Raw genomic sequence first — 113,583 nt, forward strand, 5'->3', positions numbered from 1 at the left:
TGGTGCAAAAGGCATTCCCTCTATTCCTGACTCAGGAGCAAGCAGTGCAGCTAATGCTGCTAGACTCAAAATGCAAATGGTTGCTGAGCAGGCGGCCGGAGCAAGGGCACCAACACAGATCACTAGCTATTCAAATCACGCATTGGAGCAATTTGCAGGAAGGGATGGTGGCATTGGTGTAAGCCAGTCAGCACTCAGTGGAGCTTGGTCTAGTCCTCTAAAGATTGAATATGTCCCTTCAAAGTATGGTCCAACATTTAGGTATACGGGGACGGATGCAGTCATAGTGGTCAATGCTGAAGGTAAAGTTGTCACCGGTTGGGGGAAATCAGCTGCGGGGACCGGTAAATGAGTAGCCTCTTAACAAGCGCCCAATTACAGCTTTTATTTGCGTTGTGCTTTATGGCAGGAGAGCACCAACTGGCACTGGCTGAGAAATTACTTAATAGTTCATTATCATCAAGTGAGGTGGATGAGCTTTGTGAGTTGATTTCTAATGAATTTTTGATAAATGGAATAGAGGAAAGCTTCGAGCCGAATGGTTATGGCCTTGAGCTAGAACTGCTTCTGGATGCGGTCAACAGAGGTCGTGGTCAAGGTCGTTAGAGCTTCGTAATTTTTTGGCTCTTTGGTTGGTGCAAAAGATGTGGTGCCTAATCCAGGTAAGACCGCTGTATATTCTTCGACGGCGGAAGACGGCACTGTGCAGTATGTTGGTATTACCGATAATCTTGAAGCGCGGTCAGCGGCACACTTATCCCAGAAAGGCATTGAGATTGATGCAATACCAGGTCTTCAGAATATATCTCGCAGTGATGCGAGGGCAGTTGAACAAGTGTTGATCGAATACAACGGCTTAGGAGAGAAATAGGGGGCAGACCACAATTCTTTTTGAAGGATAAGCAAAAACGTGGTCTGTCCCCTATTTCCCCTGGTCTGTCCCCTATTTCCCTTTCGCATTCTGCCCTAGGCGTACTGCGGACTATGGCGGCCCAGAATCTGCCCTGATTTTGCCCTAAACATGCCCACTTAGCAGATCTGACAGGATCGAGCTGGGGACGTTAGGCGGTAACTGGCAATCTCAATGATGGGTTGGGCGTAGCAGTTCCCCATCGCCTCGTTGTGACTTCTTTGTTGAGTAGCAATTTGGGACATCGGTTAGGTTATGTCGGGGTACGTGGCGGCAAGCCGTGTTGCTGGCCTTAACGCTCAATCTTGCAATGTGTGCATGGTGGGCCTTGAATGGCACCACTGCCCATCCCGCAGAAATGACACTAACGCCTCATTTTTTTACAATCAAACGCTATATAACTAATATCTAAATATTCTTATGATTACTGGATGAAGGATTATAGTTTTTGACAAACCGCTAACTTAAATCTTCAATAAATTCTGAGGGAGCCAGAATTTCGCAATCAGCAACATCAATGAAAGGGAGTTCACAAACATGATCATAAAGTCGCTTAGTCTAGCGTTACCGATTGTTAATCGGTACTATCGCTCAGGCGAATGCAGCCTGCAATGCATCACTCGTTCAAAATCTGGTCGGTACCACGGCCACTTTCAACACAGTGAACAACGCCATTCAAACGGCGGGAGCAGGAAGCACCAGAGTAATTGAAGAAAGCAACCCAATCATGACCAAAGATTTCGTTCCTAACCGCCTGACCATCTTTACTGACCTGAACAATAAAATAAAAAGTTTAGCCTGCAATTAACAAGCAAAAATAAAGCTAGATGGGACACCCATTAGCCGGTCTCGAATCGAGGCCAGCTAATGGGCCAGAAGATTGCGCTTGTTTGCATGGAATAAGTACAAGCGAATTACATTAGACAGGAGTCACGCATTATGAATGGAAATACAAGGCTTTGTGCCAAGAGTATGGCGCTACTACCCCTGTTCGCCATCGCGATAGCCCATTTCGCTATGCCGCGTGAAGCTTACGGTGAAGGTTGGTTGAATGGGGTGCCATTCCAGCAAACGGACTCGGAAATAATTGAAGAGCACTATCAAGGATGTCTGAAAAAAAATCCTAAATTGACAAGGGCGGAGGCGGCGAAACTTGACCAGCAGTGCAATCCGCTTACCCCCCGTCCCGCCATGTCCCCCGAAGAATTGAAGGCTCTGAAAGATAGCTTGAATGCCGCCATGATGAGGTCAAAACAGGCCAATTGAATCGAATTTTTCACAAGGAAGGTCTGAGATACCCACCGGTTTTTTGATGCCTTCGCTGCCTGAGGTTCAAAAAACCAAGTTTTCGGCAAATCAGAAGGAAATAAATCAGTCCCCTTTTTGGTCGCCGTCCGCTGGTATACGCCATCCAAATTATGTCCTCAGGTCGACTGACTGCTTTGTTGATTGCAGCCAATAGTGACAGGCAGTAATCGGTCGGGAGCAGTCAGTCACGCCCGACTGCTTCTGATCCCACGCAGACAGATCTGACTCTTGAGCCCGGCCCGTGAATGATCAGAGCGCACCAGCAGCCATTCTCAGTAGCTTAGAAAAATGGTTGATGGCGATGTTGATGTCTTCCATCGTGTCGCCATCCCACGCTTCGATCGTTTCCAACTCGGCCCTGAGGGATGCGATGCGCCTCTCGATCTCTACAATTTCCGCGGCTCCGCATTGCGACGCAATCGCGGCCCATTTTTCATGGGAGATCCGCTCCTGGATGGAAAGCCCTGACCGAGCTTCCGCGATCAGCGTTGAAAGTCTGCTCATCGAATTCTGTGTCCTGAACGATAGAAGGCGCCACCGATTCTAACCATACTGACATCCGATTTCGGCCAAAAGCAGTCGTTGAGAAGGTTGCGTTAGTACTGGTAATGGCACTGAACTATTAGCTAGGCTTTTCGCTTTTATGGAGCGCAGTAGATGTCTGTTTTTGAAATCTCACCACTCGAAGCCATTGGTCCCGTGCGGCTTGGCGTACCACGCGCTGTAGCGAGGCAAACAATGGCTGCCATTGGATTCCCACTCGAGAACTCCCACGACGGCGTTGATTATTTTTGCGAATCCTGCATGCAGTTTTCCTACGGGCCAAGCGATGAAGTCTGGTTTATTGGTGTCTGCGGAAACCCGAATTTCACGTTCGTGTTCAAGGGCATCGATGTCTTCGCGCGCTCTGCCACCGAAGTGTTTTCATTGATGGCTGCTTCAGATAATTCTGGCCCTCATGATTTCACCTCATATGAATACTGGTTTCCAAACCAAGTCCTCTCACTGTGGGATGCGGATGAACAATACGACCGCCAGGAAGGAGAAAGCCGCGAGGTCTGGGGTCAGATCGGAATAGGAAACAGCGCTTACATGGCAGCCATTCGCGCTATTAAGAAAAAGGCGTGATGGACCATACCTTTACTTTAAATGAGATGGTTTGAAGGACAGCTTTGGGTCGATTTCTGCCTGTCGCCACCGGCAGCTATAGGTCCAGGCTGTGTAAAAACGCAGGCCTCGTTTTGAAGTCTGTGTCGCTACGTAAAATCTGACCGTGATTGGCAGATCAGTGGTCCTGAAATTTGCGTAGGAACGCGGTTTTCGTTCCGATTCGAACCTTCAAACCTGCTCTAAAACGTTTTTACACAGCCTGGGTCGAAACCGGCCAACCCACGGTGGAGAAATCAAGCCAGGCTTCAGCGAAGCCTTCCCCCACGTTTGCCTTTTTTGAGCGAAATTTCTGGGCAAGGTCTTCGGAAGTTTCCTTCAAGTTGTGGCGGTTTTCGTGAACTGGTGCGCAGTGAGTTCGATCGCTAGGCTTTAGTGGTCACTGAATATCAGTGAGGGGGTGTAGGAACCCTTTAAGCATCGGTAATGCGTTAGCAATCGAAGTCAGATTTGCGGCCGTCAATGTGCGTCCGTAATATCTGTCGCGGCGGCTATGCGCGGGCACGCTTCGGCGTGGTCGAGTTTCCGATGCTCGGTATTCCTACCCCGCGTATAGCTGCCACCCAAGCCTGTAGGAAGGCTTTTGGCAGCTCCCATTTTCATCGGAAGGTCTCAAATGCCAACACTTCATCCTGATCCACCCTACGAAAAACCAATTCCCCACCCCAAAAACCGCTTCATGGCGTTGACCAGCAACTGCACTGATATGCCCACCCTGTTTGTCGACACCCACGCGCCGCTGGACATTCTGACCGAAGCCGCCAGCTATCGAATTCGCGCCGTCACCCAAGTGCTTGAGAACCTGTCCATGCGCGGCTCGGTCGAGTGCGATTCGATGATTCTCAGTGATTTTGCGTTGCTCTGTGCCATTCCGCTGAGGGATGGCTGTGATGTGCTGGATGTGATTGGGCGGCGGTTGCGGGCTCGGTCTTCGGACTAGAGCCGAGTGGTTCTTGTGGCGAGGGGGCTTGCCCCCGTTGGGTCGCGAAGCGGCCCTAAAAATCTGCGATTCGGTTTTGTCAGACATACCGCGGGGCTTGGTTTGGCGACTGCTTCGCAGTCGAACGGGGGCAAGCCCCCTCGCCACAAGAGCAGGATCAAAAGATCGCAGCCATCACCGTTGTCCGGCAACCAACGCTTCCTTAGTTGTCGGCACCGCCAAACTATCAATCACATGCACGCTATACCCCGGCACATTCTTGGCGTGGTGTTTGGCCTGCGAGGCCATTTCCGCTAGCTGGCTCGCGTCGAGCTGTCCGCAGGCCTGTGGATGCAGGTGCACCACGCCGATGGACAGGGACAGCAGCGGGAACTCCTGTCTTACGCCCTGGCGGTTGGGGGCGATGAAGCAGCCGGCTTCCAGGTGTTCGCTGCGGTAGAAGCGTCGGCATTGGCTGTGGAAGTCGTCCAGCAGTTGGTTGAGGCGTTTGCGCCAGTCTTCCGGGCCGAGCACCAGCAGGAAGTCGTCGCCGCCGATATGGCCGACGAAGTCGCGGGATGGGTCGACGCGGTCGTTCAGGCATTGCGCCAGGCACAGTAGGACTTCATCCCCGCGACCGTAGCCGTAGATGTCGTTGAAAGGTTTGAAGCTGTCGATGTCCACGTAGCAGATCACCGATTCCCGTTCCTGTTGCAGCAGCCGTGTCAGGCATTGCTGGATTGGTACGTTGCCCGGCAGCAGGGTTAGCGGGTTGGCGTAGCGGGCTTGCTGGATTTTCAGTTCGGTAATCAGTTTGAGCACGTCGATCACTCGGCCCAGGCCCAGATAGCCGCCGTTGAGGGTGATGATGAAGTCTTCTTCGATGCGTTGGCGGGCGCGGCTGGTGATCAAGCGGCTGACCTGTTGCAGCGACTGGCTCAGTTCCACGGCGAGGAAGTCGTCGCTCATCAAGCGGCTGATGGGTTTGCGGGCGAACAGGTCGGTGGCAAATGGCTTGAGCAGGGCGTCGGAGAGTGAATGACGGTGAACGATGCCGCACGGCCTGCCTTGCTTGTCGAGTACCGCCAGGGAGTTCAGGTTGGCCTGGCGGCGGAAGGCTTCCAGTACGGTGGCGGTCGGGGTGTCGCTGGCCATCGCCGGTTGGTCGTTGAGCAGGGCGCTGAGGTCACTGGCGTCCTCGTTCAGCATCGCTGCAGCGCTGGTTGGTTTGGGCATCAAGGTTCGGGCATCGCGGGGCGGATGCTCCTGGGGCCGGCAGAGCAAATAGCCTTGCACAAGATCGACGCCCATTTCGGTCAGCACGGCGAGTTCTTCTGGCAATTCGATGCCTTCGGCGATCACTTTTGCCCGCGAAGCCTTGGCGATCTGCAGGATCGAACCGACGAATTCACGTTTGAGCGCGTCCTGATGAATGCCGTCGATGAAGTGCCGATCGATCTTGACGTAATCCGGCCGCAATTCAGACCACAGCCGCAAGCTCGAATAACCCGCGCCCAGATCATCCAGCGCAATGGAAAAACCCATCGCCCGATAGTGATGCAGGGCGGTTTGCAGCAACTGGAAGTCGTCGGTCGGGGTCTGTTCGGTGAGTTCGATCACCACCTGGCTCGGCGGTATGCCGAAATCCTGCAGCAGTTGCAGGGTGCGTCCGGGTTGGTGGGCGGCTTCGAGCAGCGATTCCGGGGACACATTGAGGAACAGTTTGCCGGGCAGTTGCTGTTCATTGAAACGTCGGCAAGCGCTTTGGCGGCAAGCGATCTCCAGTTCGCTGAGGCGACCGGCCTGGCGAGCGACCGCGAACAGGGCAATGGGGGAGTGCAGCGGGCTGTTGGAGGGGCCACGGCTGAGGGCTTCGTAGCCGATGATCTGTCGTTCGGAGAGGGAGATGATCGGCTGGAACAGGCTGTGCAAACCGCTTTGAGTCAGTATTGAGCTCAAGGCACTCAGCTGTTCGGTTGTGGTCATGGCGATCTCTGGCGATAAAAAAAGGACCGGGAGCGCAAAGCTCCCGGTCCTTTATTTCACGACAGAATGATGTCTGTTTGATGACACTCCGGGGAGCGTCAGCATTAAATTGCCATCATCCTGATTGTCACCACTTAGTGCTTGGCGACCGCGGTGTTGAGTTTCAAGTAATCCAGCAGAATCCGCCCGGTCTCGCTCAGGTAGGCGTCGTCTTCTGGCTTGGTCTTGTCCGGCTCGGCCGCGATGGCATCTTCGTCTTCTTTCTTCAGCTCTTTGAGCGGTTCTTCACCCTTGGCCTTGCGACGGATGTTTTCCATGGCCAGTTGCTTGGCTTCGATATCGGCGTGTTGTGCACGACGGTCGGCTTCATTGAGGCTGACGGTTTTTTCGGCCATCAGCTTCTGGGCCAGGGCCAGTTTGTCGCGGATGAACACGAACTCCGCGTCTTTGGCCGTGCGCACGTCATGCTCGGACTTAAGCGCTGTGATGAACGGTTTGAACGGGTCGACCGCCGGCTTGATGGCCGCACGGATGGTGTCCCACGGCATGGCTTCCGGCAGGGCGCTTTCGCCGATTTCCTTGGTGTCGATGATCGACGGGTAATCGATGTCCGGCAGTACGCCCTGATGCTGGGTGCTCTGACCGGAAACCCGGTAGAACTTGGCCAGGGTCAGTTTCAGTTCGCCATGGTTCAGCGGCTGAATGGTTTGCACGGTGCCTTTGCCGAAGGTCTGGCCGCCGATGATCAGTGCACGGTGGTAGTCCTGCATCGCACCGGCGAAGATCTCCGACGCCGAGGCGGACAAACGGTTGACCAGCAGCGCCATCGGGCCTTTGTAGAACGCGCCCGGGTTTTCATCTTCCAGCACATCGACCCGGCCGTCAGCGTTACGCACCAGTACGGTCGGACCTTTGTCGATGAACAGGCTGGTCAGCTCGGTGGCTTCCTGCAAGGAACCGCCGCCGTTGTTACGCAGGTCGATGACCACGCCGTCGACCTTGTCTTTCTGCAGCTCGGTCAGCAGCTTCTTGACGTCGCGGGTGGTGCTCTTGTAGTCCGGATCGCCGGCACGGAAGGCCTTGAAGTCCAGGTAGAAGGCCGGGATCTCGATGACGCCGAGCTTGTAGTCCTTGCCATCCTGCTTGAGGCTGAGGATCGACTTCTTCACCGCCTGATCTTCAAGCTTCACCGCTTCGCGGGTGATCGGCACGATCTTGCTGGTCTGGTCATTCGGCGCATTGCTGGCCGGAATCACTTCCAGGCGCACCACGGTGCCTTTCGGCCCACGAATCAGTTTGACCACTTCGTCCAGGCGCCAGCCGACCACGTCGACCATCTCTTTGTTGCCCTGGGCCACGCCGATGATCTTGTCGGCCGGAGCCACCTGCTTGGTCTTGTCGGCCGGGCCGGCAGGCACCAGGCGCACGACTTTGACCTGGTCGTTATCGCTCTGCAACACGGCGCCAATGCCCTCCAGGGACAGGCTCATGTTGATGTCGAAGTTCTCCGCGTTATCCGGCGACAGATAGTTGGTGTGCGGGTCGTAGGACATGGCGAAGGTGTTGATGTACGCCTGGAAGATATCTTCCGCGCGGGTCTGGTCCAGACGCACCAGCTGATTCTTGTAACGCTTGGTCAGGGTTTCCTGAATCTGCTTTGGCTCTTTGCCGGAAATCTTCATCCGCAGCACTTCGTCCTTGACGCGTTTGCGCCACAGGTCGTCGAGCTCGGCGGTGGTCTTGAGCCAAGGGGCATCCTTGCGGTCGACCAGCAAGGTTTCCTTGGTGGTGAAGTCGATCTTGTCGACGCCCTTGTTCAGCTCGGCAAGGGCAAAGTCCAGACGCGCCTTGACGCGATCCAGATAGCGCTTGTAGATGGTGAACCCGGCGTTCAGGTCGCCGCTCTTGAGGAAGTCGTCAAACTGGGTTTTCCATTTGTCGAATTCGGCAATGTCACTGGCCATGAAGTAGCTGCGCGATGGATCCAGCAGCTTGAGGTAGCTGTCGTAGATGATCGCGGAGCGCGCATCGTCGAGCGGCGGCTTGCTGTAATGGTGACGCTTGAGCAATTCGACGACGTTCAGACTGGCGATGACTTCGTCGCGATCGGGCTGAAGCTTGTCCCAGCTGTTGGCTGCGAACGAATTGCTCGACATCGGCAAAAGACCGAGACCAATGACAAGAGCGAGGGCGGTGCTGGGGAAAAAATGCTTCATGCTGATTCGACGCGGGGACAATTGATCACGCATATTAGGCCGTCTTTGAAGTCGCCGGTTCCCACAAGGGCCGGTCGCATAATGCAAGAAAGCCCGGCGCTATAGCTTCGGGCTCAGTCCAGACTCACTATGGAGGCACTGTGAAAGCATTGCAAGGCGTTGAGGGGCGAGTGGAGTGGGTTGAGGAGCCGAGTCCTACGTGCGATGTAGGACAAGTTCGTATCCGAGTGGCGGCAGCGGGACTCAATCGAGCCGATTTGTTACAGAAAGCGGGCCTGTATCCGCCACCGCCGGGAGCCAGTCAAGCACTGGGTCTTGAGTGTTCGGGGGTGATCAGCGAGGTCGGCCCGGGCTCGTCCTGGCAGGTCGGAGATCGGGTTTGCGCCTTGCTGGCCGGGGGTGGGATGGCCGAAGAGGTAGTTGTCGACGGACGGCATGTGTTGCCGGTTCCCGAAGGATTGTCCCTGGCCGAGGCCGCGGCGCTGCCGGAAGTGTATGCGACTGTTTGGCTGAATTTGTTTCAGCTGGCTTCGCTAAAACCGGGTGAGAAAGTTCTTCTGCATGCCGGAGCAAGTGGAATCGGTTCAGCTGCCATTCAGCTGTGCAAGGCGTTTGGCAACCCGTGCTGGGTCAGCGTCGGCTCCGAGGATCGTCTGGCCTACTGCGAAGCGCTGGGTGCCCAGGGTGGCGTGGTGCGCAATAAGGATCTGGAGCGCCTGAACGATCTGGGGCCGTTCGATGTGATCCTGGATCCGGTGGGTGGCAACTACGCGGCATTGAACCTCAAGCTGCTGGCTCGCGATGGTCGTTGGGTGTTGATCGGTTTGATGGGCGGTCGTGAAGCGCAACTGGATCTGGCGCAGGTGCTGGCCAAGCGCGTGCAACTGCTGGGTTCGACCCTGCGCAATCGCGACGAGCAGTTCAAGGCCGATTTGTTCAGCGATCTCAGCCAGCACGTCTGGCCGCTGTTTGCCGAAGGGCGTTTGAGCCCGCAACTGGCCAGGACATTTGCGATCGAGGACGCCGAAGCGGCGTTTGCGGAGCTGGCGAGCAATCAGGTGTCGGGCAAGCTGGTGTTGGTGATTGACGATAGCCTGAGCTGAAATCGGGTTGGCTGCCAAAAGATCGCAGCCTCGCTTCGCTCGACAGCTCCTACAGGTGTAAACAATCCATTTGTAGGAGCTGTCGAGCGAAGCGAGGCTGCGATCTTTTGCTTTTACTTCCAGATATGGATCGGCCAGCCGGCTTTTTCGGCGTGTTCGAGCAACACTGGATCCGGGTTCACCACATGCGGGAAATCCACCTTCAGCAGCAGCGGTAAATCGTTGCGTGAATCGGAATAGAAACTCGCGCCTTCAAGGTTTTCCTCTTCGGCATCCAACCATTCCAGCAAGCGGGTGATCTTGCCTTCGCGGTAGGTCAGGGTGCCCACCGTGTTGCCGCTGTACACCCCGTGCGCCACTTCCAACTCGATGCCGAGAATCTCGTCGATGCCCAGACGGTCGGCAATCGGCTTGACCAAATGCGTGCCCGAGGCGGAGATCACCAGAATCCGGTCTCCGGCCTTGCGGTGGGCGGCGATGGTTTTGGTGGCGTCGCTGAATATGATCGGCTCGATGAAGTCTTCCACCCAGGGCGCTACCAAGTGCTCGAGCTCTTGCGGCGTGCGACCGATCAGCGGCTCCAGGCTGAAGGCCATGTAGTCTTCCATGGCCAGGTGGCCCCTGCCGTACGCATCCATCAATTCCTTGTCGCGACGCAGGAAGGATTCGCCATCGACCCAGCCGAGGCGGGCCATCTGTTCGCTCCATAGCGAGGCGCAGTCGCCGTGGATCAGGGTTTCGTCCAGATCAAAAATTGCCAGGGCCATCAGTGCAGTTCTCTCTTCAACATCAGCAAGGTCATCAGGCTACCTTACACAGGGCTGTCGGATCGATGGAAAGTGCCAGGCGCTGACCATCGGGATGCAGGTCGGACGCCGAGCGGTTCAGCACATCCACCACCAGTTCCACGCCCCGGGCTTCGACCCGGTAGCGAATTACGTTGCCCAACAGGCTGTGGCTGCGCACCTGCGCGTCGAGCTCACCGTTCAGGCTCAGTTCGATGGCCTCCGGACGAATGGCGATGCGGTGGGTGATCGGCCGTTGCAGCAGTTTGCTGGCGCTGTCGGCGTCCAGCAGGTTGTAGTTGCCGATGAAGCCTGCGGCAAACACGTCGACGGGGGCGGTGTAGAGGGTTTCGGCATCGCCGCTCTGTACGATCTTTCCCTGATTCATCAGGAAGATTCGGTCAGACATGGTCAGGGCTTCTTCCTGATCGTGCGTGACGAAGATCGTGGTCAGGCCGAGTTCGCGCTGGATCTGACGGATCTGTTCGCGCAAGTGCTTGCGAATCCGCGCATCGAGCGCCGACAGCGGCTCATCCAGCAACAACAGCCGAGGCCGGGTCACCAACGAACGAGCGAGGGCGACACGCTGGCACTGGCCGCCGGACAGTTGATGCGGGTAGCGGGCGGCGAAGTCATTGAGTTCTACCAGTCTCAGCACTTCGGCGACGCGTTTTTGGCTGTCGTCGGCGTTGACCTTCTGCATGCGCAAACCGAAGGCGACGTTCTGCTCCACGGTCATGTTCGGGAACAGCGCATAACTCTGGAACACCATGCCGATTCCGCGTTTCTGCGGGCTCAGTGGGACGAGGTCGTGACCTTCCAGCAGAATCTGGCCACCGTCCACCGAGGTCAGGCCGGCGATGCAACGCAGCAGCGTGGACTTGCCGCAACCGGACGGGCCGAGCAGGGTGACGAATTCGCCTTTCTTGATTTCGCAGTTGATGTCACTGAATACGGTGGTGCCCGAGTAATCTTTTTGAAGATGTTGGACGCTCACATAGCTCATTCGCTTTTGTCCTTGTTCAAGATATTGGCCACCCAGGTCAGAACCAGCACAAAGAAGAAGTAGGAAATCACCAGCGCACTGGTGAAGTGGCCGCTGCTGTTGCGCATGTTGTTGAGGTAGACCTGCAGGGTTTCGTAGCGGGTGCCGACGAGGATGTTGGCGAACACGAACTCACCGAACAGGAACGAGAAGGACAGCAGCAACGCTACCATCAGCCCCTTGCGCAGGTTCGGCAACACCACCAGGAAGGCTGCTTGCCAAGTGCTGGCGCCGAGCAGTTGCGCGGCGTCCATCAGGTCGCGCAGGTTGATCGCTTGCAGGTTGTTGGTGATCGCCCGGTACATGAACGGTAGCGCCACGGTGAAGTAGCAACCGATCAGAATCCATGGCGTACCGACCATCGCGAACGGCCCCGAACCGTAGAGCTGCAACAGCCCCACCGACGACACCACCGGCGGCACCGCGAAGGGCAACAGGATCAGGATGTTCATCAGCGCATCGAGCTTCGGGAAGTGGTAATGCACCACGAACAGCAGCGGCAGAATCAGCACCACCGACAGAATCAGCGAGCCGATACAAACCAGCAACGACTGACCGAATGCGTCGAGAAAGCGCGGATCGCTCCACAGCTGGATGTACCACTTGAAGGTAAAGCCGCTGGGCATAATCGTCGCCGACCAACTGCTGGCGATTGAGTAGATCAAGGTTCCGAGCAGCGGCAACAACAGAATGGCAAACAGCAAATACACGATGACCCGGTGGTAGACACCGACGGGCCCCAGTTCAGCGCGAGACATGGTAGCTCCTCTTCAACAGCAGCTGATGCACGATGGTCACCAGGGTCATCAACGCCACCAGCACCACGGCCAAGGCGCTGGCGAGGTTCGGGTCGAGGGAAATGTCGCCGGACACCATCGCCGCGATACGGATCGGCAACACGTTGAAGTTGCCGGTGGTCAGCGCGTAGACCGTGGCGTAGGCGCCCAAGGCGTTGGCCAGCAGAATCACGAACGTGCCCAGCAGCGCCGGGGTCAGCACCGGCAGACCGATGTGTCGCCAGAATTGCCAACCGCTGGCCCCGAGCAAGGCGGCGGACTCACGCCAGTCTTCGCGCAGGGCATCGAAGGCCGGGTAGAGCAACAGCACGCCCAGGGGAATCTGGAAGTAGGTGTAGAGAATGATCAGCCCGGTTTTCGAGTACAGGTTGAAATCCTGAATGATTCCGGCCTGTTTCAGCATGATGGTGAAGGTGCCGTTGAACCCCAGCAAGATGATGAACGCGAAGGCCAGGGGCACGCCGGCGAAGTTGCTGGTCATGTTGGCGAACGCATTCACGAAGTTGCGCAGTTTCGAGTCGACCCGGCGCAGGGAGTAGGCGCCGAGCACGGCAATGACGATGCCGAATACGCTGGACCAGAAACTGATCTCGAGGCTGTACTGGATCGCCTGCAAATAGAACTTCGAGTTGAAGATTTTGCTGAAGTTGGCCAGGCCCCAACCGAACTCTTCCGATTGCAGGCTGTTGATCATCACCCAGAGCAGCGGGGCGATCTCGAACACGAAGAAGAAAATCGCGAAGGGCACCAGGCACAGAGCGGCCAGCCATTTACCGCGGGTCATGGCATTCACTTGAGCAGCTCCCGGCACACAGGTTTGTCGTGGGGCACGCCCAGCAGTTCGCAGACGGTGCCGCACAGTTCGGTTTGTTTCGGTGCAGCGCCTTGGTTGAAGCTGAAGGCGTCGCCGAGGACGAACAGCGGCACTTCGCGTTCTTCAGGCAGCAGGCCGTTGTGCGAGCGGTCGTTGTTCATGCCGTGGTCGGCGGTCACCAGCACCTGGTATCCGGCATCGAGCCAGCCTTGCAGGTAGTCGGCGAGGATGACGTCCGCCGAGCGGGCGCTGTTGCGGTATTGCGGGGTGTCGAGGCCGTGCTTGTGCCCGGCGTCGTCGATGTTCATGGGGTGGACCAACAGAAAGTTCGGCGCGTGGCGCAGGCGCAGGTTTTCCGCGTCGGCGAACAGGTGCGAGTCCGGGTAGTGGTCGCTCCAGTAGAAGTGACCGTGCTGGATCGGCAGTTTCGGGTCGTCGGTGTGACGGTCCCGGGCGGCCACGAACGGTGAACGGTTATACAACTCGCTGACCCAGTGATAGGCCGCGGCGGCGGTTTTCAGGCCGGCGTCGGTGGCGTAATGGTAGATGCTGCGCTGATTGGACAGGCGCGAGACGTTGTTGTGAACGATGCCGCTGTCGATCGGCGTAACGCCGGTCAGGATGCATTCGTAAAGCGGTCGGGACAGGGCCGGCAGTTCGCACTCCAGTTTGTAGAGCACCGCGCGTCCTGCGCCAACGTAAGCCTGCAGATGCCCCATGGCGTGGCGCGCGACTTCGTAATTGAGGCCGTCGAGCACGACAAGGATGACGTTGTGCTTCATGGGGGTGGGACTCCGCGAAAACAGATGATTCAAGTACGCAACCAATCCCTTGTGGGAGCGGGCTTGTGTGGCGAGGGGGCTTGTCGGACCGCCGCATCGCCCCGTTGGGCCGCGCAGCGGACCCAGTATCTACGAGCGCTGCGCACTCGAACGGGGGCAAGCCCCCTCGCCACAGGCCCGCTCCCCCATTTGGATCTCCATCGGAGTTCCAAATGGGGATTGACCGCCTTACGGCATATTGATGATGACTTCTTCCTGCCACTTCTGCGGCAGCGACTTGGAGGTCTTTTCCCACGCGTCGGCGTCTTTGATCGGCGTGACCTTTTTGTACTGTTCGTTAGGCAGCAGCTTGGCCTTGACCTCTTCCGGCAGAGTCAAATGCTCGGCGCGAATTGGACGGGCGTTGCCTTTTGCCAGGTTGATCTGGCCAGCGTCGCTGAAGATGTATTCGCGGGCCAGTTTGGCGGCGTTCGGGTGCTTGGCGTATTTGTTGATGATGGTGGTGTAGCCGGAAATCACCGAGCCATCGGATGGAATCAGCACGGTGTAGTCATCCGGATTCGCCATCTTGGCCTTGTAGCTCAGGCCGTTGAAGTCCCAGACCACGCCGACTTCGATTTCACCCTTTTCCATGGTGGCGATCGTCGGGTTGGCCATGGACAGGCGGCCTTGCTTGGCGATGTCGGCGAACAGCAACAGGGCTGGCTGAATGTTTTTCTCGTCACCGCCATTGGCGAGGGCGGCGGCCAGTACGCCGTTGGCAGCCTGGGCTGCGGTGCTCACGTCACCGATGGAGACTTTGTACTTGCCGCTCTTGAGGTCGGCCCATTTGGTCGGTGCTTCGGAACCGTGCAGCAGCTTTTTATTGATGATGAACGCGATGGAGCCGGTGTAGGCCAGTGCCCAGTTACCGTCCTTGTCCTTGGCCCAATCCGGAACCTGTGCCCAAGTACTCGGCTTGTAAGGTTGCACCACGCCCTGCTTGACCGCGATCGGGCCGAAGGCGGCACCGACGTCGCCGATGTCGGCGGTGGCGTTGTCTTTTTCGGCGGCGAACTTGGCGATTTCCTGGGCCGAGCTCATGTCGGTGTCGATGTGTTTCAGGCCGTATTTCTTAGCCAGGTCTTCCCAGGTGCCTTTCCAGTTGGCCCAGTCATCGGGCATGCCGACGCTGTTGACGGCGCCTTCCGCTTTCGCAGCGGCTTCGAGTGTTTTCAGATCGGTATCCGCCGCCATGGCGGCAGTGCACAGGGCAATGGTCGAGCCTAACAGTGATGCCAGGAAAAACTGTTTCATCCGAAGCTCCTTTGGGCGTTTTCAACGCTGCGATTGCGGTTGTGTTGGTCTAGGTCAGCAATACCTGAGCCAATTTAGGCGTTCTGGATGACATTTTGATGTCGACGACCGGTCGGCCTGAATTTCCTGCGCTCGGATACGCGGGGTGCGAGATAAGCGTAGACCATGGCTAAAGGGCTGATATGAAAGGGACTTGGCCATGAAATTGCAGGTGTCTGAAGCAACCGTTCGGCGGCTTTGTCATCTGTCAGTCATCTGCAGTGCCTAGGCTTGCAGGCAGTTGATGGAGCCCGGTTTCGATCGCGGTTCTGCCCTGAATCAGTGCTGGTCTAGTCCAGATAGGTAACGTTGATGCGCATCGAGACAACCAAAGCGGTGACAGCGATCGGGCAGGTTCTGCAAGAACAGCTCGACCACGGGCTGTTGGCGCCCGGGAGCAAGTTGCCGGCCGAGCGCAAGCTCAGTGAGTTGTTCGGTACCACGCGGATTACCGTGCGTGAGGCGTTGTTGCAGTTGGAGGCCCAGGGCCAGATTTATCGCGAAGAGCGGCGTGGCTGGTTCGTGTCGCCACCACGGCTGGCTTATAACCTGATGCAGCGCAGCCACTTTCACGCGATGGTCAGCGCCCAGGGGCGGGTGCCGTCCACCGAGGTGATTTCCGCGCGTTTGCAACCGGCGTCAGCGGCGGTGTGTGCCTGGTTGCAGTTGCCGGCGCTGTCGAGCGTGATCCAGATCTGCCGCTCGCGACGGATTGACGGGCGATTGGTGCTGTACGTGGAGCACTACCTGAATCCACAGTATTTTCCGGGGATCCTGGACTTCGATCTGAATCAGTCGATGACCGAGCTGTATGCGCGGCATTACGACTTGCACTACGGGCGGGTGCGCTTCGAGATTGTGCCGACCGCGCTGTCGGTGGACGCCGCGGCGGCTTTACGGGTGTCGGTGGGCAGCCCGGGGTTGCGGATTGCCCGGGTCAACTACGATCAGCACCAGCGGCTGATCGATTGTGACCTGGAGTTTTGGCGCCATGATGCGATTCATGTCGGGGTGGATGTGGTCTGAACCCGTGCTGCGCCTGCCCACACGATATTTCCCGTCTACGCAGATTGTTCGCCACCGGGGGTGATCACCTGAATGCTCATCCGCGGTGTCGCCAGATCCAGCCCGGCCTCATCCAGATGCCGCTTCAGCGATAAATTGAATGCCCGGGACACTTCCCACTGCTTGATCGGCGCGGTCTTGAAGCGGGCGCGAAGAATCGCATTGCCTGACTCGAAACTCTCTACACCCTGAATCTCAAGCGGCGACCAGATGTTGCGCCGTTGCAGCGGGTCGGTGCGCATTTTCTGGCCGACGTCGCGCATCAGCTTGATCGCCTCGTCGATGTCCATGTTCGAGGGCACCGCCACCCGGAAGATCGCGTAGCCGAACTCTCGGGAGTAGTTCTTGATGCTTTTGATTTCACTGAACGGAATGGTGTGGACGATGCCGTCGATGTCCCGCAGGCGCACGGTGCGGATGGTCAGGCCTTCGACTGTGCCCAGGTGGCCGCCGACGTCCACATAGTCGTCGATGGCCAGGGAGTCTTCGATGATGATGAACAGCCCGGTGATCAAGTCGGCCACCAGCGATTGCGCGCCGAAGCCGATGGCCAGGCCGATCACACCGGCACCGGCCAGCAGCGGCGTGACGTTCATGCCCATGTTCGCCAGGGCGACGATCAGCGCAATGATGAAAATCGCCACGAACAGCACGTTGCGGATCAGCGGCATCATCGTCTGCGCCCGGGCATTGGCCAGGCCTTTGCGCGAGCGGGTGAGGGCGTGGTGCACGGCGGTGTCGCTGAGAATCCAGATCAGCCAGGCAAAAATCAGCGTGCCGCCGAGGCTGAACAGCTTGACGCTGACTTCATGGCCTTCGCCTTCGGTGAAGCGAATCAGCGACATGCCCCAGACCCGCAGGCCGAGTTCGATGAACGCCAGCCACACCAGTAGATGGGCGAGGGTATAGAAGAAGCTTTTCAGGCGATCCGAATACAGCGCATGGCGTTTGGGGCCGCGTTGAGGCTTGAGTGAATGACGGCGCACCAGCCCGTTGATGACCATGCACAACACCAGCAGCACGGTGCAGATCAGCGACTGACGCAACGCGGTGCTGGTGTCGCCGGCAGAGACGAAGGTGGCGAACAGCGAGATGCCCACCAGCACCAGCGCCGGCAGATACCAGAACGTCCCGAGGATTTCGATCGTGTCGCTCAAGGCTCGGCGGGTCAGGCGCCGAGACAGCGGCTGGTTGCGGATCAGGTGCGCGATAGGCCTGCGGAAACGCAGAATGAAAAAACCTGTGAAGATCGCCGCCAGTACATTGGCGAACGTCGCCGCCGTATGGGCCAGATGCTCACCGAGGCTGGCGATCAGGCGCGGGTCGTTCAGGGCTTCACCGAAGGCGGCGAAACTGCCGATCAGCCACAACGGGCGGAAGGCCTGATGCCGCAGGATGTACAGGGCGCGGTGGCGATGCGGGCCATCGAGCAGGGAAAACGCGATGACGCAGATCGCCGAGAAACAGGTACCGACCACCAGCGCATAAGCCAGCACCATGGCCAGGCTTTTGCCCAGTGACGAGGGCAAGGCGTAGGTCATGTAAACCGTCATGACCAGGGCGATCATCCACGGCCCGAGTTTGCGCAAGGCAAAGCGCAGCATGTCCAGGGCCTTGGGGTGTTGCGGTAGTTCTTCGGTGAGACCGAAGCGCATGCGCACCCGGTGGCCGAGCCAGATCAGGGCGGCCGCCAGCAGGCTCCAGACCATCAGGATCATGGCGAAGGCAAAAATGATTGGCAGCCATTCATTGGCCGGCAGCATGAGTGCCACCAGTTCATCCTTGGCCAGATCGACTTCTTCGGACCAGCGAGTGAGGGGGCTGTCGGTGCCGGAAAATTGCTTTTCGAAACTGGCCAGGGTGCCGCCGATCAGGCCCAGCACGCCTTCTTCTGTGGTCGGTTGGGCTTTTTTGCTGACGTCGCGCAGCTTTTTCAGGTCCGCCAGCAGTTTGGTCCGTTGCTGATCGTTTTCCAGCGACTTGATGACTTCGTCCAGCGACTGCCCCAGTGGAGCTTGCGCTTCGGGCTGGGTTTTCGCCGAGCTGCTGAGCAGCCCCGGCAAGCCGGCCGCCTGGGCAGGCGTCAGCGGCAGCAGCGTCATCAGGCAGACAAGGAACAAACAGGGCAGGGCAAAAAGACGAGCGAACACTAGGCGGTTAACCTCGAATGAGCGGATCGGCCGAGTGTACGAGCCCATCAAAATCAATGCGAGCCAGGTGAAAGGGTTTATTCGTTGAGCTTGGCGAGGATCTTGTAGATCACGGTAGCGAGGATCATCAACATGCCGACCCACATCACGAACACACCGACGTTCTTGTCGCGAAAGTTGAAGCCGACGGCCAGCATGATCATCCCGGATAGAATCGGAACCAGCATGGCGTGAAACGAAGACATCGAGATCATGGTGACAGCCTTGTCGGAGGGGTTACTGCAAGTCTAGGCGGCTTTCGGGCGGGCGTTGGTGATGTGTGGCAGGGACGGGGTATGACTGTTGCTTGAGCAACGAGCTTCCTGTGGCGAGGGGGCTTGCCCCCGTTCGACCGCGAAGCGGTCGCAGTGCCTGCTCATGCGCTGTGCCAGACAGAACGCAATGGCAGGTTTTGGGGCTGCTTTGCAGCCCAACGGGGGCAAGCCCCCTCGCCACAGGGACAGGGTTATGGCAACTCGTGGCAGGCGTAAAACGCGCTCAGCACTTTGACCAGGTGCGCCAGGTCATGGCTGCCGCACAGCTCGCGGATCGAGTGCATGGCGAACGTCGGCAGGCCGATGTCCACGGTGCGCACGCCCAGGTGGCTGGCGGTGATCGGGCCGATGGTCGAGCCACAGCCCATGTCGCTGCGCACCACGAAGCTCTGCACCGGTACTTCTTCGGCCATGCACAAATGACGGAAGAACCCGGCGGTTTCGCTGTTGGTGGCGTAGCGCTGGTTGCTGTTGACCTTGATTACCGGGCCGGCGTTGAGTTTCGGGCCGTGGTTGGCGTCGTGCTTGTCGGCGTAGTTCGGGTGCACGCCGTGGGCGTTGTCGGCCGAGACCAGCAGGGATTTCTGAATGGTCCGTACGAATTCATCCCCTTCGGGCAACAAGCGACGCAGGGTTTGCTCAAGCATCGGACCGTCGGCGCCACAGGCCGAGCAGGAACCGACTTCTTCGTGATCGTTGCAGACCAGCACGCAGGTTTCGTCGGTCTCGGTTGTCAGCAACGCCTGCAGGCCGGCGTAGCACGACAACAGGTTGTCCAGGCGAGCGCCCGCGATGAAATCGCCATGCAGGCCGATGACCGCGGCGCTTTGGGTGTCGTAGAAACTCAGCTCGTAATCGAGCACCACGTCGGCATTCAGGCCATGTTCGCGGGCCAGTTGATCGGTGAGCACGGCGCGGAAGTCCACGCGTTCGTCACCGGCGAATTGCGCGAGAATCGGCGGCAGTTCGGTCTGGGCATTGATCGCCCAGCCCATGTTGGCTTCACGGTTGAGGTGAATGGCCAGGTTCGGAATGATTGCAACGGGGGCCTTGAAGTCGATCAACTGGCTCTCGACCTTGCCATCGCGGCGGAAGGTCACGCGGCCGGCCAGGGACAGATCACGGTCGAACCACGGCGCCAACAGTGCACCGCCATAGACTTCGACGCCCAGTTGCCAGAAGCCCTGGCGTTGCAGTTCCGGCTGGGGTTTGACCCGCAGGCACGGGCTGTCGGTGTGCGCGCCGACCAGGCGAATGCCGCCGTGCAGGGGCGAATGACGGCCCATTTTGAACGCGACGATCGAGGAGTCGTTACGGGTGACGTAGTAACGGCCATTGGCTTCGGTGGCCCACGGCTCGCGCTCGTCGAGGCGCACAAAACCGGCCGCTTCCAGGCGCTGGACAAGGCTGGCGGTGGCATGGAACGGGGTAGGGGAGGCCTTGAGGAAGTCGATCAGGCCTTGGTTCAACTCTTCGCGCATAAGAAGCTCCAGACAGCAGTGGCGCCAGTTTAACGTATTGAAAGCGCAAAGTGCGGCGGGTGAAGAACGGCTGTTGTGGCGAGGGGGCTTGCCCCCGTTCGGCTGCGAAGCAGTCGTAAATCCTGTTTGCACGGTGTGCCCGATAGAATACGGTCGCCGGGCTAGGGAGCGCTTCGCACTCCAACGGGGGCAAGCCCCCTCGCCACAACGGCTCCCTCGACACTGAAGCCTGGGCACCGCCGTTAGAACGGTGCCGGGCACTCAAAGCGCAGGCGTTCGCCGCTTTGCGGATGGGTGAAGCTCAGCATGCTCGCGTGCAGGCACAGGCGTGGCCAGGCGGCCAGGGCTTGTTCATGGGCGTAGAGACCGTCACCCAGCAACGGGTGGCCGATGGAGAGCATATGCACGCGCAACTGGTGGGAGCGGCCGGTGATCGGCGTCAACTCGACGCGGCACCAGTCGCCACAACGCTCCAGTACGCGCCAGAAGGTCAGGGCGTGCTTGCCGAATTCGTGGTCCACCACGTGACGTGGCTTGGTCGGCGGATCGTAGCGCAGGGGCAAGTCGATGCTGCCACTGTCCAGTTCCGGTTGTCCCCAGCACAGGGCGGTGTAGGCCTTTTCGGTTTCGCGGTCGTGAAATTGCCGAGACAGCTCGCGATGAGTGTCCGGGTCACGGGCCAACAGAATGATGCCGGAGGTTTCCCAGTCCAGCCGATGGACAATTCGCGCTTCCGGGTAGCCGTTTTCTTGCAGGCGCGTAATCAGGCAGTCCTTGTTGTCATCGGCCCGTCCGGGGACGGAGAGCAACAGGGTCGGTTTGTCCACCACCAGTACGGCGGCGTCCTGATGGATGATGCGGATGTTGGACAACGGCATTAAAACAGCCTCGTAACAAACGCCAACGGCGACTCAGGCCCCCTCCAGTCATGGAAGGGCCCTGCGCCGCCGTGGCTCCCGCCGGATCGACTCAGCGATCTGGCAGGGTGATATTGAGTTCCAGAATCGAGCAGCTGCCCTGGTTTTCCAGAGCGACGTGCACGTCATCGGACCCGATATTGACGTACTTGCGGATCACTTCCACCAGTTCCTTCTGCAAGGCTGGCAAGTAGTCCGGCGTACTGCGTTGGCCGCGTTCATGCGCCACGATGATCTGTAGACGCTCTTTCGCTACCGAGGCGGTACTGGGCTTTTTGTTGGCACGAAAGAAGTCAAAAAGGTTCATTACCTACCTCCAAAAAGTCGCTCGAAGAATCCCTTCTTCTCGACATCGAGGAAACGATGGTCCACGGTCTTGCCCAACAGACGATCGACAGCATCGCTGTACGCCTGGCCGGCGTCGCTCTGGTCGTCGAGAATCACCGGCACGCCCTGGTTGGAGGCCTTGAGGACGGCTTGCGATTCTGGAATCACGCCCAGCAGGGTCACCGCGAGGATTTCCTTGACGTCTTCGACGCCGAGCATTTCGCCGTTGACGACGCGCGTAGGGTTGTAGCGGGTCAGCAACAGGTGTTCCTTGATCGGGTCTTCGCCGTTTTCGGCGCGACGGGACTTGCTGGCCAACAGGCCCAGCATGCGGTCCGAGTCACGTACGGAGGAGACTTCCGGGTTGGTCACGACGATCGCTTCGTCAGCGAAGTACATGGCCAGGTGGGCACCTTTCTCGATGCCGGCCGGGGAGTCGCAGACCACGAATTCGAAATCTTCTTTCAACTGCATCAGGACTTTTTCTACGCCTTCCTGGGTCAGCGCGTCTTTGTCGCGAGTCTGACTGGCGGCCAGCACGTAGAGGTTTTCCAGGCGCTTGTCTTTGATCAGGGCCTGTTGCAGGTTGGCTTCGCCGTTCACCACGTTGACGAAGTCATACACCACGCGGCGCTCGCAACCCATGATCAGGTCGAGGTTACGCAAGCCGACGTCGAAGTCGACGATAACTGTTTTGTGACCACGCAGAGCGAGGCCGGTACCGATAGCGGCGCTGGTGGTGGTCTTACCCACACCACCCTTGCCGGATGTAACCACGAGAATCTTGGCCAAGGTGTTTTACCCCTAAGGAAAAAGGACGTTTAGCCCCTGAAAAACATCTCTTGAAAAACTACTGCAGTCGGACAGCCTTGGCTGGAATCCGGCTTTGAGCGGTATCTACCCCCGGTAAACACTGCTTTTAGCCTTTTTCCTACTTCGTTTGAGCCGTTTTCGCTACGTTTTAGAGATGCTTGGAAAATGCGGCAGTATCCGTTAAAGCCGAATGATGTTCAACACGTCACCCGACAGGCTGACTTGTACTCCGGCGCCCCACAATGGATCGCGGCGCAGGTCCTCGGAAACCTTGTAGTGACCGGCGATGGAGACCAGTTCAGCGGTCATTTGCTGACAGAAAATCCTGGCTTTCGTATCACCTTTGACGCCGGCCAACACACGACCGCGCATCGCGCCGTATACATGGATGTTGCCGTCGGCGAGAAGTTCCGCCCCCGGGCTGACCGACGAAATCACCACCAGATCGCTGCCCTGGGCATAAATCTGCTGGCCACCACGTACTGGCGACGTGATGATTTTTGTCGGTTTGATGGTCGGCTCCGGTGGTTTTTCCGGTTTTTTCGCTACGACGCCTTCGAGCGGGTCGAGCGGGCGTTCCCGTGCGCCGGACGGCGGCAGCACTGGCAGATCGACCGCAATGGCCGCTGCGATGTCTTCGATGCGGCTGGCGCGGATCGCCAGGGTGCGCAGGCCATGCTGGCGGCAGATGCGCATCAATCCCGGCAGGTCGACCGAGCCTTCGCTGGCCGGGAGTTTGTCCAGGGCCAGTACCAGTGGCGCATTACTGAAGAAGTTGGGCGCCTGGGCGACCTTGGCGGCCAGTTGCCGATCAAGGTTCTCGAGGTCGTTACGGGCCAGTTCCAGCACCGTAATGGCCAGCATGCTGCCCTTCAACTGGAACACGGGATCTTGGTCTAGCGGTTCGGTTTGGCTCATGGTCGGCATACAACGGCTTGTCACTAAAAGTGCCGAGACTTATAACGAGAACGCCCGCAGGCCGCAAGCCGGGTCGAACGATGTAGAATGCGCGGCCATTAACTTTCCGGAACCTTTAATGGAACGCCCGCGATTTCGAACAGCATTTCTTTCTCCGCGTTTCTGGCCGCTGTGGTGTGGCCTGGGGCTGTTGTGGCTGATTGTGCAGTTGCCGTATCCGGCGTTACTGGCGATCGGTCGCGCCCTGGGCGCATTGATGTACCAAGTGGCCGGCGACCGACGGCGCATTGCCAAGCGCAATCTTGAGCTGTGTTTCCCTGAAAAATCCGCTGCCGAGCGCAAACGCCTGCTCAAGGAAAACTTCGCGTCCACCGGCATCGCCTTCTTCGAGATGGCCATGAGCTGGTGGTGGTCGCGCAAGCGTCTGGCGAAATTGGCCCATGTCGAAGGCCTGGAACATTTGAAACAGGCTCAGGCGGACGGCAAGGGCGTGATTCTGATGGCCGTGCACTTCACCACGCTGGAGATCGGCGCGGCGTTGCTCGGTCAGCAGCACACCATCGATGGCATGTACCGCGAGCACAAGAATCCGCTGTTCGACTACATCCAGCGCCAAGGTCGCGAGCGGCACAACCTCGACTCGCTGGCGGTGGAGCGCGACGACGTGCGTGGCATGCTCAAACTGCTGCGGGCAGGGAGAGCGATCTGGTACGCACCGGATCAGGACTACGGCGCCAAGCAAAGTATCTTCGTGCCGCTGTTCGGGATTCAGGCGGCAACTGTCACCGCCACCAGCAAATTCGCACGTTTGGGCAAGGCGCTGGTGGTGCCGTTCACCCAGGAGCGCCTGGCTGACGGCAGCGGTTATCGACTGGTGATTCATGCCCCGCTCGAAGGCTTTCCTGGCGAGACGGAAGAGGCCGATTGCATTCGGATCAACCAATGGGTGGAAGGTGCGTTGCGCGAATGTCCGGAGCAATATCTCTGGGCGCATCGGCGCTTCAAGAGCCGCCCACCGGGCGAGCCGAAACTGTACGCCAAACGCGGTTGAGTCACCGATCCCTTTAAGCACCATGGAGTGTTGCAATGAGTCCTGCTGAACCGGTTACAGGGTTGATTCTTTCCGGCGGTGGGGCTCGTGCGGCCTATCAAGTAGGCGTGCTGGCAGCGATTGCCGAGCTGCTGCCGATGGGGGCGACGAATCCGTTTCCGGTGATCGTCGGCACCTCGGCCGGTGCGATCAACGCGGTCAGCCTGGCCAGTGGGGCGATGGATTTTCGTGGCGCGATCGAGCGTCTGACGGCCTTCTGGCAAGGTTTTCGTAGCCATCTGGTATTACGCAGCGATTGGCCGGGGGTGATTCATCAGGCCACCCGTTTTGTCAGTCACAACCTGATGGGCATTGGCTCGCCGGTGCCGGTGGCCCTGCTTAACAGTTCGCCGCTGCGCCGCTTGCTCAATCACAAACTGCACATGCCCGGGATCGCCGAAGCGATTGCGCAAAAGCAATTGCGGGCCGTAGCGGTTACAGCGTTCGGCTACGAGTCCGGCCAGGCTGTCACGTTTTATCAGGGTGGCGGCACCATCGAGTCCTGGTTGCGCCATCGGCGAATCGGCGTGCCGACCCAACTGACTGTCGACCATCTGCTCGCCAGTTCCGCGATTCCATTGCTGTTCGCACCGGTAAAAATCGGCGAAGAATATTTCGGCGATGGCGCGGTGCGTCAATCGGCACCGATCAGCCCGGCCCTGCACCTGGGCGCCAGTCGCGTGCTGGTGGTGGGCGTCAGCGGCAACCCGCGCGGGATCGATCCGCAACAGCCGCTGCAACGTGCCTACACCGGTCAGCAGCCGACCCTGGCGCAAGTCGGTGGGCACCTGCTCAACAGTACGTTCATTGACAGCCTGGAAAGCGACATCGAGTTGTTGCAGCGTCTGAACCAGTTCAGCCATCTGCTGCCCGACGGCATCTCGAGTCGTGCATTGGGAGCGGCGCCAGTGGATGTGTTGGTGATTTCACCGAGTCAGCCGATCGATGAAATTGCCGCGCGGCATCGCCAGGAACTGCCGGCAGCCTTGCGCCTGTTTTTACGCGGGCCGGGGGCGACCAAGACCAGCGGGGCGGGGGTGCTGAGTTATCTGCTGTTCGAGGCGGGGTATTGCAGCGAATTGATTGACCTGGGGCGGCGCGATGCGTTGGCCAAGCGCGATGAGCTGTGCCGGTTTCTGGGGTTGGTGGAGCCTGCGGTTCCGGCTTGAGGTTTGTGGTGTGGCAATCGCGGGCAAGCCTTGCCCGCGAAGCTTTTACGATCAGAAGTGGAACTTCACCAGGAAGCTCGTGTTGCTCTGATCGGTCTTGAAGTACTGGCTGTCCCTGATCCCGTACTTGTCCGACCAGTAGTCGTACTCGACACCCACATACAACTGCTTCTCGCCAATGTTCAGCGCTTTGCCCAAGTCGTATTTGATCTGCGGGTTGAAGTGCAGGTTGGCGTGGTAGGTGCCTTTGCTGTTCTTGTCGTTGTCGACCACCCAGTCCATGAAACCATCGATCAGGATGTTCGAATCGCCCACCGGAATGGTGTAGGACCAGACCGGGGTGATCTGCCAGACGTTGTCACCCGGGCGGCTGCCTTCGGTGTGACGCTGGTAGAAGTTCAGCTGGAAGTAGTCGAAGCCAGGAATCGCCAGGTCGAAACCAGGACCGATCAGGTAAGACTCGGTATCGCCTTCACCGAACTCGTACGTCATGGCCAGCAGCACGTCCTTGACCGGACCGAACTCCAGTTTCTGGTCGAAGATCTTGCCAAACGACAAGCGTGGGCTGATTTCGCCGTAGTAGGTGTTCGAACCGACGCCGGGGTCGTCCTTGCCGTTGTAGAAAATCTTGTCGACGAACACGAAGTTGTCGCCGTATTTCCATGCATCGGCGTGCTCGAAAGTGACGGTTTGCTGAATGCGCGGGTTGACCTGGAAGTCCTTGCCATAGAGGTAGGTCAGGCTGTTGTTCTGCCATTGCAGCAAGTCGCCGGCCATGGCCTGGCCCCCGGCCAGCAAGGATCCCGCGAGCATCAGGCTGGTGCACGTACGTTTCATTCGGTTGCTCCCAAAAAGTAGGTGGTTCCACGTTATTTTTCTAAGGTCGGCGCTCTGGTGTGGCGCCTTTTCTTGCTGCTGTAAAAAATCATCCATACGGTCAGCTTTGGTGCTGTTAGCAAGAGCTGAGCCAAGGCTTTCAAAAAGCCAAAAGACGCCCGTTCGGCTGTTCGAAAACAGTCGATCGAGCGTTATTTTTGAATGCCTTGATACTGCCCAGGGCCGGGGTAAGTTGGCTTTCTGGTCAGGAATTAAATCCGGGCTTTTTTTTAGACCGGATTCGGGCGGCCGCGGAGAATACTGACTCCTTGGCCAGGTCTCAAGTGCCCCGCAACGGAGCACCGGCGACAGATGTGGGGCATTGCTGAACGACAGACTTGTCTGGGTACGAATCATCTGTTGCTCCCTCTTGTTTTTATTGTTTGAGGTGCAGGCAGCCGCCCCTGTGGGAACTCGCCACAGGGTGTGTGCTTTGTACTGGGTCAGTGCGTGTGGGCGTGGCAGTCGTTGACGGCTGCGCGTTCGTGACCGCCTAGAATGTTGAACAACAGGTTCAATGCCAGGGCGCTAAGCGTGGCCATTGCGATGCCGCTGTGGGTGATCGGGCTCATCCACATCGGCAGGTGGGCGAAGAATTCCGGACGCACCACCGGGATCAGCCCCATGCCGATGCTCACCGCCACCAGCAACTGGTTGCGTCGGTCACCGATGTCGGCTTCCTGAAGAATCTTGATCCCGGTGGCGGCGACCATGCCGAACATCGCGATTGCCGCACCGCCCAAGACCGCCGGCGGAATCGACGCCACCAGGAACGCGGCTTTCGGCAGCAGGCTCAGCACGATCAGTAAGCCACCGGCGACGATGGTCACCGAGCGGCAACGTACGCCGGTCATTTGTACCAGGCCGATGTTCTGAGCGAATGAGGAGTGGGTGAAGGTGTTGAAGAAGCCGGCGAAAAACGAAGCACCGGCATCGCACAGCAAGCCACGACGCAGCATCCGCGGCGTGACGTCCTGGCCGGTGATTTTGCCCAGCGCCAGGAACATTCCGGTGGACTCGACGAAGATGATTACCACCACCAGGCACATGGACAGAATCGGTGCGAGCTCGAATTTCGGCATGCCGAAATGCAGCGGGGTGACGATTTGCAGCCACGGCGCCTGGTCCATGCCGCTGAGGTCGACCATGCCGATCACGCCGCAAATCGCGTAACCCAGGCACATGCCGATCAGCACCGAGATGTTGACCCAGAATCCGCGCATGAAGCGATGGACCAACAGAATGGTGGCCAACACCAGTGCGGCAACGGCCAGATAAACAGGCGAACCGAATTGAACCGCGCCAGCACCGCCACCGGCCCAGTTCACGGCGACGGGGAACAGCGACAAACCGATTGAGGTGATGACGGTGCCGGTCACCAGCGGCGGGAAGAAGCGTACGACTTTGGACATGAAGGGCGCGATGAGCATGCCGAAGAAGCCGGCGGCGATGGTCGCGCCGAAAATCCCTTGCAGGCCGATGCCGGGCATCCCGGCCATGGCCACCATGCTGCCGACCGCGGCGAAACTGGCGCCCATCATCACCGGCATGCGAATGCCCATCGGGCCGATGCCCAGCGACTGGACGATGGTGGCGATGCCGGCCACCAGCAGGTCGGCGTTGATCAGGAAGGCGATTTCTTCACGGTTCAGGCCGGCGGCCTGCCCGATGATCAGCGGCACTGCAATGGCGCCGCCGTACATCAGCAGAACGTGTTGCAGACCGACCAGAATCAGTTGCACAAGGGGTAAACGTTGAATGGCGGGTGCGTCGGGGATGCGCGCTTCGGATAGCTCGGACATGCAACACCTCGGATCTTTTTTATTCTTGTGATTTTTGTATCAGGGGGACCTGTGGCGAGGGAGCTTGCTGTGGCGAGGGGGCTTGCCCCCGTTGGGCTGCAAAGCAGCCCCAATCCCAGCAATCGCGTTCTATCTAGAGGACCGCATCCGCCGGTTTTACGACCGCTTCGCGGTCGAACGGGGGCAAGCCCCCTCGCCACACAAACCCTATCTCCACAATGGCTTATTACTTACTTGGTAGGAGCTCCCTGAACAATCCACGCGCCGATCAGGTCACGTTCCTGCTGGGTCATCTGGGTGATGTTGCCCAGTGGCATGATCTGGCTGGTGACCGCTTGAGCCTGGATGCGGGCAGCGTTCTGGCGGATCTGTTCTGGCGTATCGAACATCACGCCGGCCGGTGCGGCACTGAACAGCGGGCTGGTGGGCTTGGCCGAGTGACAGACAGCGCAACGTTCCTGAATCACGCTGTGAACCTTGTCGAACGTCGGGCCCTGATTCGAGGCCTGGGCTGGTGCAGCGGCAGGCGCATCAGGTTTCGCCGCTTCAGGTTTGGCACCACCGCCGAGGGCGGTTTCCGGCAGCGGCTGGTACTCGATGGTCCCAGGAGCCTTGGCCACTTCAGGTGCGCTGGACATCGGCGTCGGGCCGGTCACGTAGGCCAGGCAAATCATGCCGACCGCCGCAACGGGCAGGGTCCAGGCGAATTTGTGGCTGTCGTGACGGGTGTTGAAGTAGTGACGCACCAACACCGCCAGCACCGCGATCCCGGCCAGGATCAGCCAGTTGTACTGGCTGCCGTACGTGCTCGGGAAGTGGTTGCTGATCATGATGAACAGCACCGGCAAGGTGAAGTAGTTGTTGTGCCGCGAACGCAGCAAACCTTTGGCCGGCAGCGCCGGATCGGGCGTGCGGTTTTCGGCGATCGCCGCCACCAGGGCGCGCTGGGCCGGCATGATGATGCGGAACACGTTGCCGACCATGATAGTGCCGATGATCGCGCCGACGTGCAGGTACGCACCACGACCGCTGAACACTTTGCTGAAGCCGTAGGCGGCGCCGATGATCAGCACGAACAGAATAAAGCCGAGCAGGGCAGGGCGTTTGCCCAGGGCCGAGTCGCAGAGGAAGGAGTAGATGAACCAGCCGATGAATAACGAGCCGAGGCCAATGGCCACGCCTTCAGGACCACTCAGGGTGCTGCCCGGTGCCAGCAGGTACAGCGTCGGGTTGGAGTAGAACACCACGCACAGCAGCGCGATCCCCGACAGCCAAGTGAAATAGGCTTCCCATTTGAACCAGTGCAGGTTGTCCGGCATGGTCGGTGGAGCCAGTTTGTATTTTTCCAGGTGGTAGATACCGCCGCCATGGATCGCCCACAAATCGCCCGCCAGCCCGTTTTTCGGGTTGACCCGATTGAGGTTGTTTTCCAGCCAGACGAAATAGAACGACGCGCCGATCCAGGCCACGCCAGTGATCATGTGAACCCAGCGCACGCTCAGGTTCAGCCATTCCAACAGATGTGCTTCCACAGTCTTTACCTCTCGCCTGTCACCCTTGTTGTCGAGTGATCAGACCTTCTCTTATTGGTGGGGGGCGAGGATCAAACACTCATCCTCTTGGAAAAAATGCTCATCGCAGTTATTGCCTGTGCCACTGCGATCAACCACCAGGAAGTCATCCCGCTTTTCGATCGTCAGCACCGGGTGGTGCCAGACGCCGCGATGGTAATTAATGCCCTGCCTGCCGTTGGTGACGAAGGCGCGGACCAAGCCTGATACAGGTGCATCGCCAAGTGGCGCGACCACGATCAGAAAGGGGTTGCCGAGCAGCGGAATGAACGCCTGACTGCCCAGCGGATGGCGCTCCAGCATGCGCACGGTCAACGGCATGTCCTGCGCGTCGGCGCGGAAGATGCTGATGATCGCCTTGTCCTCTGGCGTGGCGGTTTCCACCGTCGCCAGTTTGTGGAAGCGCATGGTCGAACCGTTGTTGATCATGAAGTGATCGCTGCCGTCGGTTTCGATCACGTCACCGAAAGGGGCGAAGGCTTCTTTGGTCAGCGGTTCAATCGTCAATGTGCGCATGCTGGTCTTCTTAATCTCGAGTGTGTTGGGGTACTGCTTTTGTAGGAGCCGGCTTGCTGGCGATGGCGTCAGTGAGGGCGCTATCGCCAGCAAGCCGGCTCCTACAGGCTCAGCATTACTTCGCGACCTTGCCCAAAACGCGCAGGCGGCTCACACCACCATCCGGGAACACGTTCAGGCGGATGTGGGTGATCGGGCCCAGCGCCTTGATCTGCTCGGCGAAGGTGTGTTCGGCGTGCATTTCCAGCTTCTGGCTTGGCAGCAGTTCGCGCCAGAACAGCGATTGGGTTTCGATCTGGCTGTCGGTGCCGCCCTTCACGAATGCGCCCTGGATCGAGCAGCTGTCCGGGTAGTTGCCCTTGAAGTGCAGGGTGTCGACGATGACTTTCTCGACTTCACCGGCATGGCCCAGCGCGACGATCACCCAGTCATTGCCCGGGGTACGACGACGTGCGGTTTCCCAGCCATCGCCCATGTTGATGCCACGGCCCGGGTTGAGGATGTTGCTCATGCGGCCGAAGTGTTCGTCGGAGCAGGCGAGGGCGCGACCGCCGTTCAGGGCGGCAGCCAGGTCGACTTGTTCGTTGTCGCCAACGGCCGACCAGTCGCGGAACGGAATGCCGTACACGCGCAGACGGGCCACGCCACCATCCGGATAGATGTTGAAGCGCAGGTGGCTGAACGCCTGGTCGTTATTGATTTCGTGGTAGTGGTGGCTGTTGCCCTGCAGCTCGACGGCCGACAGCACTTCAGTCCACTGGGTGTTTTCGTCCGGCTCGCCCGAGGCCAGGAAGCAGGCTTCCAGGGAGGCCGATGGCGGGTAGTTGCCGGTGAAGAATGAAGTGTCGATGTCCACGCCTTTGATCGAACCCGGTACGCCCAGGCGGATCACCGCGCTGTCGTAGCCTTCGAAGCGCTTGCGGCGCGACTCCCAGCCGTCCATCCACTTGCCGTTGTCATCGAACACGCCCTCCTTCCACACGGCCGGGGTCGGCTGGAACAGACGGTTGGCGTCTGCGAACCAGTCATCGGTGACCGAGATGATTTTGGTGCCCAGACGGGCGTCGGCCAGGTTGACGAACTTCTCGAAAGGTACGGCGTAAGCTTTCATTCTTCTTGTCTGCCTTTAATAAGTTGGCTTGGGATGCTTGCAGGGCCCTGGGCTCGTTCTGCGTTCGGGAACTCGCTCGGGCCAAGGTCGCTATAGGGTCAGTAATCGGAACAACGCGATTTTGTTGATCTCCGCCAGCGCGCATTTGAATTCGGTGTCGACCGAGTTGTGAATGCGCGTTTCGAACGCCGCGAGGATCTGATGCCGGTTGCTGCCTTTTACCGCCATGATGAAGGGAAACTTGAACTTGGCCTTGTAGGCGTCGTTCAGCTCGGTGAAGCGCTGGAACTCATCGCTCGAGCATTGGTGGATACCGGCGCCGGCCTGTTCATGGGTGCTGGCTTCGGTCAGTTGGCCCTGGACGGCGGCTTTGCCGGCCAGGTCCGGGTGAGCGTTGATCAGGGCCAGTTGGCTGGCGTGATCGGCGCTCAACAGGATGTCGCTCATGCGCTGGTGCAGGGTTTCGATCTGGTCGATCGAAGCGTCCTGGCCCAGGTCGAAGGCCTTCTCGGCCACCCATGGCGAGTGTTCGTAGATGTCGGCGAAGGCGGCGACAAACGCGTCGCGGCTCAGGCTCGAGGGTTTCAGCGTTTGAAAGGTGCTCATTTGGCAGCCCCTTGGTACGGGTGGGTTTGCTGCCAGTGGCGAGCGATGTCGACACGGCGGCTGAACCACACCTGTTCATGACTTTTAGCGTATTCGATAAAGCGCTTGAGCGAGGCCAGGCGCGCCGGGCGGCCGATCAGCCGGCAGTGCAGGCCGATCGACAACATCTTCGGTGCCTCGGCGCCTTCGGCATAAAGAACGTCAAACGCGTCCTTCAGGTATTCGAAGAAGTCGTCGCCCTTGTTGAAGCCCTGGACCTGGGTGAAGCGCATGTCGTTGGTGTCCAGGGTGTATGGAATCACCAGGTGTGGCTTGCCGGTCGGGTTGTTCGGTTCCCAGTAGGGCAGGTCGTCGTCGTAGGTGTCGCAGTCATAGAGGAAACCGCCTTCTTCCATCACCAGCCGACGGGTGTTCGGGCCGGTGCGGCCGGTGTACCAGCCCAGCGGGCGCTCGCCGGTGATTTCGGTGAGGATGCGGATCGCTTCGAGCATGTGCTCGCGTTCTTGCGCTTCGTCCATGTACTGGTAGTCGATCCAGCGATAGCCGTGGCTGCAGATTTCGTGGCCGGCCTCGACCATCGCGCGGATCACGTCCGGGTGACGCTGGGCGGCCATGGCCACGGCGAAGATGGTCAGCGGGATGTCGAATTCCTTGAACAGTTTCAGAATCCGCCAGACGCCGGCACGGCTGCCATACTCGTAAAGGGATTCCATGCTCATGTTGCGCTCGCCTTGCAGCGGCTGCGCCGAGACCATTTCCGAGAGGAAGGCTTCGGACTCTTTATCGCCGTGAAGGATATTGCGCTCGCCACCTTCCTCGTAGTTGAGCACGAAGGACAGGGCGATGCGGGCATTGCCCGGCCAGTGTGGGTGAGGAGGGTTACTGCCGTAACCGATCAGGTCGCGTGGGTAGTCAGCGCTCACTGCAGTCTTCCTTCTTGTTCGTGTCGACTTGTTCAAAGTCAGGGTGTGTGTGGCGGCCTGGCGATGAGAGGGCAGGCTGGCGTCACAGCGATGGAGTGATTGTATACAACTTTATATTAACTTTGTAAGCCTGATTTTTTGCATTTTTCACTGACTGCTCTCATTGGAGGGTACTGCAAGAAACCTGCCTGACTGGTCAGCTAATTGATAGAAGGTCCACTGATCTTATGGTTTGGCGCAAGATTCGCCTGCAAACCCTGAATGCCGTTGGTGGCAGTAAAAATGTCGTTTTTATTGTGTACAATTTTTTTGAAAAATGTCTTAATCAGTCGCTCGCCGCAACTTTTCGTGCTCCGGAACGGTGCGGTCTCCTTTTCAACTGACTTCGGGAGGCGCGAGGTCTGACTGCTCCACGCAGGCAGGCGCGCAGAATCAATGGGACGTTTGACTACACACGTTTTGGACGCTGCACACGGTTGCCCGGGCAGTTCGATAAAGGTCGAGCTGTACCGCGTCGAAGGCTCGCAGCTGGAACTGGTCGCCACGGTGCTCACCAACAGCGACGGCCGGGTCGATGCGCCGTTGTTGCAAGGCGATGACTACCGTACCGGGGTCTATCAGCTGCAATTTCATGCGGGCGATTACTACCGCGCCCGGGGCGTTCAGCTGCCTGAGCCTGCGTTCCTCGACGTGGTGGTGCTGCGGTTCGGCATCTCTGCCGAACAGGATCACTACCATGTGCCTTTGCTGATTTCGCCATATAGCTATTCCACGTATCGCGGCAGCTGATCCCCCAAGCAGCTGCCTCAACCTGGAAGCGACTGCGCATATAGCTTCTTTGGTCTTTCGCCCGCTCACACTGCGGGCTTTTTTTCGCCTCCAGGAATGTCAGGTCTGACGCCATCGCGAGCAGGCTCCCACAGGTGTATGCATTCCAATGTGGGCCTGCTCGCGATGCTTTTCGCTTTAGCGGCTCAACAGAGAAGCCGCACCAGCCCCGCTGAACAACCCGGCACTGACCCGGTTAAACCAGCTCTGCCCCTTGCCACTGCGCAGATACCGCGCCGCGCCATGAGCCCCCAGCCCATAAGCCAGCTTGCACAGCAGATCCAGCACGGTCCAGGTGGCAATCATCACCAGCAACTGCGGCAGGAACGGTTGTTCGGCACTCAAAAACTGCGGCAGGAACGCGGCAAAGAACAAAATGTCTTTCGGGTTGCTGGCGCCGAGCATGAACGCGCGCCCGAACAGTGCACGAAAGCGTGGCACCGGCGCAGCCTGGGGCACTTCGGCGCCCTGGGAGGGTTGGCGTGATTGCTGCCAGCTCTGCCAGGCGAGGTAGAACAGATACAGCGCGCCGACGATTTTCAGAGCGCTGAACAGCTGTTCCGACGCCAGCAGCAATGCGCCCAAGCCGAGCGCCGAAGCGCTGAGCAGGCAGATCGAGGCAAACACGCCTCCGAGAAACGCCGGGTAAGAACGGCGCAAACCGTAATTCAGACTGTTGCTGATCATCAGCAAAGACAGTGGCCCCGGTATCAGGATCACCACCAGCGCAGCGCCGCTGAACAGCAGCCAGGTTTCCAGACTCATCACTTTCCTCCCTATGCACAAAAGCCCCACCCGACGGGGTGAGGCTGGTTTGAAACGCGTACCGCGTGACTCTTACAAGAAGATGAACTTGGCGATGAAGATCGCGCAGAGCACCCACAGGCTCACCGAAATTTCCTTGTACTTACCGGTGCCAGCCTTCAACGCCACGTAAGTGATGAAGCCCAGCGCGATGCCGTCGGCGACCGAGAAGGTCAGGGGCATCATGATCGCGGTGACGATCGCCGGAATGCTGTCGGTCGCTTCGTCCCATTCGATGTGCGCCATGCCGCCCATCATCAGCATCGCTACATAAATCAGCGCACCGGCGGTTGCATAAGCGGGGATCATGCCAGCCAGCGGTGCGAAAAACATTGCGGCAATAAATAGCACACCTACGGTCACGGCGGTAAGACCAGTCCGACCACCCGCCGCTACGCCAGCGGCACTTTCCACGTAACTGGTGACCGGCGGAACACCCACCACCGCCCCGAAAACACTGGAGGCACTGTCGGCTTTCATGGCGCGGGACAGGTTTTCGATCCGGCCGTCAGCGTTCACCAGGTTGGCGCGCTGGGCGACGCCCATCAAGGTGCCGGCGGTGTCGAACATGTGCACGAAGAGGAAGGCCAGCACCACACTGATCATGCTGACGTTGAACACGCCGGCGACGTTCATCGCCATCCAGGTCGGTGCCAGGCTCGGCGGGGCAGACATGATGCCCTCGTAGTGCACCAGACCCAGACCCCAACCGGCGAGGGTCACGGTGATGATGCTGATGAGGATCGCGCCGAACACTTTGTGGTAGCTGAGTACGGCGATCATCAGGAAGCAGATGGCAGCCAGCAGCGGGCCGGGCTCGCGCAGGGAGCCGAGCTTGATCAGAGTGGCCGGGCTATCGACGACGATACCCGCGGTTTTCAGGCCGATCAGCCCCAGAAACAGGCCCACACCCGCACCCATGGCAAAGCGCAGGCTCACCGGAATGCTATTGAGCAGCCATTCACGAATCCGGGAAAAGGTCAGGAACATGAACAACACACCGGACACGAACACCGCGCCGAGGGCGGTTTCCCAGTTGTAGCCCATGGTGCCGACCACGGTGTAGGTGAAGAACGCGTTCAGCCCCATGCCCGGCGCCAGGCCCACCGGCCAGTTGGCGTACAGGCCCATCAACAGGCAACCCAGCGCGGCGGCGATGCAGGTGGCCACGAACGCGGCACCGTGATCGATCCCGGCGTCGGCCATGATGTTGGGGTTGACGAAGATGATGTAGGCCATGGTGATGAAGGTTGTCAGACCGGCGATCAGCTCGGTCTTCACCGTGGTGCCGTGCAAGCTGAGTTTGAAGATGCGCTCCAGCCAGCCATTGCGTAACGGCGGCGAGAGTTCCAGCGTCGAGGCTTCGGATTTGCGGCTTTCCACAGCGAGTACTCCTCAAGAGTTTTATTGTTATTTCCAGGGCCGGACCCATGAGGGTGGCAGCGACCCTTTGAGGTACTTGCGAATTTGTTGACCTGATGGTCAGGAACTCGCACGAAGCGAATTATGCTTTTGTATACAAATAAAGCAAATAATGTTTTTGATTTTGTAGACGAAAAAAATGGCAGGCGGGGCATATAGATATGAAATGTGATGTGTAGCGAGCTTTTTGTGGCGAGGGAGCTTGCTCCCGCTGGGGCGCGCAGCGGCCCGACTCAGGCGGTGGCAATTTTTCAGGCATACCGGCGTTATCGTTCTTTGCGACTGCTGCGCAGCCGAACGGGAGCAAGCTCCCTCGCCACAGTCAGGTGTCGTCCCGGTCAACTCTGGTTACTTCCCCCAATGCCAGATTCACCGCCAACCACCCATTCACCGCCGTTTCCCCAGCCTCGGCAAACACTCGCTCGAGCAATTTCACCTGCTCGCGCCGTAACGACTGCTCGAACCGCGCGCCTTCCACAGTCAGTTCCAGCAGCCGCCTACGCTTGTCGGTCTGGGACGCGACGCTGTTCACCAAATGCATTTCCACCAACTGCCGCAGCGGAATGTTCAGCGCCTGCTTGGTCACGCCGAGCAGCGCCAGTAACTCCTTGACGCTCAGGTTCGGATAACGCGCGATGAAAAACACGATGCGCTGATGCACCCGGCTCAAGCCGCGACGCTCGAGCATTTCATCAGCCTTGGCGGTGAAGGCCTGATAGCCGAAGAAGAACGCTTCCATGGCTTGTTGCTGGGTGGTGGGGTTTTTAAGGTCAAGCATGTTGACGTATCCGCTCGGTCTATCGTAATTTCGGTCAATCAGTTTGACTCATTTTCCTCAGGCCTCGCTACCGGTGACCCCCATGGCTTTTTCCGAACGTGTCTCGCGCCTTAAAAGTTCTTTGATCCGTGAAATCCTCGCCGCCGCCCAGCGCCCGGAAGTGATGTCGTTCGCCGGCGGTTTGCCGGCCGAAGCCATGCTGCCGAAAGTCGAGTGGGCGCAGATGCCGCTGTCCATGGGCCAATACGGGATGAGCGAAGGCGAGCCGGCACTGCGTGAAGCGTTGGCGGCCGAAGCCCGGGCGTTGGGCGTGCCGTGTGAGGCGAGTCAGGTATTGGTGGTCAGCGGTTCGCAACAAACCCTCGATCTGGCGGCCAAGCTCCACATCGACAAAGGCACCGAAATCCTGCTTGAAGCGCCGACCTACCTGGCGGCGTTGCAGATTTTTCAGCTGTTTGGCGCCGATTGCATCACCGTCCCGCTGGAGGCTGATGGCCCGAACCTGGTGCAACTGCGCAGCCGTCTGGAACAACACAAGCCAGCGTTCATCTACCTGATCCCGACGTTTCAGAATCCGTCGGCGGTGCGCTACAGCGAAGCTAAGCGCGATGCGGTGGCGGCGTTACTCGACGAGTTCGGCGTGACCCTGATCGAAGACGAACCGTACCGTGAGCTGACCTTCGACGGCGGCAGTGCCACGCCGATCGTCAGCCGCTTGACCAAGGCCAGTTGGATCTACACCGGCACCGTGTCGAAAACCCTGCTGCCGGGCCTGCGGGTTGGTTATTTGATTGCCAGTCCGGACCTGTTCCCGCATTTGCTGCGGCTCAAGCAATCGGCCGATCTGCACACCAACCGCATCGGGCAGTGGCAAGCGCTGCAATGGATCGGTACTGAAAAATACCAGCAGCACTTGGGCGAGTTGCGGGACTTCTACCGGGTTCGTCGGGATGCGTTCCAGTCGGCACTTGAAAGGCATTTTTCCGATCTGGCGGATTGGAACGTGCCGCAGGGTGGGCTGTTTTTCTGGCTGACGCTCAAGCAGCCGCTGGATACCCGCACGCTGCTCAAAGCGGCGCTGGCAGCAGAGGTGGCGTTCATGCCGGGCGAACCGTTTTTCCCCGAGCCGGATAACAACCCCGGCCATCTGCGGCTGAATTTCAGCCACATCGACCCGGCACGGCTGGACGAAGGGCTCAAGCGATTGGCTGCGGTGGTGCGTCAGGCCCAGGCGGCGCAAGCGGCCTGAGGCTGTTGGTGGAGGAGGGTGTAGAAATGAATAAACCGGTCATTGGACCGGTTTATTTTTGTTCGGGTTTTGCGGTGTTTATACCGGCGCCACAGAAGCGTCAGACCGCAGCAAACCGCTTATCCAGATAATCAATGATCACCTTGGACTCATACATCCAGGTGGTCTGGCCATTCTCTTCGATGCGCAGGCACGGCACCTTGATCTTACCGCCTTGCTCCAGCAGGGCCTGGCGATCCTTTTCGTTGTTCTTGGCATCGCGCAAGGCCACCGGAACGTTCAGGCGACGCAGGGTGCGACGGGTTTTCACGCAGAACGGGCAGGCATGGAACTGATACAGGGTCAGGTCCTTGGCGGCCGCTTCGACCTGGGCCTGAGCGGCGGCGGGGCGCTGCTTCTTGCCAGGACGGGTGATGAAGTCGATGAAGATGATCAGTTGGCCGAGGCCGACACGAAGCGCTTTGACGAACACGGTATAAGTCTCTCAGGGCAAACAGAAGGCGCGCAGCTTACCTGATTTTTCGCAGGCGAAAAAAAACCGGCGATCAGTGCCGGCTTTCTTCTTGCTGCGCGTTACTTGATCAGGCTGAGAAACTCGCTGCGGGTGGCGGCGTTTTCGCGGAACTCACCGAGCATCACCGAGGTGATCATCGTCGAATTCTGTTTCTCCACACCGCGCATCATCATGCACATGTGCTTGGCCTCGATCACCACCGCCACGCCCAGGGCGCCGGTGACTTGCTGGACCGCATCGGCGATCTGGCGGCTGAGGTTTTCCTGGATCTGCAGGCGGCGGGCGTACATATCGACGATCCGCGCGACTTTCGACAGTCCCAGTACCTTGCCGCTCGGAATATAGGCAACGTGCGCCTTGCCGATGAACGGCAGCAGGTGATGCTCGCACAACGAGTAGAGCTCGATGTCCTTGACCAGCACCATCTCGCTGTTGTCGGAGCTGAACAAGGCACCGTTGGTGACCTCTTCCAGCGTCTGTTCATAACCGCGGCAGAGGTACTGCATGGCTTTGGCGGCACGCTTTGGCGTGTCGAGCAGGCCCTCGCGGGACACGTCCTCGCCCAATTGGCCGAGAATCGCGGTGTAATTCTGTTCCAGGGACATGAAACTACCTGTGGGATTTTACGCAAAGGGCAAGGGTACGGTGGCAAACACGGCGCTGCAAGCGTGAAGCGACAGCTTTACTCGTCGCGACCTTCCATCATGGTTCGTTTAAGCATCACGTAAACCGCTCCTGCGCCGCCGTGTTTCGGCTGGCACGAGGTGAAGCCGAGCACCTGTGGATGCTGACGTAGCCAGGTGTTGACGTGACTCTTGATCATCGGCCGCTTGCCGTCCAGACGCACGGCTTTGCCGTGGGTGACGCGCACGCAGCGGATTTCGAATTTAGTTGCTTCGGCCAGAAACGCCCAGAGGGTTTCACGGGCCTTTTCCACGTTCATGCCATGCAGGTCAAGGCTGCCTTCGAACGGAATCTGTCCGATCTTGAGCTTGCGCATCTGGCTTTCCTGAACACCGTCACGCGCCCACATCAGCTCGTCTTCCGGGCCGACATCAATCACAAACTGATCGGACAGCCCGTCAACGGTGGTCGCATCGGTGCGCACAGTGGCGGCCTGGCGCAGCTTGGCGATTTGCGCGCGGTCGGCCTTGGGTTTGCCGGTTTCGGCGCGATCGTGCTTGATCGGCTTGACGCCTTGGATCGCGCTTTTGAACAGGGAAAAATCGTCGTCTTGCATGTCAGCCTCCGCGAAGGGGGGGCAGTTTACCCAAGTCGGAGCGCTATCCATAACAATTGAGGCCCGTCAAAACGCCGGGCCTTTGATTCAGTCGTGTTTTTTCATCAGGTGCGGGGCTATGTTCAGCTCTCGCGACTGGCGCGAACGGCGACGGCAGCGGCGCCATAGCAACACGCCGAGGTACAGCACGAACACGCCCACCGCCAGAATGATCGACGAGCCCAGCGGGCTGGCATTCAACTCGCCCAACGCCGGTGGCCGCCCCAGCAGGCTGGCCGCGCCGGCCATCGCCAGCAATACACCGCACATCGCCAGCAGGGCAGCGAACGCTGCGCCGAAGCGAAATCGCCAATTGCGTTGGCCCTTGGGCCGCAAGCGGCGTGCATCAAAACCATCGGATAACTTCATTCCGACCTTCCTCAATGGGTATCGGCCCTTCGACCGGGAGTTGACCGGGATGTTCCTGAGGCTAGGGCAATTACGGCAAATGAGAGGCTTTTGCGGATGAGCGGCGGTATGGGCCGCTCATCGACGGTCGATCAGATCAGATCGCGGGTCAGGGCGAGGGTGGCGAAGTTGTCCGCCATGATCGCCATTTCGGTCTGCTGAACGTGTTCGGCGCTGAGGATCCCGCCCTTGCAAGGCAAATCTCGCGTCGCGCAGGCGTCTTCCACCAGGGTGCAGCGAAAGCCCAGGTTCTTCGCCGCACGCACGGTGGTGCTGACGCTGGAGTGACTCATGAAACCGCAAACGATCAGGTCGAGCGAGCCCAGTTGTTGCAGGCGATCGTACAGTTCGGTGCCGTGAAACGCGCTTGGCAGCAATTTGCCGATGACGGTTTCGTCGCCCTGTGGCTCCAGGCCCGGGATGAACTCACCGCGTTCGCCCTGGGGATCGAACAGCCCACCGACGGTGCCGAGGTGACGCACATGCACGATTGGCCGACCGGCTGCACGGGCAGCGGCCAGCAGGTGTTTGATGTTCGCGACGGCAGCATCCATGCCGCTCAGGGCCAGCGGACCACTGAGGTATTCTTTCTGGGCATCGATGATGACTAGGGTCGCATGACCCAGATTGGCCGCTGCATAACCACGGCCGCTGAGTTGAAACATCGTTTTTGGAACGGACATTCTGGGGCTCCTTCGGGTGGGGCTTTTGCGGCATTGTCCTCTGGCTGAGCGCTTCTGTGAATCGCTTCCATCGCAGGCACCGCCGTTGCTGGCTCGCAGCCTTGTCAAGATACTCGTTCTGTTCAATAGCTGGCTGGAAAAATAGAAGAGTCCTACATCTGATCCGGTGTTTTTCCTGCGTCGTCGCGGCGCCTTTTGGCTGTTAGAATCGTCAGTCGTTTTTTCTGGAGTTTACCCCGTGATCACTTCCCGACTTCGTACCCTGCGTGACCATATCCGTTGGGCCGTCAGCCGCTTCCATGGGGAGGATCTGTTTTTCGGCCATGGGACCGACAACGCCTGGGACGAAGCCCGTCAACTGGTATTGGGTGCGCTGCACTTGCCGTGGGAAATCGCCGACAGCTATCTGGACTGCCGTCTGGAGGACGATGAGCTGGTCAATCTGCAACGCTTGCTCAAGCGCCGCATCGAAGAACGCATTCCGACCGCTTACCTGCTGGGCGAAGCCTGGTTCTGCGGCTTGTCGTTCATTGTCGACGAGCGCGTGCTGATCCCGCGTTCGCCGATTGGTGAGCTGATCGAAAAACGTTTCGAGCCGTGGCTGGGTGCCGAACCTGCGCGCATTCTCGACTTGTGCACCGGTTCCGGTTGCATCGGTATCGCCTGTGCCTATGAGTTCCAGAACGCCGAAGTGGTTTTGGCCGACCTGTCGTTCGAAGCGCTGGAGGTGGCTAACCAGAACATCGAGCGCCACGGTGTCGACGAGCGCGTGTTCACCGTTCAGGGCGATGGTTTCGATGGTTTGCCAGGGCAACGTTTCGACCTGATCGTGTCGAACCCGCCTTACGTCGATGCGGAAGATTTCGCCGACATGCCGGACGAATATCAACACGAACCCGAGCTGGGCCTGGCCTGTGGCGACGACGGTTTGAACCTGGTACGACGCATGCTCGCCGAAGCGGCGGATCATCTGACCGAGAAAGGTTTGTTGATCGTCGAGGTGGGTAACAGCCAGGTTCACGTCGAGGCGTTGTACCCGGAAGTCGATTTCGCCTGGCTGGAGTTCGAGCGCGGTGGGCATGGGGTGTTCATGTTGACAGCGGAGCAGTGCCGCGATCATCAGGCGCTGTTCGCTTCTCGCGTCTGACCCCGAATATTGTGGCGAGTGAGCAAGCTCCCTCACCACAATTGGGTTTTATGTCGGTTACCGATGCGTGGCAATCCAGATCAACAACCCCGCCTGAAACACCGCAAACGCCACCAGACAGGTAATGGTAAAACGCAGTCCAGCGTCTTCACGCTTGTACTTGCTGACCTTTTCTTCGTGTTTCTTCAGTTTGACTTCCTGTTCCGCCAGGTTCTGCTCGGCTTGCTGGAGCATCTGCGCGGCTTCGAGGATTTCCACCTGTTGCAGCTTTTCGCTGTTCCAGTCGCCCAGCAAATCACCGATCTGCACCTCTTTGACGCTGCCCTTCAAATGCTGGGCATCGGCGTAGGCCACATCAAAGCCGTGCACCCGCAGAAAGTGGTCGCGGCGCAGGCGCGTGTCTTCGTTCAACGCGTCCTTGTTGTTCAGGTCGGTGCCGTCGACGGTGTAGGCGGGCCATCGTTTCTTCGCCCAAGTGATGCCTTGAGCTGCCATATAGCGCCCGATGCCACGGTTCATCGGCTCTATCTGCAAGCCGCTATCCGGAGCGAAATGCACGCGTTTGGCGGCGTGATCGACCCACACATCCAGATGATTCTGTTCTTTGCGTACCCGTTGGCCTGGCAGCTTGATAGCCATGCGCAGCAGGCTGTGCTCCTTGTTGTTGCGTTCGGCGTAACCGAATTCGACAAAGCGCAGCGGTCGGCCGCCGGTGTTACGGTCGGTTTGCAACGGCGCCAGGCGGAGCATTTTGTGGTGCTCGACGTGGACGTCCGCCCACGGCAGCTCGACCGCTGGCGGTGTGTCTTTTTCAGCGGTGGAGTCGGGTGAAGTCTGGGTATCAGTCATAACGGCGAGATCCTGTCCAAGCCCTGTTGCCGCCAGTCATAGCGCTGGCGACAAAGGCTTATCGGCCGTTTTTTTCAGGACTGGAGGACAAACAGCGCTTAACTGGGGCGAAGTCCGTCAATAAATCCGAGGATTCGTGCGCCGAGTTCCGCCGCCAGGGGCAATTGCGGATCTTTATAGGAGGCCAATTGCCGCTTCACGTCGTTGGGCACGATGCGCATGACGTGGTTCATGCCTTCGATCAGTGCCAGTTCGGCGTCCGGTTTGGCGGCTTTGAGCGCCCTGGCGTCACCCACGCCGACCTGGATGTCGTTGCTGCCCTGAATGATCAGTGCCGGCATCTTCAGTTTGGCGAAGGCTGCCGCCGGGTCCTGGTGGAACAGCGAAATCAGGTACGGCTGCACGCTGGGGCGGAAAATCACCTGCAACTGCGGCGGCACGTTGTCGTCAGTGTGGCCGGCCTTGAGGCTGTCGAGCAGTTCATTGCTGCGCAGCATCAAGGCTGGCGGCAGGCGATTGCTCAACTGCTGGCGCAGCACTTGATCGATCGGCCGCGCGCTGCCGGACAGGGAAATCACCGCCGCAGCGTCGACACTTGGCGCCGCCAGGCTGGCAATCAACGCACCTTCGCTGTGGCCCAGCAAAATCAGTTTGCCCAGACGCGGGTCGGCCTTGAGCTTCTGCCCCCAGGCCACGGCATCGGCCACATAGGCTTCCACCGACAGATTGCGTTCATCCGGCGTTGCCGCAAGGCTCGCCGCCACGCCGCGTTTGTCGTAACGCACGCTGGCGATGTTGTGTTTGGCCAGCACCCAGGCCAGCCGTTTGAGGCTGTCGTTGCGCCCGCCGTCGGGGTTGTTTCCGTCACGATCCGTGGGACCGGAGCCGGAAATGATCAGGACAACCGGTACCGGCGTGTCGGACTTGGGCAGCAACAGCGAGCCGAAAAGCTCGCCACTGCCGGTGTCCAGGGTGATCGGGCGTTGCAGGACTGAAGCCTGTACAAAACCGGTAAACAGGGTAAGGCTCAAGGCTAGAACTCGCAGCATCATCACGCCATCATCAACAAGGTGCCGGTTGGACTCGCAGGCACCCATAAGGTTCGAGGATGAACTACTTGGGTAGCCTGCGTATACTGGCGCGCATTACGTATTTTAGGTTCGATTTCACGGAGCGTCCTGCATGTCCGGCAATACCTACGGCAAGCTGTTCACTGTCACCACCGCGGGCGAAAGCCATGGTCCGGCGTTGGTCGCCATTGTCGATGGCTGCCCGCCGGGCCTGGAGATCTCCCTTGAGGACCTGCAGCGCGACCTGGACCGGCGCAAGCCCGGCACCAGCCGCCACACCACCCAACGCCAGGAAGCCGACGAAGTCGAAATCCTTTCCGGCGTGTTCGAAGGCCGCACCACCGGTTGCGCCATTGGTCTGTTGATCCGCAACACCGACCAGAAGTCCAAGGACTACTCGGCGATCAAGGATCTGTTCCGTCCGGCCCACGCCGACTACACCTACCATCATAAATACGGTGAGCGCGATTACCGCGGCGGCGGTCGCAGCTCGGCCCGTGAAACCGCCATGCGCGTAGCCGCCGGCGCGATTGCCAAGAAATACCTGGCCACCCAAGGCATCGTCATTCGTGGCTACATGAGCCAGCTCGGCCCGATCGAAATCCCGTTCAAGACCTGGGATTCGGTGGAAGAGAACGCCTTCTTCAGCCCCGACCCGGACAAAGTGCCGGAGCTGGAAGCCTATATGGACCAATTGCGTCGCGACCAGGATTCGGTCGGCGCGAAGATCACCGTGGTCGCCGAAGGCGTGATGCCGGGCCTCGGCGAGCCGATCTTCGACCGCCTCGACGCCGAACTGGCCCATGCGCTGATGAGCATCAACGCGGTCAAGGGCGTGGAAATCGGCGCCGGTTTTGCCAGCATCGCCCAGCGCGGCACTGAACACCGCGATGAAATGACCCCGGAAGGTTTCCTCAGCAACAACGCCGGCGGCATTCTCGGTGGCATTTCGTCGGGCCAGCCGATTGTTGCGCACCTGGCGCTCAAGCCTACATCGAGCATCACCACGCCGGGCCGCTCCATCGACATCCATGGCAGCCCGGTGGAGGTCGTCACCAAGGGTCGTCACGACCCGTGCGTTGGCATCCGCGCCACGCCAATCGCCGAAGCGATGATGGCCATCGTGCTGATGGACCACTTGCTGCGTCACCGCGGGCAGAACGCCGATGTGCGCGTGAGCACTCCGGTGTTGGGGCAGCTTTAATGGCTGATCTGAAAACCGCTGCAGTCTGATGACGGTGGCGGCGCTCCCGTACTGGCGGCTTTCCAGCTTCTACCTGTTCTATTTCGCCCTGCTCGGTTCGACAGCGCCGTTTCTGGCGCTGTACTTCGATCATCTGGGCTTCAGCGCCGCACGCATTGGCGAACTGGTGGCGATCCCGATGCTGATGCGCTGCGTGGCGCCGAATATCTGGGGCTGGCTCGGTGACTACACCGGGCGACGGCTGGCCATCGTGCGTTTCGGCGCCGCCTGCACCTTGCTGACCTTCTCACTGATTTTCGTCAGCAAAAGCTACGCCTGGCTGGCGATGGTCATGGCCTTGCACGCGTTTTTCTGGCACGCGGTGTTGCCGCAGTTCGAGGTCATCACCCTGGCTCATTTGCGGGGGCAGACCTCGCGCTACAGTCAGATCCGCCTGTGGGGTTCCATCGGTTTCATCATCACCGTGGTGGCGCTGGGCCGATTGTTCGAATGGCTCAGCCTCGACATTTACCCGGTGGCGCTGGTGCTGATCATGGCCGGGATCGTCGTCAGCAGCTTGTGGGTGCCCAACGCACAACCGGTTCAGGGTGAACGGTTGACGGGGGACGGATTCCTCCAGCAATTGCGCAGCCCCGGGGTGTTGGCGTTTTACGCGTGTGTGGCGTTGATGCAGATGAGCCACGGGCCGTATTACACCTTTCTGACCTTGCACCTTGAGCGACTCGGTTACAGTCGCGGGCTGATCGGCATGCTCTGGGCGGTCGGCGTGGTCGCCGAAGTCTTGATGTTTCTGTTCATGAGCAAGATTCTCGCGCGCTTCTCGGTACGCCGGGTGCTGCTGGCGAGTTTCCTGCTGGCGGCTTTGCGTTGGTTGTTGCTCGGCTCGTTTGCCGAGTTCCTTTGGGTGTTGTTGTTCGCCCAGGTGCTGCACGCCGCCACCTTCGGCAGCTTTCACGCCGCTGCCATCCAGTTCGTGCAACGTAGCTTCGGCGCGCGCCAGCAAGGGCAGGGCCAGGCGTTGTATGCCGCGCTGGCCGGCACCGGCGGCGCACTGGGGGCGTTGTATTCCGGCTACAGCTGGAATGCCCTCGGCGCCACATTGACCTTTAGTATTGCCAGCCTCGCAGCCTTTGCCGCTGCCGTTATCATTGCCACACGTATGCAAGAGGACAGGCCATGAGCCTTACCCGTGAACACCTCGCCCAGGAAATCATCGACGCCGGGCGCTTTCTGTATGGTCGCGGCTGGTCGCCGGCCACCAGCAGCAATTACTCGACCCGCCTGTCGCCCACTGAAGCCTTGCTGACCGTGTCCGGCAAGCACAAGGGTCAACTGGGCCCGGACGATGTGCTGGCCACCGACTTGTCAGGCAACAGCCTGGAGCCAGGCAAGAAGCCGTCCGCCGAAACCCTGTTGCACACCCAGCTCTATAGCTGGCGTCCGGAGATCGGCGCGGTGCTGCACACCCATTCGGTGAACGCCACGGTGCTGTCGCGCCTGACGCCGGAAGATTTCATCGAGTTCGAAGACTACGAACTGCAAAAGGCCTTCAGCGGCGTGTCGACCCACGAGTCCCGGGTGCGCGTGCCGATTTTCGACAACGACCAGGACATTGCGCGGCTGGCCGCCAAGGTGCAGCCTTGGCTCGACGCCCACCCTGATTGCGTCGGCTACCTGATTCGCGGTCATGGCCTCTACACGTGGGGCGCGCGCATGAGCGACGCACTGCGGCAGATCGAGGCTTTTGAATTTTTGTTCGAGTGCGAGTTGAAGACGCGCTCGCTCTTTAACCGTAATGCATGAACTGTTAAGGAGTTGCCCTGATGAGCAGCCTGTCCGTTTACCACGTCTCAAGCCCTGACATTCCGAACAAGGTGCTGACCCACTTTGAAGACATCGCCTCGACCCTGGCCGAGCAGGGCGTGCGTTTCGACCGTTGGCAAGCCGCAGCGAAAATCCAGCCTGGCGCCAGTCAGGAAGAAGTGATCGCCGCGTACCAGGAGCAAATCGACAAGCTGATGACCGAGCGCGGTTACATCACCGTCGATGTGGTCAGCCTGAACAGCGATCACCCGCAAAAAGCCGAGTTGCGTGCCAAGTTTCTCGATGAGCACCGTCATGGCGAAGACGAAGTGCGATTTTTCGTCGCTGGCCGTGGCTTGTTCACCCTGCACATCGACGATTACGTGTACGCCGTGCTCTGCGAGAAGAACGACCTGATCTCGGTGCCAGCCGGCACAAAGCACTGGTTCGACATGGGTGAAAACCCGCATTTCGTCGCAATCCGCCTGTTCAACAACCCCGAAGGCTGGGTGGCCAACTTCACCGGCGATGACATCGCCAGCCACTTCCCGTGTCTTGAGGACTGAACCGATGCCGATCAAAGCGATTCTCACCGACATCGAAGGCACCACCAGCGCGGTGAGTTTTGTGTTCGACGTGTTGTTTCCGTACGCGGCTAAACACCTGCCGGACTTCGTTCGCGAAAATGCCGAACGTGCTGACGTCGCCGAACAGCTCGCGGCTGTGCGGCGTGACAGCGGTGAACCGCAAGCAGACGTTGAGCGGGTTATCGAAATCCTCTTGGGCTGGATCGCCGAAGACCGCAAAGCCACGCCGCTCAAAGCGTTGCAAGGCATGGTCTGGGAGCAGGGGTATCAGGCCGGGCAGTTGAAAGGCCATGTTTACCCGGACGCCGTTGAAGCGCTGAAGCGCTGGCATCAGGAAGGCTATCAACTGTTTGTTTATTCCTCGGGTTCGATTCAGGCGCAAAAACTGATTTTCGGTTGTTCGGAGGCGGGGGATCTGTCGCCACTGTTCAGCGGCTATTTCGACACCACTTCAGGGCCCAAGCGCGAAGCACAGTCCTACCAGCGCATCACCCAGGCGATTGGCGTCGAGGCTTCGCAGATTCTGTTTCTGTCCGACATCGTTCAGGAACTGGACGCGGCGCGCACGGCCGGCATGGCAACCTGTGGCCTGGCTCGTGAGGGCGGGGAATTGGCAGGGCATGTGACGGTGGACAGTTTTGCGCGGATCAGTCCGTCTGCCTTTTAAACATCAGCCGTAGAAACAACTCAGGCCGTGAAGCGAAAGCTCTCACGGCCTGATCGTTTATAGCGCTGTGACGGGTTATGCCGAGTGATAGGTCGGCAGTGCGAACCGTTGCTGGCTTTGCAGCATGGAAATCTGCGGCAGTTCGCTGGCCTGTTCGGCGACGTCACGGCGAATCGCGCTGATGACCCATGACAGCTGATCGCCGGCATGCAATTGCTGGTAGGAAATCGAACGTTTGAAGACTTTACCGTCGTGGCTGCGCAGGGTCAGCAGAATGCCGCCATCCGGCCGGGGCTGGGTGGTCACTTCGAAGTTGGAGAACAGCGACGAAAATTTTTCCTGGATCAGGCTCATGTCTATCAGCTCCATTTTGTGCTTGAAGGGCAACATGGAGGGGTAGTTGCAGTGATTGTGCCAGCACCTATATTTTTAAAATTTCATATAAATCAGTAAGTTATATTTTTATGATTTTTTGGCTTTCGTGCAATTTGCATGAATGGCCATCGTGCATCCTGCATTTTGCGAGATCGTCGACAACCGGACGGAACCAATCGCAACGGCGGAGTTCCGCTTTGCGAAGGCTTCGGCCGTGGATACAAAACATTGCAAAAACCGCGTGTACAGCTCAAGAAGCCCTGACGTATTTTCGGCCTCAATCAACGCCACCCGACAATAAAAAGATCGAACGGGAGCAACCATGAGCCGTACGCTGCACGACACGATTACCTGGGGCATGATGCTCCGCAAGCTGCCTTCCATTGCCAAAGCCATCCCCCGCGTGGTGAAGGGCATGAAAGTCGCCAACGTCAAGGACCCGACCCAACCGTGTGGTCTCGGCTGGAGCTTCGAGCAGGCGACGTTGCGCAATCCCGATGGCCCGGCATTGCTGCAGGGCGACGTGATACTCACTTATGCACAGGCCAATCAGTGGGCCAATCGCATCGCCCATCACCTGATTGCCCAAGGCATCGGCAAGGGCGATGTGGTCGCGGTGTTTATCGAGAACCGTGTGGAACTGCTGGTGACGATATTGGCGGTGGCCAAGGTCGGTGCGATCAGCGCCTTGCTGAATACCTCTCAGACCCGCGATACCCTGGCTCATAGCCTGAACCTGGTGGCGCCTGTAGCGATCGTAGTTGGAGAAGAGCTGGTTCCGGCCTTCAATGCGGTCCGCGAGCGGGTGGTCATCGATGCGGCGCGCACCTGGTTTGTCGCCGATCAAGACACTTACCACGATCCGGGCAAAACACCCGATGGCTTCATTAATCTGATGACGGCCAGCTGCTACGCGCCCAGTGACAATCCCGTCAGCAGCCGGCAGGTTTTTTTCGACGACCCTTGTTTCTATATCTACACCTCGGGCACCACCGGGTTGCCCAAGGCCGGGGTGTTCAAGCACGGCCGCTGGATGCGCAGCTCCGCCAGCTTCGGGCTGATCGCCCTGGACATGCAGCCGCAGGACGTCGTCTATTGCACCTTGCCGCTGTACCACGCCACCGGGCTCTGCGTGTGCTGGGGCTCGGCGATCAGCGGGGCGTCGGGGTTTGCCATCCGCCGAAAATTCAGCGCCAGCCAGTTCTGGAGCGACGTGCGCAAATACCGGGCGACCACCCTCGGGTACGTCGGCGAATTGTGTCGCTACCTGGTGGATCAACCGCGCAGCGTCGACGACAGTCGGCACAGCGTGACGAAGATGATCGGCAATGGCCTGCGCCCCGGCGCGTGGAGCGAGTTCAAGACGCGGTTTGCCGTCGACCACATCTGCGAGCTGTACGCCGCCAGCGATGGCAATATCGGCTTCACCAACATCCTCAACTTCGACAACACCATTGGCTTTTCCCTGATGGCCTGGGAGCTGGTGGCGTACGACCACGACAGCGGCGCCCCCACGCGGGATGCCAAGGGGTTCATGCGCAAAGTGGCCAAGGGCGAGCAGGGGCTGTTGTTGGCGAGGATCGACGATAAGGCGCCTCTGGACGGCTACACCGATCCGCAGAAGACCGCAAAAGTGGTGCTCCACGATGTGTTCGTGAAGGGCGACCGTTACTTCAATACCGGTGACCTGCTGCGCAACATCGGTTTCGGTCACGCGCAGTTTGTCGATCGCTTGGGGGACACCTACCGCTGGAAGGGCGAAAACGTCTCCACTACCGAGGTCGAGAACATCCTGTTGCAACACCCGCACATCGCCGAAGCCGTGGCCTATGGCGTGGAAATTCACAACACCAATGGGCGGGCAGGGATGGCGGCCATCACCCCGGCCGAATCCCTGGCGACCCTGGATTTCAGTGAGTTGCTGGCGTTCGCCAGGCAACAAATGCCGGCCTATGCGGTGCCACTGTTCCTGCGGGTGAAAGTGAAAATGGAAACCACCGGGACCTTCAAGTACCAGAAGACCCGGCTCAAGGACGAAGCCTTCGATCCGAGCAAAACCGGCGATGACCCGATTTATGCCTGGCTGCCGGGCACCGAAACCTACGTGCGAGTCACCGAGCAGGTGCTGGCGGATATTTACGGAGGCAGGCATCGCTATTGAAAGGGTCGCTATTGAATATCGCTATGACCGTCCATGAGAAAAAACAAGTGACAGGTTCCGGGCTGCTCGGGAAACTATCGGCTTTCCGATTGACCGAATGTGGAGTCCCCAATGTCAGACAAAAGCCGCCAGATGACCCCCGAAGAGGCAGCTGAATTTGCCGAACAGGTGTTCAACAAAGCGCGCGATGGTGATGCGGTGATGCTGGACCGGTTGATCAGCTCCGGATTGCCGGTGAATCTGCGTAACAGCAAGGGCGATACCTTGCTGATGCTCGCCAGTTACTACGGGCATGTAGAGGCGGTGCAGGTGCTGCTCAAGCACAAGGCCGATCCCGAGTTGCGCAACGGCAACGGTCAGAGTCCGATTGCCGGTGCAGCATTCAAGGGCAACCTGGCGGTGGTCAAGGCGTTGGTTGAGGGGGGCGCTGAAGTGGAAGGTTCGTCCTTCGACGGACGCACTGCGTTGATGATGGCGGCGATGTTCAACCGCGTCGAAATCATCGACTACCTGATCAGCAAAGGCGCCGATCCAGCGGCCAAGGACGCCAACGGTGTGTCTGCGCTGGACGCGGCCAAGACCATGGGCGCGGCGGATACCACGGCTCAGCTGCAAAAACTCCTGGCCTGACCTCTGTAGTGTCGCGGGGCTTTTGTGGCGAGGGAGCTCTGTGGCGAGGGGGCTTGCCCCCGTTGGGCCGCGAAGCGGCCCCCTTCGGTATCTCATTCAAACCCAGTTCTCTGGTTTTACGACTGCTTCGCAGCCGAACGGGGGCAAGCCCCCTCGCCACAGGTTCCTGCCAGGTCCCGCAATCCGTTTCCGAATGCGTTATCCTTCGCGCCCTCAAAATTCCCTCGCTACAGGATCCACCTCATGAAAGCCGCACTCGTCGAACTCATCAGCAAAATCAGCTCCGGGTGCATGGGCGAGGACGAAATCCTGAAAATCGCTGACGAAGCGGCTCAGGCCTACGCCGATCCCGAGGCTTTTCTGGCGGCCAATCCAGACATCAACTACGACGACACCTTTCCGATCCCGTTGGGCGAGTGGGTTGTCGTCGGCAGTCTGCCAGAAACCGTGTTGTTCCAGGCCGACACCTACATGGACCTGTTCGCGCAGATCGTCGCCTCGTTCGGCCCCGGCGTTGAGTTCAACATCAAGCCCAAGCAACTGTCCAAAACCGAAGCTCTCACGGCACTCAATCGCATTCAGGTGCAGATGAGCAGCCTGAACAAGGAAAACGGTGGCTACACCTTGATGAATTTCAGCCAGTTGCTCGACGACGAACTGCAAGTGGTGCTGGTCTATGGCAACGACGTGCCACGGGTGCTGGAGTTGTGCGCTGAAGTCGGCATCGCCGCCGCGCCCTCTCTGGAAGCCCTGAAAGTGGCCATCCACGTCTGAAACCGTCTACAACGGTAATAAAACGGAACCCTCGCCAGGCCCGACTATCCTAAGAGTGCCTACCATTTTTTTGGAGCGACACCATGGGGTCCACGTTCAACACTCTGATCGGCCTGATCATTTTTGCCCTGGATATCTGGGCCATCATCAATGTGCTTAAAAGTGGCGCCGAAGTCGGGATGAAAGTCCTCTGGGTGCTGTTGATCCTGTTGCTGCCGGTGCTGGGCCTGATCATCTGGGCCATCGCCGGGCCAAGAGGCGATGTGCGGATCTGACGATCTTCATGGTAGGAGCGAGGCTTGCCCGCGAAAGGATCGCTGCGGTGTACCTGATAGACCGAGTCATCGTTCTTCGCGGGCAAGCCTCGCTCCTACCGGTGTGTGCATCAGAAGGTTCGACCTGTCATGTTCCGCGACGTAGAATGCGCGCCTTTCCCGGTCAATCGAGGCGATCGATTGGCCATCATGGGCGGGTAACCGTCCGTTGCCACCCGCATTCATCGGAGCACTTCCCATGAGCAATACCCCAACCAGCGAGTACCTGGAAACCCTCTACGAAGGCTATGGCCAGCGTTTTCGCATGGAAAAACTGCTGCACGAAGTGCGCACCGAACACCAGCACCTGGTGATCTTCGAAAACCCGCGCATGGGCCGGGTGATGGCGCTGGATGGCGTAATCCAGACCACCGAAGCCGACGAATTCATCTACCACGAAATGCTCACCCACGTGCCGATCCTCGCCCATGGCACCGCCAAGCGCGTGCTGATCATCGGCGGCGGCGACGGCGGCATGCTGCGTGAAGTGGCCAAGCACCGCAGCGTCGAGCACATCACCATGGTCGAAATCGACGGCACCGTGGTCGACATGTGCAAGGAATTCCTGCCGAACCACTCCAAGGGTGCGTTCGATGATCCACGCCTGAACCTGGTGATTGACGACGGCATGCGTTTCGTCGCCACCACCACCGAAAAGTTCGACGTGATCATTTCCGACTCCACCGACCCGATCGGTCCGGGCGAAGTGCTGTTCTCCGAAAACTTCTACCAGGCTTGCCACCGCTGCCTGAACGAAGGCGGCATTCTGGTGACCCAGAACGGCACCCCGTTCATGCAAATCGAAGAAGTCAAAACCACCGCCGGTCGCCTGCGCAGCCTGTTCCCGGACTGGCACTTCTATCAGGCGGCCGTGCCGACCTACATCGGCGGCGCGATGACCTTTGCCTGGGGCGCGACCGATACCGCCTATCGCAAATTGTCCCGCGAAATCCTGCAACAGCGCTTCGCCGGCAGCGGCATCATCACCCGCTACTACAACCCGGAAATCCATATTGGTGCCTTCGCGTTGCCGCAGTACGTGCTGCAAGCGGTGAACAAACCTAGCAACGACTGATGCTTCGTCGATAAGAAAGGCCGTCGCCGGTGTGTGAAACACGCGGGTGACGGCCTTTTTTCATGTCTCGCTTTTAGGATCCCTTGGAACGATCGGCCAATGCACGAGTCGAGATAGATGTAAGCCCATCCATGGGTTTTACCGAGGAGGCACCGATGCAAAAGTGGAAAATCACTTTCGTGGATGAACACGGTGAATCAGTCGACGAACTCTTCGAGTGCGAGGAGTGCCCGAGCAACGAGCAAGCCGCCCAACTCATTCGCGACCGGCGACTGCCGGTGGCTGCGAAACTGGACCTCAATGATCTGGAGGGTCGTACCGATGATCCGACCGTCAAAAGTCTGAAATCCCAGCACAGCATTGAAATCCTCAGCATTACTCCGATTTGATACACCTCCTGTCACATTCACCACCAGGCCTTGGCAGCGGCTCTGTCTTGAGGCTACTCTGCAACCGAGATCAGCGAGTGACTCGCTAAGGTCTGGTCTTGTCAGCTACATGCTTGTTTCCCGGCGGCAACCTCTGTTGCCGCATCGAAAGTGCAGGGAATACGGAAAGTCTATCCATCAGTCTGAGGGGGACGTTTCATGAGCACAGCCTATCAAGAAGACATCAGCAGCAGCGTGCTGCGCCGCATGAAAGAAGGCGGTTTCGATTTTTCACGATTCCATCCCATCGAGTTCTACGCCATTTTCCCGGACGAGGAGCGGGCACGCAGGGCGGCAGGTCATTTTTGTGGTGAATCCTTGAATGCCCAGATCAGCGCGCGTGACGACGGCGCGTGGTCGCTGGAACTGAGCAAAGTGATGTACGCCACCTACGACGGGATCGGCGACTTCGAGCAGGACTTCGAGGCAGTGGTCGAGCCTCTGGGCGGCATCATCGAGGGATGGGGCGTCAAACAGGAGATACGAGGGCTACTCGCATAAGCTTATGAACAGTGACACTTAGTAACGGCTGACCTTTGGGTTGGCCGTTTTTGTTTCAATCTTTTTATTTCGCCACATTTCAAACGGACAAAAAAAAGCCACCTGAACAGGCGGCTAAAGGGAAGAGCGATCAGTTTTCCAGCGAATGCACGGATTATCCGCATCTGCCTCCCGAGCAGTGAAATCAACTCTGACTATGCTGCTGATAGGCGACAGCATTGCTTCGCCATGAAGCGGGGGCGATCAGGGTGGGGTATTTACCGCACAGGATTGGTGCGGTGCGTGCAGCGACATTATCCAACTGATTGATATCAAAGCGTTTCTGCCTATGGCACGGGCCTTGCGAAGGCCTGGATGTCCGTGTGACAAGGAGTACGGCATGATCCGCACCTATTTTGATGAGATGTACGATGCCGGCGGCCAGGTCCGTCCGCATTATCGGGAGTTTGCCCGTTGGCTGGCCGAAACGCCTGACGAGCTTTTGGCACAACGGCGACGCGAGGCCGATCTGTTATTTCATCGTGCCGGGATTACCTTCACGCTCTATGGTGATGAGCAGGGGACAGAGCGCCTGATTCCCTTCGACACCATTCCCCGCAGCATCCCCGCCAGTGAATGGCGGGTCGTCGAACGCGGCTGTATTCAGCGGGTCAAGGCATTGAACATGTTCCTTGCCGACCTCTATCACGAGCAGCGCATCATCAAGGCCGGCATCATCCCGGCCGAGCAAGTGCTGGCCAACGAGCAATACCAGTTGGCGATGCAAGGGCTGGATCTGCACCGCGATATCTATTCGCACATTTCCGGCGTCGACCTGGTGCGCGATGGCGACGGCACCTACTACGTGCTCGAAGACAACCTGCGTACCCCCAGCGGCGTGAGCTACATGCTCGAAGACCGCAAAATGATGATGCGCCTGTTCCCCGAGTTGTTCGCGGCCCAGCGCATCGCACCGATCGACCACTACCCGAATCTGTTGCTCGACACCCTGAAAAGCTCCAGCCCGATCGACAACCCGAGCGTGGTGGTGCTGACGCCGGGGCGTTTCAACAGTGCGTTTTTCGAGCATGCGTTCCTCGCTCGGGAAATGGGCGTTGAACTGGTGGAAGGCGCGGACCTTTTCGTGCGCGACGACAAGGTGTTCATGCGCACCACGGACGGGCCGAAAGCGGTCGACGTGATCTACCGTCGCCTCGACGATGCTTTCCTCGATCCGCTGGCGTTCAACCCCGATTCGATGCTAGGCGTTCCAGGGCTGCTGTCGTCCTACCGCTCCGGCAATGTGGTACTGGCGAATGCCATCGGCACCGGGGTCGCGGACGATAAGTCGGTGTATCCCTTCGTCACGGACATGATTCGTTTCTACCTCGATGAAGAGCCGATCCTGAAGAACGTGCCGACGTGGCAGTGTCGTAATCCTTCTGAACTGTCCCACGTGCTGGCCAACCTTCCGGAGCTGGTGGTCAAGGAAACCCAAGGCTCCGGCGGTTACGGAATGCTGGTGGGGCCGGCGGCGACGGCGGCGGAGATCGAGTCTTTCCGCGAGCGGATCAAAGCCAAGCCCCACGCATACATCGCGCAACCGACGTTGTCGTTGTCGACCTGTCCGACCTTTGTCGAAAACGGCATCGCACCGCGCCACATCGACCTGCGTCCGTTTGTATTGTCTGGTCGCGAAACCCGGGTTGTGCCCGGCGGTTTGACCCGAGTCGCCTTGCGTGAAGGCTCCCTGGTGGTGAACTCGTCCCAGGGCGGCGGAACCAAGGACACCTGGGTGGTCGAAGATTGAAGGAAGCTTGCCATGTTAAGTAGAACTGCCTCGGATCTGTACTGGATGTCGCGTTACCTGGAGCGGGCGGAAAACCTCGCGCGGATGCTCGACATCAGTTATTCGCTGTCACTGATGCCCCAGGACGGTCGTGGCGACGGCTTGCACGAACTGGCCATGCCGTTGCTGATCACCGGCACCCTGGACGATTACCTCGCGCGCCACGGCGATCTGCATGCCGAACGGCTGCTGCATTTTTTCGCCCTGGACGCGGCCAACCCGGCGAGCATCTACAGCTGCCTCGGTGCCGCACGAGCCAGCGCCCATGCGGTGCGTGGGCGAATCACCGCCGACATGTGGGAAAACATCAACGCCACCTGGCTGGAAATTCGCGGGATCGCCGAGCAGGGCTTGAGTCGCTACGGCATGAGCCGTTTCTGTGAGTGGATCAAGGAACGTTCCCACCTGTTCCGCGGCGCTTGCTACGGCACGATCATGCGTAACGACGCGTTCCGCTTCATTCGTCTGGGCACCTTTATCGAAAGGGCCGACAACACCTTGCGCCTGCTTGATGCCCGTTACGAAATGGCCGGCGATCAAGCCGAAGCCGTCAGTGACGGTACGGCCCACGCCTATTACCAATGGAGCGCCTTGTTGCGGGCCTTGTCATCGTTTGAGGCCTACACCGAAATCTACCGCGACGCCCCCGGCGCCCGGCATGTGGCCGAGCTGTTGTTGCTGCGCGCCGATGTGCCGCGATCCCTGCGAGCCTGCACCGAAGAGGTCGATCAGATTCTCGCTCAACTACCGGGGGCCAACGGCCGTCCCGCACAACGCCTGGCGGCGGAAATGGACGCGCGCCTGCGCTACACCGGTATCAACGAAATCCTCGACGAAGGCCTGCACACCTGGCTGACCGAGTTCATCCCGCTGGTGCGCCAGTTGGGCAATGCCATACACAGTTCCTATCTGGAGGCTGCATGAGACTTTCCATTAGCCACGAGACCGCCTATCACTACGAAGATCAGGTGCGGGCGAGCATCCAGTACCTGCGACTGACACCCCACGACAGCGAGCGCCAGCACGTGCTGAGCTGGCAACTCGACCTGCCGCGCCCGGTGCGCGCGCAACTCGATCCGTTCGGCAACATCCTGCATGTGTTGACCCTGGACGAGCCGCATGAGGCGATCATCATCGGCGCCCGTGGCCAGGTCGATATCGACGAGCTGCGCGAAGCCGAGCACGAGAGTCAGTCGGCGCTGCCGTTCCTGCGTTTCACCCGGCTGACCGAAGCCGACGAAGCCCTGCGCGCGTTTGCCGAGAAGGCGTGCAAGCAACGGCGGGATCGCACGGCGCTGATCGATTTGATGCATGGCTTGAACCAGCACATGACCTACACGCCGGGTTCCACTGAAGTGGAGACCAGCGCCGCGCAAGCGTTCGCCGGGCGTTCCGGGGTCTGCCAGGACCATACCCATGCGTTTCTCGCCTGCGCCCGCAGCCTGGGCATTCCCTCGCGTTATGTGTCGGGGTATTTGTACAGCGAGAACAGCGAGCACTTGGCCAGTCACGCCTGGGCGGAAGCCTGGCTGGATGACGCCTGGTATAGCTTCGATGTGACCAACGAACTGGCCCGGCCTGAACGTCACTTGAAACTGGCCGTGGGCCTGGACTACCTCGACGCCTGCCCGGTGCGCGGTATGCGCCGTGGCGGTGGGTATGAGCAGATGCATGCCAAGGTGTTGGTCTCGCCGACGCCTGCGCCGGTGATCTCCGTCCAACAGCAGTAGCAGTCATTCATTGTGGCGAGGGAGCTTGCTCCCGCCGGCCGATCCGCGACCGGGCGCAGCAGTCGCAAACCCGGCGAATGCGGTTTGCCTGACGGATCGCGTCGCCTGATTTGAGGGCCGCTTCGCGCCCCAGCGGGAGCGAGCTCCCTCGCCACAGGTGGATGTTTACTTGGTCGAAGACACCTTGCGTCCCGCCATGTGTTTCAAATACCCCAACAACAACTCCAGATCCCTCTCCGGCAATACCGTCGGCGAGAACCCGGGCATCTTCGCCTGCGGCCACTGGCGCAAGCTCTGCGGGTCACGAATGTAAAGCTTGAGGAAATTCGCGCCGAAATACTCGGTCGGGTTGAACGGAATATTCAGGTCCGGTCCGAACTGCGCATCCCCCGCGCCATTGAGTCGATGGCAGGCCAGGCAGTTTTTCTGAAACAGCGCAAAGCCTTTGTTCACCGGATGGTCCGCCTTCAGCGCGGGATCGGGGAGCAGGGCAGGGAAGCGTTCGGCCACCGGGGCCATGCGTTTGATACTCGCGACCTCGAACGGCCATTGCTCGGGGCTGATATTGCCCGCCTGCGGATCGGTCCAGACCAGGTAAAACGGCCCTGCACTATGTTTGCCCTCGGACAGCGGCGGCCACGGCTTGGCCGGGTCTTCAATCGCCAGCCAGGCCTGCGCACCCTGAGTATTGAGCAACGGCGCGGCGGCCAGTTCGGCGGCAAAACCGTCCAGAGCTACCGCTTGCAGGTGATCGTCAGGCTTGGTGCCCGTCAACAACGCCGCCATCGGCACGGCGCGATAGCTCATGTCCCGTTTGTAGGAAACGTCGTTAGTGATCGTGATGGTCTGAACCTGAGGATGCTTGAGCAATTCATCGGTCTGCCAGGTGCGAGAACTTGCACCCAGCTCAAGGTTCAGCTGTGCGGCGGACAGAGGCGTGCTGAGCAGCAAGGCCCCCAACAGAATGAGCGCTTTCAAATGATCGTCGTCCATGTCGTGGAAGTGCCGTAAAGGTTGGCACAGCCAAGCAGGCCCGGATAGCGAGCCAGTCACATTTTTATCAGGTGTAATGAAAACCCCCGCTGCTCGATCAGCCAAGCACCTTGGTCAGGTTCGGCAAAATCAACAACAGCGTAGTAGCAAATAGAATGAGCCCGGCTTGACGTACTTTCGAATGTTTGAACATGGCTTGACCGCCTTTTTTGTTATTTCCTGGTTGCCTGCCTGCATATCTCCATGACGGCAGAGCGCTGCACTTCCTGTAGGACGAGAGCCTCGGCAAAACCCGACGACAACTTCGTACAGGTTTACATTAGGGCCCGCGTCACGCTTGGCTTAGATCCATTTCGTATGGAATTAGCGCTGATCGCTGCCAAAAAGACATGAGGCCTATGGCCAGCTTCTTGGGCGCCCGTTGGCTAGACAGCTTGGTGACACGAATCGATTAATCCGATAGCTGACTACCGTTCGTCTGAGCGTGACCGTCAACGCCTATGAGCGCTGTGGTCATTGAATCCACGGCTGCTCGGCATAAGGTGAGGGTATAGAGATCACCCTCAGGTTCGAGAACGCCATGACCCAAGCTTTGATATTCGACGCGTTACGCACGCCCCGTGGCAAAGGCAAGGCCAATGGCGCCTTGCACAGCGTCAAGCCAGTGAACCTGGTGGCCGGGCTGCTGACGGCGTTGCAGCAGCGCACCTCCCTGGACACCAGTCAGGTCGACGACGTGGTGCTTGGCTGCGTGACGCCTATCGGTGATCAGGGCGCCGACATTGCCAAGACCGCCACACAAGTGGCCGATTGGGACGTCAGCGTGGCGGGTGTGCAACTCAATCGCTTCTGCGCGTCGGGGCTGGAAGCAGTGAACCTGGGTGCGATGAAAGTGCGTTCCGGCTTCGAAGATCTGGTGGTGGTCGGTGGCGTCGAGTCGATGTCCCGCGTGGCCATGGGCAGCGACGGCGGGGCCTGGGCGCTGGACCCGGAAACCAACTTGCGCAGCCATTTCACACCCCAGGGCGTGGGCGCCGACCTGATCGCGACAATCGAAGGTTTCAGTCGTCAGGACGTCGATGCCTTCGCGTTGCACTCGCAGCAGAAGGCGGCGCGGGCGCGGGCGAATGGTTCCTTCAACAAGTCGCTGGTGCCGGTGCAGGACCAGAACGGCATCATCCTGCTCGATCATGATGAGTTCATTCGCGCCGATTCGACAATGGAAGGCCTGGGCAAGCTCAAGCCGAGTTTCGAAATGATCGGGCAAATGGGCTTCGACGCCACGGCATTGCGGGTGTACAGCCAGGTCGAGCGGATCAACCACGTTCACACACCGGGCAACAGTTCCGGGATCGTTGATGGCGCGGCATTGATGCTGATCGGCTCCGAAGCGAAGGGCCGGGCACTGGGTTTGCAGCCACGGGCGCGGGTCGTCGCCACGGCGGTCACCAGCACCGACCCGACCATCATGCTCACCGGCCCGGCGCCGGCCACCCGCAAGGCACTGGCCAAGGCCGGGCTGCGAGTCGAAGACATCGACCTTTTCGAAGTCAATGAAGCGTTCGCCTCGGTGGTGCTCAAGTTCATCAAGGACATGGCCATCGACCCGGACAAGGTCAACGTCAACGGCGGCTCCATCGCCATGGGCCACCCGCTCGGCGCCACCGGTTGCGCGATTCTCGGCACGCTGCTCGATGAACTGGAAACCCGGCGCCTGCGCTATGGCCTGGCGACATTGTGTGTCGGCGGCGGCATGGGCATTGCCACCATCATCGAACGCCTCTGAGCCTGCCTTTAAGAAAATCCGACTCAAGGAAAATTGCCATGACCCAAGCCATTCGTTACGAAAAGGGCCAGGACCGGATCGTCGTCCTGACCATCGACATGCCGGGCCAGAGCGCCAACACCATGAACGCGGTCTACCGCGAGGCCATGGCCACCTGTGTCGAGCGCCTGGTCGCCGACAAGGATGCGATTGCCGGCGTGATCATCACCTCGGCCAAGAAAACCTTCTTCGCCGGTGGCGACCTCAATGAACTGATCAAGGTCGGCAAGCCCGAAGCCCAAGCCTTTTACGACATGGTGCTGACCCTCAAGGGCCAGTTGCGCACCCTGGAAACCCTTGGCAAACCGGTGGTTGCCGCCATTAACGGCGCGGCGCTCGGCGGCGGCTGGGAAATCTGCCTGGCGTGCCATCACCGTGTAGCGCTCGACAACCCGTCGGTGCTGCTTGGCCTGCCGGAAGTCACCCTCGGCCTGTTGCCGGGCGGTGGCGGGGTGGTGCGCATGGTGCGCATGCTGGGCATCGAAAAAGCTCTGCCGTATCTGCTGGAAGGTAAGAAAATCCGTCCGCAACAGGCGCTGCAAGCGCGGTTGATCGACGAGTTGGCTGTCGATCACGATGAGCTGATGGCCAAGGCGCGGGCGTGGATTGCTGCTCATCCGGTTGCTGTGCAGCGCTGGGATGTGAAGGGTTATCAGATCCCTGGCGGTACGCCGTCGGATCCGAAAGTCATGCAGATGCTGGCCATCACGCCATCGATCCTGCGCAGCAAAACCCAGGGCTGCCTGCCCGCACCGGAGAAAATCCTCTGCGCCGCAGTGGAGGGCGCTCAGGTGGATTTCGACACCGCGCATCTGATCGAAACCCGCTACTTCACCGAACTGACTACGGGCCAGGTGTCGAAAAACCTCATCGGCACCTTTTGGTTCCAGCTCAATGAGATCAATGCCGGCGGTTCGCGACCTCAGGGCATAGCGCCTTACGTGACGAAGAAAGTCGGCGTGCTCGGCGCCGGGATGATGGGCGCGGGCATCGCGTTTGTCAGCGCCTCGGCCGGTATCGATGTGGTGCTCAAAGACATCAACCTCGTCGCGGCAGAGAAGGGCAAGGCTCACTCGGCGGCGCTGCTGGACAAGAAGGTTGTTCGGGGTCAGTTGAGCCGGGAGCAGCGCGAGGCGATTCTGACGCGAATCCATACCACTCAAGACGATGCGGATCTGGCCGGTTGTGATTTGATCATCGAAGCGGTGTTTGAAGATCGCGAGCTTAAAGCCAGGGTCTCATCGGCAGCGCAAACCGTCGTCGGCCCGGACGCGGTGATCGCCTCCAACACCTCGACGTTGCCAATCAGTGGCCTGGCCACCGCCGTGCCAGACCAGGGCAAATTCATCGGCCTGCATTTCTTCAGCCCCGTGGAGAAAATGCCGTTGGTGGAAATCATCAAAGGCGTCCATACCAGCGACGAAACCCTGGCTCGCGGTTTCGATTTCGTCCTGCAAATCAAGAAAACTCCGATTGTGGTCAACGACAGTCGCGGTTTCTTCACATCGCGGGTGTTCGGCACCTTTACCAACGAGGGCATCGCCATGCTGGGTGAAGGGGTGAGTGCGCCGATGATCGAGACCGAAGCGCGCAAGGCCGGCATGCCTGTCGGGCCTCTGGCGATCTCCGACGAAGTTTCCCTCAGCCTCATGAGCCATATCCGCGAGCAAACCGCCAAAGACCTGCAAGCGGAAGGGAAACCGCTGATTGAGCACCCGGCGTTCGCCGTGATTGACTTGCTGCTCAAGGAATTCAAGCGTCCGGGCAAGGCTGCTGGAGGTGGTTTCTACGATTACCCGGCCGCCGGGCAGAAACATTTGTGGCCGGAGTTGAAAACCCGCTTCGAGAAAGCTGACGGGCAGATTTCGCCTAAGGATGTGCGTGATCGACTGCTGTTCATCCAGGCCATCGAAACCGTGCGTTGTGTAGAGGAGGGCGTGCTGACCTCAACGGCGGATGCCAACGTTGGCTCGATCTTCGGCATCGGTTTCGCGGCCTGGACCGGCGGTGCGTTGCAGTTCATCAACCAATACGGTGTGAAAGACTTTGTTGCCCGCGCCCAGTACCTGGCCGAGCAATATGGCGAACGCTTCACGCCGCCTGCGCTGTTGCTGGAGAAAGCCGCCAAGGACGCGTTGTTCTAAGGGGCGTTCTAAGGGACCGATGACGCCTTCCGGGGCTTGCCTTGCCACCGTGTTTCAAGGCAGGCTCTGGGGCGTGCATTATTCCCACCATGTGTCAGGTATTTTTTATGTCGTTACGCATCTGCATTCTGGAAACCGACATCCTGCGTCCGGAACTGGTCGATCAATATCAGGGTTACGGGCAGATGTTCCAGCGTCTGTTTTCGCAGCAACCCATCGCGGCCGAATTCAGCGTGTACAACGTGATGCAGGGCGAATATCCAAGCGATGATCAGACCTTCGATGCGTATCTGGTCACCGGCAGCAAGGCCGATTCCTTCGGCACCGACCCATGGATTCAAACCCTCAAGACGTATCTGCTGAAGCGCTACGAGCGTGGCGACAAACTGCTGGGCGTGTGCTTCGGTCACCAACTGTTGGCGCTGCTATTGGGCGGCAAGAGCGAGCGGGCGACCCAGGGCTGGGGAGTCGGCACCCACAAATACAAACTCGCGGCCAAGGCGCCGTGGATGAGCCCGGTGAGGGAAGAACTGACGTTACTGATCAGTCACCAGGATCAGGTCACCGCGTTGCCGGAAAACGCTACAGTGATTGCTTCTAGCGATTTCTGCCCGTTCGCCGCGTACCACATCAACGATCAGGTGCTGTGCTTCCAGGGGCATCCGGAGTTCATTCACGATTACTCACGGGCGTTGCTGGATATTCGTCAGGAAGCGCTGGGCGAGCAGATTTATTCGAAAGGTATGGCGAGTCTTGAACACGAGCATCACGGCACTACCGTCGCAGAGTGGATGATGCGGTTTGTGGCGCACAAGCCTGATGCTGGACCGGTTGAAGCTAAAAGCTAAAAGCTTCGCGAGCAAGCCCGCTCCCACAGTAGATCCTCGGTGTGCACACGATGGGTGACACACTGAGAATCCCTGTGGGAGCGGGCTTGCTCGCGAATGGGGGCAACCGGCTCTCACTGAAAACACGCGGCTCTACAACCATCCTGACCGCTTGAAACTCGCCCACAAACCGACGCATCCAACGGTAATAAACCCCAACACCGCAAAATACCCGTAATGCCAAGTCAACTCTGGCATGTCCTGGAAGTTCATCCCGTAAATCCCCGCTATCGCCGTCGGAAACGCCAGAATCGCCGCCCACGCCGCAAATTTGCGCTGCACCACGCTCTGGCGCGACGCCTCAAGCAACACCCCAACCTCGATGGTCTGGCTGGCAATGTCCGCCAGGGTCGTCAGGTCTTCCATCTGCCGCGTGACATGAATCTGCACATCGCGAAAATACGGGCGCATGTTTTTGTCGATAAACGGAAAACTCAGCTTTTGCAGTTCCTCACCGATCTCCACCATCGGCGCCGCAAACCGGCGCAAGCGCAATACATCGCGACGCAGGCCGTGGAGTTTCTGGATATCGCGCTCGTTCAGCGAACCGCAGAGGACATTGCTTTCCAGCTCATCGATCTCGGCATGAATCGCTTCGCCCATCGGCTGGTAGTTTTCGATCACGAAATCGAGGATGGCATAGAGTACGAAATCTTCCCCATGCTCCAGCAACAGCGGACGTGCCTCACAGCGTTGTCGGACATGGGCGTAGGACGCCGAGTGACCATTGCGCGCGGTAATGATGTAACCCTTGCCGGCGAAGATATGCGTCTCGATGAACTGCAATTTGCCTTCATGGCGGATCGGCGAATATGTGACGATGAACAGCGCATCGCCGAACGTTTCCAGCTTCGGTCGACTGTGTTTTTCCAGGGCGTCTTCGATGGCCAGTTCGTGCAGGTTGAACTGGCGTTGCAGGTTGAACAGCTCCTGCGCATTGGGCTCTTCGAGGCCGATCCACACAAAGTGGCCAGGCTTGGCAGCCCAGGCCGCACCTTCGTCAAGCGTGATATTGGTGACTTTCTTACCAGCGCTGTAAACCGCAGCAGCAACGACTCTACCCATGATGATTCACTTCTTATCGGTCGCTTTCTATTGGTAAAGACTGGCGGTGCCAGGCAGGTTTCAGCTTAACCTTGTCTACTGCTTGAGAGTCAGCAAAATCGGTAGAGTTCGCAGGCAAAAGAAAACCCGCACAGGGCGGGTTTCATTCAGGCGGCTTGCAGTTGCCGATCCATCGAGTCGATGCACTCACGCATCTGTTCGCGGCACTGGGCGATCAACATCGGCATGTCATCCAGGCTCAATCCGGCCGTAGGAATTGCCGGCAGCGAACGGATCAGAATCTTCCCACTGCGCCAGCGGTTCAATCGCATGTGTTTGACGTAACTGCTGACACACACCGGCACGATTGGCACGCCGGCGGCGATTGCCATCTGGAACGCGCCTTTCTTGAACGGCAGCAGCTCTTCGCCCAAGTTGCGGGTGCCCTCGGGGAAGACCCAGATCGAGGTGTCTTCATTTTGCAAGGTGTGCGTGGTGGTCAGCATCGACTGGCGTGCCTTGTGCGCATTGCCGCGATCTATCAACACATTGCCGGCCAGCCAGAACAACTGCCCGAACAACGGCACCCACTTCAGGCTCTTCTTGCCGATGCACACGGTGCGGCGGGGCACCACGTTGCCGAACACAAACAGATCGTAGTTGGACTGATGGTTGGCGATGATCACACAGCTGTCGGGTTTATCCATCAACGGCCCGACATCGGCCTTCACCCGCAAACGCAAAATACACATCGCGGGCCACGCATACAGACGCGCGCATAAACGGCTGTTGTCCGGATTAAACGGCCGGCATAGACCGAGGATCACTCCAAGCACGCCGGCCAGAATAAAGTGCAGGCCCATCAATAACATACGAAACACAAACAGCATTTAAAGGGCCCACCGGCACAAAAGGTGGCGCAGTGTACGGATGTGCACTGTTTTCGGCAATTGCCGCTATAGAAGAGGGAGATAGCCGATGTTTGAGCGCATGTTTCCGACTTGTGGGTCAGATGCGGCCTAGAGCGGTTGTAAGGTTTTAAACCAGACACCCAAGAAAAAAGCCCGACACGACGGTCGGGCTTTTCGGTGCAGCGCATTTGGGCTTAACCCATGTGCTCCTGATCCAGGATGATCGCGTTGTCCAGCGTCTCCAGCAGCGTCTTGCGCGTTTTCAGCTTGGTGTTCTTGTGGGCGATCATGTTGAGCTTCTTCAACTGACGAGCCGCCGCCAGCGCCGCGCCTTGCAGCTCTTCGGCCGACACCACCTTATCGAGGAAGCCGGCATCCACGGCGCTTTGTGGGTTGAACATCTCTGCATTGATCACCGCGCGATGGAACGCCGACTTGCGCAGACGATCACGGGCCAGTTCGATACCGGCATGGTGCATGGTCATGCCGATCTGCACTTCGTTCAGGCCAATGCTGAACGGGCCATCGACACCGATGCGGTAGTCAGCCGACAACAGAAGAAACGCACCCTTGGCCACCGCATGCCCAGGACACGCCACGACCACCGGGAACGGATGCGACAACAGGCGACGAGCCAGGGTTGAACCCGCAGCCACCAGCGCCATGGCCTCGTTAGGGCCGGCCGTCATCACCTTCAAATCATAACCACCCGACAAAATCCCCGGCTGACCGGTAATGATCACCACCGCCCGATCCGCTACCGCCCGATCCAGCGCAGCGTTAAACGCGACAATCACGTCTGGAGAGATGGCATTGACCTTGCCATTGCTCAAGGTCAGGGTCGCGATACCGTCTTCGAGATGGTAGGAAATCAACTCACTCATGACGCCAATCCTTCTAATAAAGTAGGGCAGACGTTACCCACCGCTGTAGGCCAGGTAAAGCGCCGTGACTGACCCGCCAGTCACCCTTTTCCCGCCCGCCAGGCACAACCCGCCCCATCCACCGCGCATTGGCCTCTATATAGAAGGGGAGGTGAAGCCGGAGATTGGCAGGTTTGCCATGCCCTTGAACGCCCCCAAAGCGTTAATCGCGTTAAGCGCATGAAAATTCTGAAAAAAATATTTGCCATCAGAAAAGCTTTCGACTACATTAGCGCGCCTCGACAGACTGAATAAGTTTGACGAGATACGGTGAAGTGTCCGAGTGGCTTAAGGAGCACGCCTGGAAAGTGTGTATACAGGAAACTGTATCGAGAGTTCGAATCTCTCCTTCACCGCCAAATTAGATATACACAAAACCCCTGATTTCGAGAGAAGTCAGGGGTTTTGTGGTTTCTGGCGTCTGGATTTTATGCATGGCGGTATCAGCGAAGGCGCTTCCGAAATTGATGTAGGACGATGGATAGGCGTGTGGGAAGCAATGCTGGAAAGCCATATGGTTTGGGGGCTTTCATAGGTTTTGGCACCTTGCATGAGCCGCATCGGGAGGGGGTATTCGTTTTGCGCCTTTAAGGTACAAAATGACCCAAAGGGCAGTGCACACGACGCGCCCCATTATTCGGAACGGACGCACGCAGGTTATGCAGGAATTCACCATGAAGCAGGCGGAGTTGGAGAAGGTTCACGTGGAAATCGTCAAGCTGATGGCTGAGCAGCGCAAGCTGAATGCCGAAGCGGGCAAGATGACCCGTGAAACTTTTTGGTACCCGGTAGCTGTTGCGACTGGCTTGATCGGTACGGTGGCGACTGTCACTGCGGTGTTGATCAAGCTGCTCTGACCCCTGATTCTTTCGATGCCGTGAAAGGCTGATTCACCTCGCCTCGCGATCCGTTCGGTGCGAGTTTTTTGTGTATGAAGGGATTCATGAGCGATTTACTCGATTTCATCAGTGCGCTGTGCCAGGTATCCGATTGGACGCCATCACGCCCCAGGCGCGTATTTTCACGACGGTTCGTGTTCTTTATGGTGCTTGTAGCGGCATTCGAGTTGGTATTACTCAACCATTACTGGGGGTAATCCAGTTCCGGGCTTTTTGTTTTCATCACCTGGCTGCCGAGGAATAATGCGCGCTTCTATGAACAAGGACATCCCATGATCACCACCACAACCCACACCATCGAAGGTCGGCAAATCACCGCCTACCTGGACATCGTCAGCGCCGAGTCGGTGCAGGGCGTTAACGTGATTCGCGACATGTTTGCCGGGATGCGGGATTTTTTCGGTGGGCGTTCTCAGACGTTGGAGCGGGCATTGAAGGAGGCGCGGATTCAGGCGACCGACGAGATCAAGGAGCGGGCGCGGGTGCTTCAGGCGGATGCGGTGGTGGGGCTCGATTATGAGATCAGCATGCCGGCCGGCAAGGGTGGCATGGTGGTGGTGTTTGTGACCGGGACAGCGGTCAAGCTGAGGTAGGTCGCGCGGTACTGGCCATTCGTCGGGCATGTAACGATCTGAATCACAAGTCTGGGAATGACCGGCTAGTCTCAAAAACCAGGGTGGTCGATATTTTTCAGGCAAAGAGGGCTTGCCGGTATCGATCCGTTTTGAGAGGAGCGAAGATATGGCTGAGCCGTATATCGAAGACGACGGTGCAGAGTTTCCAATCAATGATTGCGTGCAGTGTGGTCAGACGGACTATGTGCCGAGCTTCGGCGAAGACCGTATCAAAATAAACAAAATCAAATCTGCAGTGCCTAGGACCCGAGGGCCGAAATCGAAATTCATGCCCAAGCTGGGGGCGCCCTCCAGGAAGTAAATCGTAAACAGCACGAGCCCCGCCATCGAGCGGGGTTTCTTGTTTCTGAAGGGCAGGAAACGTGGCTCGACAGCCGTGTTGAGAAATTTCCTACATCTTTGTGAGCGTTGGTTTTTTTCACAAACTTTTCACACCGGCCTACGTAGTCTCAGCTCATCCGTTAGAAAGCAGTACCCTGGCCCGTCTCCCCAGCGGGCTTTTTTTTGCCTGTCATAAAACCTTTTGCATAAACGCTGTCCAACCGTCGCCAATGGCGAGGTTGTTCTGGTTTTGTGTCTGGACTTTCCCTCCGCTAAAGCATTCAATCTCCGGCCTTTCGGTTCCCACTTTTTTGAGGTTCTTGTTATGCGTTTGACACTGCCTGCTCTGGTTCTGGGCCTTTTGGTTGCTCAAGGTGCGATGGCTGCCGGCGACGGCACAGCCGCGCTCGGTGGTGGTCTGGGTGGTGCGTTGGGTAACGTGGTTGGCCAGAAAATGGGCGGCAGCACTGGCGCAGCGATTGGTGCTGGCGTAGCGGGTGCAGCCGGCAGCGCTGTTGCCGCACGTAAAGGCAGCCGCACCAAAGCGGCCATCGGCGGCGGTGTTGGCGCGGCCGGCGGTTCGATAATCGGTAACAGCCTGGGCGGCAAGACCGGCTCCACCATCGGCGCAGGCCTGGGTGGCGCATTGGGCGGCGGCGTAGGCAGCAACCTGTCCAAGAAGCGTCATTGATTCTGAAGGTCAGCTGAAAAAGCCCGGCTTAATGCCGGGCTTTTTCGTTTTGGAACGTTTCTGCATCATGTGGCTCAAATCTCATACAGTCGGTATTGGTTTTCTGTATAACAGACCCAGATGCAGGCTGATGCCTATCCGCGGCACGTTCTTCCCCCCAATGCGGAAATTAGAGGTGCATATCATGCGTTTCATGCGTTTGACATTGTCCACGGTGTTTTTGGGGCTTTTGGTCGCTCAGGGCGCAATGGCGGGCGGCAACGGTGATGCCGCAGTCGGCGGTGGTCTTGGCGGTGTGTTGGGCAACGTAGTCGGCGGGCAGTTGGGCGGCAGCACCGGGGCCGCGGTGGGCGCTGGCGTCGGCGGTGCGGCAGGCAGTGCGGTCGGTGCGCGCAAGGGCAGTCGCACTGAAGCGGCCGTCGGCGGTGGTCTCGGCGCGGCGGGTGGTTCGGTGATCGGCAACAGCCTGGGTGGCTCCACTGGTTCGGCCATTGGCGCAGGCCTGGGTGGCGCAGCCGGTGGCGCGGTGGGCAGCAGCATGGGTGATGACCGCGGTAGTTCGCATTCCGGTGGCGGCTACTACAAACACAAGCATAAAAATAAGTACAAGAATCACTAACTCGATATCGAGTGACAGTAAAAACCCGGCCGAGTGCCGGGTTTTTCGTTTCTATCAATAGGACTCCGGAACGATTGGCCGTAGGACGCCTCGAACTTAATATACACACTGAACGTTGTGAGACATGCCATGACTCCGGAAACTGAAGACAAGGAAGAAGAAGGCCCGATCAACGATCCTGGCAACGAAGATCCGGGGTCTCTGATGGACGACGCCACGGTGCCGCTCAACGATGCCGATGACGCAGGCGATGTGGGCAACCTGGAGAATGATGAGTATGACGAGGAAGACGACGAGTGATTTTGTAGTCGGCCCGACCGATTGATCCCTCTGATCGAACCGCGTCTGTCGTGTTGGCCTCGAAAGGCAAGGATCTGCTTTTCGGGTCCATTGAGAGGTGCGTTATGAACGCTGATCTGAAAGACTCCGATATCGACGATACCCCCGAATATCCGCTGCCTTCGCCCACCAATTCGCTGCGCCGCGACCAGCGCCCGCCCGACGATGACGACACCGCTGTCGAACAGGTGCCCGCCGATGATGTGAGGCGCGGTAATGTGGAAGCCGACCCGGAAGACCCGGACATCGCCGGCGATGACGCCTCGGGCGAACCGAGCTGAAACCTGTGAGGTGGTGCATCGCCGATTGTCGATTGTGCGGCTCCTTTAAAAAGCGATCACCACCAGAGATCAGGTAAAGCACTCTTTAAAGGAGATGCACCATGATCAGGTCAAAATGGATGGCGCTTACGATGGTCGGCTTATTGTCGATCAGTTCATTGGCGGCGTTTGCTCAATCTACTGGTCGCGACGCACCGGTCGATAAGGGTGGGATGCCGCCCTACTCGGAAATGAATGCAGGTACCTCGGATGGGAAGGCGCTGCCACCGGACACCATTGGTGGTGGGAGTGGTGGTGATGCCAACGGGAGTAGCATCGACCCGGGGAAGGGCAGCGGGTCGGTGAGTGGTGGAAGTTCGATGGGGAGTGGTTTTGGAAGTGGGTCTGGAGGATCAGGTGGTTCTGGGAGTATTGGGACGGATAGGACAGATGATAGTGCGGGAGGTTAGAGTTCCTTAAACTAATTTAGCCCGGGCGTGAACCGGGCTTTTGATGGTTAGATCTTTTCTGATTCAATCCAGCATCTGTAGAAAGATCGCTGTTCATTTGGATCGTTTGTTAGATTGCTCTCATCATAATCAAAAATATAAACTACATCGGTGAGTGACGACGCTTTACCCAATGTCAATTCATATGCTTTCAATCCAAGAGACATTTGTGATGACATGCTGGAAGGATGCACGTTGATCTTTGATCCCTTACAGAGAAATTGTATGTTGGGATTGTCCTCTCTGATACGTGCAAAACATCTATAAAAGTCACTGTCCGAATATTTTTTGTTAAAGCCATTTTTCATTGTGAAAGTTATGGTTGTTTCTTTGTTGTCGCATATAAGGTTGGCGACTTCCTTTATGCCGTCAATGCTTATGGTGATTTCAACCTTTGATATCATTTTTTTATTATCCTGTACGGATTTGGTATGGAATAGCCGAGCTCTCGGCCGTCATCTATGATTAGCGTTGCGCCAAGTACGTCGATATTCTCTATACGGTTAGCTATGGCTATCTCTTTTTCCGGTCCGAAAAGATAGGCTTGTCCAAGCTCTTTTTGTAAGTCATACCCATCTATTTTTTTGAAGAGTATAGAGGTAACCTACTTTTGTGTGATATCCAGTGGCGAAAAGCTTGCCAACATCTCGCGATGGTGATGTGCTGATAAAATTACTGGGTGGATTTTCACTGTCTATAGAGTGGAGCAATAAGTCATTGCTTTTTCCTTTGCTTTTAAAACCATTTTGAAATACATCGTCAGGCTCTCGTTCGTCCCCGCGATATAAGTAATCCTCTTCTCTTTTGGGGGCGGGAGTTTTTGGCTCCCTCTCATCAACCCCCGCCTTACCCGCCGGATCCTCACCCCCAAACGACGGCTTCTTACACCCATCCCCCCCAGGGCACTCACTCAACCCCAACGGATCAACCCAACCCGCCGGATTGTGCGTGTACTGATACCCGTTTAACCCACCCGCCAGCTTGCTCGGATCCGGGGTCAAATACCGCCCGACATCCGGATTGTAGTAGCGATGCCGGTTGTAATGCAGGCCGGTTTCCGCGTCGAAATATTGCCCTTGAAAGCGTAGCGGCTGGTCGAGGACCTGGTGGGTGTCGCGGTTGAGGCGGGTGAGGCGGCCATAGGCGGTGTATCGGGCGGCCCAGATGATGTCGCCGCTGTAGTCGGTGAGTTCTTGCGGGGTGCCGAGGTGGTCGAGTTGGTAGTAGAACGGACAGGCATGGCGCGGGCCCTTGCCGTCGAGCATGGCCAGTGGGCGGAAGCTGCCGGGTTCGTAGATGTAGCTGCGGTGGTGCTCGCTGCTGCTTTCGGCGACAAGGTTGTCGCCCTGCCAGAAAAACTCGGTGGTCTTGCCGTCGACGGTTTTGGCGATGCGGCGGCCGAAAGCGTCGTAGCGATAACTGGAGCAGCGGCCATCCGGAGTGGAGACGCCGACCAGCCGGTGCTGGCAGTCATAACGGTATTCGGTGACCAGTTTCTGTCCGGTGCCACGGCGCTCGCGGATCAGGTTGCCGAAGGTGTCGTAGTCGAAGTGGCGGTCGCCTTGCATCAACAGGCGATTGCCTTTGATCGTCGTCGGGCCGGGGCGGTCCTGCATCAGCAGGTTGCCGGCTGGGTCGTGGGTGTAGCTTTCCGGCTGTTGGTCGCGGGAGTAGCGCACGCGGATCAGTCGATTGAGCGGGTCGTACTGATAGCTGCGCTGGCCATGGCGGGTGTCGGCGATGCTGTCGAGATTGCCATTGAGGCTGTAGGCATAGTCGCGGCGGTAGAGCGGATGTTGGTGCTGGCCGACAGCGTGGGCCTTCAGACGGCCCTGTTCGTCGTAGGCATATTCACTGAGCAGCAGGCCCTGTTGACGGTTTTGTTCGCGACCGGCAAGGAACGTATGCGAGGTCAGTCGTGCGCCATTGAGGTCGATGGCCGTCAGCGCACCGCCCTTGGCGTGGTAGTAGTCGAGTTTGCTGCCGTCCGGCAGGCGTAGGCGATTGAGCTGGCCGCAGGCGTCGTAGCCGTAACGCAAGGTACCCCAGCCCTGATGTTCGGTGATCAGGCGGTCCTGCTGGTCGTACTCGAATTCCAGCGGATGATCGTGGCCGTCGTCGACGCTGGTCAGCCGGCCCAACGAGTCGTAGCGGTATTTGACCAGGATGCCGTCGGGCAAGGTCTTGACCAGCAAGCGCCCGGCCGAGTCCCGTTGATAGCCCGTGACCAGCTGCGAGCCGTCATCACCGAACTCGGTTTTCTCCAGCAGGTGGCCATTGAGATCGTAGGCGTACGCGGTACGACGGCCGTCGAAGCCGGTTTCCTGTCGGATCAGGCCGCTGGGCGTGTAGTCCAGCCGATAGTGTTCGCCGGATTCGTTTTCGATTTCCGTGAGCAGCAGCTGCGCATTGTCATAGCGGTACTTGAGTTGGGTGCCATCGGGATTGATCCGGCGGCTGACCAGGTGCAGGTCGTCGACGTATTCATAGCGGGTGATGCGGCCCAGTTCATCGCGTTTGGCAGTGATCTTGCTGTAGGTGTTGTAGCTGAACCCACGGGTGGCACCGGTAGGATGCGTCGTCTGGATCAGTCGGCCGACGGCGTCCCATTGGTACTGGGTGACGGCACCGTGTTCGTCCTGACGAGTCGTCTGCCGTCCCAGCGCATCGTAGGAAAACGTTCGCTGCCCACCGTCCGGCAGTGTTTCCTCAAGCAACTGGCCCAAGGCATTCCAGACAAAGACATGCCGACTGGTGTCCGGGTAGCGGATCGACAGTAACCTGCCCTGAGGGTCGTAGTGGTAATGGGTGACCTGGCCGTCGGGATCAACCGCTTCGGTGACGTCGCCCTGAGCATTGCGTCGATAGGTCCACACCGCCTGGCCGCGAGAGCGCGCATGCAGGAAACCGTTGCGATACTCGTAGGACGTCGGTTCGTCCTGCGGCGGAATCAGTGCCACCAGCCGTCCGACGTCGTCGTAGCGGTATTCGGTGACAGCGCCGAGCGGATCCTGCTCGGCCACCAATCGGCCCTGCTCGTCGTAGGCCTTGAGCTGTTCACCGCCATCCAGTTCGACCCGGCGCACCAGCCGCGCCCGGTCGTCGTGGACGTAAACCTCTTCGCTGCCGTCGATGTTCCGGACGGTGACGCTGCCTTGGTCATTCCAGACATAGCGCGTGTCCATCTGCGCAAACGACGCCCAATGCCGTACGCAGCGCGCCGACTTGCCAGACCGTTCCCACTCCCAGAAGAAACTCGCGCCGCCGGCCAGTTGCCGCTGCAAAATTACGTGGTTGTCGTCGTAGTCGTAACGCTCGCTTTCCCCGGCGGCATTGCTCGCTTCGATCAAGCGCTGGCGGGCGTCATAGCGGTAGAAAGCCAGTGTTTGCTCTGTACGCCAGGCTTCACCCAAGTCATCGCTGGGGTGAAACGACTGGTATTCGACGGCGATGAGGTGCCTGCGCTCGTAGCACAACAGCAGCGAACGACCGGCACCGTTGTCGAGGCGCTGGATGCGTTCCTGACGGTCGCGGGTGATGCGCAGGCGGTTGTTGTAGGCATCACTGATGGCGGTCAGCCGACCGTTGTGAAAGTGGTAGAACCGGCTCGTTTCGCCGGCCAGCGCGAGAATCAATTCCTCCGGCTCGTCTCCGAGGTAAATCGCTGCTCGCGACAGGCTGTTATGAATGGCCGGGCGCTCGACGCTCGGCAACGGGAACGTCGTACGACGGTTTTCATGGTCGATCCAGACGACCTGTTCAACGCCCAGCTCCAACCGCTGCGCCAGCGAATGGCTCCAGCCCCAGCCCAGCCCGCAATCGATCTCCACCGCGCTGGTGCGGTACAACCGGGTGAAGGCAAACGGCAGCAGCCCGTCCAGCGCACCGTCGGTCAGGGTCAGTAGTTCTTCGCCGCTGACCATCGACACAGGACAGCCGTTGGTGCAGGTCAGTGCCGAGCAATCGGCGCTGTCGCCATTGGGGTTTTTCGCTTGATTCGGTGCATCGTCGTGGGGTTCGTGACGACCCAGCCGGGTTTTGGCGGCAGACTTGTCGCGGGCAATGGCGATCGGATTGTTCACGTGCACAACCGGTGAGTTGCCGGCGCTGATCTGCAGTGGAACCGTCGGTGCAGGTCTCAGCGGTGCATTGCGCGCGCTGACCACAAGCGGTTTGAGGACGCCAGCGTGGGCCGTCAGATCGGATTTGGCCGTCAGTTCGGCCAGTCGCAAACTGGCCGCCGCCAACCATTGTCGAGCCCGCGGGGATTTGATTTTGTCCAGGACCCTGGCGCTCATGCCGAGATTCAGCCCCGTAGGGCCGGTGAGGCACATCAGCAGGAAACTGATCAATATTTCCGTACGAACTTGTGCCACGGCTTCGGCGATGTACTGCGGCGGCAACATCCTCAGCCAACTGGTGAAGGCTGCGAGATGGATGAACATCAACGGCTCATCGCTCAGCATCAGCAACACATTGGCAATGGTTTCAGCCGAAGCGTTCAGCAGCGTCTCAAGCTCGCCTTGTGTCAGGTACTCAAGGAGTTTTTCGCTGCTGCCTTGCAGGTCCGCCACCAGGGCGTAGACCTGCTTCACGTCATCCCACAAACCGTGCAGCGAGCGCTCGAAACTGTGCCAGTCAGCCTGTTGCAGCAGGCCGTAGCGTTGGGTGAAACCTGCTTTGGAAAAATCTGCCCATAAAGGCTCGAATTCGCTCCTCCATTCGTTGCGCAACCAGCCTTCCAGCTCGCCGATCACGCCCTGATAGGAGGCGTAGAGCGCTTTGACGTGTTCAGTGGTGACATCGGGAAAGAAGGTGATGCGATAGCGATGGCCGCGCCAGCATTCGGGGATTTCGAGAATGCCGCTGGGGGCGATGGTTACGTGGACGGGCTCACCGAACGTCAGCTCACCGTTGCGCAGGGAGATAACCGGCTCAAGCATCACCGGCGTATCGCCGATCGGCACGAAACGCGCGGCTTCAAACATATGCACCAGGGTCAACGGACCGCTGGCCGGGCACACGGCGAGTGTCGAACTGACAGGGACTGTGGAGTCCTTCGGTACGCTGAGCCGGACTTCGTTGCCGACCTTGAACACTTGCTCGACGTTCAGCGCGCCACCGGTCCAGAAGTTTTCCGCCCAGGCCTCGTAGTCGTTGAGGCAGAGTCGGAAATCACTGAGCAGCGCTTCGATGTTCGGCTGCTCGGGGTTCATGGCGGCGACCACCAACAGACCGATGGCGTTGTTCAAGGCCAGGACCTTGTCAGGTTCGAACATTCGCAATCCCTCGCGCAGATCAATGTGGAGCGAGAGACTTTGCGGGGGATCAAAAAGGAAAGAAGTCGGGAAAGGAGGTGTTTGGTGTAGGGGAAATCGCTAAATCATCACGGCGCCCTTGGCAGAGGATTTTGTATCCGCCAGGCATTGCCCGTTGCTCTCGACCAATCGCGCTCGCTATGCTGCTGAACCCTTTAATCCATCACGGATCCGGCCATACCTGAGCCGCCCTGAGATGTCGTGAGAAAACGGATCAGATGCGATGAGTGCACCCTTGGATGAGTTCGGTCCGATCAAGGCCGTGATTTTCGATATGGACGGTTTGCTGCTGGACACCGAGGGCATTTACACCGAGGTCACGTCCATCATTGCCGAGCGTTATGGGCGGACCTTCGACTGGAGCGTCAAACAGAACATCATTGGCCGTGGCGCGGGTGATCTGGCGCGCTATGTGGTCGAGGCGCTGGACCTGCCGATCACCGCCGAAGAGTTCCTGGTGATCCGCGAGCCGCTGATGCGCGAGCGTTTTCCGACGGCGCTGGCGATGCCCGGCGCGGAGGAACTGGTTCGGCACTTGAAGGCCAACAACGTTCCTATCGCGGTGGGCACCAGCTCTTCGCGTCAGTCGTTTGGTCAGAAAACCACTTTGCACCGCGACTGGTTCGCGCTGTTTGACTTCATTGTCACCGCTGACGACCCAGAAGTGGGGGCGGCGAAACCGGCGCCGGATATTTTCCTGACGGCGGCACGACGCCTTGGGGTCGCGCCCCGGGATTGCCTGGTATTCGAGGATTCGCCGTTCGGCGTCACTGCAGCCAAAGCGGCGGGAATGACGGCGATTGCGGTCCCGGATGCGGCGATGGCCGACGAAAAGTACGCACACGCCGATGGCATTCTTCGTACGTTGAAGGCGTTCAAGCCCGGTGCATGTGGCTTGCCGGCGCTTGAATGGAACTGACCATTCGATAATCCCTGACACAAAAGAACGCCGGCAATTGATTGCCGGCGTTTTTGTTTCAGTCGAGCGGTGTATCAGGCGCCGAAACCACCGTCGATGGTCAGGCTGGCGCCGGTGATGTAGCCAGCTTCGGGACCTGCGAGATAGGCGACGAAGCTGGCGATTTCTTCCACGTTGCCGTAACGACCCACAGCCATCAGCGGGATCAGGCTATCAGCGAAGTCGCCGCTGGCGGGGTTCATGTCAGTGTCGACCGGGCCTGGTTGCACGTTGTTGACGGTGATACCCCGCGGGCCGAGGTCGCGAGCCAGGCCTTTGGTCAGGCCGACCAGCGCCGATTTGCTCATGGCGTACGGGCCACCGCCGGCGAAAGGCATGCGATCGGCATTGGTGCTGCCGATGTTGATGATGCGACCGCCTTCGGTCATGTGGCGGGCGGCTTCCTGGGTGGCGATGAACACACTTCGTACGTTGATGGCCAGGGTCTGGTCGAAGTCTTCGAGTTTAAAGTCCTCCAGCGGTGCGACGGCCAGAACGCCTGCGTTGTTGACCAGGATGTCCAGGCGGCCGAAGGCCTCGACGGTGGCATTGACGGCATTGCGAATAGCAACGGCATCGGCGCTGTCGGCCTTGATGGCCAGGGCTTTGCCGCCAGCGGAGATGATGCTGTTTTGCAGGTCTTCGGCTTTGGCGGTAGAGCTGACATAGGTGAAGGCGACGGCTGCGCCTTCTGCGGCCAGGCGTTTGACGATGGCAGCACCGATACCGCGTGAACCGCCTTGAATCAGAGCTACTTTACCGCTGAGGTGTTGAGTGGTCATGTCGATCTCCAGAAGTTCAAGGCAGGCTGCCTTGTTGTCGGAGTCGAGTATCGGCTTCGCATTACCCGGCGGGTAGACCGTGATTGCTATAGTCTGTGTAAACCAGAAGTTTATAGTGGCGCTTATGGAAACCTTCAGCAGTATCGAATGCTTCGTGCGCAGCGCTGAGGTCGGCAGCTTCGCCGAGGCTGCGCGACGCTTGAGTCTGACACCTGCTGCGGTGGGCAAGAGCGTCGCCAAGCTGGAGGCGCGACTTGGTGTGCGGCTGTTCCAGCGCAGCACGCGTAGCTTGACGCTGACCGAGGCCGGTCAGCTGTTTCTCGGCGAAGTCAGCGCCAGCTTGCACACGATCCAGAATGCCGTGGCCAACCTGGCCAGCGCCGAAGGACGTCCGGCGGGAACGCTGAAGGTCAGCATGGGTACGGTGTTCGGGCGCTTGTACATCGTGCCGTTGCTCGGAGAGTTTTTGCGGCGCTTTCCGGCGATCAACCCGGACTGGCATTTCGATAACCGTCAGGTCGACCTGATCGGCCAGGGGTTCGATGCGGCGATTGGCGGTGGATTCGAACTGCCCCAGGGCGTGGTGGCGCGCAAGCTGACGCCCGCCCATCGAGTGTTGGTGGCTTCAGCCGGGTACCTGGCGGGGCACGAAGCGATCATCGAGCCCGATGACCTCCAGCGCCACGATGGCATCCTGATACGGTCGCCGCAGACGGGGCGCGTGCGTTCCTGGCAACTGACCTGTCGCAACCGGCAACACAGCCCGCTGACGCTCAAGGCGCGAATGACCATGAGCGATTCGGAAGCGGCCTGCGCGGCGGCGACCCAGGATTTGGGCATTGCATTGGTGAGCATGCCGTTCGCCGTTGGCTATCTGGACGCCGGGACCTTGCAGCGGGTGTTGCCCGACTGGTACGTCGACGATGGCAATATCTCCATCTATTACGCCGAGCACAAACTGCTGCCGGGCAAGACCCGGGCGTTTGTCGATTTCATCATCGAGCAGTTTGCGCAGCAGGGGTTGGGGCAGCGGTTCAGTGCAGTTTGAGCCCGGCTTGGGACCGAGGGGAGGCCATCGCGGGCAAGCCACGCTCCCACAGAGTGATGCAAACCCCTGTAGGAGCGAGGCTTGCCCGCGAAGAACGATAACGCGGTCTAGCGCCCAAACCGCCCAGGCCAACCAATAATGGTCTTCGGCCGAGGCGTCGCATACGTCCGCACTTTCGACGTCGACAACCCCAGCCGCACCAGCGATTCGGCAATGGTCACCGCCGCCGTCACGCCATCCACCACCGGTACACCGGTGCGCTGACGAATCTGCTCATCCAGCCCGGCCATACCGCCACAGCCCAGGCAAATCACCTCGGCCTTGTCCTCGCTCACCGCCAGTTCCGCCTGGCGGACAATCGCCTCCAGCGCACGCTCTGGATCGGACTCCAGCTCCAGCACCGCCAACCCACTGGCCCGCACCGATGCACAACGATCCCAGAGCCCGGAGAGTTTGAGGCGATCCTCGATCAGAGGCACGGTTCGGTCCAGTGTGGTCACCACCGAATAGGCATGGCCGAGGAACATCGCGGTGCTGGCGCCGGCATCGGTGATGTCCACCACCGGCACGTTGAGCAACTCCTGCAAACCTTCGCGGCCGTGCTCGCCATAGCCGGCCTGGATTACCGCATCGAAGGGCTGATCGTAGGACATGACCCGGTCCATCACGGCGATGGCGGCCAGGTAGCTTTCGAAATTGCCTTCAATGGAGTCGGCGCCGAAATGCGGGGTCAGGCCGATGATTTCCGTGCCGGGCGCGGCCACGGACTGTGCTTGACGGGCGATGGCCTGGGTAATGGATTCGGTGGTGTTGACGTTGACCACGAGAATTCGCATGGGAGGTCCTTATAGCGAGTGGTTTGCGGCCCGATGTCACCGGGCCGCCAAGAGGATTAATGGCTGACGTTATCGACCGCGATGGCTTCACCGCTGACATCGGCGTAGTAAGGCTGCCGTTTGGCGATGATCAGGTAGAGCATCCCTGCAATCCCGGCGCCAATCAGCCAGGAGAATGGCGAGACACTGTCGAAACCTGGTACCAGGGCCAGGACAATGGCGATCAAGGCTGCCGGAATGAACGCCGCCACGGCGCGCAAATTGACCCCACGGCTGTAGTAATAATCGCCATCGGGATCTTCGCTGTACAACTGCGGTACGTTGATCCGGCCTTTTCGTACCTGCCAGTAGTCGACCATGATCACCCCGTACAACGGGCCGAGCAGGGCGCCGAGGCCAGACAGGAAATACACGATCACCAGCGGGCTGTTGTAGAGGTTCCACGGCAGGATCAGCACCGCGATGGTCGCGCTGATCAGCCCGGCGCGGCGGAAGGTCAGGTATTTGGGCGCCAGATTGCTCAGGACAAAGGCCGGGGCCACGAAGTTGGCCATGATGTTCACCGCCACGGTGACAATCAGGAACGCCAGGCAACCGAGTACCAGAAAGAAGGTATTGGGAATCGACGCGATAATCTCGGTCGGGCTTTCGATGATCCGGCCATTGATCTGAAATTGCGCACCGCACAGCAGGACGGTGATCCCGGCGAATACCAGAATGTTGACGGGCAGGCCCCAGAAATTTCCGACCCGGATGGTCTTGCGGCAGGGAGAAGAGCGGGCGAAGTCGCAGAAATTGAGGATTAGCGTGCCGTAGATCGACAGCCACAAGGCGCCGCCGGCAAAGATATTGCGCCACATCTCACCGCCACTCAGCGGTTCACGAATCGACCAGGCGATGGTGGCGTTGGCCTGGAAGTACATCCAGCCGGCGAGGGCGGCGACGGTCAACAAAATCACCGGGCCGGCAAACGCCTCGTAGCGTCGCACCATTTCCATGCCATAGGCCAGGATCGCCAACTGCACGAACCAGATCGCCACGAAACACACCCAGCCCAGGCTCGACAGCCCGAGTATCGAATTGTGGTCGTAATCGGCGAGTCCGGGATGCACCGCCGTCAGCAATACGCGAAAGACCACTGACGCCAGGTACGTCTGAATTCCGAACCAGGCAATGGCGATAACGGCGCGAATCAATGCAGGAATCTGCGCCCCATGGATGCCGAAACTGATCCGGCTGATCACCGGAAACGGCACCCCGGTTTTCTGGCCCATGTAACCGGAAAGGTTCATGAAGCAATACACCAGCGCCGCACCGATTCCCAAGGACAGCAGAATCTGCCAGCCGCTCAGGCCCAGTGCATACAAGCCAATGGCAAAGGAGTAGTTGGCAATGTTGTGCACATCGTTTGTCCACAGGGCAAAGATGCTGTAACGACCCCAGCGCCGACCTTCGGCCTTGGTCGGTGCAAGATCCTTATTGTGCAAGCGGGGGCTGAGCACGACGGGTGGTTGAAACGTTTGATCGTGAATCACGGAGGTAGAAAGAGGAGAGGGCAGATCCAGCGCAATATTGTTATTGGGGAGGCTAGTACGCATTCCGGCAGGCTCCTGAAGCTCGTTGCCGCGATGACTGTGCATGAGCGTGGGCTCGACAAATCTTCGTCGCGGATGCAAGAGCGTCATTGGTTACGGGGCATCTGCAGCCTGTACGGGATAGGGCGCTTCAGGCTTGCGGATCTAAAGTGTGTGTATGTTTTTGTATTTATTGTATACAAAACATGTGTTCACTTAAGCCAGATGTGTGCCAGTTGGTGATCTATAAAATTTAAGGCTAATTTCGTTTTGTTATTGATTGAAGATAAGTAGTTGAAAAAAAGACGATATAAATTGACCGATTGAACAGGTATTTATTTTTGGCGGGTTTTGTCGGAATGTTCGACTGAGGAAGTCAGGACAGGGGAATGTAACTTTTTGGGGCGCTGAAACTGAAAGTGCACACAGATATGGCGCTTATGGTGACATTTCTGTGTACACTTTTTTGAAGTAAAACCATCACAGGCTTCGCCAGCTCCTGCAGGAGCTGCTACGGGCTGCGATCTTTTAAGCTTTGGACTTGCTGATGATGTTCCCGGCATGCAGCCCGCATTCTTTCTGCGTAGCTTCTTCCCACCACCAACGACCTTCGCGCTCATGCTGGTTCGGCAGCACCGGACGGGTGCAAGGCTCGCAACCAATGCTGATGAATCCGCGTTCATGCAGGCTGTTGTACGGCAGCTCCAGCATGCGGATGTAACCCCAGATCTCTTCGCTGGTCATCTGTGCCAACGGGTTGAACTTGTACAGGGTACGTTCCGGGGTGGAAAACGCGGTGTCGATTTCCAGCACCGCGACGGCGCTGCGGGTGCCCGGGCTCTGGTCCCGACGCTGGCCGGTGGCCCAGGCGGTCACGCCGGACAGTTTGCGACGCAGCGGCTCGATCTTGCGAATGCCGCAGCACTCGCCATGGCCATCCTTGTAGAAACTGAACAGGCCTTTTTCCTTCACGAAAGGTTCGAGCTTGCTGTAGTCCGGCGACACCACTTCGATATCGATCTTGTAGTGCTCGCGCACCTGCTCGATGAAGCGGTAGGTCTCGGGGTGCAAGCGGCCGGTGTCGAGACTGAACACTTTGACGTTCTTGTTCAGCTTCCAGGCCATGTCCACCAGCACCACATCCTCGGCGCCGCTGAAAGATATCCACAGCTCATCGCCGAACTCGGCAAACGCGAGTTTCAGGATGTCCTGGGCGGATTTGTTGGCATAGGTCGTGGCGAGTTCCACGACATCGAACGATGGGCTCATCAGGGCGGCTTCCTACAGGTCGGTGGCGCTGGGCGCTCTATATGCGTCGATGGTAACAAAATCCTGCGGTGGCTGGCGCGTCCTCTGCGTTGCACGGAGGGGGGCGAGTCGCTAGAGTTCGGCAGTCCTTTTGCTCGCTCGACTCATAAACAATACCAATGGGAGTGTCTTGTGGAAATTGCCTGTCTGGATCTTGAAGGTGTGCTGGTCCCGGAAATCTGGATCGCCTTTGCCGAAAAAACCGGGATCGAGTCCCTCCGGGCCACCACTCGGGACATTCCCGACTACGACGTGTTGATGAAGCAACGTCTGCGGATTCTCGACGAGCATGGCCTGAAGCTCTCCGACATCCAGGAAGTGATCGCCACGCTCAAGCCTCTGGAAGGCGCCAGCGAATTTGTCGACTGGCTGCGTGAGCGCTTTCAGGTGGTGATTCTGTCGGACACCTTTTACGAATTTTCCCAACCGCTGATGCGTCAACTGGGCTTCCCTACGTTGCTCTGCCATCGTCTGATCACTGACGATACCGGTCGGGTCACGGGCTATCAGTTGCGTCAGAAAGATCCCAAGCGTCAGTCGGTTTTGGCGTTAAAGAGCCTCTACTACCGAGTGATCGCGGCGGGTGATTCCTACAACGACACCACAATGCTGGGCGAGGCGGATGCCGGGATTCTGTTCCATGCGCCGGACAATGTGATTCGCGAGTTCCCGCAGTTCCCGGCGGTGCACAGCTTTGCCGAGTTGAAGCAGGAGTTTATCAAGGCTTCGAACCGGGCATTGAGTTTGTAAACACAACACTGTGGCGAGGGGGCTTGTCGGAACGCCGCATCGCCCCGTTCGGCTGCGAAGCAGTCGCAAACCGGTGCATGCGTTCTATTTGAAAAATCGCGGTGTCGGATTTTAGGGGCGCTTCGCACCCCAACGGGGCAAGCCCCCTCGCCACAGAAGTGCGATATCAGAGGTTCTGCAACGTTTCGAGCAGCACCTTCACCTTGGTAATCGATTCCTGATACTCCGCCTGCCAATCCGAATCCGCGACGATCCCCCCGCCGCCCCAGCAGCACACCTGCCCATCCTTGACCAACAAACTGCGAATGGCGATGGAACTGTCCATCTCCCCGCGCACGTCCAGATACAGCAATGAACCGCAATACAACCCGCGACGGGTCGGTTCCAGTTCATCGATGATCTGCATGGCGCGAATTTTTGGCGCGCCGGTAATCGAGCCGCCGGGGAAGCTGCCGGCGATCAAGTCCAGTGCGTCCTTGTCATCCGCCAGTTCGCCGGTAACGCTGCTCACCAGGTGATGCACGTTCGGATAGCTTTCCAGGCTGAACAGCTCCGGCACCCGTACCGAGCCGATACGGCAGGTACGACCCAGATCGTTGCGCAGCAAGTCGACGATCATCAGGTTTTCCGCGCGATCCTTGGGGCTGGCCAGCAGTTCGGCGGCGTTCGCTGCATCTTCGGCAGCGGTCAGCCCGCGGGGGCGGGTGCCTTTGATCGGGCGGGTTTCGACGTGGCGCTCGCTGACTTTGACGAAGCGCTCCGGCGACAGGCTCAGCACCGCGTCGCCGTCGGGCAGGCTCTGGAAGCCGGAAAACGGTGTCGGGCAAGCCGCCCGCAGCGCGCAATAGGCCGCCCACGGATCGCCCTGGCATTGGGCGCGAAAGCGCTGGGCGAAATTGACCTGATAGCAGTCGCCAGCCTGGATGTACTGCTGAATGCGTTCGAAGGCTTGCCGATAGTCGTCAGCGCTCAGGTCGGCACTCATCGGGCCGTCCAGCTTGAACGGCTGGATGTTCTCGGTGGTGGGCTGAGTGAACAGTTCGATCAGTCGTTGTCGCTCGCTATCGATCAGCGTCGGGTGGAACACCAGTTGACTGGTGGCCTGGTGGTGATCGCTGATCAGCGCCCAGTCATACAGCCCGAAGCGTGCGTCGGGCAATTGCAGATCGTCCCGCGCCTGGCTCGGCAGGTTTTCCAGATGCCGGCCGAAGTCGTAGCTCAGGTAGCCGATCAGGCCACCGGCGAAGGGCAAATCGTCAGAGACGGTTGCTTCACCGAGCCGTGTAAGGTTCTTGCGAAGGCGTTGCAGGAAATGGCTGCCGCTTTCATCCGGCAACACGGCCAGTTGCTCCAGCGGCCAGGCGCTGAGCAGGTCAAAACGCCCACGTTCGGCACTCGGCCGGCCGCTGTCGAGCAGCACGGCACCAGGGGCATGACGAATCGCCGTGAAGTACTCGGCAGGGTTGGCGCGATAGGGCAGCGGGTGTACAGAACAGGTCAACATGGGCGGGGCAGATCAGCCAACGAGGCGGGGGAGCGATTGTAGTCCTCTGCAGGATTTGCTCCTAGAGGGGATGTCGGGGATTGGCAGGTTGAGAGCAGCTGCGCAAGACCTGTGGCGAGGGGGCTTGCCCCCGTTGGGTTGCGCAGCGACCCCACGTCATTCTCCCCCGGTGTATCAGATAACCCGCATTAGCCGGTTTTACGACTGCTGCGCAGCCGAACGGGGGCAAGCCTTCTCGCCACAGGTCAGCCCTCAACCGCCGGAATATGCCCAAACAATTCCTGAACGAACGCCACACGTTCCTGCGCCGTTTCGGTGATCCCGCGCGCCTTCAGCTCTTCGAGTCGCGCCTCGACCGCGTGGGTACGCAACGTCAGCCCGCAATCGTTGGCGATCTGAATGTTCAACCCAGGCCGGGCATTGAGCTCAAGAATCAGCGGCCCTTTCTCCTGGTCAAGCACCATGTCGACACCGATGTAGCCCAGCCCGCACAGCTCATAACAGCCGGCGGCCAGTTTCATGAAGCCGTCCCAGTAGGGCAGTTGCACGCCGTCTACCGCGTTGGTGGTGTCCGGGTGTTTGTTGATGATGTTGTTCAGCCAGGTGCCGCGCAATGTCAGGCCGGTGGCCAGGTCGACACCGACGCCGATGGCGCCCTGGTGCAGGTTGGCCTTGCCGCCGGACTGGCGCGTCGGCAGGCGCAGCATGGCCATCACCGGATAGCCCATCAGCACGATGATGCGGATGTCCGGCACGCCTTCATAGCTGATGCTTTTGAAGATCTGGTCCGGGGTCACGCGGTATTCGATCAACGCACGGTCGCGGTGCCCGCCCAGGGAATACAGGCCGGTGAGGATGCTCGAGATATGGTGCTCGAGTTCCTCATGCTCGATGATCTTGCCGGACACTGTGCGATAGCGCCCCTCGAACCGGTCGGCAACCACAATGATGCCGTCGCCGCCGGCGCCCTGGGCCGGTTTGATCACGAAGTCGGTGCGTCCGCCGATGATCTCGTCGAGGTTGTCGATTTCCTTCTCGGTGGAGATCACGCCGTACAGCTCCGGCACGTGGATGCCGGCGGCAATGGCACGCTCCTTGGTGATGATCTTGTCATCGACGATCGGATACAGGCTGCGCTTGTTGTACTTGAGCACGTAGTCGGCGTTACGCCGATTGATCCCCATGATGCCCCGGGCTTCCAGGGCTTTCCAGGTCTTCCAGAGACCGAACATCAGGCGTCAGCCTCCTTCAGGAAAGCCTTGAAGCGCACCAGCTCGGTCAGGCGGTAGCCGCGATAGCGACCCATGGCCAGCATGAAACCCACCAGGATCAGCAGGACCGCCGGGAAGGTGAACACGAAGTACACAAGCTCCGGCACGCTCATGATCAGGTGCGCCAGGGAGGCGGCGAACAGCGTGCCGATCGCTACTTTCATGGCATGGCCGCCGCCGCGCTCTTCCCAGGTGATCGACAGGCGTTCGATGGTCATGGTCAGAATCACCATCGGGAACAGCGCCACCGACAACCCGCGCTCCAGGCCGAGTTTGTGGCTGAACAGACTGATGGCTGCGATCAGCACCACCACGAAGGTCAGCACCACCGACAATCTCGGCAGCATTTGCAGTTTCAAGTGTTCAAGGTAGGAGCGCAGCGACAGCCCCAGCGCCGTGATGATGGTAAATAGCACGATGCCGAAGCCGAGTTGGGTTTCCCGGAAGGCGAGGGCGATCAGCACCGGGGTAAAGGTGCCGAGTGTCTGGATGCCGATCAGGTTGCGCAGGATCAGGATTACGAGCACGCCGATCGGGATCATCACCATGATCATGAAGGTCTGCTGGGTTTCCAGCGGCAGGCCGTACAGCGAGTAATCGAGGAAATTGGCGTCGGAGTTCTCGTCGGTCAGCTTGGCCAGGCGAATGGCGTTCATTTCGCTGTTGTTCAGGCTGAAGGTGACGTTGGCTTTCTTGCCGCCATCGACGGTGATCAGGTTTTCATCGCCGGTCCACCACAGCAAGCGGTCGGTGGGCAGTCCCTGTTCGCCGGTTTCCGGGTTGAAGTACAGCCAGTCGGTGCCGTTGAAGCTGCGCAGCCAGAGTTCAGGCGTTTGCGGCTGATCGGCCACCAGGCGGATGGTATGGACCTTTTCCACCGGCACGTGGGCGATGGACAGAACCAGCTCGACGATTTTGGCTTTGTTCGCGGTGGACGGATCGCCGGCCAGCAGCAGTTTCACGTTGTCGTCGTTGAGGTTGTTGACACGCTTGATGGCTTCGCCGATGAAAGTTTCGACGTCAGCCGAATGCTGGCGGATCGGCGCGAGCAAGGCTTCGGCGGCGATTTTTTCCGGGCCTTCGACGGCGATGCTGTCGCGGAAGGTCGCCCCTTTGACCTTGGATTTTTCGCCGGTGTAGCGCTTGGTCAGCACCAGGCGGTAATAAAGGGTCTGGTTGCCCTTGGCCCGACGCGCCGACCAGGTGACCTTGCGGTTGCCGTCGACACGGTTCACTGCCACACCGTAGTTATTGGAAATGAAACTCTCGTTAAGGCTCACGTAGTCGCGGCTCAGCGGCGGTACGAACATCTGGATCTTGATCGGGTCTTTGGCGTTGGCGACGAACTCGACCTTGGCGTCGATGTTCCACAAGTCATCGGTGGCGTCTTCAGTCACCGGAATACCGAGCACGAAAATCTGATAGGCCGTAACTGAAATGCCCAGCACCACCAGGATGGCGATCAGCAATTTCAGATGGAGGGTAAGAGAGCGCATTGGAATTACTCTGCGGTATGTGCGTCGGTGGCGCAGGCAGGTTTGCCAGCAGCGTATTTAAGACTTGGATCGACCAGCGCATCGAAACGCTTGAGTGCCTCGGAGCCGATCAAGAGCGGGTATTGGAAGGCACTGCGGTCAGTCAGGTTCACTTCAATACTGCGTAAAGCCGACCCCATGCAGATATCCAGCTCGATGACCGGACGGGCGGTGTACTTCTTGCCTTCTTCCGGGTCGTAGTCGCCGGCCCGGCGCTTGATCTTGCTGACACGGGCCAGCGGTCGTTCAATCGGGTGCGAATGCGCGGCGTCGATGGCCAGATAGAAGCGCACCCAGGATTCGCCATTGCGTTTGAACCGTTTGATGTCGCGGGCGCTCAGCGAGGCGGTTTTCGCCCCGGTGTCGAGTTTGGCAGCAACTTCCAGGTTGATGCCATCCAGCGACGCGTACTCATTGAGGCCGTACACAGTCTTTTCCCCTGCGGCGGCAAAACCTGACAGGCCAAGAAGACAAAGAAATGTGGTGAAGAGCTTGAGTCTCATAAATCCTGATGCGCAGCGGTCCGTTCTTCAATTCAAGGCCCTGGCATTGCTGCACAAGCTCCCTCGTATGCCTATCCTTTTTTTATGACAGGCAATGCAGATGACAAGCAAATGCGGGCGGCATTCTAGCACGGTGGTTTTACGGCGCCAGCGCTGGCGGACGGCTGTAACCGGGGGTGCTGCTTCTTTATGGTGCAAGCGGTTATTAGACGATTGTCGACAATGTCTATTTATCCTTTGACGTAACCGGCCTTATTCGCTAATTTTTGCGACATTGCTTTTAAAGGTGTCGACAATATGCTGGATCAACTCGATCCCCCGGTCACGGTTCAGGACGACTCGGAAACACTTTCCGAAAACGTCTTCCGACGCATTCAGGCGGCCATCGTCAAGGGTGAGATCGCCCCGGGCAGCAAGATCTCCGAGCCGGAGCTGGCGCGCACCTACGGCATCAGCCGCGGGCCGTTGCGTGAGGCGATCCACCGACTGGAAGGCCAACGCCTGCTGGTTCGCGTGCCGCACGTCGGGGCGCGGGTGGTGTCGTTGAGTCACGCCGAATTGCTGGAACTCTACGAAATCCGCGAATCCCTGGAAGGCATGGCTTGCCGTCTGGCGGCTGAACGCATGACCGTTGAAGAAATCGACGAACTGCGCCGGGTGCTGAAAACCCACGAGCGCGATGCGGCGTTTCAGGCAGGCGTCGGCTATTACCAGCAGGAAGGCGATTTCGACTTTCATTACCGGATCATCCAGGGCAGCGGCAACCGCACCCTGACCCAGATGCTCTGCGGCGAGCTCTATCAACTGGTGCGCATGTACCGCATCCAGTTTTCCACCACGCCCAATCGGCCACGCCAGGCGTTTGCCGAGCACCACCGAATTCTCGATGCCATCGCCGACCGTGACGGTGAGCTGGCCGAGTTGTTGATGCGCCGCCACATCGGCGCCTCCAAACGCAATATCGCCCGTCACTACCAGGACGGCGCTAACCCGACAGCCACTGAACGAGGTGAGTCATGAGTTCCAACAAGAGCACTCCAGGCCAGCGTTTCCGCGATGCGGTCGCCAGCGAGCATCCGCTGCAAGTGGTCGGCACGATCAACGCCAACCACGCGCTGCTGGCCAAGCGCGCCGGTTTCAAAGCTATCTACCTGTCGGGGGGCGGGGTGGCTGCCGGCTCCCTCGGCGTGCCGGACCTGGGCATTACCGGCCTGGATGACGTGCTGACCGATGTGCGCCGCATCACCGACGTTTGCGACCTGCCGCTGCTGGTGGACGTGGACACCGGTTTCGGTTCCTCGGCGTTCAATGTCGCCCGTACCGTGAAGTCGATGATCAAGTTCGGCGCGGCGGCGATTCACATCGAAGACCAGGTCGGCGCCAAGCGCTGCGGTCACCGTCCCAATAAAGAGATCGTTTCGCAGCAGGAAATGGTCGACCGCATCAAGGCGGCCGTCGATGCCCGCACCGACGACAGCTTCGTGATCATGGCCCGCACCGACGCCCTGGCGGTGGAAGGTCTGGAATCTGCGCTGGATCGCGCCGCCGCGTGCATCGAGGCCGGCGCCGACATGATCTTTCCGGAAGCCATCACTGAGCTTGAGATGTACAAATTGTTCGCCAGCCGCGTGAAAGCGCCGATCCTGGCCAACATCACCGAATTCGGCGCGACACCGCTGTACACCACCGAGCAACTCGCCGGTGCCGATGTGTCGCTGGTGCTGTACCCACTGTCGGCGTTCCGCGCGATGAACAAGGCTGCCGAAAACGTCTACACCGCGATCCGCCGCGACGGCACGCAACAGAACGTCATCGACACCATGCAGACGCGCATGGAGCTTTACGATCGCATCGATTACCACACGTTCGAGCAGAAGCTCGATGCGTTGTTTGCGGCGAAGAAGTAATGAAAGCCCTGTAGCAGCTGCCGAGCTTGCGAGGCTGCGTTCGAGACCGAAGGGCTCGCCAAGCCAGGCAATTCGGTCTTTCAGATACACCGCGTATGCAGGGTTTACGACTGCTGCGCAGCCGAACGCAGCCTCGCAGGCTCGGCAGCTGCTACGAAAATAAGATAACCGTATAGAAGTTGCAGATTCCCTAACAAATTCAAAAACTGGAGACAGCAATGGCCGAAGCAAAAGTACTCAGTGGCGCCGGGCTCCGTGGCCAGGTTGCCGGGCAAACCGCACTGTCCACCGTGGGCCAGTCGGGCGCCGGCCTGACCTATCGCGGTTACGACGTGCGCGAACTGGCGGCGGACGCACAGTTCGAAGAAGTGGCTTACCTGCTGCTGTACGGCGAACTGCCGACCCAGTTACAACTGGCCGGCTATATCGAGAAACTAAGCAAGCTGCGCGACCTGCCGCAAGCGCTGAAAGAAGTGCTGGAGCGCATCCCCGCCGACGCCCATCCGATGGATGTGATGCGTACCGGTTGCTCGTTCCTGGGCAACATCGAGCCGGAGAAAGACTTCTCCGAGCAGCACGACAAAACCGACCGCCTGCTGGCCGCGTTCCCGGCGATCATGTGCTACTGGTATCGCTTCAGCCACGACGGCAAGCGCATCAACTGCGTGACCGACGAAGCCTGCATCGGCGGCCATTTCCTGCACCTGTTGCACGACAAGAAACCGAGCGAATTGCACGTCAAGGTGATGAACGTTTCGCTGATCCTCTACGCGGAACACGAATTCAACGCCTCGACCTTCACCGCCCGGGTGTGTGCCTCGACGCTGTCGGATCTGTATTCCTGCATCACAGCTGCCATCGGTTCCCTGCGCGGCCCGCTGCACGGCGGGGCCAACGAAGCGGCGATGGAAATGATCGAGCGCTTCAGCTCGCCGGAAGAGGCGGTCGAGGGCACCCTCGGCATGCTGGCACGCAAGGACAAGATCATGGGCTTCGGCCACGCGATCTATAAGGATAACGATCCGCGCAATGAGGTGATCAAGGGCTGGTCGAAAAAACTCGCCGACGAAGTGGGCGACACGGTGTTGTTCCCGGTTTCAGAAGCCATCGACGCAACCATGTGGGAACAGAAGAAACTGTTCCCGAACGCCGACTTCTACCACGCCTCGACGTACCACTTCATGGGCATCCCGACCAAGTTGTTCACACCGATCTTCGTCTGCTCACGCCTGACCGGCTGGGCGGCGCATGTGTTCGAACAACGTGCCAACAATCGCATCATCCGCCCGAGCGCCGAGTACGTCGGCGTCGAACAGCGCAAGTTCGTGCCAATCGAACAACGCTGACCGGGGAGGGCGCCGGTACTGGTTACTGAAGGAACCGGGAACCCCGCAGGTCGGGGTTCGGCCCGGTGCCAGGCGCCTACCTATTGAAATTACCGTGACCGAGTCCTGACGATGAATACTGAATTCCGCAAACCGCTGCCCGGCAGCTCTCTGGATTATTTCGACGTCCGTGCGGCGGTCGATGCCATTGCACCCGGCGCCTACGACACCCTGCCGTACACCTCCCGCGTGCTGGCGGAAAACCTCGTGCGTCGCTGCGACCCGGCCACGCTCACCGATTCCCTGAAGCAACTGATCGAGCGCAAACGCGACCTCGACTTCCCGTGGTTTCCGGCCCGCGTGGTGTGCCACGACATTCTCGGCCAGACCGCCCTGGTGGACCTTGCCGGCTTGCGCGATGCCATCGCCCTGCAAGGCGGCGACCCGGCGCAAGTGAACCCGGTGGTGCCAACGCAATTGATCGTCGATCACTCGCTGGCCGTCGAGTCCGGCGGCTTCGATCCCATGGCGTTCGAAAAGAACCGCGCCATCGAAGACCGTCGCAACGAAGACCGTTTCCACTTCATCAACTGGACCAAGAAAGCCTTCAAGAACGTCGACGTGATCCCGCCAGGCAACGGGATCATGCACCAGATCAACCTGGAGAAAATGTCGCCGGTGATCCAGGTGCGCGACGGCGTGGCTTTCCCCGATACCTGCGTCGGCACCGACAGTCATACCCCGCACGTTGATGCGCTGGGCGTGATCGCCATTGGCGTTGGTGGTCTGGAAGCGGAAAGCGTGATGCTCGGTCGCGCCTCGTGGATGCGTCTGCCGGAAAGCGTTGGCGTCGAACTCACCGGCAAGCTGCAACCGGGCATCACCGCCACCGACATGGTGCTGGCGCTGACCGAATACCTGCGCAAACAAAAAGTCGTTGGCGCATGGCTGGAGTTCTTTGGTGAAGGCGCGTCAAACCTCACCCTTGGCGACCGCGCGACCATTTCCAACATGGCCCCGGAATACGGCGCCACTGCGGCAATGTTCTACATCGACCAGCAGACCATCGACTACCTGAAACTCACCGGCCGTGAAGACGAGCAAGTGCAACTGGTCGAGAACTACGCCAAACAGACCGGCCTGTGGGCCGATAGCCTCAAAGGCGCGCAATACGAGCGCGGGTTGAGCTTCGATCTGTCCTCGGTGGTGCGCAACATGGCCGGCCCGAGCAACCCGCATGCGCGTGTTGCGACCTCGGATCTGGCTGCCAAAGGCATCTCCGGCCAGTGGGAAGACGTGCCCGGCCAGATGCCGGACGGCGCGGTGATCATCGCTGCCATCACCAGTTGCACCAACACCAGCAACCCGCGCAACGTCATTGCCGCCGGCCTGCTGGCGCGCAATGCCAACAAGCTTGGGCTGACCCGCAAGCCATGGGTCAAGTCGTCCCTGGCACCCGGTTCGAAAACCGTGGCGCTGTATCTGGATGAAGCCGGCCTGACCAAAGAGCTGGAGCAACTCGGCTTCGGCGTCGTGGCCTTCGCTTGCACCACCTGCAATGGCATGTCCGGCGCGCTGGATCCGGTGATCCAGCAAGAGATCATCGACCGCGACCTGTACGCCACCGCCGTACTCTCCGGCAACCGCAACTTCGACGGGCGGATTCACCCGTACGCCAAGCAGGCGTTCCTCGCATCGCCGCCATTGGTGGTGGCTTATGCCATCGCCGGCACCATCCGTTTCGACATCGAAAAAGATGTACTGGGCGTGGTCGATGGCAAGGAAATCCGCCTGAAAGACATCTGGCCGAGCGACGAAGAAATCGACGCGGTGGTCAAGGCCTCGGTCAAGCCGGAGCAGTTCCGCCAAGTGTACATTCCGATGTTCGCCATCCACGAAGATACCGGCCCGAAAGTCACGCCGCTGTACGACTGGCGCGAGATGAGCACCTACATCCGTCGTCCGCCGTACTGGGAAGGCGCGCTGGCCGGCGCGCGTCCGCTCAAGGGCATGCGCCCGCTGGCGGTGCTGCCAGACAACATCACCACCGATCACCTGTCGCCTTCGAACGCGATCATGCTCGACAGCGCAGCGGGTGAGTACCTGGCGAAAATGGGCCTGCCGGAAGAGGACTTCAACTCCTACGCCACGCACCGCGGCGACCACTTGACCGCGCAGCGCGCAACCTTCGCCAACCCGAAACTGTTCAATGAAATGGTGCAGGAAAACGGCAAGGTCAAGCAGGGTTCTCTTGCCCGCGTGGAGCCGGAAGGCAAAGTGATGCGCATGTGGGAAGCCATCGAAACCTACATGGAGCGCAAACAGCCGCTGATCATCATTGCCGGTGCCGACTATGGCCAGGGTTCGTCCCGGGACTGGGCGGCCAAAGGCGTGCGTCTGGCGGGGGTGGAAGCGATTGCCGCCGAAGGTTTCGAGCGCATTCACCGCACCAACCTGGTGGGCATGGGCGTGTTGCCGCTGGAGTTCCTGCCGGGTACCAATCGTAAAACCTTAGGGATAGATGGCAGCGAAACCTATGACGTGATCGGCGATCGCACCCCGCGCGCGACGTTGACGCTGGTGATCAACCGCAAGAACGGTGAACGCGTCGAAGTGCCGGTGACCTGCCGCCTCGACACCGCCGAAGAAGTGTCGATCTACGAGGCCGGCGGCGTGTTGCAGCGTTTCGCTCAGGACTTCCTCGAAGAGTCGGCGGTTGCCGTTTAACACGACGAGCCGCGCGGGATTTCAAGTCCCGCGCTGGCCATACAGGATCAATATGGCTCACGCATCTCAGATAAAAATCCCTGCCACCTACATGCGCGGCGGCACCAGCAAAGGCGTGTTCTTCAGCCTCAAGGATTTGCCCGAAGCGGCGCAGATGCCAGGCACCGCCCGCGATGCCTTGTTGCTGCGCGTGATCGGCAGCCCCGATCCGTACGAGAAGCAAATCGACGGCATGGGCGGCGCGACATCCAGCACCAGCAAAACCGTGATCCTGTCGAAAAGCATCAAGGCCGATCACGACGTCGATTACCTGTTCGGTCAGGTCGCCATCGACAAGCCCTTCGTCGACTGGAGCGGCAACTGCGGCAACCTGTCGGCGGCGGTCGGTTCGTTCGCCGTCAGCAATGGCCTGGTGGATGCCAGCCGCATTCCGCACAACGGTGTGGCGGTGGTGCGCGTGTGGCAGGCCAACATCGGCAAGACCATCATCGCTCATGTGCCGATCACCAATGGCGAGGTGCAGGAAACCGGTGATTTCGAACTCGACGGCGTGACCTTTCCGGCCGCCGAAGTGCAGCTCGAATTCATGGATCCGGCGGCGGAAGAAGAGGGCGGCGGTGGCTCGATGTTCCCCACCGGCAATCTGGTGGACGACCTTGAAGTGCCGGGCGTCGGCACGCTTAAGGCAACCCTGATCAACGCTGGTATCCCGACCATATTCATCAACGCCGAAGACATCGGCTACACCGGCACCGAGTTGCAGGGCGCGATCAACAGTGACCTGGAGGCGTTGGCAATGTTCGAAACCATCCGCGCTTACGGTGCGCTGCGCATGGGGCTGATTGAACACCTGGATGAAGCCGCCAAGCGCCAGCACACGCCGAAGGTCGCGTTCGTCGCCAAGCCGGCGGATTACATCGCGTCCAGCGGCAAGAAAATCGCAGCCACCGACATCGACCTGCTGGTGCGCGCGCTGTCCATGGGCAAGCTGCACCACGCCATGATGGGCACGGCCGCGGTGGCGATCGGCACGGCGGCAGCGATTTCCGGCACGCTGGTCAATCTGGCGGCGGGCGGCATCGAACGCAACGCCGTGCGCTTCGGTCATCCGTCCGGCACCTTGCGCGTGGGCGCCGAGGCCGCTCAGGTCAACGGTGAGTGGACGGTGAAAAAAGCCATCATGAGCCGCAGTGCGCGGGTGTTGATGGAAGGATATGTCCGTGTGCCGGGGGATTGTTTCTAACCTCAATCCAGGCATACACAAATCCCTGTGGGAGCGCCGCTCCCACAGGTGATGCATTTCCAAAACAAGAGTGTTGTACCGACTGAGACTACCCTGAACCGAGGTCCCATCAACGAACCACTTCAAGAGTGAATCGAACATGAGCGCCAACGTCGACCTGAACACCCGCCCCGACTACGACACGGTTCTGCAGGACATCGCCGACTACGTCCTCAATTTCACCATCCAGTCGCCCGAGGCGCTTGATACTGCCCGCAATTGCCTGATGGACACCCTTGGCTGCGGCTTACTGGCGCTGCGTTTCCCCGAATGCACCAAACACCTGGGCCCTATCGTCGAAGGCACTGTCGTTCCCTTCGGCGCCCGCGTGCCCGGCACCAGCTATCGTCTCGACCCGGTCAAGGCCGCTTGGGACATCGGTTGCATCGTCCGCTGGCTCGATTACAACGACACCTGGCTCGCCGCCGAATGGGGCCATCCGTCCGATAACCTCGGCGGTATTCTCGCGGTGGCCGACCACCTGTCGCAAAAGCGCCTGGCCAATGGCGACGCCCCGTTGACCATTCGCGCTGTGCTGGAAGCCATGATCATGGCGCACGAGATTCAAGGCGTGATCGCCCTGGAAAATTCGTTCAACCGCGTCGGTCTCGATCACGTGATTCTGGTGAAAGTCGCCTCGACCGCCGTCACTGCCAAACTCATGGGCGCCAATCGCGAGCAACTGCTGTCGGCGTTGTCCCATGCCTTTGCCGACGGCCAGGCGCTGCGCACTTACCGGCATGCGCCGAACGCCGGATCGCGTAAATCCTGGGCGGCCGGAGATGCGACCAGTCGGGGCGTGCGTCTGGCGGACATTGCGATGCGTGGTGAGATGGGCATCCCCGGCGTACTGACCGCCAAGCTATGGGGTTTCTACGATGTACTGTTCAGCCACACCAACAACGACCTGGGGCTCAAGCCTGAAGGCAAGCGCGCTTTCAGTTTTTCCCGGCCGTTCGGCAGCTATGTGATGGAAAACGTGCTGTTCAAGATCAGCTTTCCCGCCGAGTTCCACGCGCAAACGGCCTGCGAAGCAGCCGTCACCCTGCATCCATTGGTCAGGAATCGCCTGCATGAAATCGACAGGATCGTTATCACCACCCACGAATCGGCGATCCGCATCATCTCCAAGGTCGGCCCGCTGGCCAACGCCGCGGACCGCGATCACTGCCTCCAGTACATGACCGCCGTGCCTCTGGTATTCGGCAATCTGGTAGCTGAGCAGTACGAAGACGACTTCCACGCCGCGCACCCGATTATCGATGTGCTACGCGACAAGATGGTCATTGTCGAAGACCCGCGTTTCACCCGCGAATACCTGGAACCGGACAAACGCTCCATCGCCAATGCGCTGCAGGTGTTCTTCAAGGATGGTTCCAGCACCGATAACGTGGTGGTGGAGTACCCGATTGGTCATCGCCGGCGCCGTGCTGATGGCATTCCGTTGCTGGAAGAAAAATTCAAGGCCAATCTGGCAACACGTTTCACTGCTCAGCGAAGCGCCGGGATCCTTGCGCTGTGCAAGGACCCGGCAGCACTTGAGGCGACGCCGGTGAACCGGTTTGTGGATTTGTTTGTGATCTAGCTGGCCGCGTTATCGTTCTTCGCGGGCAAGCCTGGCTCCTACAGGTCACGTGATTCACACCGAACCCTGTAGGAGCAAGGCTTGCCCGCGAAGGCGGTGGAGCAGGCGCCGGGAAGCTACTTGAACCGCCGCTCCACACCTTTTTCCACCAGAATCTTCGCCGAAATCTCTTCCACGGAGAAATGCGTTGAATTGATGTGGGGAATGTTCTCGCGTCGGAACAGATTCTCCACCTCGCGCACTTCGAATTCGCACTGCGCGTAGCTCGAATAGCGGCTGTTGGGCTTGCGTTCGTTGCGGATTGCGGTGAGGCGGTCCGGATCGATGGTCAGGCCGAACAGCTTGTGCTGGTGGGCGCGCAGGGCGGTCGGCAGTTGCAGACGCTCCATGTCGTCTTCGGTCAGCGGATAGTTGGCTGCGCGGATGCCGAATTGCATGGCCATGTACAAACACGTCGGTGTTTTGCCGCATCGCGACACGCCTACTAGTATCAGGTCAGCTTTGTCGTAATAGTGCGTGCGGGCGCCATCGTCATTGTCGAGGGCGAAGTTCACCGCCTCGATGCGCTCCATGTAATTGGAGTTATGGCCGATGGAGTGGGATTTGCCGACGGTGTAGGAAGAATGCTCGGTCAGCTCCTGTTCAAGGGGCGCCAGGAAGGTCGAGAAAATGTCGATCATGAAACCATTCGACGTTGCGAGAATCTCACGAATGTCCTGATTGACAATGGTGTCGAAAATAATCGGACGAAAACCATCGTTTTCGGCGGCTTTGTTGATTTGTTGTACCATGGCCCGCGCTTTATCTACGTCGTCGATATACGGTCGTATGATTTTGCTGAAGGTAATGTTTTCGAACTGCGCCAGCAGGCTTTGGCCGAGGGTTTCGGCGGTAATGCCGGTGCCATCGGAGATAAAGAAAGCAGATCGTTTCATTTGCACCTTGGGCCTTAAGCTAGTGACGATTCTTGGATATAGTAGGCGCGATTTGTCGGCCACCGATGGCCCGCATTCTCACTTATTTTCCAGGTCCAGGCCATACAGCCGGCAAAGGCTCCCCCGAGTCGCCGGCTTCTGAGCTTTTCCAACACAGTTAGTGGAGAGATCACCTTGGTAGAGTACGTAGTTTCCCTCGATAAGCTCGGCGTCCATGATGTAGAGCATGTGGGGGGCAAGAACGCATCCCTGGGCGAGATGATCAGTAACCTTGCAGGCGCCGGTGTATCGGTGCCAGGTGGCTTTGCCACGACAGCTCAGGCTTATCGTGATTTTCTGGAACTGAGCGGCCTGAACGATCAGATCCACGCCGCCCTCGACGCCCTGGACGTCGATGATGTAAACGCCTTGGCCAAGACCGGCGCCCAGATCCGTCAATGGATCATGGAAGCCGAGTTCCCCGAGAAGCTCAACGCCGAGATCCGCACCGCGTTCGCCACGCTGTCGGCCGGCAACCCTGACATGGCCGTGGCCGTGCGCTCTTCCGCTACCGCCGAAGACCTGCCGGACGCTTCCTTCGCCGGTCAGCAGGAAACCTTCCTGAACATCCGTGGTGTCGAAAACGTCATTCGCGCCGCCAAAGAGGTGTTCGCTTCACTGTTTAACGATCGCGCCATTTCCTACCGCGTCCACCAGGGCTTCGACCACAAGCTGGTGGCCCTGTCGGCTGGCGTGCAGCGCATGGTCCGCTCCGAAACCGGCACCGCCGGCGTGATGTTCACCCTCGATACCGAATCGGGCTTCCGTGACGTGGTGTTCATCACCGGCGCCTACGGCCTGGGTGAAACCGTCGTACAAGGCGCGGTGAACCCGGATGAGTTCTACGTCCACAAAGGCACGCTGGAAGCCGGCCGCCCGGCCATCCTGCGTCGCAACCTGGGCAGCAAAGCCATCAAGATGATCTACGGCGACGAAGCCAAGGCCGGTCGTTCGGTCAAGACCGTCGATGTCGACAAGGCTGATCGCGCACGTTTCTGCCTGACCGACGCCGAAGTCAGCGAACTGGCCAAGCAGGCGATGATCATCGAGAAGCACTACAAGTGCCCGATGGACATCGAATGGGCCAAAGACGGCGACGACGGCAAGCTCTACATCGTGCAGGCCCGTCCGGAAACCGTGAAGAGCCGCACCCAGGCCAACGTCATGGAACGTTACCTGTTGAAAGAAACCGGCACCGTGCTGGTGGAAGGTCGCGCCATCGGCCAGCGCATCGGCGCCGGCAAGGTGCGGATCATCAAGGACGTGTCCGAGATGGACAAAGTCCAGCCGGGCGACGTGCTGGTTTCCGACATGACCGACCCGGACTGGGAACCGGTCATGAAGCGCGCCAGCGCCATCGTCACCAACCGTGGCGGCCGTACCTGCCACGCGGCGATCATCGCTCGCGAGCTGGGCATCCCGGCCGTGGTCGGTTGCGGCAACGCCACCCAGCTGTTGAAAGACGGCCAGGGCGTGACCGTTTCCTGCGCTGAAGGCGACACCGGTTACATCTTCGAAGGCGAACTGGGCTTCGACATCAAGAAAAACTCCGTGGATGCCATGCCGGAGCTGCCGTTCAAGATCATGATGAACGTCGGCAACCCGGACCGCGCCTTCGACTTCGCGCAACTGCCGAACGCCGGTGTGGGCCTGGCCCGTCTGGAATTCATCATCAACCGCATGATCGGCGTGCACCCCAAGGCGCTGTTGAACTACGGCGGCCTGCCGCAGGAAATCAAGGACAGCGTCGACAAGCGCATTGCCGGTTACAACGACCCGGTCGGCTTCTATGTCGACAAACTGGTCGAAGGCATCAGCACCCTGGCGGCAGCGTTCTGGCCGAAAAAGGTCATCGTGCGTCTGTCGGACTTCAAGTCCAACGAATACGCGAACCTGATCGGCGGCAAGCTCTACGAGCCGGAAGAAGAAAACCCGATGCTGGGCTTCCGTGGCGCTTCGCGTTACATCAGCGAATCGTTCCGTGACTGCTTCGAGCTCGAGTGCCGCGCCCTCAAGCGCGTGCGTAACGAGATGGGCCTGACCAACGTTGAGATCATGGTGCCGTTCGTCCGTACCCTGGGCGAAGCGAGCCAGGTGGTCGATCTGCTGGCTGAAAACGGTCTGGCCCGTGGCGACAACGGTCTGCGCGTGATCATGATGTGCGAACTGCCGTCCAACGCGATCCTGGCTGAAGAATTCCTCGAGTTCTTCGACGGTTTCTCCATCGGCTCCAACGACCTGACCCAGCTCACACTGGGCCTGGACCGTGACTCCGGGATCATCGCGCACCTGTTCGACGAGCGTAACCCTGCAGTCAAGAAACTGCTGGCCAACGCCATTGCCGCGTGCAACAAGGCCGGCAAGTACATCGGCATCTGCGGTCAGGGCCCTTCGGACCACCCGGACCTGGCCAAGTGGCTGATGGAGCAGGGCATCGAAAGCGTTTCGCTGAACCCCGATTCCGTACTGGAAACCTGGTTCTTCCTGGCTGAAGGTCAGGCTTCGGCTTGATGGTGTGAGTGAAAGGGCCGATCTGTGATCGGCCCTTTCAGAGATTCAAGTAGGGCGGGCTCCTCTGGATGCCGCCCTTTTTTGTGCAAGAGCATATGCAAAGTAGCAGCAACCTATTTCCTGTCGCCCTGATCAGCGCCGAGCGGCGCGGCGATCTGAGCGAAGACGTCTATCGTTTGAAACCCGGCAACAGCCCCGACGGCACCGTTGAGCTGGCTGTGACACGCCTGGGCCTGGCCGATGAGCCGGCGGTGCGTGGCGTGCCGGTGATTCTGCTGCACGGCAGCTTTTCCAATCGGCGGTTCTGGTTTTCTCCCAAAGGTTTGGGCCTGGGCGCTTACCTGACGCGTCTGGGATTCGATGTGTGGATTCCGGAAATGCGCGGTCACGGCCTGTCTCAGCGCAACCAGAACTATCGCCAGAACAGCGTCGCCGACTATGCGCGTTACGATTTGCCGGCCATTGGCGCGTTCGTGCGCGAGCAAAGCGGCCAGATCCCGCACTGGATCGGCCATTCGCTGGGCGGCATTACCCTCGCCGCGGCGTTGGGCGGCCAGTACCTGGGCGAGCCCGCCGTGGCTTCCGCGGCGTTTTTCGGCACGCAAGTCAGCCGTACTTACTGGCCGTTGAAGTTTCCACCGGTGGAGTGGAGCGGGCGCTTCATTCTCAAGCGTTTTGCCCAACTGTCGGGCTCTCGGCTCAAGCGCGGCCCGGAGGACGAGCCGATAGGCCTGGCCCTGGAAAGCATGCGTTGGTACGGGCTGTTCGGCCGCTTCGGCGATGCCGACAAAGACTGGTGGGCGGGTTTGGCCGAGGTGCAATTGCCGGTGCTGGCCGTGAGTGCCGCGGGCGATCATCAGGACCCGACCTGGGCCTGCCATAAGCTGTTCGATCAAGTCGGCTCCGAGCACAAGCAGTTCATCACCCTTGGCCGCGAGCAAGGCTTTGGCGATAATTTCGGTCACGTGGAAATGCTGGTCAGCAAGGCTGCGCAGGCTGAAGTCTGGCCGTTGGTGGCTCGCTGGCTGGCGGATCAACAGACGCCTTTACTGGGTGAAAAGCCGGATTTGGCCACAGCGATTTGAGCCTGATGCTCTAACAAGGGCATTTCTCTCTGGTCGGCTTGCGGCTAATATGTGACGCATTGAGTGGTTCTGGTCACTTTGAGTGATTGATGCGGTCGCTGTGTTCGTGCGTATGGAGCGATTTGCAACCGTCCAGCCTTGGCCCGAGTATGCTGCATACTCGATTGTCTTCCTTGTTACAGGAGTTTCTCGATGAATCATTACCTCACGCCTGACCTGTGCGACGCCTATCCGGAGCTGGTGCAGGTGCTGGAACCGATGTTCAGCAATTTCGGCGGCCGTGATTCTTTCGGCGGCGAAATCGTGACCATCAAATGTTTCGAAGACAACTCGCGGGTCAGGGAGCAAGTCGAGCTCAAGGGCAACGGCAAGGTGCTGGTGGTCGACGGTGGCGGTTCCCTGCGCCGCGCGCTGTTGGGCGACATGCTGGCCGAGAAAGCCGCGAACAACGGTTGGGAAGGGCTGGTGATCTACGGTTGCATCCGCGACGTCGACGTCATCGCGCAAACTGATCTGGGGGTTCAGGCCCTGGCCAGTCACCCGATGAAAACCGACAGGCGCGGTGTTGGCGATCTCAACGTTGCCGTGACCTTCGCGGGCGTGACCTTTCACCCGGGCCACTACGTTTATGCGGACAACAACGGCGTGATCGTCTCGCCAAGCCCGCTGAAAATGCCTGAATAAGCGCTGCTGGCTTTTTGTTTCAAGAATAGGGGTGAGGATGTTCGAGGAAGAAAACGCGCAGTGGGGGCTGGTGCATGCCCTGGTGCTGGACGGTAAAGGCGGTGCGCGTTCGATAGCCCGGACTGAACTCGATGACTTGCAGCTGCAGGCCCACGAAAGCTTGTGGCTGCACTGGGATCGCAGTCACCCGCAAACCCAGACCTGGCTGCGCAAATCCAGCGGGCTGAGTGAATTTAGTTGCGATTTGTTGCTGGAAGAGAACACCCGACCGCGTCTTTTACCGCTGCCGGACTCTGAACTGCTGCTGTTTTTGCGTGGGGTCAACTTGAACCCGGGCGCGGAGCCGGAAGACATGGTCTCGGTGCGGATCTTCGGTTCGGCCCAACGGGTGATTTCCCTGCGTCTGCGGCCGTTGCGCGCCACTGAAGAGTTGTTGGTGCAACTGGCTGACGGCAAAGGGCCGAGAAGCGCTTCCGAGCTGATCCTGTATATGGCGCAATACCTCACCCATAAAGTGCAGGATCTGGTCGGCGACCTCTCGGAAGTTGTCGATGAGGAAGAAGAAAGGCTGGATGCCGACGAACGGTATACACCTGAGCATGGGGCTGTTTTGCAGATCCGCCGCAGGGCCGCTGGACTGAAGCGTTTTCTGGCGCCGCAGCGGGATATTTTCGGTCAGCTGACGCGGATAAAACTGCCGTGGTTCTGCGAAGACGATGGCGATTACTGGAACGAATTGAACAACAGCCTGACCCGGTATCTCGAGGAGCTGGAGTTGACCCGGGAGCGCGTGGGGCTGGTCCTGGAGGCTGAAGACCGGCGTTTGAGCGTGCGCATGAACCGCACGATGTACCGCTTCGGGATCATCACCGGGATCTTTTTGCCGATGAGTTTTCTGACCGGTCTTTTGGGCATCAACGTCGGCGGTATTCCATTCTCTGCCAGCCCCTACGGCTTCCTGATCGCCTGCCTGTTGATGATCTTGGTAGCGCTGGGGCAGTGGTGGTTATTCCGACGTTTGCGCTGGGTCTGACGATGAGCCATGTGACCCGACCAAATTTAACCGCGTCTTTGACAGACATCACGAGAGGTGCGTATGCACGATCCGTTTGAACAGTCTTTGCGTGACATGCTCAAAGCATCGCCGTCCAGCCGTGACGACGATGCCTGTCTGGGGCGTGTACTGAAAACCGCCAACCGCCAGGTCGGTGCCGGTGATCTGTTCAGCCTGCTGGGCCGTTGGCTGCCCGCGCTGATGATTGCCCTGAATAACGGATCGGCCCATGTCGCGCCGGTTTCTCGTCTGCGTAAACCTACCGCTCGCACTGCTGATAAGGCTGATTGAATATGGAACTTGATCTCTGGACTCAGAGCCTCGTCACTGCAATGACTGCGTTGTGGACCAAAGTTGCGAACTTCATTCCGAACCTGTTTGGCGCACTGGTTGTGCTGCTGCTGGGTTTTGTCGTGGCCAAGCTGCTGGACACGCTGCTCTCAAAATTGCTCGCCAAATTGGGCCTTGATCGCCTGATGGGCGGCACCGGACTGACCAAATTGCTGTCCCGCGCCGGCCTCCAGGTGCCTATTTCGACGCTGATCGGCAAAATTGTTTACTGGTTCGTCCTGCTGATTTTTCTCGTTTCTGCCGCAGAATCCCTTGGACTTGAACGAGTTTCGGCTACGCTGGACATGCTGGCGTTGTATGTTCCGAAAGTATTCGGCGCGGCGCTGGTGCTGCTGGTAGGTGTCTTGCTGGCGCAACTGGCCAATGGGTTGGTGCGTGGCGCGGCAGAAGGCGTAGGGCTGGATTACGCCGCGGGACTGGGGCGGATTGCCCAGGGCCTGGTGATCATCATCAGTATTTCGGTTGCGATCAGCCAGTTGGAGGTCAAGACAGACCTGCTCAACCACGTGATTGTGATCGTCTTGATTACCGTTGGTCTGGCGGTTGCGCTGGCCATGGGGTTGGGAAGCCGGGAAATTGCTGGTCAGATTCTTGCGGGAATCTATGTGCGTGAGTTGTATCAGGTTGGGCAACAAGTGCGTGTTGGCGAGGTCGAAGGGCAGATCGAAGAGATCGGCACGGTGAAAACCACGGTGCTGACCGACGAGGGTGAGCTAGTCTCTCTCTCGAATCGGATTCTCCTGGAGCAGCATGTGAGTAGCCGCTAACCCGGCAAATCCTGCTAATGTATGCCGCCGCAAATTGCCCTGAAGGGCAGCGGCGGACATTGACCTGACTGTCGGCCCGACTTGTTTTGAATAAAGCTCAATCGCTCTCCACGCGCTACGACCCCCGCGAGCTCTCTGATGAGGAGTTGGTCGCGCGCTCGCACTCCGAGCTGTTTCACGTAACGCGCGCCTATGAAGAACTGATGCGGCGTTACCAGCGAACATTATTTAACGTTTGTGCACGGTATCTGGGGAACGATCGTGATGCAGACGATGTCTGTCAGGAAGTGATGTTGAAGGTGCTGTACGGCCTGAAGAACTTCGAGGGCAAATCGAAGTTCAAAACGTGGCTCTACAGCATTACGTACAACGAGTGCATCACACAGTATCGGAAGGAACGGCGTAAGCGTCGCTTGATGGACGCTTTGAGTCTGGACCCCCTCGAGGAAGCGTCTGAAGAAAAGGCGCCGAAACCCGAGGAGAAGGGCGGACTTGATCGCTGGCTGGTGTATGTGAACCCGATTGACCGTGAAATTCTGGTGCTACGTTTTGTCGCAGAGCTGGAGTTTCAGGAGATCGCAGACATCATGCACATGGGTTTGAGTGCAACAAAAATGCGGTACAAACGCGCTCTAGACAAATTGCGTGAGAAATTTGCAGGCATTGCCGAAACTTAGTTTGGCGCAAATATCTCTTACGTGTAGGCAAGTTCTGATAGACTTGCCGCCGAGTTGTCCCCCGGTTTGCGGGACTGCTTCACAATCACCAGATGGGGATTTAACGGATGAAACTGAAAAACACCTTGGGCTTGGCCATTGGTTCTCTTATTGCCGCTACTTCGTTCGGCGCGCTGGCACAAGGCCAAGGCGCAGTTGAAATCGAAGGCTTCGCCAAGAAAGAACAGTACGACAGCGATCGTAACTTCAAGAACAACGGCAACCTGTTCGGCGGCTCGGTTGGTTACTTCCTGACCGACGACGTAGAACTGCGTCTGGCCTACGACGAAGTGCACAACGTACGTGCAGATGATGGTCGCAACGTAAAGGGCGCTGATACCGCTCTGGACGCTCTGTACCACTTCAACAACCCAGGCGACATGATCCGTCCATACGTTTCTGCCGGTTTCTCGGACCAGAGCATTGGCCAGAACGGTTCGGGTCGTAACCGCTCCACTTTCGCCAACGTTGGCGGCGGTGCCAAGCTGTACTTCACTGAAAACTTCTACGCCCGTGCTGGCGTTGAAGCTCAGTACAACATCGACCAGGGCGACACCGAGTGGGCTCCTAGCGTCGGTATCGGTGTGAACTTCGGTGGCGGCTCCAAGCCTGCTGCTGCTCCAGTTCCAGCACCGGCTGAAGTTTGCTCCGACAGCGACAACGATGGCGTTTGCGACAACGTTGACAAGTGCCCAGACACCCCAGCCAACGTAACTGTTGACGCTGATGGCTGCCCAGCAGTTGCTGAAGTTGTTCGTGTTGAGCTGGACGTGAAATTCGACTTCAACAAGTCGGTAGTCAAGCCTAACAGCTACGGCGACATCAAAAACCTGGCTGACTTCATGAAGCAGTACCCATCCACCACTACTGTTGTTGAAGGTCACACTGACTCCGTCGGTCCTGACGCTTACAACCAGAAACTGTCCGAGCGTCGTGCAAACGCCGTTAAGCAAGTTCTGACCAACCAGTACGGTGTTTCGCCGTCCCGCGTTCAGTCTGTTGGCTACGGCGAATCCCGCCCAGTTGCTGATAACGCCACTGAAGCTGGTCGCGCTGTAAACCGTCGCGTAGAAGCGAAGGTTGAAGCAGCAGCTAAGTAATTAGCTCGCAGCTCAAGAAAAGCCCGGCTTAGGCCGGGCTTTTCTTTGTCTGCGATTTGGTGAAGTGGGGGCGATAGGTAGGGTTCAGGCTGATTGATCGGCCGTCATCGCGGGCAACCCACGCTCCCACAGAGATGAAGTTGCACAGGCTGCCACGGCACCGATCACCAGGATCGCCGGGCTTTTCAACTGAAAGCTGAGGGCATCCTCTTCCATCGCTGTCAGGTCACTCCGACATTCCCGTTGGTACGGCAGCGAAGCGTTTTCAATCATTGCCACCGGTGTATCCGCTGCCATACCTCCGGCCAGCAGTTGCTCACGAATCTCGCTCAGTTTTGCGACACCCATGTAGATCACCAACGTGGTGCCGCCTTGAGCCAGGGCCTGCCAGTTCAGGCTACTGTCATCCTGAGTGTGGGCCGTGACCAGTGTCACGCCACGTGCTACGCCCCGCAGCGTCAGCGGAATATCGCATTGGGTCGCGCCGGCAAGGCCAGCGGTGATGCCATTGACCAGCTCAACCTTGACGCCACGTTCACGCAACCACTGCGCCTCTTCACCACCGCGCCCGAAGATGCACGGATCGCCACCCTTGAGCCGCACCACGCATTTGCCGTGGCGGGTATAACGCAGCATCAGGCGATGAATGAAGGCTTGAGGCGTGGAGCGACAGCCACCGCGCTTGCCCACAGGAATAATCCGGGCATTCGAGCAATGCTCCAACACCGCAGGATTGACCAGATCGTCGATCAACACCACGTCCGCTTCGCGCAACGCGCGAACCGCCTTGAGGGTCAGCAATTCCGGATCGCCGGGACCCGCACCCACCAGCCAGACTTTTGCGTTCATAGTGTTTTCCTCACGAGGTGACGGCGACTGGCTGCGCGGTGGCGGCCAGCAAACGCTTGATTTCCGGGACGCAGGAGCCGCATTGCGTGCCGCAGCCCAATTCTTGTTTCAAGCCCTGCAAGTCCAGGCCACGGCTGATGCCGGCGCAGACTGCGTTCTGGCTGACGTTCATGCAGTTGCACAGGGTTTTGCTGTCGGATGCCGGGGCGCCAGTGTTGCCTGGTGGCGCACTCAAGGGTGCCAGCAGCCAACGGCGCAGTTGTTCGTCGGCGCGACCTTCGAGCCACAGGCTTTGCAGCCAGTGCTGGGCGAGCGTTTCACCGGCCAGGCGAATCGCGGTGATCCGGCTGTTTTCGATACGAACCCGCTTACCGATCGAGCGCCGGGGATCGTCATAGGCCAACACCGGGCCATCGTTGAGCCCCAGGCATTGATCGATATCACGCAATAGCTGTGGCTCTGGCGCGGTGGCGCTGGCAGCGCGTATCAGCAGCGCAGGGCGTTCACGGCCGGCGAGGCTGAGGCTGGCGTAGGAAAACGCCTCACAGAGTGGTCGCAGTGTCTCCAGATGCTGTTGAACATCGCCTTCAATCAGGGCGAAAAGCTGCCAGGGCAAATTCACAGGCTCGAGTCGCACGCCGCTATGTTTGAGTTCCGGCTGTTTCGACAATGGATCGAAGGCGGGAAGGGTGAGGGTATTCACGCCGCCCTTGAGAAAACGGTCGCCCCAATGCATCGGCAGGAAGGCCTGGCCCGGACGTACGCTGTCGTCGCTGCTGACCGGCAGGATCACCGCGCCCCGGCGGCTTTTCAGATTGATCAGGTCGCCAGGTTGCAGGCGATGCCGACGCAGCTCGTCCGGGTGCAGGCTCAGCACGGCTTCGCTGACATGGCCGAACAATTGCGCGGCGGTGCCGGTGCGGCTCATGCCGTGCCATTGGTCGCGCAGGCGGCCGGTGATCAGGGTCAGCGGGAAGCGTGCATCGCGTTGCTCCTTGGCGGCGCGATACGGGTCGGTCACAAACTGTGCACGCCCGCTGGCGGTCGGGAAAACCCCGTCGAGGTACAACCGCGCGGTGCCTTCGCGGGCTCCGGTGGGGAAAGGCCATTGCTGCGGACCGAGCTGGTCGATCAACTCATGACTGATCCCGGACAGGTCGAGGTCGCGGCCACGAGTCAGTTGTTTGTATTCGTCAAAAACCTGCGCCGGGGTTTCAAAGGCAAACAGACTAGTGGCTCCGGGACGCAGATGTTTTTCCAGGCGCTGTGCGAAATCCACCGTGATCGCCCAGTCGGACCGTGCTTCACCGGGTGCGCCGATGGCTCGACGGACGTGGGAAATGCGCCGCTCGGAGTTGGTGACCGTGCCGTCCTTTTCACCCCAACTGGCGGCGGGCAGCAGCAGGTCGGCGAACGCGGCGGTCTCGGTGGTGTGGAAGGCTTCCTGCAATACCACGAATGGACAGGCTTGCAGTGCCTCGCGCACGGCGGTCTGGTCCGGCATCGACTGCGCAGGGTTGGTGCAGGCGATCCACAGGGCTTTGATCTTGCCGCTGCGCATCTGCTCGAACAGTTCGATGGCTGTTAGCCCAGCGTTTTCGGGCAGTTGATCAACGCCCCAATAGGTTGCCACTTGCGCGCGGTGTTCGGCATTGGCCGCTTCGCGATGGCCTGGCAGCAGGTTCGACAAACTGCCAGTTTCGCGGCCGCCCATGGCATTGGGCTGACCGGTTAGTGAGAAAGGTCCTGCGCCGGGCCGGCCGATTTGCCCGGTGGCCAGGTGCAGGTTGATCAGCGCACTGTTCTTCGCGCTGCCGGCGGTGGACTGATTCAGCCCCATGCACCACAGCGACAGAAAGCTCGGTGACGTGCCGACCCATTCCGCACATTGCTGCAGTTGCTCGACGCTGATGCCACAGAGTTGCGAAACCATTGTCGGGGTGTAATCGCGCACCAGTTTTTTCAGTTCGGCCAGGCCTTCGGTATGGGCCTTGATGAAGTCGCGGTCGATCCAGTCTTCCCACAGCAGCAGGTGCAAAATCCCATGGAACAACGCGACATCGGTACCGGGCAGAATCGCCAGGTGCAGGTCAGCCAAATCGCAGGTGTCGGTGCGCCGTGGGTCGATGACGATGACTTTCATCTGCGGACGGCGGGATTTGGCTTCTTCCAGGCGACGAAACAGGATCGGGTGGGCGTAGGCCATGTTGCTGCCGACGATCATCACGCAGTCGCTCAGCTCCAGGTCTTCGTAGTTGCAGGGCGGAGCGTCGGCGCCGAGGCTGCGCTTGTAGCCGACCACCGCTGAAGACATGCACAGCCGTGAATTGCTGTCGATGTTGTTGGTGCCCACCAGTGCTCGCGCCAGTTTGTTGAAGGCGTAGTAATCCTCGGTCAGCAATTGCCCGGAGATATAGAACGCGACGCTGTCCGGGCCGTGCTCGGTGATGGTTTGCGCGAATACGTTGGCAGCGTGATCGAGGGCGGTGTCCCAGTCGGTGCGGCTGCGGGCCAGGCCTTTGCCCAGGCGCAACTCAGGGTACAGGGCGCGCGCGGTCAGGTCGCCGGTCAGGTGCAAGGTCGAACCTTTACTGCACAATTTGCCGAAGTTGGCCGGGTGTGCCGGATCGCCACTGACGCCGAGGATGCGTTCGCCGTCGTGTTCGATCAGCACGCCGCAGCCGACCCCGCAGTAGCAGCAGGTGGAGGCGGTGATTTGGCGGTCCATCAGCTTGCTTCCCGCAGGGCCAGCAACACCCGGCCATTCTCGACCCGTGCCGAGTGATGGTGGGCGCAGCCGATATCGGGAGCCTGGGCCTCACCGGTTTCCAGATCGATCTGCCAATTGTGTAGTGGGCAGGCGACCCGTTTGCCGTAGATCAAGCCTTGGGACAGTGGTCCGCCCTTGTGTGGGCAGCGGTCGTCGAGGGCGAAAACCTCATCGTCGCTCGTACGAAAAATCGCAATGTCACCTTTCGGGCCGGCGACGATCCGCGAGCCAAGGGTGTTGATCTCTTCCAGTGCGCAGATATCCAGCCAGTTCATGCCGACACCTCCAGGTTCTTCACGGGAATGACCTCGAATTCTTTTTTCAGCAGTGGTTGCTCGAGGCGTTCCTTCCACGGATCCTGTTCGAACGACAGGGAGAATTGCAGGCGTTCGTTGAGTGCCTTGCGCCGTACCGGGTCTTCCAGCACAGCTTTCTTGATGTGTTCCATGCCGACCCGTTGCAGGTAATGCACGGTGCGCTCGAGGTAGAAGGCTTCTTCGCGGTACAGCTGCAGGAACGCACCATTGTATTCGCGCACTTCTTCGGCGGTTTTCAGCTTGACGAAGAACTCCGCGACTTCGGTCTTGATCCCGCCGTTGCCACCGATGTACATCTCCCAGCCGGAATCCACGCCGATAATTCCGACGTCCTTGATCCCCGCTTCCGAGCAGTTGCGTGGGCAGCCGGAGACGGCCAGTTTCACTTTGTGCGGCGACCACATGTTGAACAGGTCATGTTCGAGCTCGATGCCCAGTTGCGTGGAGTTTTGGGTGCCGAAGCGGCAGAACTCGCTGCCAACGCAGGTTTTCACAGTGCGGATGGATTTGCCGTAGGCGTGGCCGGACGGCATGTCGAGGTCTTTCCAGACACCCGGCAGGTCTTGCTTTTTGATCCCCAGCAAGTCGATGCGTTGGCCGCCGGTGACCTTGACCATCGGCACGTTGTACTTGTCGGCCACGTCGGCGATGCGCCGCAGTTCTGACGGATTGGTCACACCGCCCCACATCCGCGGGACTACAGAGTAAGTACCGTCTTTCTGAATGTTGGCGTGGGCACGTTCGTTGATCAGCCGCGATTGCGGATCGTCCTTGGCCTCGCCGGGCCAGGTGGAAATCAGGTAGTAGTTGAGCGCCGGGCGGCAGGTGGCGCAGCCGTTCGGCGTGCGCCAGTTCAGGTAGCTCATGGTGCCGGCGATGGTCAGCAGATGCTGGTCGCGGATGGCCTGGCGGATTTGCCCGTGGTTGAGGTCGCTGCACCCGCAGATGGCTTTTTCGCTTTTCGGTTTGACGTCTGCCGCACCGCCCACGGTGTTGATCAGGATCTGTTCGACGAGGCCGGCACAAGAGCCGCAGGAGCTGGCGGCCTTGGTGTGTTTCTTCACGTCGTCGACGCTGAACAGCCCGTGTTCCTGAATGGCTTTGACGATGGTGCCTTTGCACACGCCGTTACAGCCGCAGACTTCGGCGGTGTCGGCCATGCTCATGGCTTTGTCCTGGCCTTGGTGTCCTACGTCGCCCAAGGCGTTTTCGCCGAACATCAAATGATCGCGGATCTCGCCGATGGCATGGTTCTCACGGATCTGCCGGAAATACCAACCGCCGTCTGCCGTATCGCCGTACAGACAGGCGCCGACCAGCACGTCATCCTTGATCACCAGTTTCTTGTAGACTCCGCCGATCGGGTCGGAAAGGGTGATGGTCTCGGTGCCTTCGCCGCCCATGAAGTCGCCGGCGGAGAACAGGTCGATGCCGGTGACTTTCAATTTGGTCGACGTCACCGAGCCCTTGTAAGTGGCGAAGCCCAGTTGGGCGAGGTGGTTGGCGCACACCTTGGCTTGTTCGAACAGCGGTGCGACCAAGCCGTAGGCGGTGCCGCGGTGGCTGGCGCATTCACCGATGGCGTACACCCGAGGGTCGTAGGTTTGCATCGTGTCGTTGACCAGAATCCCGCGGCTGCAAGGGATGCCGGCTTTTTCCGCCAGTTCGGTGTTGGGGCGAATGCCGGCGGCCATCACCACCAGATCGGCGGGGATGATGTCGCCGTTCTTGAACTGCACTGAGCCGACCCGGCCATTGCCGGCGTCGTGCAAGGCCTGGGTCTGTTCGCACAAGCGGAAATGCAGGCCGCGGGCTTCCAGGGCGGTTTGCAGGAGTTGGCCGCTGGTTTTGTCCAGTTGGCGCTCCAGCAGCCATTCGCCGATGTGCACCACGGTGACGTGCATGCCCCGCAGCATCAACCCGTTGGCGGCTTCAAGGCCCAGCAGGCCGCCACCGATGACCACGGCGTGCTTGTGGGTCTTGGCGGTGTCGATCATCACCTGAGTGTCGGCGATGTCGCGGTAGCCGATCACGCCCTGCAAGGTATTGCCGGGGATCGGCAGGATGAACGGGGTCGAGCCGGTGGCAATCAGCAGGCGGTCGTATTCAGCCTCAGTGCCGTCTTCGGCGATGACCCGGCGTTTGACCCGGTCGATCTCCACCACTTTGCGGTTGAGCAGCAGCTTGATGTTGTTTTCCAGGTACCAGTCCAGATCGTTGAGCACGATCTCTTCGAACGTCTGTTCGCCGGCCAGCACGGGGGACAGCAGGATGCGGTTGTAGTTGGTATGCGGTTCGGCGCCGAAGACCGTGATGTCGTACAGCTCATTACTCAGCTTGAGCAGTTCTTCCAGGGTACGAACCCCGGCCATGCCGTTGCCGATCATCACCAGTTTTAGTTTTTTCATCAGGTTCTCCGGGGAGCTCGGGCCTGCCTCATCAGGGCATTCAGGCCTTGCTCGACAAAATTTTGCGCAAACAAAAAAAGGCGTCCCGCTAGCTAACTAGCGAGGACGCCTTTGTCCTTGTCCCGTTCTCTCGGGCAGCGCAGCCTTCTACGTTGAAGGCCGGGCTTTATGTATGTTGGGAAAGGTAATGCAGTGGTTGTGCCAAGTCGGACATATGCCGAATTTATCGGCTCTCAGCGTGGGAGAAGGGTGTTTTCGTGCACCGGTTCAATGCGCTATGCCCGGTTTTGAAGCAAAAAAGTCAAAAGATCGCAGCCTACGGCAGCTCCCGCAGGAGATCGTGGGCACCCGAAGGAGCTGCCGCAGGCTGCGATCTTTTGATCTTTTAACCGTGAAACAGCAAAAACATCAGCACCAGGTTCACCAGCAACGACACCAGTGCCAACGTCCGCCAAACCTTCAACGGCTCGCGCTCCAGCAACGGTCTGGGTCGCACGCTCAAACTGCGTCGTTCCCCTTGTTCCAACACCAGCAACCATTCTTCTGCCGTTTCAAAGCGCTGATCCGGGGCTACCGCCACCGCGCGCTCCAGACTCTGCGCGATCCATTCCGGCAGGTCGGGTCGGTAGCGACTGGCGCTGACCGGCACGCCAAACCGTGGGCGCTGGAACGCTTCGATTTCGCCGTAGGGATAATGCCCGGTGAGCAGGTAATACAAGGTCACGCCGACGGCATACAGATCCTGTTGTGGTGTCGGCGGGTCGCCGCGAAACGCTTCCGGCGCGATATAGCTGGGCGTTCCAGGCAGGGCGAAGGCTTGATCTTCGGACAGCCCCGGACAGTAGGCGAGGCCGAAATCC

Annotated in this window: 108 protein-coding genes, 1 tRNA gene and 1 pseudogene (1 of these 110 only partly in view); 56 read left to right on the plus strand and 54 right to left on the minus strand. The window is 59.2% G+C overall.

Annotated elements, in window-relative coordinates; all coding sequences use genetic code 11:
• The 4 genes from AF70_RS00005 to AF70_RS00020 all read left to right on the plus strand — a co-directional run.
• On the plus strand, positions 1–352 hold a 352-nt coding region (locus AF70_RS00005; RefSeq protein WP_197032273.1), incomplete at its 5' end, for a hypothetical protein.
• Entirely contained in the window at positions 349–606 is a 258-nt protein-coding gene (locus tag AF70_RS00010) for a hypothetical protein (protein WP_155954669.1), read from the plus strand. The genes AF70_RS00005 and AF70_RS00010, both read left to right, overlap by 4 nt.
• An 875-nt stretch (positions 607–1,481) precedes the next feature.
• Positions 1,482–1,718 (plus strand): I78 family peptidase inhibitor, encoded by a 237-nt coding sequence (locus tag AF70_RS00015; RefSeq protein WP_081791084.1) that lies wholly within the window; start codon positions 1,482–1,484, stop codon positions 1,716–1,718.
• 131 nt (positions 1,719–1,849) lie between these two features.
• A complete protein-coding gene (locus AF70_RS00020; protein ID WP_028941044.1) occupies positions 1,850–2,176 on the plus strand; it encodes a hypothetical protein in 327 nt (108 codons plus the stop codon).
• Positions 2,177–2,467: 291 nt separating this feature from the next.
• Here AF70_RS00020 and AF70_RS00025 read toward each other — a convergent pair whose 3' ends face one another.
• Entirely contained in the window at positions 2,468–2,722 is a 255-nt protein-coding gene (locus AF70_RS00025; protein WP_028941045.1) for a hypothetical protein, read from the minus strand.
• Positions 2,723–2,875: 153 nt separating this feature from the next.
• Between AF70_RS00025 and AF70_RS00030 the strand changes: the two genes are divergently transcribed.
• Together AF70_RS00030 and AF70_RS00035 are read left to right on the plus strand one after the other, a co-directional pair.
• Positions 2,876–3,346 (plus strand): hypothetical protein, encoded by a 471-nt coding sequence (locus AF70_RS00030; RefSeq protein WP_019578451.1) that lies wholly within the window; start codon positions 2,876–2,878, stop codon positions 3,344–3,346.
• 655 nt (positions 3,347–4,001) lie between these two features.
• Positions 4,002–4,325 (plus strand): hypothetical protein, encoded by a 324-nt coding sequence (locus tag AF70_RS00035; protein ID WP_026286336.1) that lies wholly within the window; start codon positions 4,002–4,004, stop codon positions 4,323–4,325.
• Between the two features lie 174 nt (positions 4,326–4,499).
• On the opposite strand, the gene AF70_RS00040 is transcribed toward AF70_RS00035, so the two are convergent.
• Both AF70_RS00040 and AF70_RS00045 read right to left on the minus strand, forming a co-directional pair.
• Positions 4,500–6,290: a bifunctional diguanylate cyclase/phosphodiesterase gene (locus AF70_RS00040; protein WP_019579683.1), complete on the minus strand. Its 1,791-nt coding sequence runs from the start codon at positions 6,288–6,290 to the stop codon at positions 4,500–4,502.
• A 134-nt stretch (positions 6,291–6,424) separates the two neighbouring features.
• On the minus strand, positions 6,425–8,506 hold the full coding sequence (locus AF70_RS00045; protein WP_169342449.1) for a carboxy terminal-processing peptidase: 2,082 nt from the start codon (positions 8,504–8,506) through the stop codon (positions 6,425–6,427).
• Between the two features lie 140 nt (positions 8,507–8,646).
• Between AF70_RS00045 and AF70_RS00050 the strand changes: the two genes are divergently transcribed.
• A complete protein-coding gene (locus AF70_RS00050; protein ID WP_028941046.1) occupies positions 8,647–9,609 on the plus strand; it encodes a zinc-binding dehydrogenase in 963 nt (320 codons plus the stop codon).
• 113 nt (positions 9,610–9,722) lie between these two features.
• Here the strand turns inward: AF70_RS00050 and AF70_RS00055 are convergent, their stop codons facing one another.
• The 6 genes from AF70_RS00055 to AF70_RS00080 form a co-directional block, all read right to left on the minus strand.
• Positions 9,723–10,376 (minus strand): HAD family phosphatase, encoded by a 654-nt coding sequence (locus AF70_RS00055; RefSeq protein WP_007936171.1) that lies wholly within the window; start codon positions 10,374–10,376, stop codon positions 9,723–9,725.
• 34 nt (positions 10,377–10,410) lie between these two features.
• A complete protein-coding gene (locus AF70_RS00060; protein WP_028941047.1) occupies positions 10,411–11,400 on the minus strand; it encodes an ABC transporter ATP-binding protein in 990 nt (329 codons plus the stop codon).
• Positions 11,397–12,197 (minus strand): ABC transporter permease, encoded by an 801-nt coding sequence (locus tag AF70_RS00065; RefSeq protein WP_018925174.1) that lies wholly within the window; start codon positions 12,195–12,197, stop codon positions 11,397–11,399. Before AF70_RS00065 ends, AF70_RS00060 begins: the two co-directional genes overlap by 4 nt.
• Positions 12,184–13,020 carry an ABC transporter permease subunit gene (locus AF70_RS00070; RefSeq protein WP_169342458.1) on the minus strand — a complete coding sequence of 279 codons (837 nt, stop codon included), beginning with the start codon at positions 13,018–13,020 and terminating at the stop codon, positions 12,184–12,186. The genes AF70_RS00065 and AF70_RS00070 overlap by 14 nt, the downstream gene beginning before the upstream one ends.
• Positions 13,021–13,025: 5 nt before the next feature.
• Positions 13,026–13,832 carry an alkaline phosphatase family protein gene (locus AF70_RS00075; RefSeq protein ID WP_028941048.1) on the minus strand — a complete coding sequence of 269 codons (807 nt, stop codon included), beginning with the start codon at positions 13,830–13,832 and terminating at the stop codon, positions 13,026–13,028.
• 228 nt (positions 13,833–14,060) lie between these two features.
• Positions 14,061–15,128 (minus strand): ABC transporter substrate-binding protein, encoded by a 1,068-nt coding sequence (locus AF70_RS00080; protein ID WP_018925177.1) that lies wholly within the window; start codon positions 15,126–15,128, stop codon positions 14,061–14,063.
• A gap of 351 nt (positions 15,129–15,479) precedes the next feature.
• On the opposite strand from AF70_RS00080, the gene AF70_RS00085 reads away from it, so the two are divergent.
• The gene (locus tag AF70_RS00085; protein WP_007940851.1) at positions 15,480–16,193 is read left to right on the plus strand and encodes a UTRA domain-containing protein; all 714 of its coding nucleotides are present in this window, start codon (positions 15,480–15,482) and stop codon (positions 16,191–16,193) included.
• 35 nt (positions 16,194–16,228) lie between these two features.
• Here the strand turns inward: AF70_RS00085 and AF70_RS00090 are convergent, their stop codons facing one another.
• The 7 genes from AF70_RS00090 to minC form a co-directional block, all read right to left on the minus strand.
• Positions 16,229–18,382 (minus strand): mechanosensitive ion channel family protein, encoded by a 2,154-nt coding sequence (locus tag AF70_RS00090; protein ID WP_028941049.1) that lies wholly within the window; start codon positions 18,380–18,382, stop codon positions 16,229–16,231.
• 77 nt (positions 18,383–18,459) lie between these two features.
• A complete protein-coding gene (locus AF70_RS00095; RefSeq protein WP_169342450.1) occupies positions 18,460–18,636 on the minus strand; it encodes a hypothetical protein in 177 nt (58 codons plus the stop codon).
• 251 nt (positions 18,637–18,887) lie between these two features.
• Positions 18,888–20,177 carry a M18 family aminopeptidase gene (locus AF70_RS00100; protein ID WP_019579692.1) on the minus strand — a complete coding sequence of 430 codons (1,290 nt, stop codon included), beginning with the start codon at positions 20,175–20,177 and terminating at the stop codon, positions 18,888–18,890.
• Positions 20,178–20,419: 242 nt separating this feature from the next.
• Complete coding sequence (locus AF70_RS00105) at positions 20,420–21,055, minus strand: RluA family pseudouridine synthase (protein WP_028941050.1); 636 nt, start codon at positions 21,053–21,055, stop codon at positions 20,420–20,422.
• Between the two features lie 91 nt (positions 21,056–21,146).
• Positions 21,147–21,401, minus strand: a complete 255-nt coding sequence (gene minE, locus AF70_RS00110) for a cell division topological specificity factor MinE (RefSeq protein ID WP_007940845.1) — start codon at positions 21,399–21,401, stop codon at positions 21,147–21,149.
• A complete protein-coding gene (gene minD, locus AF70_RS00115) occupies positions 21,401–22,213 on the minus strand; it encodes a septum site-determining protein MinD (protein ID WP_007940844.1) in 813 nt (270 codons plus the stop codon). Before minD ends, minE begins: the two co-directional genes overlap by 1 nt.
• Positions 22,214–22,414: 201 nt before the next feature.
• On the minus strand, positions 22,415–23,152 hold the full coding sequence (minC, locus tag AF70_RS00120) for a septum site-determining protein MinC (RefSeq protein WP_026331736.1): 738 nt from the start codon (positions 23,150–23,152) through the stop codon (positions 22,415–22,417).
• Between the two features lie 118 nt (positions 23,153–23,270).
• Here minC and AF70_RS00125 point away from each other — a divergent pair, with 118 nt between their 5' ends.
• A complete protein-coding gene (locus AF70_RS00125) occupies positions 23,271–24,203 on the plus strand; it encodes a lipid A biosynthesis lauroyl acyltransferase (RefSeq protein ID WP_019579693.1) in 933 nt (310 codons plus the stop codon).
• A 35-nt stretch (positions 24,204–24,238) separates the two neighbouring features.
• A complete protein-coding gene (locus AF70_RS00130; protein WP_019579694.1) occupies positions 24,239–25,411 on the plus strand; it encodes a patatin-like phospholipase family protein in 1,173 nt (390 codons plus the stop codon).
• A 51-nt stretch (positions 25,412–25,462) separates the two neighbouring features.
• Here AF70_RS00130 and AF70_RS00135 read toward each other — a convergent pair whose 3' ends face one another.
• The 7 genes from AF70_RS00135 to puuE form a co-directional block, all read right to left on the minus strand.
• On the minus strand, positions 25,463–26,248 hold the full coding sequence (locus AF70_RS00135) for an outer membrane protein OmpK (RefSeq protein WP_028941051.1): 786 nt from the start codon (positions 26,246–26,248) through the stop codon (positions 25,463–25,465).
• Positions 26,249–26,730: 482 nt separating this feature from the next.
• On the minus strand, positions 26,731–28,089 hold the full coding sequence (locus tag AF70_RS00140) for a nucleobase:cation symporter-2 family protein (RefSeq protein WP_028941052.1): 1,359 nt from the start codon (positions 28,087–28,089) through the stop codon (positions 26,731–26,733).
• 230 nt (positions 28,090–28,319) lie between these two features.
• The gene (locus AF70_RS00145; protein ID WP_019579697.1) at positions 28,320–29,621 is read right to left on the minus strand and encodes a urate hydroxylase PuuD; all 1,302 of its coding nucleotides are present in this window, start codon (positions 29,619–29,621) and stop codon (positions 28,320–28,322) included.
• Between the two features lie 51 nt (positions 29,622–29,672).
• Positions 29,673–30,176 (minus strand): ureidoglycolate lyase, encoded by a 504-nt coding sequence (locus tag AF70_RS00150; RefSeq protein WP_018925187.1) that lies wholly within the window; start codon positions 30,174–30,176, stop codon positions 29,673–29,675.
• A 115-nt stretch (positions 30,177–30,291) separates the two neighbouring features.
• Entirely contained in the window at positions 30,292–31,287 is a 996-nt protein-coding gene (gene alc / locus AF70_RS00155; RefSeq protein WP_007940834.1) for an allantoicase, read from the minus strand.
• A 90-nt stretch (positions 31,288–31,377) separates the two neighbouring features.
• Positions 31,378–31,893, minus strand: a complete 516-nt coding sequence (gene uraD, locus AF70_RS00160) for a 2-oxo-4-hydroxy-4-carboxy-5-ureidoimidazoline decarboxylase (RefSeq protein ID WP_028941053.1) — start codon at positions 31,891–31,893, stop codon at positions 31,378–31,380.
• Positions 31,890–32,816, minus strand: a complete 927-nt coding sequence (gene puuE / locus AF70_RS00165; RefSeq protein ID WP_007940832.1) for an allantoinase PuuE — start codon at positions 32,814–32,816, stop codon at positions 31,890–31,892. Before puuE ends, uraD begins: the two co-directional genes overlap by 4 nt.
• A gap of 435 nt (positions 32,817–33,251) precedes the next feature.
• On the opposite strand from puuE, the gene uraH reads away from it, so the two are divergent.
• Entirely contained in the window at positions 33,252–33,605 is a 354-nt protein-coding gene (gene uraH / locus AF70_RS00170) for a hydroxyisourate hydrolase (RefSeq protein WP_028941054.1), read from the plus strand.
• Between the two features lie 177 nt (positions 33,606–33,782).
• Here the strand turns inward: uraH and AF70_RS00175 are convergent, their stop codons facing one another.
• The 3 genes from AF70_RS00175 to AF70_RS00185 form a co-directional block, all read right to left on the minus strand.
• Positions 33,783–34,409 carry a LysE family translocator gene (locus AF70_RS00175; RefSeq protein ID WP_019579700.1) on the minus strand — a complete coding sequence of 209 codons (627 nt, stop codon included), beginning with the start codon at positions 34,407–34,409 and terminating at the stop codon, positions 33,783–33,785.
• 72 nt (positions 34,410–34,481) lie between these two features.
• A complete protein-coding gene (locus AF70_RS00180; RefSeq protein ID WP_007940825.1) occupies positions 34,482–35,831 on the minus strand; it encodes an NCS2 family permease in 1,350 nt (449 codons plus the stop codon).
• A gap of 361 nt (positions 35,832–36,192) precedes the next feature.
• On the minus strand, positions 36,193–36,648 hold the full coding sequence (locus tag AF70_RS00185; protein ID WP_028941055.1) for a MarR family winged helix-turn-helix transcriptional regulator: 456 nt from the start codon (positions 36,646–36,648) through the stop codon (positions 36,193–36,195).
• An 82-nt stretch (positions 36,649–36,730) separates the two neighbouring features.
• Between AF70_RS00185 and AF70_RS00190 the strand changes: the two genes are divergently transcribed.
• Entirely contained in the window at positions 36,731–37,897 is a 1,167-nt protein-coding gene (locus tag AF70_RS00190; protein ID WP_028941056.1) for a PLP-dependent aminotransferase family protein, read from the plus strand.
• Between the two features lie 100 nt (positions 37,898–37,997).
• Here AF70_RS00190 and AF70_RS00195 read toward each other — a convergent pair whose 3' ends face one another.
• The 5 genes from AF70_RS00195 to AF70_RS00215 all read right to left on the minus strand — a co-directional run bounded on the left by AF70_RS00195 (position 37,998) and on the right by AF70_RS00215 (position 40,781).
• Complete coding sequence (locus AF70_RS00195) at positions 37,998–38,369, minus strand: glutathione S-transferase N-terminal domain-containing protein (RefSeq protein ID WP_019579703.1); 372 nt, start codon at positions 38,367–38,369, stop codon at positions 37,998–38,000.
• 101 nt (positions 38,370–38,470) lie between these two features.
• Positions 38,471–39,016: a GTP cyclohydrolase I FolE gene (gene folE, locus AF70_RS00200; protein WP_007988130.1), complete on the minus strand. Its 546-nt coding sequence runs from the start codon at positions 39,014–39,016 to the stop codon at positions 38,471–38,473.
• A gap of 77 nt (positions 39,017–39,093) precedes the next feature.
• Complete coding sequence (locus AF70_RS00205) at positions 39,094–39,651, minus strand: Smr/MutS family protein (protein ID WP_008005647.1); 558 nt, start codon at positions 39,649–39,651, stop codon at positions 39,094–39,096.
• An 87-nt stretch (positions 39,652–39,738) separates the two neighbouring features.
• A complete protein-coding gene (locus AF70_RS00210) occupies positions 39,739–40,059 on the minus strand; it encodes a hypothetical protein (RefSeq protein WP_019579704.1) in 321 nt (106 codons plus the stop codon).
• Positions 40,060–40,190: 131 nt separating this feature from the next.
• A complete protein-coding gene (locus AF70_RS00215) occupies positions 40,191–40,781 on the minus strand; it encodes a cysteine hydrolase family protein (RefSeq protein WP_007940817.1) in 591 nt (196 codons plus the stop codon).
• Between the two features lie 238 nt (positions 40,782–41,019).
• On the opposite strand from AF70_RS00215, the gene prmB reads away from it, so the two are divergent.
• Positions 41,020–41,928, plus strand: coding sequence for a 50S ribosomal protein L3 N(5)-glutamine methyltransferase (prmB, locus tag AF70_RS00220; RefSeq protein ID WP_028941057.1), 909 nt, complete (start codon positions 41,020–41,022; stop codon positions 41,926–41,928).
• A 57-nt stretch (positions 41,929–41,985) separates the two neighbouring features.
• Here prmB and AF70_RS00225 read toward each other — a convergent pair whose 3' ends face one another.
• Together AF70_RS00225 and AF70_RS00230 are read right to left on the minus strand one after the other, a co-directional pair.
• Positions 41,986–42,777 carry a hypothetical protein gene (locus AF70_RS00225; RefSeq protein WP_028941058.1) on the minus strand — a complete coding sequence of 264 codons (792 nt, stop codon included), beginning with the start codon at positions 42,775–42,777 and terminating at the stop codon, positions 41,986–41,988.
• Between the two features lie 98 nt (positions 42,778–42,875).
• Entirely contained in the window at positions 42,876–43,874 is a 999-nt protein-coding gene (locus AF70_RS00230) for an alpha/beta hydrolase (protein ID WP_028941059.1), read from the minus strand.
• An 85-nt stretch (positions 43,875–43,959) separates the two neighbouring features.
• Here AF70_RS00230 and aroC point away from each other — a divergent pair, with 85 nt between their 5' ends.
• Genes aroC through mtnC form a run of 5 tightly spaced genes read left to right on the plus strand, consistent with a single transcriptional unit; the run spans position 43,960 to position 48,108 of the window.
• Positions 43,960–45,051, plus strand: a complete 1,092-nt coding sequence (aroC, locus tag AF70_RS00235) for a chorismate synthase (RefSeq protein WP_028941060.1) — start codon at positions 43,960–43,962, stop codon at positions 45,049–45,051.
• 28 nt (positions 45,052–45,079) lie between these two features.
• Positions 45,080–46,231, plus strand: a complete 1,152-nt coding sequence (locus AF70_RS00240; RefSeq protein ID WP_019579709.1) for an MFS transporter — start codon at positions 45,080–45,082, stop codon at positions 46,229–46,231.
• On the plus strand, positions 46,228–46,854 hold the full coding sequence (locus AF70_RS00245) for a methylthioribulose 1-phosphate dehydratase (RefSeq protein WP_019579710.1): 627 nt from the start codon (positions 46,228–46,230) through the stop codon (positions 46,852–46,854). Before AF70_RS00240 ends, AF70_RS00245 begins: the two co-directional genes overlap by 4 nt.
• Positions 46,855–46,874: 20 nt before the next feature.
• Positions 46,875–47,420 carry an acireductone dioxygenase gene (locus tag AF70_RS00250; protein ID WP_018925203.1) on the plus strand — a complete coding sequence of 182 codons (546 nt, stop codon included), beginning with the start codon at positions 46,875–46,877 and terminating at the stop codon, positions 47,418–47,420.
• 4 nt (positions 47,421–47,424) lie between these two features.
• Entirely contained in the window at positions 47,425–48,108 is a 684-nt protein-coding gene (gene mtnC, locus AF70_RS00255; RefSeq protein ID WP_028941061.1) for an acireductone synthase, read from the plus strand.
• Positions 48,109–48,183: 75 nt separating this feature from the next.
• On the opposite strand, the gene AF70_RS00260 is transcribed toward mtnC, so the two are convergent.
• Positions 48,184–48,462 (minus strand): DUF3509 domain-containing protein, encoded by a 279-nt coding sequence (locus tag AF70_RS00260; protein WP_018925205.1) that lies wholly within the window; start codon positions 48,460–48,462, stop codon positions 48,184–48,186.
• Positions 48,463–48,805: 343 nt separating this feature from the next.
• On the opposite strand from AF70_RS00260, the gene AF70_RS00265 reads away from it, so the two are divergent.
• From AF70_RS00265 to AF70_RS00310, 10 genes are all read left to right on the plus strand, one after another.
• Entirely contained in the window at positions 48,806–50,644 is a 1,839-nt protein-coding gene (locus AF70_RS00265) for a long-chain-acyl-CoA synthetase (RefSeq protein ID WP_028941062.1), read from the plus strand.
• A 111-nt stretch (positions 50,645–50,755) separates the two neighbouring features.
• Positions 50,756–51,274 (plus strand): ankyrin repeat domain-containing protein, encoded by a 519-nt coding sequence (locus tag AF70_RS00270; RefSeq protein ID WP_028941063.1) that lies wholly within the window; start codon positions 50,756–50,758, stop codon positions 51,272–51,274.
• A gap of 243 nt (positions 51,275–51,517) precedes the next feature.
• Positions 51,518–52,048 carry a hypothetical protein gene (locus AF70_RS00275; protein ID WP_028941064.1) on the plus strand — a complete coding sequence of 177 codons (531 nt, stop codon included), beginning with the start codon at positions 51,518–51,520 and terminating at the stop codon, positions 52,046–52,048.
• A gap of 83 nt (positions 52,049–52,131) precedes the next feature.
• Entirely contained in the window at positions 52,132–52,323 is a 192-nt protein-coding gene (locus AF70_RS00280) for a PLDc N-terminal domain-containing protein (protein WP_019579715.1), read from the plus strand.
• Between the two features lie 238 nt (positions 52,324–52,561).
• On the plus strand, positions 52,562–53,437 hold the full coding sequence (gene speE / locus AF70_RS00285) for a polyamine aminopropyltransferase (RefSeq protein ID WP_019579716.1): 876 nt from the start codon (positions 52,562–52,564) through the stop codon (positions 53,435–53,437).
• Positions 53,438–53,592: 155 nt separating this feature from the next.
• Positions 53,593–53,826, plus strand: coding sequence for a hypothetical protein (locus AF70_RS00290; protein WP_018925209.1), 234 nt, complete (start codon positions 53,593–53,595; stop codon positions 53,824–53,826).
• 198 nt (positions 53,827–54,024) lie between these two features.
• Positions 54,025–54,366: a ribonuclease E inhibitor RraB gene (locus AF70_RS00295; RefSeq protein ID WP_018925210.1), complete on the plus strand. Its 342-nt coding sequence runs from the start codon at positions 54,025–54,027 to the stop codon at positions 54,364–54,366.
• Between the two features lie 379 nt (positions 54,367–54,745).
• Positions 54,746–56,155: a circularly permuted type 2 ATP-grasp protein gene (locus AF70_RS00300; RefSeq protein WP_007902187.1), complete on the plus strand. Its 1,410-nt coding sequence runs from the start codon at positions 54,746–54,748 to the stop codon at positions 56,153–56,155.
• A 12-nt stretch (positions 56,156–56,167) separates the two neighbouring features.
• On the plus strand, positions 56,168–57,118 hold the full coding sequence (locus AF70_RS00305) for an alpha-E domain-containing protein (RefSeq protein ID WP_026286340.1): 951 nt from the start codon (positions 56,168–56,170) through the stop codon (positions 57,116–57,118).
• Entirely contained in the window at positions 57,115–57,924 is an 810-nt protein-coding gene (locus tag AF70_RS00310) for a transglutaminase family protein (RefSeq protein WP_019579718.1), read from the plus strand. The genes AF70_RS00305 and AF70_RS00310 overlap by 4 nt, the downstream gene beginning before the upstream one ends.
• Positions 57,925–58,089: 165 nt before the next feature.
• Here AF70_RS00310 and AF70_RS00315 read toward each other — a convergent pair whose 3' ends face one another.
• Positions 58,090–58,917 (minus strand): cytochrome c, encoded by an 828-nt coding sequence (locus tag AF70_RS00315; RefSeq protein WP_028941065.1) that lies wholly within the window; start codon positions 58,915–58,917, stop codon positions 58,090–58,092.
• A 580-nt stretch (positions 58,918–59,497) separates the two neighbouring features.
• Between AF70_RS00315 and AF70_RS00320 the strand changes: the two genes are divergently transcribed.
• The 3 genes from AF70_RS00320 (at position 59,498) to AF70_RS00330 (ending at position 63,734) form a co-directional block, all read left to right on the plus strand.
• Positions 59,498–60,703, plus strand: coding sequence for an acetyl-CoA C-acetyltransferase (locus tag AF70_RS00320; RefSeq protein WP_028941066.1), 1,206 nt, complete (start codon positions 59,498–59,500; stop codon positions 60,701–60,703).
• A gap of 38 nt (positions 60,704–60,741) precedes the next feature.
• Entirely contained in the window at positions 60,742–62,886 is a 2,145-nt protein-coding gene (locus tag AF70_RS00325) for a 3-hydroxyacyl-CoA dehydrogenase NAD-binding domain-containing protein (protein ID WP_028941067.1), read from the plus strand.
• 107 nt (positions 62,887–62,993) lie between these two features.
• On the plus strand, positions 62,994–63,734 hold the full coding sequence (locus AF70_RS00330) for an amidotransferase (RefSeq protein ID WP_028941068.1): 741 nt from the start codon (positions 62,994–62,996) through the stop codon (positions 63,732–63,734).
• Between the two features lie 132 nt (positions 63,735–63,866).
• Here the strand turns inward: AF70_RS00330 and AF70_RS00335 are convergent, their stop codons facing one another.
• From AF70_RS00335 to AF70_RS00345, 3 genes are all read right to left on the minus strand, one after another.
• Positions 63,867–64,838, minus strand: a complete 972-nt coding sequence (locus tag AF70_RS00335; RefSeq protein ID WP_028941069.1) for a magnesium and cobalt transport protein CorA — start codon at positions 64,836–64,838, stop codon at positions 63,867–63,869.
• Positions 64,839–64,984: 146 nt separating this feature from the next.
• Complete coding sequence (locus AF70_RS00340; RefSeq protein ID WP_018925219.1) at positions 64,985–65,707, minus strand: 1-acylglycerol-3-phosphate O-acyltransferase; 723 nt, start codon at positions 65,705–65,707, stop codon at positions 64,985–64,987.
• Positions 65,708–65,922: 215 nt separating this feature from the next.
• Positions 65,923–66,612, minus strand: coding sequence for a crotonase/enoyl-CoA hydratase family protein (locus AF70_RS00345; protein WP_019579724.1), 690 nt, complete (start codon positions 66,610–66,612; stop codon positions 65,923–65,925).
• 308 nt (positions 66,613–66,920) lie between these two features.
• Here AF70_RS00345 and AF70_RS00350 point away from each other — a divergent pair.
• From AF70_RS00350 to AF70_RS00385, 8 genes are all read left to right on the plus strand, one after another.
• Positions 66,921–67,010 (plus strand) — tRNA-Ser (locus tag AF70_RS00350).
• A gap of 315 nt (positions 67,011–67,325) precedes the next feature.
• On the plus strand, positions 67,326–67,508 hold the full coding sequence (locus AF70_RS00355; protein WP_007940783.1) for a hypothetical protein: 183 nt from the start codon (positions 67,326–67,328) through the stop codon (positions 67,506–67,508).
• A gap of 314 nt (positions 67,509–67,822) precedes the next feature.
• Positions 67,823–68,143 carry a YbjQ family protein gene (locus AF70_RS00360; protein WP_019579730.1) on the plus strand — a complete coding sequence of 107 codons (321 nt, stop codon included), beginning with the start codon at positions 67,823–67,825 and terminating at the stop codon, positions 68,141–68,143.
• 148 nt (positions 68,144–68,291) lie between these two features.
• Positions 68,292–68,486: a hypothetical protein gene (locus tag AF70_RS29690; protein WP_007940781.1), complete on the plus strand. Its 195-nt coding sequence runs from the start codon at positions 68,292–68,294 to the stop codon at positions 68,484–68,486.
• Between the two features lie 345 nt (positions 68,487–68,831).
• Complete coding sequence (locus AF70_RS00370) at positions 68,832–69,197, plus strand: glycine zipper domain-containing protein (protein ID WP_018925236.1); 366 nt, start codon at positions 68,832–68,834, stop codon at positions 69,195–69,197.
• A 193-nt stretch (positions 69,198–69,390) separates the two neighbouring features.
• Positions 69,391–69,816, plus strand: a complete 426-nt coding sequence (locus AF70_RS00375) for a glycine zipper domain-containing protein (protein ID WP_026331740.1) — start codon at positions 69,391–69,393, stop codon at positions 69,814–69,816.
• Between the two features lie 129 nt (positions 69,817–69,945).
• Positions 69,946–70,116: a hypothetical protein gene (locus AF70_RS00380; protein ID WP_007940775.1), complete on the plus strand. Its 171-nt coding sequence runs from the start codon at positions 69,946–69,948 to the stop codon at positions 70,114–70,116.
• Positions 70,117–70,220: 104 nt separating this feature from the next.
• Entirely contained in the window at positions 70,221–70,436 is a 216-nt protein-coding gene (locus AF70_RS00385; protein ID WP_028941070.1) for a hypothetical protein, read from the plus strand.
• Positions 70,437–70,932: 496 nt separating this feature from the next.
• Here the strand turns inward: AF70_RS00385 and AF70_RS29700 are convergent, their stop codons facing one another.
• Together AF70_RS29700 and AF70_RS00390 are read right to left on the minus strand one after the other, a co-directional pair.
• The gene (locus AF70_RS29700; protein ID WP_019579733.1) at positions 70,933–71,328 is read right to left on the minus strand and encodes a hypothetical protein; all 396 of its coding nucleotides are present in this window, start codon (positions 71,326–71,328) and stop codon (positions 70,933–70,935) included.
• A pseudogene (locus AF70_RS00390) lies at positions 71,325–76,203 on the minus strand (RHS repeat-associated core domain-containing protein). The gene AF70_RS29700 and the pseudogene AF70_RS00390 overlap by 4 nt, the downstream one beginning before the upstream one ends.
• A gap of 262 nt (positions 76,204–76,465) precedes the next feature.
• Here AF70_RS00390 and AF70_RS00395 point away from each other — a divergent pair.
• The gene (locus AF70_RS00395) at positions 76,466–77,161 is read left to right on the plus strand and encodes an HAD-IA family hydrolase (RefSeq protein ID WP_028941071.1); all 696 of its coding nucleotides are present in this window, start codon (positions 76,466–76,468) and stop codon (positions 77,159–77,161) included.
• Positions 77,162–77,235: 74 nt separating this feature from the next.
• Here AF70_RS00395 and AF70_RS00400 read toward each other — a convergent pair whose 3' ends face one another.
• Positions 77,236–77,982, minus strand: coding sequence for a 3-oxoacyl-ACP reductase family protein (locus tag AF70_RS00400; protein WP_028941072.1), 747 nt, complete (start codon positions 77,980–77,982; stop codon positions 77,236–77,238).
• A gap of 124 nt (positions 77,983–78,106) precedes the next feature.
• Here AF70_RS00400 and AF70_RS00405 point away from each other — a divergent pair, with 124 nt between their 5' ends.
• Complete coding sequence (locus AF70_RS00405) at positions 78,107–79,030, plus strand: LysR family transcriptional regulator (RefSeq protein WP_028941073.1); 924 nt, start codon at positions 78,107–78,109, stop codon at positions 79,028–79,030.
• 107 nt (positions 79,031–79,137) lie between these two features.
• Here the strand turns inward: AF70_RS00405 and AF70_RS00410 are convergent, their stop codons facing one another.
• The 3 genes from AF70_RS00410 to AF70_RS00420 all read right to left on the minus strand — a co-directional run bounded on the left by AF70_RS00410 (position 79,138) and on the right by AF70_RS00420 (position 82,709).
• Entirely contained in the window at positions 79,138–79,866 is a 729-nt protein-coding gene (locus AF70_RS00410) for an aspartate/glutamate racemase family protein (protein ID WP_007942162.1), read from the minus strand.
• 56 nt (positions 79,867–79,922) lie between these two features.
• A complete protein-coding gene (locus AF70_RS00415; protein ID WP_019648251.1) occupies positions 79,923–81,464 on the minus strand; it encodes an NCS1 family nucleobase:cation symporter-1 in 1,542 nt (513 codons plus the stop codon).
• Positions 81,465–81,968: 504 nt separating this feature from the next.
• On the minus strand, positions 81,969–82,709 hold the full coding sequence (locus AF70_RS00420; RefSeq protein ID WP_028941074.1) for a phosphoadenylyl-sulfate reductase: 741 nt from the start codon (positions 82,707–82,709) through the stop codon (positions 81,969–81,971).
• 171 nt (positions 82,710–82,880) lie between these two features.
• On the opposite strand from AF70_RS00420, the gene thrH reads away from it, so the two are divergent.
• Positions 82,881–83,498: a bifunctional phosphoserine phosphatase/homoserine phosphotransferase ThrH gene (thrH, locus tag AF70_RS00425; protein WP_028941075.1), complete on the plus strand. Its 618-nt coding sequence runs from the start codon at positions 82,881–82,883 to the stop codon at positions 83,496–83,498.
• 166 nt (positions 83,499–83,664) lie between these two features.
• Here thrH and pabB read toward each other — a convergent pair whose 3' ends face one another.
• The 4 genes from pabB to AF70_RS00445 form a co-directional block, all read right to left on the minus strand.
• Entirely contained in the window at positions 83,665–85,002 is a 1,338-nt protein-coding gene (gene pabB / locus AF70_RS00430) for an aminodeoxychorismate synthase component I (protein WP_028941076.1), read from the minus strand.
• A 245-nt stretch (positions 85,003–85,247) separates the two neighbouring features.
• A complete protein-coding gene (locus AF70_RS00435) occupies positions 85,248–86,234 on the minus strand; it encodes an alpha-L-glutamate ligase-like protein (RefSeq protein ID WP_028941077.1) in 987 nt (328 codons plus the stop codon).
• Positions 86,234–87,769 carry an inactive transglutaminase family protein gene (locus AF70_RS00440; RefSeq protein ID WP_019579743.1) on the minus strand — a complete coding sequence of 512 codons (1,536 nt, stop codon included), beginning with the start codon at positions 87,767–87,769 and terminating at the stop codon, positions 86,234–86,236. Before AF70_RS00440 ends, AF70_RS00435 begins: the two co-directional genes overlap by 1 nt.
• A 5-nt stretch (positions 87,770–87,774) precedes the next feature.
• Positions 87,775–88,311 carry an ATP-dependent zinc protease gene (locus tag AF70_RS00445; RefSeq protein ID WP_019579744.1) on the minus strand — a complete coding sequence of 179 codons (537 nt, stop codon included), beginning with the start codon at positions 88,309–88,311 and terminating at the stop codon, positions 87,775–87,777.
• 297 nt (positions 88,312–88,608) lie between these two features.
• Here AF70_RS00445 and AF70_RS00450 point away from each other — a divergent pair, with 297 nt between their 5' ends.
• The 6 genes from AF70_RS00450 to prpD all read left to right on the plus strand — a co-directional run bounded on the left by AF70_RS00450 (position 88,609) and on the right by prpD (position 97,137).
• A complete protein-coding gene (locus AF70_RS00450) occupies positions 88,609–89,331 on the plus strand; it encodes a GntR family transcriptional regulator (protein WP_028941078.1) in 723 nt (240 codons plus the stop codon).
• A complete protein-coding gene (prpB, locus tag AF70_RS00455; RefSeq protein ID WP_018925250.1) occupies positions 89,328–90,218 on the plus strand; it encodes a methylisocitrate lyase in 891 nt (296 codons plus the stop codon). The genes AF70_RS00450 and prpB overlap by 4 nt, the downstream gene beginning before the upstream one ends.
• Before the next feature lie 218 nt (positions 90,219–90,436).
• Positions 90,437–91,564, plus strand: coding sequence for a 2-methylcitrate synthase (gene prpC / locus AF70_RS00460; protein ID WP_019579745.1), 1,128 nt, complete (start codon positions 90,437–90,439; stop codon positions 91,562–91,564).
• A 111-nt stretch (positions 91,565–91,675) separates the two neighbouring features.
• Positions 91,676–94,270 carry a Fe/S-dependent 2-methylisocitrate dehydratase AcnD gene (gene acnD / locus AF70_RS00465; RefSeq protein ID WP_028941079.1) on the plus strand — a complete coding sequence of 865 codons (2,595 nt, stop codon included), beginning with the start codon at positions 91,676–91,678 and terminating at the stop codon, positions 94,268–94,270.
• A gap of 52 nt (positions 94,271–94,322) precedes the next feature.
• Entirely contained in the window at positions 94,323–95,513 is a 1,191-nt protein-coding gene (prpF, locus tag AF70_RS00470; RefSeq protein WP_019579747.1) for a 2-methylaconitate cis-trans isomerase PrpF, read from the plus strand.
• 139 nt (positions 95,514–95,652) lie between these two features.
• Positions 95,653–97,137, plus strand: coding sequence for a 2-methylcitrate dehydratase (gene prpD / locus AF70_RS00475; RefSeq protein WP_028941080.1), 1,485 nt, complete (start codon positions 95,653–95,655; stop codon positions 97,135–97,137).
• A gap of 116 nt (positions 97,138–97,253) precedes the next feature.
• Here the strand turns inward: prpD and AF70_RS00480 are convergent, their stop codons facing one another.
• Complete coding sequence (locus AF70_RS00480) at positions 97,254–98,072, minus strand: pyruvate, water dikinase regulatory protein (RefSeq protein WP_007940629.1); 819 nt, start codon at positions 98,070–98,072, stop codon at positions 97,254–97,256.
• A gap of 174 nt (positions 98,073–98,246) precedes the next feature.
• On the opposite strand from AF70_RS00480, the gene ppsA reads away from it, so the two are divergent.
• The 8 genes from ppsA to AF70_RS00520 all read left to right on the plus strand — a co-directional run bounded on the left by ppsA (position 98,247) and on the right by AF70_RS00520 (position 106,379).
• Positions 98,247–100,622: a phosphoenolpyruvate synthase gene (gene ppsA / locus AF70_RS00485; RefSeq protein WP_019579749.1), complete on the plus strand. Its 2,376-nt coding sequence runs from the start codon at positions 98,247–98,249 to the stop codon at positions 100,620–100,622.
• Positions 100,623–100,717: 95 nt separating this feature from the next.
• Positions 100,718–101,707, plus strand: coding sequence for an alpha/beta fold hydrolase (locus tag AF70_RS00490; RefSeq protein ID WP_018925258.1), 990 nt, complete (start codon positions 100,718–100,720; stop codon positions 101,705–101,707).
• Positions 101,708–101,899: 192 nt separating this feature from the next.
• Complete coding sequence (gene rraA / locus AF70_RS00495; protein ID WP_028941081.1) at positions 101,900–102,391, plus strand: ribonuclease E activity regulator RraA; 492 nt, start codon at positions 101,900–101,902, stop codon at positions 102,389–102,391.
• 37 nt (positions 102,392–102,428) lie between these two features.
• Positions 102,429–103,424 carry a zinc transporter ZntB gene (locus AF70_RS00500; protein ID WP_028941082.1) on the plus strand — a complete coding sequence of 332 codons (996 nt, stop codon included), beginning with the start codon at positions 102,429–102,431 and terminating at the stop codon, positions 103,422–103,424.
• Positions 103,425–103,487: 63 nt separating this feature from the next.
• A complete protein-coding gene (locus AF70_RS00505) occupies positions 103,488–103,736 on the plus strand; it encodes a hypothetical protein (RefSeq protein ID WP_007940635.1) in 249 nt (82 codons plus the stop codon).
• 2 nt (positions 103,737–103,738) lie between these two features.
• Positions 103,739–104,563, plus strand: coding sequence for a mechanosensitive ion channel domain-containing protein (locus tag AF70_RS00510; RefSeq protein WP_007940637.1), 825 nt, complete (start codon positions 103,739–103,741; stop codon positions 104,561–104,563).
• A gap of 86 nt (positions 104,564–104,649) precedes the next feature.
• The gene (sigX, locus tag AF70_RS00515; RefSeq protein ID WP_026331741.1) at positions 104,650–105,240 is read left to right on the plus strand and encodes an RNA polymerase sigma factor SigX; all 591 of its coding nucleotides are present in this window, start codon (positions 104,650–104,652) and stop codon (positions 105,238–105,240) included.
• 107 nt (positions 105,241–105,347) lie between these two features.
• Entirely contained in the window at positions 105,348–106,379 is a 1,032-nt protein-coding gene (locus AF70_RS00520; RefSeq protein ID WP_019579753.1) for an OmpA family protein, read from the plus strand.
• 84 nt (positions 106,380–106,463) lie between these two features.
• Here AF70_RS00520 and cobA read toward each other — a convergent pair whose 3' ends face one another.
• From cobA to AF70_RS00545, 5 genes are all read right to left on the minus strand, one after another.
• Positions 106,464–107,228: a uroporphyrinogen-III C-methyltransferase gene (gene cobA, locus AF70_RS00525; protein ID WP_019579754.1), complete on the minus strand. Its 765-nt coding sequence runs from the start codon at positions 107,226–107,228 to the stop codon at positions 106,464–106,466.
• Positions 107,229–107,238: 10 nt separating this feature from the next.
• Positions 107,239–109,956, minus strand: a complete 2,718-nt coding sequence (locus AF70_RS00530) for a nitrate reductase (protein ID WP_028941083.1) — start codon at positions 109,954–109,956, stop codon at positions 107,239–107,241.
• A complete protein-coding gene (nirD, locus tag AF70_RS00535; RefSeq protein ID WP_018925265.1) occupies positions 109,956–110,273 on the minus strand; it encodes a nitrite reductase small subunit NirD in 318 nt (105 codons plus the stop codon). The genes AF70_RS00530 and nirD overlap by 1 nt, the downstream gene beginning before the upstream one ends.
• The gene (nirB, locus tag AF70_RS00540) at positions 110,270–112,723 is read right to left on the minus strand and encodes a nitrite reductase large subunit NirB (RefSeq protein WP_028941084.1); all 2,454 of its coding nucleotides are present in this window, start codon (positions 112,721–112,723) and stop codon (positions 110,270–110,272) included. Before nirB ends, nirD begins: the two co-directional genes overlap by 4 nt.
• A 385-nt stretch (positions 112,724–113,108) precedes the next feature.
• On the minus strand, positions 113,109–113,583 hold the 3' end of the coding sequence (locus tag AF70_RS00545) for a bifunctional protein-serine/threonine kinase/phosphatase (protein ID WP_019579757.1). 1,196 nt of this gene lie beyond the right edge of the window; only the last 475 of its 1,671 coding nucleotides appear in the window; its start codon lies off the right edge, out of view; its stop codon occupies positions 113,109–113,111.

Source organism: Pseudomonas sp. KD5 (assembly GCF_012932895.1).
Lineage (GTDB): Bacteria > Pseudomonadota > Gammaproteobacteria > Pseudomonadales > Pseudomonadaceae > Aquipseudomonas.

Bases quoted from the DNA above. Each gene is read 5' to 3' on its own strand.
- AF70_RS00010 (WP_155954669.1), top strand. From the start codon at position 349: ATGAGTAGCCTCTTAACAAGCGCCCAATTACAGCTTTTATTTGCGTTG.
- AF70_RS00020 (WP_028941044.1), top strand. From the start codon at position 1,850: ATGAATGGAAATACAAGGCTTTGTGCCAAGAGTATGGCGCTACTACCC.
- AF70_RS00025 (WP_028941045.1), bottom strand. From the start codon at position 2,722: ATGAGCAGACTTTCAACGCTGATCGCGGAAGCTCGGTCAGGGCTTTCC.
- AF70_RS00030 (WP_019578451.1), top strand. From the start codon at position 2,876: ATGTCTGTTTTTGAAATCTCACCACTCGAAGCCATTGGTCCCGTGCGG.
- AF70_RS00035 (WP_026286336.1), top strand. From the start codon at position 4,002: ATGCCAACACTTCATCCTGATCCACCCTACGAAAAACCAATTCCCCAC.
- AF70_RS00040 (WP_019579683.1), bottom strand. From the start codon at position 6,290: ATGACCACAACCGAACAGCTGAGTGCCTTGAGCTCAATACTGACTCAA.
- AF70_RS00045 (WP_169342449.1), bottom strand. From the start codon at position 8,506: ATGAAGCATTTTTTCCCCAGCACCGCCCTCGCTCTTGTCATTGGTCTC.
- AF70_RS00055 (WP_007936171.1), bottom strand. From the start codon at position 10,376: ATGGCCCTGGCAATTTTTGATCTGGACGAAACCCTGATCCACGGCGAC.
- AF70_RS00060 (WP_028941047.1), bottom strand. From the start codon at position 11,400: ATGAGCTATGTGAGCGTCCAACATCTTCAAAAAGATTACTCGGGCACC.
- AF70_RS00065 (WP_018925174.1), bottom strand. From the start codon at position 12,197: ATGTCTCGCGCTGAACTGGGGCCCGTCGGTGTCTACCACCGGGTCATC.
- AF70_RS00070 (WP_169342458.1), bottom strand. From the start codon at position 13,020: ATGACCCGCGGTAAATGGCTGGCCGCTCTGTGCCTGGTGCCCTTCGCG.
- AF70_RS00075 (WP_028941048.1), bottom strand. From the start codon at position 13,832: ATGAAGCACAACGTCATCCTTGTCGTGCTCGACGGCCTCAATTACGAA.
- AF70_RS00080 (WP_018925177.1), bottom strand. From the start codon at position 15,128: ATGAAACAGTTTTTCCTGGCATCACTGTTAGGCTCGACCATTGCCCTG.
- AF70_RS00085 (WP_007940851.1), top strand. From the start codon at position 15,480: ATGCGCATCGAGACAACCAAAGCGGTGACAGCGATCGGGCAGGTTCTG.
- AF70_RS00095 (WP_169342450.1), bottom strand. From the start codon at position 18,636: ATGATCTCGATGTCTTCGTTTCACGCCATGCTGGTTCCGATTCTATCC.
- AF70_RS00100 (WP_019579692.1), bottom strand. From the start codon at position 20,177: ATGCGCGAAGAGTTGAACCAAGGCCTGATCGACTTCCTCAAGGCCTCC.
- AF70_RS00105 (WP_028941050.1), bottom strand. From the start codon at position 21,055: ATGCCGTTGTCCAACATCCGCATCATCCATCAGGACGCCGCCGTACTG.
- minE (WP_007940845.1), bottom strand. From the start codon at position 21,401: ATGAACCTTTTTGACTTCTTTCGTGCCAACAAAAAGCCCAGTACCGCC.
- minC (WP_026331736.1), bottom strand. From the start codon at position 23,152: ATGAGCCAAACCGAACCGCTAGACCAAGATCCCGTGTTCCAGTTGAAG.
- AF70_RS00125 (WP_019579693.1), top strand. From the start codon at position 23,271: ATGGAACGCCCGCGATTTCGAACAGCATTTCTTTCTCCGCGTTTCTGG.
- AF70_RS00130 (WP_019579694.1), top strand. From the start codon at position 24,239: ATGAGTCCTGCTGAACCGGTTACAGGGTTGATTCTTTCCGGCGGTGGG.
- AF70_RS00135 (WP_028941051.1), bottom strand. From the start codon at position 26,248: ATGAAACGTACGTGCACCAGCCTGATGCTCGCGGGATCCTTGCTGGCC.
- AF70_RS00140 (WP_028941052.1), bottom strand. From the start codon at position 28,089: ATGTCCGAGCTATCCGAAGCGCGCATCCCCGACGCACCCGCCATTCAA.
- AF70_RS00150 (WP_018925187.1), bottom strand. From the start codon at position 30,176: ATGCGCACATTGACGATTGAACCGCTGACCAAAGAAGCCTTCGCCCCT.
- alc (WP_007940834.1), bottom strand. From the start codon at position 31,287: ATGAAAGCTTACGCCGTACCTTTCGAGAAGTTCGTCAACCTGGCCGAC.
- uraD (WP_028941053.1), bottom strand. From the start codon at position 31,893: ATGAGCACCTTTCAAACGCTGAAACCCTCGAGCCTGAGCCGCGACGCG.
- uraH (WP_028941054.1), top strand. From the start codon at position 33,252: ATGGGACGTTTGACTACACACGTTTTGGACGCTGCACACGGTTGCCCG.
- AF70_RS00175 (WP_019579700.1), bottom strand. From the start codon at position 34,409: ATGAGTCTGGAAACCTGGCTGCTGTTCAGCGGCGCTGCGCTGGTGGTG.
- AF70_RS00185 (WP_028941055.1), bottom strand. From the start codon at position 36,648: ATGCTTGACCTTAAAAACCCCACCACCCAGCAACAAGCCATGGAAGCG.
- AF70_RS00190 (WP_028941056.1), top strand. From the start codon at position 36,731: ATGGCTTTTTCCGAACGTGTCTCGCGCCTTAAAAGTTCTTTGATCCGT.
- folE (WP_007988130.1), bottom strand. From the start codon at position 39,016: ATGTCCCTGGAACAGAATTACACCGCGATTCTCGGCCAATTGGGCGAG.
- AF70_RS00205 (WP_008005647.1), bottom strand. From the start codon at position 39,651: ATGCAAGACGACGATTTTTCCCTGTTCAAAAGCGCGATCCAAGGCGTC.
- AF70_RS00210 (WP_019579704.1), bottom strand. From the start codon at position 40,059: ATGAAGTTATCCGATGGTTTTGATGCACGCCGCTTGCGGCCCAAGGGC.
- AF70_RS00215 (WP_007940817.1), bottom strand. From the start codon at position 40,781: ATGTCCGTTCCAAAAACGATGTTTCAACTCAGCGGCCGTGGTTATGCA.
- AF70_RS00225 (WP_028941058.1), bottom strand. From the start codon at position 42,777: ATGACTGATACCCAGACTTCACCCGACTCCACCGCTGAAAAAGACACA.
- AF70_RS00230 (WP_028941059.1), bottom strand. From the start codon at position 43,874: ATGGGTGCCTGCGAGTCCAACCGGCACCTTGTTGATGATGGCGTGATG.
- aroC (WP_028941060.1), top strand. From the start codon at position 43,960: ATGTCCGGCAATACCTACGGCAAGCTGTTCACTGTCACCACCGCGGGC.
- AF70_RS00240 (WP_019579709.1), top strand. From the start codon at position 45,080: ATGACGGTGGCGGCGCTCCCGTACTGGCGGCTTTCCAGCTTCTACCTG.
- AF70_RS00245 (WP_019579710.1), top strand. From the start codon at position 46,228: ATGAGCCTTACCCGTGAACACCTCGCCCAGGAAATCATCGACGCCGGG.
- AF70_RS00250 (WP_018925203.1), top strand. From the start codon at position 46,875: ATGAGCAGCCTGTCCGTTTACCACGTCTCAAGCCCTGACATTCCGAAC.
- mtnC (WP_028941061.1), top strand. From the start codon at position 47,425: ATGCCGATCAAAGCGATTCTCACCGACATCGAAGGCACCACCAGCGCG.
- AF70_RS00260 (WP_018925205.1), bottom strand. From the start codon at position 48,462: ATGAGCCTGATCCAGGAAAAATTTTCGTCGCTGTTCTCCAACTTCGAA.
- AF70_RS00265 (WP_028941062.1), top strand. From the start codon at position 48,806: ATGAGCCGTACGCTGCACGACACGATTACCTGGGGCATGATGCTCCGC.
- AF70_RS00270 (WP_028941063.1), top strand. From the start codon at position 50,756: ATGTCAGACAAAAGCCGCCAGATGACCCCCGAAGAGGCAGCTGAATTT.
- AF70_RS00275 (WP_028941064.1), top strand. From the start codon at position 51,518: ATGAAAGCCGCACTCGTCGAACTCATCAGCAAAATCAGCTCCGGGTGC.
- AF70_RS00280 (WP_019579715.1), top strand. From the start codon at position 52,132: ATGGGGTCCACGTTCAACACTCTGATCGGCCTGATCATTTTTGCCCTG.
- speE (WP_019579716.1), top strand. From the start codon at position 52,562: ATGAGCAATACCCCAACCAGCGAGTACCTGGAAACCCTCTACGAAGGC.
- AF70_RS00290 (WP_018925209.1), top strand. From the start codon at position 53,593: ATGCAAAAGTGGAAAATCACTTTCGTGGATGAACACGGTGAATCAGTC.
- AF70_RS00295 (WP_018925210.1), top strand. From the start codon at position 54,025: ATGAGCACAGCCTATCAAGAAGACATCAGCAGCAGCGTGCTGCGCCGC.
- AF70_RS00300 (WP_007902187.1), top strand. From the start codon at position 54,746: ATGATCCGCACCTATTTTGATGAGATGTACGATGCCGGCGGCCAGGTC.
- AF70_RS00305 (WP_026286340.1), top strand. From the start codon at position 56,168: ATGTTAAGTAGAACTGCCTCGGATCTGTACTGGATGTCGCGTTACCTG.
- AF70_RS00310 (WP_019579718.1), top strand. From the start codon at position 57,115: ATGAGACTTTCCATTAGCCACGAGACCGCCTATCACTACGAAGATCAG.
- AF70_RS00315 (WP_028941065.1), bottom strand. From the start codon at position 58,917: ATGGACGACGATCATTTGAAAGCGCTCATTCTGTTGGGGGCCTTGCTG.
- AF70_RS00320 (WP_028941066.1), top strand. From the start codon at position 59,498: ATGACCCAAGCTTTGATATTCGACGCGTTACGCACGCCCCGTGGCAAA.
- AF70_RS00325 (WP_028941067.1), top strand. From the start codon at position 60,742: ATGACCCAAGCCATTCGTTACGAAAAGGGCCAGGACCGGATCGTCGTC.
- AF70_RS00330 (WP_028941068.1), top strand. From the start codon at position 62,994: ATGTCGTTACGCATCTGCATTCTGGAAACCGACATCCTGCGTCCGGAA.
- AF70_RS00335 (WP_028941069.1), bottom strand. From the start codon at position 64,838: ATGGGTAGAGTCGTTGCTGCTGCGGTTTACAGCGCTGGTAAGAAAGTC.
- AF70_RS00340 (WP_018925219.1), bottom strand. From the start codon at position 65,707: ATGCTGTTTGTGTTTCGTATGTTATTGATGGGCCTGCACTTTATTCTG.
- AF70_RS00345 (WP_019579724.1), bottom strand. From the start codon at position 66,612: ATGAGTGAGTTGATTTCCTACCATCTCGAAGACGGTATCGCGACCCTG.
- AF70_RS00355 (WP_007940783.1), top strand. From the start codon at position 67,326: ATGAAGCAGGCGGAGTTGGAGAAGGTTCACGTGGAAATCGTCAAGCTG.
- AF70_RS00360 (WP_019579730.1), top strand. From the start codon at position 67,823: ATGATCACCACCACAACCCACACCATCGAAGGTCGGCAAATCACCGCC.
- AF70_RS29690 (WP_007940781.1), top strand. From the start codon at position 68,292: ATGGCTGAGCCGTATATCGAAGACGACGGTGCAGAGTTTCCAATCAAT.
- AF70_RS00370 (WP_018925236.1), top strand. From the start codon at position 68,832: ATGCGTTTGACACTGCCTGCTCTGGTTCTGGGCCTTTTGGTTGCTCAA.
- AF70_RS00375 (WP_026331740.1), top strand. From the start codon at position 69,391: ATGCGTTTGACATTGTCCACGGTGTTTTTGGGGCTTTTGGTCGCTCAG.
- AF70_RS00380 (WP_007940775.1), top strand. From the start codon at position 69,946: ATGACTCCGGAAACTGAAGACAAGGAAGAAGAAGGCCCGATCAACGAT.
- AF70_RS00385 (WP_028941070.1), top strand. From the start codon at position 70,221: ATGAACGCTGATCTGAAAGACTCCGATATCGACGATACCCCCGAATAT.
- AF70_RS29700 (WP_019579733.1), bottom strand. From the start codon at position 71,328: ATGATATCAAAGGTTGAAATCACCATAAGCATTGACGGCATAAAGGAA.
- AF70_RS00395 (WP_028941071.1), top strand. From the start codon at position 76,466: ATGAGTGCACCCTTGGATGAGTTCGGTCCGATCAAGGCCGTGATTTTC.
- AF70_RS00400 (WP_028941072.1), bottom strand. From the start codon at position 77,982: ATGACCACTCAACACCTCAGCGGTAAAGTAGCTCTGATTCAAGGCGGT.
- AF70_RS00405 (WP_028941073.1), top strand. From the start codon at position 78,107: ATGGAAACCTTCAGCAGTATCGAATGCTTCGTGCGCAGCGCTGAGGTC.
- AF70_RS00410 (WP_007942162.1), bottom strand. From the start codon at position 79,866: ATGCGAATTCTCGTGGTCAACGTCAACACCACCGAATCCATTACCCAG.
- AF70_RS00415 (WP_019648251.1), bottom strand. From the start codon at position 81,464: ATGCGTACTAGCCTCCCCAATAACAATATTGCGCTGGATCTGCCCTCT.
- AF70_RS00420 (WP_028941074.1), bottom strand. From the start codon at position 82,709: ATGAGCCCATCGTTCGATGTCGTGGAACTCGCCACGACCTATGCCAAC.
- pabB (WP_028941076.1), bottom strand. From the start codon at position 85,002: ATGTTGACCTGTTCTGTACACCCGCTGCCCTATCGCGCCAACCCTGCC.
- AF70_RS00435 (WP_028941077.1), bottom strand. From the start codon at position 86,234: ATGTTCGGTCTCTGGAAGACCTGGAAAGCCCTGGAAGCCCGGGGCATC.
- AF70_RS00440 (WP_019579743.1), bottom strand. From the start codon at position 87,769: ATGCGCTCTCTTACCCTCCATCTGAAATTGCTGATCGCCATCCTGGTG.
- AF70_RS00445 (WP_019579744.1), bottom strand. From the start codon at position 88,311: ATGAGACTCAAGCTCTTCACCACATTTCTTTGTCTTCTTGGCCTGTCA.
- AF70_RS00450 (WP_028941078.1), top strand. From the start codon at position 88,609: ATGCTGGATCAACTCGATCCCCCGGTCACGGTTCAGGACGACTCGGAA.
- prpB (WP_018925250.1), top strand. From the start codon at position 89,328: ATGAGTTCCAACAAGAGCACTCCAGGCCAGCGTTTCCGCGATGCGGTC.
- prpC (WP_019579745.1), top strand. From the start codon at position 90,437: ATGGCCGAAGCAAAAGTACTCAGTGGCGCCGGGCTCCGTGGCCAGGTT.
- acnD (WP_028941079.1), top strand. From the start codon at position 91,676: ATGAATACTGAATTCCGCAAACCGCTGCCCGGCAGCTCTCTGGATTAT.
- prpF (WP_019579747.1), top strand. From the start codon at position 94,323: ATGGCTCACGCATCTCAGATAAAAATCCCTGCCACCTACATGCGCGGC.
- prpD (WP_028941080.1), top strand. From the start codon at position 95,653: ATGAGCGCCAACGTCGACCTGAACACCCGCCCCGACTACGACACGGTT.
- AF70_RS00480 (WP_007940629.1), bottom strand. From the start codon at position 98,072: ATGAAACGATCTGCTTTCTTTATCTCCGATGGCACCGGCATTACCGCC.
- AF70_RS00490 (WP_018925258.1), top strand. From the start codon at position 100,718: ATGCAAAGTAGCAGCAACCTATTTCCTGTCGCCCTGATCAGCGCCGAG.
- rraA (WP_028941081.1), top strand. From the start codon at position 101,900: ATGAATCATTACCTCACGCCTGACCTGTGCGACGCCTATCCGGAGCTG.
- AF70_RS00500 (WP_028941082.1), top strand. From the start codon at position 102,429: ATGTTCGAGGAAGAAAACGCGCAGTGGGGGCTGGTGCATGCCCTGGTG.
- AF70_RS00505 (WP_007940635.1), top strand. From the start codon at position 103,488: ATGCACGATCCGTTTGAACAGTCTTTGCGTGACATGCTCAAAGCATCG.
- AF70_RS00510 (WP_007940637.1), top strand. From the start codon at position 103,739: ATGGAACTTGATCTCTGGACTCAGAGCCTCGTCACTGCAATGACTGCG.
- AF70_RS00520 (WP_019579753.1), top strand. From the start codon at position 105,348: ATGAAACTGAAAAACACCTTGGGCTTGGCCATTGGTTCTCTTATTGCC.
- cobA (WP_019579754.1), bottom strand. From the start codon at position 107,228: ATGAACGCAAAAGTCTGGCTGGTGGGTGCGGGTCCCGGCGATCCGGAA.
- AF70_RS00530 (WP_028941083.1), bottom strand. From the start codon at position 109,956: ATGGACCGCCAAATCACCGCCTCCACCTGCTGCTACTGCGGGGTCGGC.
- nirD (WP_018925265.1), bottom strand. From the start codon at position 110,273: ATGAACTGGCTGGATATCTGCGCACTGGAAGAGATCAACACCCTTGGC.
- nirB (WP_028941084.1), bottom strand. From the start codon at position 112,723: ATGAAAAAACTAAAACTGGTGATGATCGGCAACGGCATGGCCGGGGTT.